General features: G+C 44.1%; 99 protein-coding genes, 2 tRNA genes and 1 pseudogene (1 of these 102 only partly in view). 36 read left to right on the forward strand and 66 right to left on the reverse strand.

Annotated features, from left to right (window positions below):
* Positions 1–38: 38 nt before the first annotated feature.
* Genes ATB76_RS04875 through ATB76_RS04885 form a run of 3 tightly spaced genes read left to right on the forward strand, consistent with a single transcriptional unit; the run spans position 39 to position 2,995 of the window.
* Positions 39–1,160, forward strand: a complete 1,122-nt coding sequence (locus ATB76_RS04875; protein WP_061034786.1) for a glycosyltransferase — start codon at positions 39–41, stop codon at positions 1,158–1,160.
* Positions 1,153–2,346, forward strand: a complete 1,194-nt coding sequence (locus tag ATB76_RS04880) for a glycosyltransferase family 2 protein (protein ID WP_061034787.1) — start codon at positions 1,153–1,155, stop codon at positions 2,344–2,346. Before ATB76_RS04875 ends, ATB76_RS04880 begins: the two co-directional genes overlap by 8 nt.
* A gap of 10 nt (positions 2,347–2,356) precedes the next feature.
* Positions 2,357–2,995, forward strand: a complete 639-nt coding sequence (locus ATB76_RS04885) for a sugar transferase (RefSeq protein WP_038872769.1) — start codon at positions 2,357–2,359, stop codon at positions 2,993–2,995.
* Positions 2,996–3,014: 19 nt separating this feature from the next.
* On the opposite strand, the gene ATB76_RS04890 is transcribed toward ATB76_RS04885, so the two are convergent.
* Entirely contained in the window at positions 3,015–3,404 is a 390-nt protein-coding gene (locus ATB76_RS04890) for an ATP-binding protein (protein WP_038872641.1), read from the reverse strand.
* Positions 3,405–3,717: 313 nt separating this feature from the next.
* Here ATB76_RS04890 and ATB76_RS04895 point away from each other — a divergent pair, with 313 nt between their 5' ends.
* Complete coding sequence (locus ATB76_RS04895; protein ID WP_061034788.1) at positions 3,718–8,118, forward strand: SslE/AcfD family lipoprotein zinc metalloprotease; 4,401 nt, start codon at positions 3,718–3,720, stop codon at positions 8,116–8,118.
* A gap of 88 nt (positions 8,119–8,206) precedes the next feature.
* Here the strand turns inward: ATB76_RS04895 and ATB76_RS04900 are convergent, their stop codons facing one another.
* Together ATB76_RS04900 and ATB76_RS04905 are read right to left on the reverse strand one after the other, a co-directional pair.
* The gene (locus ATB76_RS04900) at positions 8,207–8,869 is read right to left on the reverse strand and encodes a DNA alkylation repair protein (RefSeq protein WP_061034789.1); all 663 of its coding nucleotides are present in this window, start codon (positions 8,867–8,869) and stop codon (positions 8,207–8,209) included.
* A 59-nt stretch (positions 8,870–8,928) separates the two neighbouring features.
* The gene (locus tag ATB76_RS04905) at positions 8,929–9,144 is read right to left on the reverse strand and encodes a DUF6434 domain-containing protein (protein ID WP_061034790.1); all 216 of its coding nucleotides are present in this window, start codon (positions 9,142–9,144) and stop codon (positions 8,929–8,931) included.
* A 252-nt stretch (positions 9,145–9,396) separates the two neighbouring features.
* Here ATB76_RS04905 and ATB76_RS04910 point away from each other — a divergent pair, with 252 nt between their 5' ends.
* Positions 9,397–9,828, forward strand: a complete 432-nt coding sequence (locus tag ATB76_RS04910; RefSeq protein WP_061034791.1) for a hypothetical protein — start codon at positions 9,397–9,399, stop codon at positions 9,826–9,828.
* 56 nt (positions 9,829–9,884) lie between these two features.
* Here ATB76_RS04910 and ATB76_RS04915 read toward each other — a convergent pair whose 3' ends face one another.
* A complete protein-coding gene (locus ATB76_RS04915) occupies positions 9,885–11,420 on the reverse strand; it encodes a diguanylate cyclase (RefSeq protein ID WP_061034792.1) in 1,536 nt (511 codons plus the stop codon).
* A 456-nt stretch (positions 11,421–11,876) separates the two neighbouring features.
* Between ATB76_RS04915 and ATB76_RS04920 the strand changes: the two genes are divergently transcribed.
* The 3 genes from ATB76_RS04920 to ATB76_RS04930 are packed head-to-tail and all read left to right on the forward strand — an operon-like array spanning position 11,877 to position 16,628.
* Positions 11,877–15,038 carry a response regulator gene (locus tag ATB76_RS04920; protein WP_061034793.1) on the forward strand — a complete coding sequence of 1,054 codons (3,162 nt, stop codon included), beginning with the start codon at positions 11,877–11,879 and terminating at the stop codon, positions 15,036–15,038.
* A gap of 17 nt (positions 15,039–15,055) precedes the next feature.
* The gene (locus ATB76_RS04925; RefSeq protein ID WP_061034977.1) at positions 15,056–15,535 is read left to right on the forward strand and encodes a hypothetical protein; all 480 of its coding nucleotides are present in this window, start codon (positions 15,056–15,058) and stop codon (positions 15,533–15,535) included.
* Position 15,536: 1 nt separating this feature from the next.
* Positions 15,537–16,628, forward strand: a complete 1,092-nt coding sequence (locus ATB76_RS04930) for a porin (RefSeq protein ID WP_061034794.1) — start codon at positions 15,537–15,539, stop codon at positions 16,626–16,628.
* 82 nt (positions 16,629–16,710) lie between these two features.
* Here ATB76_RS04930 and ATB76_RS04935 read toward each other — a convergent pair whose 3' ends face one another.
* The 7 genes from ATB76_RS04935 to ATB76_RS04960 form a co-directional block, all read right to left on the reverse strand.
* Complete coding sequence (locus tag ATB76_RS04935) at positions 16,711–17,658, reverse strand: DMT family transporter (RefSeq protein ID WP_061034795.1); 948 nt, start codon at positions 17,656–17,658, stop codon at positions 16,711–16,713.
* A 185-nt stretch (positions 17,659–17,843) separates the two neighbouring features.
* Positions 17,844–18,458, reverse strand: a complete 615-nt coding sequence (locus ATB76_RS04940) for a sugar O-acetyltransferase (protein ID WP_042600732.1) — start codon at positions 18,456–18,458, stop codon at positions 17,844–17,846.
* Positions 18,459–18,672: 214 nt separating this feature from the next.
* Entirely contained in the window at positions 18,673–19,002 is a 330-nt protein-coding gene (locus ATB76_RS04945; RefSeq protein WP_042600731.1) for a hypothetical protein, read from the reverse strand.
* A 139-nt stretch (positions 19,003–19,141) separates the two neighbouring features.
* Complete coding sequence (cyaB, locus tag ATB76_RS04950; protein ID WP_020197363.1) at positions 19,142–19,690, reverse strand: class IV adenylate cyclase; 549 nt, start codon at positions 19,688–19,690, stop codon at positions 19,142–19,144.
* 147 nt (positions 19,691–19,837) lie between these two features.
* Positions 19,838–20,038 carry a hypothetical protein gene (locus ATB76_RS27085; protein WP_227742665.1) on the reverse strand — a complete coding sequence of 67 codons (201 nt, stop codon included), beginning with the start codon at positions 20,036–20,038 and terminating at the stop codon, positions 19,838–19,840.
* Positions 20,039–20,053: 15 nt separating this feature from the next.
* On the reverse strand, positions 20,054–20,488 hold the full coding sequence (locus ATB76_RS04955; RefSeq protein ID WP_061034796.1) for an Mpo1-like protein: 435 nt from the start codon (positions 20,486–20,488) through the stop codon (positions 20,054–20,056).
* A 185-nt stretch (positions 20,489–20,673) separates the two neighbouring features.
* Complete coding sequence (locus tag ATB76_RS04960; RefSeq protein WP_061034797.1) at positions 20,674–21,156, reverse strand: MarR family transcriptional regulator; 483 nt, start codon at positions 21,154–21,156, stop codon at positions 20,674–20,676.
* Between the two features lie 120 nt (positions 21,157–21,276).
* Between ATB76_RS04960 and ATB76_RS04965 the strand changes: the two genes are divergently transcribed.
* Positions 21,277–22,179: a DMT family transporter gene (locus ATB76_RS04965; RefSeq protein WP_061034798.1), complete on the forward strand. Its 903-nt coding sequence runs from the start codon at positions 21,277–21,279 to the stop codon at positions 22,177–22,179.
* A 62-nt stretch (positions 22,180–22,241) separates the two neighbouring features.
* Here ATB76_RS04965 and ATB76_RS04970 read toward each other — a convergent pair whose 3' ends face one another.
* From ATB76_RS04970 to ATB76_RS04980, 3 genes are all read right to left on the reverse strand, one after another.
* The gene (locus ATB76_RS04970; RefSeq protein ID WP_061034799.1) at positions 22,242–22,661 is read right to left on the reverse strand and encodes a cupin domain-containing protein; all 420 of its coding nucleotides are present in this window, start codon (positions 22,659–22,661) and stop codon (positions 22,242–22,244) included.
* A gap of 144 nt (positions 22,662–22,805) precedes the next feature.
* Positions 22,806–23,450 carry an alanyl-tRNA editing protein gene (locus ATB76_RS04975; RefSeq protein WP_061034800.1) on the reverse strand — a complete coding sequence of 215 codons (645 nt, stop codon included), beginning with the start codon at positions 23,448–23,450 and terminating at the stop codon, positions 22,806–22,808.
* Positions 23,451–23,613: 163 nt separating this feature from the next.
* A complete protein-coding gene (locus ATB76_RS04980; RefSeq protein ID WP_038871184.1) occupies positions 23,614–24,177 on the reverse strand; it encodes a DUF308 domain-containing protein in 564 nt (187 codons plus the stop codon).
* A 294-nt stretch (positions 24,178–24,471) separates the two neighbouring features.
* Between ATB76_RS04980 and ATB76_RS04985 the strand changes: the two genes are divergently transcribed.
* Positions 24,472–25,752, forward strand: coding sequence for a mechanosensitive ion channel family protein (locus tag ATB76_RS04985; RefSeq protein WP_038874929.1), 1,281 nt, complete (start codon positions 24,472–24,474; stop codon positions 25,750–25,752).
* 6 nt (positions 25,753–25,758) lie between these two features.
* On the opposite strand, the gene ATB76_RS04990 is transcribed toward ATB76_RS04985, so the two are convergent.
* Both ATB76_RS04990 and ATB76_RS28785 read right to left on the reverse strand, forming a co-directional pair.
* The gene (locus ATB76_RS04990; protein ID WP_227740561.1) at positions 25,759–25,974 is read right to left on the reverse strand and encodes a hypothetical protein; all 216 of its coding nucleotides are present in this window, start codon (positions 25,972–25,974) and stop codon (positions 25,759–25,761) included.
* Between the two features lie 506 nt (positions 25,975–26,480).
* Entirely contained in the window at positions 26,481–27,758 is a 1,278-nt protein-coding gene (locus tag ATB76_RS28785; RefSeq protein WP_276306957.1) for a PAS domain-containing methyl-accepting chemotaxis protein, read from the reverse strand.
* Between the two features lie 680 nt (positions 27,759–28,438).
* Between ATB76_RS28785 and ATB76_RS05000 the strand changes: the two genes are divergently transcribed.
* Both ATB76_RS05000 and ATB76_RS05005 read left to right on the forward strand, forming a co-directional pair.
* Positions 28,439–29,551, forward strand: coding sequence for an OmpA family protein (locus tag ATB76_RS05000; protein WP_061034801.1), 1,113 nt, complete (start codon positions 28,439–28,441; stop codon positions 29,549–29,551).
* Positions 29,552–29,562: 11 nt separating this feature from the next.
* Positions 29,563–32,070: an Ig-like domain-containing protein gene (locus tag ATB76_RS05005; protein WP_061034802.1), complete on the forward strand. Its 2,508-nt coding sequence runs from the start codon at positions 29,563–29,565 to the stop codon at positions 32,068–32,070.
* Positions 32,071–32,165: 95 nt separating this feature from the next.
* Here ATB76_RS05005 and ATB76_RS05010 read toward each other — a convergent pair whose 3' ends face one another.
* From ATB76_RS05010 to ATB76_RS05040, 7 genes are all read right to left on the reverse strand, one after another.
* Complete coding sequence (locus ATB76_RS05010; RefSeq protein ID WP_061034979.1) at positions 32,166–33,875, reverse strand: S8 family serine peptidase; 1,710 nt, start codon at positions 33,873–33,875, stop codon at positions 32,166–32,168.
* 79 nt (positions 33,876–33,954) lie between these two features.
* Entirely contained in the window at positions 33,955–36,384 is a 2,430-nt protein-coding gene (locus ATB76_RS05015; RefSeq protein ID WP_061034803.1) for a M64 family metallopeptidase, read from the reverse strand.
* 155 nt (positions 36,385–36,539) lie between these two features.
* Positions 36,540–39,506 (reverse strand): M66 family metalloprotease, encoded by a 2,967-nt coding sequence (locus ATB76_RS28790; RefSeq protein WP_061034804.1) that lies wholly within the window; start codon positions 39,504–39,506, stop codon positions 36,540–36,542.
* Between the two features lie 661 nt (positions 39,507–40,167).
* A complete protein-coding gene (locus ATB76_RS05025; protein ID WP_061034805.1) occupies positions 40,168–41,259 on the reverse strand; it encodes a choloylglycine hydrolase family protein in 1,092 nt (363 codons plus the stop codon).
* A gap of 150 nt (positions 41,260–41,409) precedes the next feature.
* A complete protein-coding gene (locus tag ATB76_RS05030; protein WP_061034806.1) occupies positions 41,410–41,841 on the reverse strand; it encodes a hypothetical protein in 432 nt (143 codons plus the stop codon).
* Between the two features lie 2 nt (positions 41,842–41,843).
* Positions 41,844–42,293 (reverse strand): hypothetical protein, encoded by a 450-nt coding sequence (locus tag ATB76_RS05035; RefSeq protein ID WP_042600709.1) that lies wholly within the window; start codon positions 42,291–42,293, stop codon positions 41,844–41,846.
* Positions 42,286–42,882 (reverse strand): winged helix-turn-helix domain-containing protein, encoded by a 597-nt coding sequence (locus ATB76_RS05040; protein ID WP_061034807.1) that lies wholly within the window; start codon positions 42,880–42,882, stop codon positions 42,286–42,288. Before ATB76_RS05040 ends, ATB76_RS05035 begins: the two co-directional genes overlap by 8 nt.
* A 242-nt stretch (positions 42,883–43,124) precedes the next feature.
* Here ATB76_RS05040 and ATB76_RS05045 point away from each other — a divergent pair, with 242 nt between their 5' ends.
* From ATB76_RS05045 to ATB76_RS05085, 9 genes are read left to right on the forward strand one after another with little or no spacing between them, the layout of a single operon-like run.
* A complete protein-coding gene (locus ATB76_RS05045; protein WP_061034808.1) occupies positions 43,125–43,646 on the forward strand; it encodes a hypothetical protein in 522 nt (173 codons plus the stop codon).
* An 18-nt stretch (positions 43,647–43,664) separates the two neighbouring features.
* Positions 43,665–44,183 carry a hypothetical protein gene (locus tag ATB76_RS05050; RefSeq protein WP_061034809.1) on the forward strand — a complete coding sequence of 173 codons (519 nt, stop codon included), beginning with the start codon at positions 43,665–43,667 and terminating at the stop codon, positions 44,181–44,183.
* Positions 44,180–46,954, forward strand: coding sequence for a TcfC E-set like domain-containing protein (locus tag ATB76_RS05055; RefSeq protein WP_081094891.1), 2,775 nt, complete (start codon positions 44,180–44,182; stop codon positions 46,952–46,954). The genes ATB76_RS05050 and ATB76_RS05055 overlap by 4 nt, the downstream gene beginning before the upstream one ends.
* Entirely contained in the window at positions 46,954–47,655 is a 702-nt protein-coding gene (locus ATB76_RS05060) for a hypothetical protein (protein ID WP_308619660.1), read from the forward strand. The genes ATB76_RS05055 and ATB76_RS05060 overlap by 1 nt, the downstream gene beginning before the upstream one ends.
* Positions 47,655–48,695, forward strand: a complete 1,041-nt coding sequence (locus tag ATB76_RS05065) for a hypothetical protein (protein ID WP_061034812.1) — start codon at positions 47,655–47,657, stop codon at positions 48,693–48,695. The genes ATB76_RS05060 and ATB76_RS05065 overlap by 1 nt, the downstream gene beginning before the upstream one ends.
* Positions 48,695–49,486, forward strand: coding sequence for an outer membrane beta-barrel protein (locus ATB76_RS05070; RefSeq protein WP_061034813.1), 792 nt, complete (start codon positions 48,695–48,697; stop codon positions 49,484–49,486). The genes ATB76_RS05065 and ATB76_RS05070 overlap by 1 nt, the downstream gene beginning before the upstream one ends.
* 3 nt (positions 49,487–49,489) lie before the next feature.
* Positions 49,490–49,999, forward strand: a complete 510-nt coding sequence (locus tag ATB76_RS05075; protein ID WP_061034814.1) for a helix-turn-helix domain-containing protein — start codon at positions 49,490–49,492, stop codon at positions 49,997–49,999.
* 2 nt (positions 50,000–50,001) lie between these two features.
* The gene (locus tag ATB76_RS05080) at positions 50,002–50,427 is read left to right on the forward strand and encodes a hypothetical protein (protein WP_061034815.1); all 426 of its coding nucleotides are present in this window, start codon (positions 50,002–50,004) and stop codon (positions 50,425–50,427) included.
* Positions 50,393–50,866, forward strand: a complete 474-nt coding sequence (locus ATB76_RS05085) for a hypothetical protein (protein ID WP_240538028.1) — start codon at positions 50,393–50,395, stop codon at positions 50,864–50,866. Before ATB76_RS05080 ends, ATB76_RS05085 begins: the two co-directional genes overlap by 35 nt.
* A gap of 29 nt (positions 50,867–50,895) precedes the next feature.
* On the opposite strand, the gene ATB76_RS05090 is transcribed toward ATB76_RS05085, so the two are convergent.
* Together ATB76_RS05090 and ATB76_RS05095 are read right to left on the reverse strand one after the other, a co-directional pair.
* Complete coding sequence (locus tag ATB76_RS05090) at positions 50,896–53,229, reverse strand: hypothetical protein (RefSeq protein WP_061034817.1); 2,334 nt, start codon at positions 53,227–53,229, stop codon at positions 50,896–50,898.
* Positions 53,230–53,238: 9 nt separating this feature from the next.
* The gene (locus ATB76_RS05095; RefSeq protein ID WP_061034818.1) at positions 53,239–55,578 is read right to left on the reverse strand and encodes a hypothetical protein; all 2,340 of its coding nucleotides are present in this window, start codon (positions 55,576–55,578) and stop codon (positions 53,239–53,241) included.
* Between the two features lie 760 nt (positions 55,579–56,338).
* On the opposite strand from ATB76_RS05095, the gene ATB76_RS05100 reads away from it, so the two are divergent.
* Entirely contained in the window at positions 56,339–56,962 is a 624-nt protein-coding gene (locus tag ATB76_RS05100) for an HD domain-containing phosphohydrolase (RefSeq protein WP_038871131.1), read from the forward strand.
* 147 nt (positions 56,963–57,109) lie between these two features.
* Here the strand turns inward: ATB76_RS05100 and ATB76_RS05105 are convergent, their stop codons facing one another.
* The 23 genes and pseudogenes from ATB76_RS05105 to citC all read right to left on the reverse strand — a co-directional run bounded on the left by ATB76_RS05105 (position 57,110) and on the right by citC (position 79,626).
* Positions 57,110–57,541, reverse strand: coding sequence for a GNAT family N-acetyltransferase (locus ATB76_RS05105; RefSeq protein WP_038874888.1), 432 nt, complete (start codon positions 57,539–57,541; stop codon positions 57,110–57,112).
* Positions 57,542–57,648: 107 nt separating this feature from the next.
* On the reverse strand, positions 57,649–58,536 hold the full coding sequence (locus ATB76_RS05110; RefSeq protein WP_061034819.1) for a phytanoyl-CoA dioxygenase family protein: 888 nt from the start codon (positions 58,534–58,536) through the stop codon (positions 57,649–57,651).
* A gap of 16 nt (positions 58,537–58,552) precedes the next feature.
* Entirely contained in the window at positions 58,553–59,776 is a 1,224-nt protein-coding gene (locus tag ATB76_RS05115) for a glycosyltransferase family 4 protein (protein WP_061034820.1), read from the reverse strand.
* 467 nt (positions 59,777–60,243) lie between these two features.
* A complete protein-coding gene (locus ATB76_RS05120) occupies positions 60,244–61,692 on the reverse strand; it encodes a lytic polysaccharide monooxygenase (protein ID WP_216611240.1) in 1,449 nt (482 codons plus the stop codon).
* Between the two features lie 521 nt (positions 61,693–62,213).
* A complete protein-coding gene (locus tag ATB76_RS05125; protein ID WP_038871124.1) occupies positions 62,214–62,510 on the reverse strand; it encodes a DUF1330 domain-containing protein in 297 nt (98 codons plus the stop codon).
* 239 nt (positions 62,511–62,749) lie between these two features.
* Entirely contained in the window at positions 62,750–63,898 is a 1,149-nt protein-coding gene (gene fucO, locus ATB76_RS05130; RefSeq protein WP_045407167.1) for a lactaldehyde reductase, read from the reverse strand.
* A 13-nt stretch (positions 63,899–63,911) separates the two neighbouring features.
* Positions 63,912–64,559 (reverse strand): L-fuculose-phosphate aldolase, encoded by a 648-nt coding sequence (fucA, locus tag ATB76_RS05135; protein WP_038871119.1) that lies wholly within the window; start codon positions 64,557–64,559, stop codon positions 63,912–63,914.
* Positions 64,560–64,584: 25 nt separating this feature from the next.
* Positions 64,585–65,016, reverse strand: a complete 432-nt coding sequence (gene fucU, locus ATB76_RS05140; RefSeq protein ID WP_042600692.1) for an L-fucose mutarotase — start codon at positions 65,014–65,016, stop codon at positions 64,585–64,587.
* Positions 65,009–66,460 (reverse strand): L-fuculokinase, encoded by a 1,452-nt coding sequence (gene fucK, locus ATB76_RS05145; protein ID WP_038871116.1) that lies wholly within the window; start codon positions 66,458–66,460, stop codon positions 65,009–65,011. Before fucK ends, fucU begins: the two co-directional genes overlap by 8 nt.
* 41 nt (positions 66,461–66,501) lie before the next feature.
* Positions 66,502–68,250 carry an L-fucose isomerase gene (gene fucI / locus ATB76_RS05150; protein WP_038871114.1) on the reverse strand — a complete coding sequence of 583 codons (1,749 nt, stop codon included), beginning with the start codon at positions 68,248–68,250 and terminating at the stop codon, positions 66,502–66,504.
* Positions 68,251–68,282: 32 nt separating this feature from the next.
* Positions 68,283–69,593, reverse strand: a complete 1,311-nt coding sequence (gene fucP, locus ATB76_RS05155; RefSeq protein ID WP_038871112.1) for an L-fucose:H+ symporter permease — start codon at positions 69,591–69,593, stop codon at positions 68,283–68,285.
* A gap of 78 nt (positions 69,594–69,671) precedes the next feature.
* On the reverse strand, positions 69,672–70,382 hold the full coding sequence (locus tag ATB76_RS05160) for a DeoR/GlpR family DNA-binding transcription regulator (protein ID WP_038871110.1): 711 nt from the start codon (positions 70,380–70,382) through the stop codon (positions 69,672–69,674).
* Positions 70,383–70,787: 405 nt separating this feature from the next.
* Positions 70,788–71,024, reverse strand: coding sequence for a hypothetical protein (locus tag ATB76_RS05165; RefSeq protein WP_146067548.1), 237 nt, complete (start codon positions 71,022–71,024; stop codon positions 70,788–70,790).
* 238 nt (positions 71,025–71,262) lie between these two features.
* Positions 71,263–72,157: pseudogene (locus ATB76_RS05170) on the reverse strand (LysR family transcriptional regulator).
* A gap of 210 nt (positions 72,158–72,367) precedes the next feature.
* The gene (locus ATB76_RS05175) at positions 72,368–72,958 is read right to left on the reverse strand and encodes a response regulator transcription factor (RefSeq protein WP_042600688.1); all 591 of its coding nucleotides are present in this window, start codon (positions 72,956–72,958) and stop codon (positions 72,368–72,370) included.
* 191 nt (positions 72,959–73,149) lie between these two features.
* Positions 73,150–73,293, reverse strand: a complete 144-nt coding sequence (locus ATB76_RS28880) for a hypothetical protein (protein ID WP_346393697.1) — start codon at positions 73,291–73,293, stop codon at positions 73,150–73,152.
* A gap of 218 nt (positions 73,294–73,511) precedes the next feature.
* Positions 73,512–74,339 carry a DUF5718 family protein gene (locus ATB76_RS05180; protein ID WP_061034821.1) on the reverse strand — a complete coding sequence of 276 codons (828 nt, stop codon included), beginning with the start codon at positions 74,337–74,339 and terminating at the stop codon, positions 73,512–73,514.
* A gap of 18 nt (positions 74,340–74,357) precedes the next feature.
* The gene (gene citG / locus ATB76_RS05185) at positions 74,358–75,317 is read right to left on the reverse strand and encodes a triphosphoribosyl-dephospho-CoA synthase CitG (RefSeq protein ID WP_061034822.1); all 960 of its coding nucleotides are present in this window, start codon (positions 75,315–75,317) and stop codon (positions 74,358–74,360) included.
* Entirely contained in the window at positions 75,298–75,834 is a 537-nt protein-coding gene (citX, locus tag ATB76_RS05190; protein ID WP_061034823.1) for a citrate lyase holo-[acyl-carrier protein] synthase, read from the reverse strand. Before citX ends, citG begins: the two co-directional genes overlap by 20 nt.
* Positions 75,831–77,303, reverse strand: coding sequence for a citrate lyase subunit alpha (gene citF / locus ATB76_RS05195; protein WP_038873363.1), 1,473 nt, complete (start codon positions 77,301–77,303; stop codon positions 75,831–75,833). The genes citX and citF overlap by 4 nt, the downstream gene beginning before the upstream one ends.
* Before the next feature lie 54 nt (positions 77,304–77,357).
* A complete protein-coding gene (gene citE, locus ATB76_RS05200) occupies positions 77,358–78,233 on the reverse strand; it encodes a citrate (pro-3S)-lyase subunit beta (protein ID WP_005445440.1) in 876 nt (291 codons plus the stop codon).
* Positions 78,230–78,526: a citrate lyase acyl carrier protein gene (gene citD, locus ATB76_RS05205; RefSeq protein WP_017190258.1), complete on the reverse strand. Its 297-nt coding sequence runs from the start codon at positions 78,524–78,526 to the stop codon at positions 78,230–78,232. Before citD ends, citE begins: the two co-directional genes overlap by 4 nt.
* Before the next feature lie 41 nt (positions 78,527–78,567).
* Complete coding sequence (citC, locus tag ATB76_RS05210) at positions 78,568–79,626, reverse strand: [citrate (pro-3S)-lyase] ligase (protein ID WP_081094892.1); 1,059 nt, start codon at positions 79,624–79,626, stop codon at positions 78,568–78,570.
* A gap of 264 nt (positions 79,627–79,890) precedes the next feature.
* Between citC and ATB76_RS05215 the strand changes: the two genes are divergently transcribed.
* The 6 genes from ATB76_RS05215 to ATB76_RS05240 all read left to right on the forward strand — a co-directional run bounded on the left by ATB76_RS05215 (position 79,891) and on the right by ATB76_RS05240 (position 87,129).
* On the forward strand, positions 79,891–81,234 hold the full coding sequence (locus ATB76_RS05215; protein ID WP_017190260.1) for a 2-hydroxycarboxylate transporter family protein: 1,344 nt from the start codon (positions 79,891–79,893) through the stop codon (positions 81,232–81,234).
* A gap of 68 nt (positions 81,235–81,302) precedes the next feature.
* Positions 81,303–81,554: an OadG family transporter subunit gene (locus tag ATB76_RS05220; protein WP_042600680.1), complete on the forward strand. Its 252-nt coding sequence runs from the start codon at positions 81,303–81,305 to the stop codon at positions 81,552–81,554.
* Positions 81,555–81,565: 11 nt separating this feature from the next.
* Entirely contained in the window at positions 81,566–83,377 is a 1,812-nt protein-coding gene (gene oadA, locus ATB76_RS05225) for a sodium-extruding oxaloacetate decarboxylase subunit alpha (protein WP_061034824.1), read from the forward strand.
* A 15-nt stretch (positions 83,378–83,392) separates the two neighbouring features.
* Complete coding sequence (locus ATB76_RS05230) at positions 83,393–84,694, forward strand: sodium ion-translocating decarboxylase subunit beta (RefSeq protein WP_005445449.1); 1,302 nt, start codon at positions 83,393–83,395, stop codon at positions 84,692–84,694.
* 112 nt (positions 84,695–84,806) lie between these two features.
* Entirely contained in the window at positions 84,807–86,462 is a 1,656-nt protein-coding gene (locus tag ATB76_RS05235) for a sensor histidine kinase (protein WP_061034825.1), read from the forward strand.
* Positions 86,449–87,129: a response regulator gene (locus ATB76_RS05240; protein ID WP_005445452.1), complete on the forward strand. Its 681-nt coding sequence runs from the start codon at positions 86,449–86,451 to the stop codon at positions 87,127–87,129. Before ATB76_RS05235 ends, ATB76_RS05240 begins: the two co-directional genes overlap by 14 nt.
* Positions 87,130–87,210: 81 nt before the next feature.
* Here the strand turns inward: ATB76_RS05240 and ATB76_RS05245 are convergent, their stop codons facing one another.
* Entirely contained in the window at positions 87,211–87,480 is a 270-nt protein-coding gene (locus ATB76_RS05245; protein WP_005445453.1) for a hypothetical protein, read from the reverse strand.
* A gap of 556 nt (positions 87,481–88,036) precedes the next feature.
* On the opposite strand from ATB76_RS05245, the gene ATB76_RS05250 reads away from it, so the two are divergent.
* Positions 88,037–88,396 carry a hypothetical protein gene (locus ATB76_RS05250; RefSeq protein WP_005445454.1) on the forward strand — a complete coding sequence of 120 codons (360 nt, stop codon included), beginning with the start codon at positions 88,037–88,039 and terminating at the stop codon, positions 88,394–88,396.
* A 121-nt stretch (positions 88,397–88,517) separates the two neighbouring features.
* Here the strand turns inward: ATB76_RS05250 and ATB76_RS05255 are convergent, their stop codons facing one another.
* Positions 88,518–89,249: a hypothetical protein gene (locus ATB76_RS05255; protein WP_061034826.1), complete on the reverse strand. Its 732-nt coding sequence runs from the start codon at positions 89,247–89,249 to the stop codon at positions 88,518–88,520.
* A gap of 616 nt (positions 89,250–89,865) precedes the next feature.
* Here ATB76_RS05255 and ATB76_RS05260 point away from each other — a divergent pair.
* Positions 89,866–90,663, forward strand: coding sequence for a DoxX family protein (locus ATB76_RS05260; protein WP_042601620.1), 798 nt, complete (start codon positions 89,866–89,868; stop codon positions 90,661–90,663).
* Between the two features lie 105 nt (positions 90,664–90,768).
* On the opposite strand, the gene ATB76_RS05265 is transcribed toward ATB76_RS05260, so the two are convergent.
* Positions 90,769–92,403 (reverse strand): ABC transporter substrate-binding protein, encoded by a 1,635-nt coding sequence (locus ATB76_RS05265; RefSeq protein ID WP_009697438.1) that lies wholly within the window; start codon positions 92,401–92,403, stop codon positions 90,769–90,771.
* Between the two features lie 409 nt (positions 92,404–92,812).
* On the opposite strand from ATB76_RS05265, the gene ATB76_RS05270 reads away from it, so the two are divergent.
* Both ATB76_RS05270 and ATB76_RS05275 read left to right on the forward strand, forming a co-directional pair.
* Positions 92,813–93,922 (forward strand): L-dopachrome tautomerase-related protein, encoded by a 1,110-nt coding sequence (locus ATB76_RS05270; protein ID WP_042601621.1) that lies wholly within the window; start codon positions 92,813–92,815, stop codon positions 93,920–93,922.
* A gap of 112 nt (positions 93,923–94,034) precedes the next feature.
* The gene (locus ATB76_RS05275) at positions 94,035–94,400 is read left to right on the forward strand and encodes a cupin domain-containing protein (RefSeq protein ID WP_005445460.1); all 366 of its coding nucleotides are present in this window, start codon (positions 94,035–94,037) and stop codon (positions 94,398–94,400) included.
* Between the two features lie 125 nt (positions 94,401–94,525).
* Here ATB76_RS05275 and ATB76_RS05280 read toward each other — a convergent pair whose 3' ends face one another.
* Both ATB76_RS05280 and ATB76_RS05285 read right to left on the reverse strand, forming a co-directional pair.
* Entirely contained in the window at positions 94,526–94,954 is a 429-nt protein-coding gene (locus tag ATB76_RS05280) for an NUDIX hydrolase (RefSeq protein ID WP_005445461.1), read from the reverse strand.
* 95 nt (positions 94,955–95,049) lie between these two features.
* Positions 95,050–95,430: a hypothetical protein gene (locus ATB76_RS05285; RefSeq protein WP_017190266.1), complete on the reverse strand. Its 381-nt coding sequence runs from the start codon at positions 95,428–95,430 to the stop codon at positions 95,050–95,052.
* Between the two features lie 463 nt (positions 95,431–95,893).
* Between ATB76_RS05285 and ATB76_RS05290 the strand changes: the two genes are divergently transcribed.
* A complete protein-coding gene (locus tag ATB76_RS05290) occupies positions 95,894–96,616 on the forward strand; it encodes a peptidase (RefSeq protein WP_042601622.1) in 723 nt (240 codons plus the stop codon).
* 110 nt (positions 96,617–96,726) lie between these two features.
* On the opposite strand, the gene ATB76_RS05295 is transcribed toward ATB76_RS05290, so the two are convergent.
* From ATB76_RS05295 to hppD, 9 genes are all read right to left on the reverse strand, one after another.
* On the reverse strand, positions 96,727–97,197 hold the full coding sequence (locus ATB76_RS05295; RefSeq protein WP_033008439.1) for a hypothetical protein: 471 nt from the start codon (positions 97,195–97,197) through the stop codon (positions 96,727–96,729).
* A gap of 819 nt (positions 97,198–98,016) precedes the next feature.
* Positions 98,017–98,093: transfer RNA gene (locus tag ATB76_RS05300), tRNA-Val, on the reverse strand.
* A gap of 46 nt (positions 98,094–98,139) precedes the next feature.
* Positions 98,140–98,216: transfer RNA gene (locus tag ATB76_RS05305), tRNA-Val, on the reverse strand.
* Positions 98,217–98,395: 179 nt separating this feature from the next.
* Positions 98,396–98,734, reverse strand: a complete 339-nt coding sequence (locus tag ATB76_RS05310) for a hypothetical protein (RefSeq protein ID WP_061034827.1) — start codon at positions 98,732–98,734, stop codon at positions 98,396–98,398.
* A gap of 152 nt (positions 98,735–98,886) precedes the next feature.
* Positions 98,887–99,549, reverse strand: a complete 663-nt coding sequence (locus tag ATB76_RS05315; RefSeq protein ID WP_039978152.1) for a DUF2726 domain-containing protein — start codon at positions 99,547–99,549, stop codon at positions 98,887–98,889.
* Between the two features lie 196 nt (positions 99,550–99,745).
* Positions 99,746–100,414: a maleylacetoacetate isomerase gene (gene maiA / locus ATB76_RS05325; protein WP_061034828.1), complete on the reverse strand. Its 669-nt coding sequence runs from the start codon at positions 100,412–100,414 to the stop codon at positions 99,746–99,748.
* Positions 100,415–100,434: 20 nt separating this feature from the next.
* The gene (locus ATB76_RS05330; RefSeq protein ID WP_061034829.1) at positions 100,435–101,472 is read right to left on the reverse strand and encodes a fumarylacetoacetate hydrolase family protein; all 1,038 of its coding nucleotides are present in this window, start codon (positions 101,470–101,472) and stop codon (positions 100,435–100,437) included.
* Positions 101,473–101,481: 9 nt separating this feature from the next.
* Positions 101,482–102,612 carry a homogentisate 1,2-dioxygenase gene (locus ATB76_RS05335; RefSeq protein WP_045406949.1) on the reverse strand — a complete coding sequence of 377 codons (1,131 nt, stop codon included), beginning with the start codon at positions 102,610–102,612 and terminating at the stop codon, positions 101,482–101,484.
* Entirely contained in the window at positions 102,605–103,678 is a 1,074-nt protein-coding gene (hppD, locus tag ATB76_RS05340; RefSeq protein ID WP_061034830.1) for a 4-hydroxyphenylpyruvate dioxygenase, read from the reverse strand. The genes ATB76_RS05335 and hppD overlap by 8 nt, the downstream gene beginning before the upstream one ends.
* A gap of 400 nt (positions 103,679–104,078) precedes the next feature.
* Here hppD and ATB76_RS05345 point away from each other — a divergent pair, with 400 nt between their 5' ends.
* The 3 genes from ATB76_RS05345 to ATB76_RS05360 all read left to right on the forward strand — a co-directional run bounded on the left by ATB76_RS05345 (position 104,079) and on the right by ATB76_RS05360 (position 110,393).
* Positions 104,079–104,543, forward strand: coding sequence for a TetR/AcrR family transcriptional regulator (locus ATB76_RS05345; RefSeq protein ID WP_061034831.1), 465 nt, complete (start codon positions 104,079–104,081; stop codon positions 104,541–104,543).
* Between the two features lie 608 nt (positions 104,544–105,151).
* Positions 105,152–106,258, forward strand: a complete 1,107-nt coding sequence (locus ATB76_RS05350) for a M20/M25/M40 family metallo-hydrolase (protein ID WP_042601633.1) — start codon at positions 105,152–105,154, stop codon at positions 106,256–106,258.
* A 424-nt stretch (positions 106,259–106,682) separates the two neighbouring features.
* Complete coding sequence (locus ATB76_RS05360) at positions 106,683–110,393, forward strand: M66 family metalloprotease (RefSeq protein ID WP_155647547.1); 3,711 nt, start codon at positions 106,683–106,685, stop codon at positions 110,391–110,393.
* Positions 110,394–110,484: 91 nt separating this feature from the next.
* On the opposite strand, the gene ATB76_RS05365 is transcribed toward ATB76_RS05360, so the two are convergent.
* From ATB76_RS05365 to ATB76_RS05380, 4 genes are all read right to left on the reverse strand, one after another.
* Complete coding sequence (locus ATB76_RS05365; protein ID WP_042601635.1) at positions 110,485–111,750, reverse strand: HAMP domain-containing sensor histidine kinase; 1,266 nt, start codon at positions 111,748–111,750, stop codon at positions 110,485–110,487.
* Positions 111,747–112,436, reverse strand: a complete 690-nt coding sequence (locus tag ATB76_RS05370; protein ID WP_042601636.1) for a response regulator transcription factor — start codon at positions 112,434–112,436, stop codon at positions 111,747–111,749. The genes ATB76_RS05365 and ATB76_RS05370 overlap by 4 nt, the downstream gene beginning before the upstream one ends.
* 53 nt (positions 112,437–112,489) lie before the next feature.
* Positions 112,490–112,972 (reverse strand): winged helix-turn-helix domain-containing protein, encoded by a 483-nt coding sequence (locus tag ATB76_RS05375; protein ID WP_230677743.1) that lies wholly within the window; start codon positions 112,970–112,972, stop codon positions 112,490–112,492.
* 215 nt (positions 112,973–113,187) lie between these two features.
* A protein-coding gene (locus ATB76_RS05380; RefSeq protein WP_061034833.1) for a multidrug efflux RND transporter permease subunit crosses the window boundary here: on the reverse strand, positions 113,188–115,343 show its 3' portion. Its footprint extends 934 nt past the window's final position; 2,156 of the gene's 3,090 nt are visible here — the last part of the coding sequence; its start codon lies off the right edge, out of view; its stop codon occupies positions 113,188–113,190.

Below are 115,343 nucleotides of genomic sequence, written 5' to 3' on the forward strand. Positions count from 1 at the left end.
CAGGATTACTGATAACAACTGACGTCGAGGGCTGAGGAATGGAAAACGTTAAGACCCGAGAAAGTAATAGTAAGAGCAAAGGCAAAGTGATCGTTCATGTCGTTCAGCATCTCGCACCTGGAGGCTTAGAAACCTTGGTTCTTGAGATGCTTCGCTTTGCCAAAGCAGAAGACTCCGTTTTTGTCATTAGCCTAGAGGGAAACCGGTACACCGCGCTAAACCATTGGGAAAAGTTGGCAGACTATCAAGACCAACTCCACTTTCTCAACAAACAATCTGGTTTGGATCTTGTCACACTCAAAGCGTTGAAGAAGACATTAAAACAACTGCATGCCGATGTGGTACATACCCATCATATCGGGCCTCTTCTCTACGGAGGCGTCGCTGCTCGGCTCCACGGCGTGAAGGCCTTAATCCATACCGAGCACGATGCGTGGCATCTTAACAACAGAAAAGCCGCACGATTGCAAACCGCCCTGCTCAAATTGCTTCGTCCTCAGGTTGTCGCAGACGCCGATTTTGTCGCAGAACAAATCATCAATAACTTGGGTTATGAACGAGTAAAAACGATCCACAACGGCATCGATTGCGAAAAATTCAAAGACGGCAATGGGCTGTTAGCTAAACAAACATTCTCGCTACCAACTGACAAGTTTATCATTGGAACCGCTGGCCGCTTAGAGGCCGTCAAAGGACAAGAAATTCTAATCAAAGCATTTTCGCAATTACCAGAAAGCACACACCTCGCGCTTGCTGGTTGTGGCAGCCAGCGAGATTTGCTTGAGGCACAAGTAAGGACTCTCGGCCTAGAAGAAAGAGTGACGTTTCTCGGGTTAGTCAATGACATGCCAAGCTTTTATCAAAGCCTCGATGTGTTTTGCTTGCCATCATTACAAGAAGGTTTTCCACTTTCGACACTGGAAGCACAAGCATGCGGCGTACCTTGTATCGCCAGCAATGTCGGCGCGGTAAAGGAAACATTATGTCCTCACACCAGTGCATTGGTAGAACCAAACCGAGTCCCAATGCTCGCGGAAGCGTTAACAAACTACTTATCACGACAATCTCGTTCACCACGAAAACACATTCTTAAGCACTTTGATATTCGCGATATGGTTAATCGCTATGCTGTTTTATCTGGGGAGACTTCTTATGAGTGATTTACTTTGGACAGCTGGTTTCGTTTTATCTGCGCTACTGATTATTTACCACCACGTTGGCTACCCCCTTGTTCTCAACTGGTTATCAGCTCATCGCAGAACAAGTAAAGTTTCCTCGAAACGAGGCGAAGGTAACTATAAAGCGTCAAAAAGCGACGGTACTTTACCCTCCATTACGGTGATCGTTCCCGCTTATAACGAAGAACAGTGGATAGCAGAGAAAATTCGCAACCTTGCTAGTTTAGATTATCCGAGAAATAAGCTTACCGTAGTAATTGCTTGTGACGGGTGCTCTGACAATACCGCTGATATTGCGCAAAACACCATTCAAGAAGCTATTTGTGCCGATACCTTGTTCATCATCCACGATCATCGAATCAACCGAGGTAAAGTGGCACTTCTCAACGCAGAAATGGAAAACGTCATTTCGGACATTACCGCTTTGAGTGACGTTTCTGCTCTGGTGTCGTGTGACTCTCTACTACTTGCTAGCCAGCACTACCAAAATGAAAACGTCGGCGTCGTTAATGCAACCTATCAAATCATGACAACCCAAAACGAAGGTGAAGCGGCATATTGGCATTATCAATCTCAAGTAAAATACAAAGAGTCGTTGATTGGATCGACCATTGGTTCTCATGGCGCGTTTTATACGTTTAGAACCAAACTGTTCACACCTTTAGAGCCAGAAATTATCAATGACGACTTCATTTTGCCCATGCGCATTGTGCTACAAGGATACGCTTCTATCTACGAACCTAAAATGCTCGCCATCGAGCTAGAAGAGAGCTCAGATTCTTCTGACTTTAAGCGTCGCCTGCGTATTTCTGCCGGGAATATGCAGCAATTCTTAAAACTAAAAAAGCTGCTGCTTCCCCGTTATCGTGGCACCGCATTTGCATTTCTATCGGGAAAGGTACTGCGTCTCGCGACGCCTTATCTGATGATCTTATGCTTGGTGAGCTCAATGCTGCTTGATCACTATCCAGCATTTCAGATTCTAATGTTTGGGCAGTTAACGGTATATCTCGTCGCGCTGATCACTTACTTTGTTCCGGTTTTTAATATATTCAAACCGTTCAAATTAATCAGTTACATGGTCGTAGGACATATCGCCAACTTTGCAGGTGGATTGCGTTACCTACTCGGAATGGAAAATGGGCGTTGGAAACGCATTAATCAATAAGGAAGTCATCATGAAGACATCACGCTACGATTCAAACATTCACCTAGCTAAGCGAGCTTTCGATGTTCTCATTTCGCTATTGATCTTAATCGTGACTGCGCCAATCATGCCTTTGATTGCTTTGGCGATTGTCATCGATTCGCGTGGCCCTATTATTTATCGTCAACTTCGTGTTGGACGCTGCACGCCAGAAAAAATGGATTTATTCGAAATCATGAAGTTTCGCACCATGTATGTCGACGCAGAGCAACGATCCGGCGCAGTTTGGGCATCGGCAAATGATCCACGTATTACGCCCGTTGGCCGTTTCTTACGCAAGACACGATTGGATGAACTGCCACAATTGTTCAACGTGTTGAAAGGTGAAATGTCACTGATTGGTCCACGCCCTGAACGCCCTGCTTTCTATCAAAAACTGGAAGACGAAATCCCATTTTTTGTCGAACGAACATACGGTGTGTTACCAGGCATCACTGGATTGGCACAAGTGAATCAAGGTTACGATTCTTGCATCGAGGACGTTCGTCGCAAGGTAGGTTTTGACCACAGTTATGCTCTGAGCTTGAGTTCTTTCTATTCTTGGATTTCGATGGACATTACCATTATGAGCAAAACCTTAGTCGTCATGATCGACGGTCGAGGTCAATGAGCCCACAAAGGTAGAAGCGTTACTCTTGCCACTGGCGACGCATGTTTTCAATCGTCGCTGGTGGTACATTATGAACACTTGAGTACTCACCGCGACAGACCTGAACTTCCACTTCAATCCCCTTCTTTTCACAATACTTTACATAGCGTTTCATTTCCCAGCGACGCACAAACGTGTTACTCACAATCACTGTCTTACCTTTACTGAGCCACTTGCGCGTTTGTTGAAAGCACCATTCATGCGCTTCTGCCAGCTTCGTACCGTCAAAAACATACTCGCCATTTTCATTCTCAAAATACATGTCAGCTTCAAAATGTTTTGCTTTGAGCTGTTTGGACAATTGTTTGGCCAGCGTTGTCTTGCCAGAGCCCGGCAAGCCACGAACAAGAAGGAGTTTTGCATTAGACATAATGGAAGGATTTTAGTGAAAAACCAGCAAACTGTACGCTATTTTTGAGGAAATGAAAGGGAAAGCAGCCACTAGGATCTTTCGTCTTCGTAACCTTGCTCTCATAAGCGTAAATAATTGAGCTCAAGCATTAATTTTTGTTCCCTCCAGTCGCATTTAAATCTAGAATGCGCGCGCGTTTATTGAGCTCAAAAAAATCACTAATACTTAATGACTTACTTAGTATCAACCAAAAACTTTGAGCTTTTAAATAAAGTCACTCTCAACCAATACTCCATCCATTATTCGATGGCATTTCATAAGGGTTTAGTCTTTGAAAAGAAGTCTTCTTTCAATCCTTGTCGCTTCGCTGCTGTTTGGCTGCGGAGGCGATGAAAACACACACTCAACAAGCACCACACCTCCAACGGTCGAACCAGATTTACCACCTGAACAACCAGATATTGGCGTAACGACCTACCAAGGTAAGCTGTTCATTAACGGTAAACAGATCACTGGCGATATTCAGTGTGATGGGCAAGACATCAGTGAGTCTGGTTACTTCACCTACGCAGCTTCAGAAGGCCATTTTGATTGTCAATTTGGTGGGGTGACTTTAGGTGAGTTCAGTTATCAGATCCCAGAACAAACTCGTATGGGTTCACAGCCAGCTGAATTAACGCAAGCCTATGACCTAAAAGACGTACTCGGCCGACACGCAAACAACGCCACTAAGCTCTTGAACAGGATCGACACATGTCCTACTCAGGACGCGCAAGTGTGTTTAGATGAAATCAACAGTTATGACATTCAAGACTTGTACGAAAGTGACGATCAAGCGGCGATTGACGAGTTTCTTAACCCTAGCGTAGCAAACGAAGGTGAGCAGCCAAGCGCGCACGTTGACCCAGAACTTCAACCAGAGGTCACTCCGGGCGCAAGCAACAACTTAACGGGGTCGTTTGTGTCTGCCAATGCAGAGGCGACTTACGAATACAAACCAAGTGCCGCCAACAAGCCGTTGACCAAAAGCCGCTTAACCGACTCGCAAGGAAATGCGCTTGCTGGCGTCGAGTTCTTTAGCCAATCCGCACGCGGAATCACGGATGCCGACGGTGAATTTGAATACCTTTGGGGTGAGAACCTGATCTTTGGTATCGACACCTTTACTCTAGGCCAAGTGAAAGGCAATAAGGTCAATTACCAACTTGCGGATTTAAGCGACAACCCATTGGTGAAACAGAACCTTGATGCGTTCGTTTATCGCTATGGCGTGTCTTCTGGCAACCACATTGAGATCAGCGATACTGTTCGTCAGGTGTTTGCACAATACCCGAACGTTATTAACGAGCTGATCAATCTGAGCCTACCAAACGGCGCAAAAATTGAAGGCACAAACTTCACCACGCCAAATGAGTTCGAAGCGCAATTCAGCCAAGGTTTAACACAAATCATTGATGGGCAACTAAAGCAAACGCGTCAATGGTCAGGCTTTACTGCGCCTATGCTGCGTACGATTCGTGCTTCTGGTAGCAATTATGTCACACAGTCTCTGCATCAGATTTATGCTGGTGTGGATAGCGTGCACATCTTCCATGATAACCATGGTTGGGGCGGCTCTGGTTACACACGTGCAATGCGCAACTTCAACATAACTAATGAAGCATTCCCTGTTCTGATGCCACGCAACGACAACAGTTACTGGCTTGGGTTTGGTGAAGAAGCGGCGTGGACACGTGGTTCAGGCAAAGATCAAAAAGCCTACATTGTGGATGCCACAACCATTGATGAAAACTCAACGGTCGTCATGCAGCGCCCAGAAGTAATTTCCAAACAAACCGCGGCTTTTAATCTACCAACCATGACGGCAGGTATGATTGGCTCAGGTAAAGTGGTGTTCTTGGGTAACGCGATGTACACCTCTATCTTCTCGTGTCCAGAAAACTACTGGGCAGGCGCAGATCTGGGCATCGACAGCGAAGCACAGCAATGTCGTTATAGCACGCCTCATAACCAAGAAGCGCAAGATGCGGATACTCGTACCGATCACGGCAGCATGCAAATCATGTTCAGCAACTTGATCGATTGGTTAGTACCGAACGCAACACAAGAATCTGTCGCGATTGCTACCAACATCAACAAAGGTCACGCATTCCGTTGGGATCGCAAAGAAGGTCAAATCTACGATTTCTTTGTCAATCCAAGCTATAAATTGGGTGAAATGGACGTATTAAGCAGCGGCCAGTTTGATTCATTAGATCCAAGTTCTACACCACTGCTTTTGCTTCAGTCTTACGAAATCAAAACCGATGGCTACGATACAAAGTCCGTCGTGTCTGACATCAACCAACCTAAGTTGGACGCAGACGACGTCACAGCGCTGATCGAGTTCGTAAACAACGGCGGTAGCATCATCTTCTTTGATGCTTTGGAAGAAAGTAACCCAGAGCCAATTGCTCGTTTAGCGGATGCGGCAGGCGTTTCTGTTGGCGGTGCGAACGTTGCCAAGACATTCCAATCTCTATGTACAGACAGCTATTGGTGTCACAGCACATCAGGTCCGAACGTGCCTAACTTGCATACCGTCGCAGAACACGATCTCGTGGTTTATGAACGTTATGCCGACACGACTAAGATTGAGATCAATGACAACGGTACGGTGACATGGCCGGGCAATATCGACATGCCTACCCTTGAAATACCGCTATACAAAGTCTCCATTGATGGACAAGAGCATCAACGTTATGCCTTCCACATGGTGAAGTCGGAACAAGAGAAACAAGCAGCAATCGCAGAGCTTCAACGCGAGTTTCCTGGCGTTCCGGTTTGTAAAGACGATTACCAATACGAAGTAAACTGTATTGAAGTGCGCGAAGGTCATGGCATTCCAAGCCGTGGTAACCACCATCGCCCAGATTTTACTCGTTACGAAATGAGCCCTGAAGTCGTGGATAGTATGGTAAAAGCGGCGAACTTAGGTGCCAATATTGATCGCCTACTTTCTCACGAGCTTTACTACCGCAGTAAAGGAGAGATTGGTGAACGCTTGTCGCAAGCTGAGCTAACTTCAACCTACGATAACCTATCCGTTTGGCTATGGAACGACGAGCAGTACGAATTCAATCCAAACGTACAAGATGAGCTTGGCTTCGAACGTGCGGTCGAAATGCTGAACTGCTACACGAGCAACGCACATCAAGGCGGTAATGTTTGTGGTCAAGAGACGCGAGAGCAACTTGCTAAATGGTCAATGATTACCGAATCAGGCGAGCTGAATCCGTCTTACCCTCTGAACTGGATGGAAAAGCCATTAACACGCATGATGTTAGGTCGCTCTTACTGGGATTTAGAGATCAGTGTTGATACGACAGGCTACCCGGGGCGTCCTGTTCAATCAGGCAGTGCAGCGAGCGTAGCGATTCATACCGACAACAAAACCGTGATTGGTACGGCAGGCAGCATGCAATCGACGGGCTTATGGGCGCCACAACTTGAAGAAGTCACCATCTCTGGTGGTGTAAAAGCGTCTATCAATGTTGCATTAGTGGATGACTTAACGGGCCGTGCAAACCACGAACTGAGCTTGAAACGCCCACCACGCGTGCAAAAGACTTTTCAATATGATGGCTCGTCTTTGAGCTTCAAAGTACCTTACGGTGGTTTGATTTACATTCAACCGCTAGAAGTGGATTATCGTGACGTTGTGACGTTTAACTTCACTGGTGTACTTCGAGCGTCTTGGTGGAAAGACGGTGCATGGTTAAACCCAATCAACACTGACGTCCCATTGGCAGAAATCGATTCAGGTCATTTCGTCTACACGACGCCAGTGAAAAACGTACTGGACACAGACGTACCTAAGTTTGCCGATGAACTGAACGCATTCGCGAACCATGCGAGTGATTTTTACGGACGTGATCAAGTTACGACAGAAGGAAAACACCGTCGATTTACATACGATGCCCTGCTCGCCAACCGACATCGCTTCGTGAATGATGCGCAAATCTCGATTGGTGCGGCGCACTCAGGCTACCCAGTTCAAAGCAACAGCTATTGGCCAACATGGACTGTCGTTCCATCAAACCCAACCAATGACTGGTTACTATGGCATGAAGTCGGACACAACCTTGCTTCAACACCGTTTATGATGGCAGGCTCTACTGAGGTCACCAACAACATTCTTGCGCTTTACATGCAAGAGCAGCGTGAATCAAAGCCATACATGGACCGCATTGCGAGTGATTTATCCAAGTCACCTTTATGGCTCGATCGCTTCGAAGGCCATGCTTGGAGTGAAGCGGATGTCGGCATGCGTTTAGCGATGTTCGGCCAGTTAAAGCTTTGGGCAGAAGACCATTTCAACATCGATGATTGGTATGCGAATCAAGCAGAGAAGCCGAGCATCTTTGGTGAAGACCAAGGCTGGAACTTCTTTAAACTCGCACACCGTAAAGCACGTGGTGACAGTATTGGCGACCAAGGCATCAACTACTGTTCTGCGCAAAGCAGCCAGTTAAGCCAAGGCGATCTCATGATGGCATGTACCTCATACCTGACCGGATATGATCTGGCAGATTACTTCCGTATGTGGAACCCATCAGAAACCAAAGCTAACCTGCCAAATGGCACTGTTGATTACTCTAATGGTTTAACGCCTGCAGGTTTCAACACGGTTGCGGCGATGGATTTACCGAAACCAGACAAATCACCTTCTGAGTATTTGTCTGTTAAGTAACCCGTAAGACGATAAAGCCGACAGAATTCGATTCTGTCGGCTTTTTTGTATCACTCAACTTGCTTTGACGAAGTGCCGAAGAGGAAAGCTACAAGGCCATCAACTCTCGCTTAGTTTGCTTATCCAGCTTTTCTATCGCATATCGAAACGCCGTTCTCGGCATCTTGCTATGCTTACGTTTCAAGTAGTCCACCACTCGCTCTGGTTCTTTTTGGGCCAACACTTTGAGCATCCAGCCATAACCCTTTTGCACTAAATAATGATCATCTTCGAGCAACAAATCCGCTATGTGAAAAGGCTCAGTCCCTTTATACAGGCCTTTATTGATCGGATAGATAAGCGTCACTGCGGCTGCACGCCTCACGGCAAAGTTATCACTCTTAACCCACTCCAATGTGCGAATAAACAGGCTGTTGTCTTGAGCAATAAGCGCACCGAGTGCATGGGTGCAAAAATCATCACAATCATTCCAATCGGTAATGTATTGATAAAGCCAAGATTCGAATCGATCGTACGTGGCGGCGTCATAATGCTTTTTCAATCTGAACGCCCAGTCAAACGCAATCACGCTTAATGCCCAATCACGCTCTGCCAGCAATGTTTCACACTGCTCAAAAACGAAGTCTGCTTGCTTTGTGTCTAAACTTCGAAAACCATCGGCAGAGATCGCCCTCACCAAGCCGGTGCGCACTCGCTTCTCTGGGTACCCAATCTCACTTAACTGTTGAGTTAACGTTTCTACAATACTCATTGTTTTTCTTTCTGTTCTTCCATTTCGATACGTTTAGCGTGAATCACTTTATTGGTGAACTATTTTGCTTGCTGTCTGCGTAACCACTCTTGTGCGGCATCACCCATGCTTGTTCCTTCTGCGTTGTTCATCCACTGCATAAAGCTACGGTCAAACTTGAAATCGTCTCCACATTTGGATTTGAAGTAACGACGTACATTTTGAGTGCTCTTATAGGAAGACGTAATTAACGTGTTGTCTTCAATATGGTTTTTATGCCAATCCACTTTGCTCATATGTCCCTTCTTCTAGGCTTGGTAGCGACTCCTTGCTCAAAGAAAGAGTGACATCTTCTATCAGCCACATCCACCTTGAGTCCTCGAATACTTCATTTTTGCCAATTCAGTCATATTTCCGTGGTTTATGTATTGTGCTGACAAGAATCCAAATTGGAACGGGACACGAATATTTACATATCTCGTTGTAATCAGTTTAAGAAAGAGTCGGTCTGCCATTAGGAACCTTCACTACTCAATAAAGGAATGAAAATGAAAGAAACGCTCCAACCAAAGCTTCAACGTCAGTTAGGATTAGGGCTGTTAGCATTGCGCTTAAGTATCGCGTTGGTATTTATTATGTGGGCGCTAGATAAGGTGCTGGTACCAGAGCATGCAATGAAAGTGTTCTCTGGCTTCTATGGTTTAGATATTTCGAGTGGATTTTCTGTCGCGTTAGGTATTGCCCAGTTGGTGTTCATCGGGATTTTTGTGGCTGGACTTTGGAAGAACCTGACTTATCTTGCGATTCTGGTATTACACGCAGGCTCGACTTTCTCTTCGTTTGCGAAGTACCTAGACCCGTTCAACAACCTATTATTCTTCGCGGCGTGGCCGATGCTTGCTGCGTGTTTCGCTCTCTACCTATTGCGAGATCATGACATCTATGTGTTGAGAAAACAGCCTCAACCGGTTACGGCTTAACTCACCACCAGCGGCTGAGACACAATAAAAAAGGGAGGCTTCACACCTCCCTTTTGCTAACTGAATATCGGCACTTCTACCATCGAAGTATGATAAAACGCGTAACGCCCTTTACCCAATTGCTTCGCTCTGTACACCGCCATATCGGAACAGTGCAGCAGAATATCAATATCGCGCCCCACGCCCTCTGTGAGAACAACCCCAATTGACGCGGTTAAACTGATATCAATGCCTAAACGATCCGCCGTACTTTGCAATTTAGCGAGGAACTTGTCTAGCTTTAGCTCTAATTCACGCTTCGTTCGAAACTCTTGCGTTAACACCACAAACTCATCACCACCAAATCGGCCTATGATGTCGCGCTTGTGGCCAAAACTCTCTCTCAACACCGCCACAAACAGAGCGATAACTTTATCGCCCGCTAAGTGACCGTATGTATCGTTGATGTACTTGAGGTTATCCATATCAAAGAAGATACAAGCTTTGGGCGTATTACTAAGAGACAACGACTTTTCTGCCCCTCGCAAGAAATACTCCCGCGTGAGCAAACCACTGCGTGAACAAAACACGCCATTGCGACTGGCTTGTAATACCAACTCAAAATGCTCTTTCAGCTCCATAGAACTGTCATTGAGAACCACTTGGCTCTCTTCTAAGAATCGGTCTAGAGGCTGCGTTAATCCAACGACTTGTTTACCCATCAATCGTGTTATCACAAGATAAATCGCGATGATAAGCAGGACGTTAACACCAAACATCGTTGTCCCTTCACCGAGTAAACTGCTGAACTTGGCTTTTGAAAGTAAAATCCAAGGCGTGTCCTCGATCTTGCGGAACTCAATGTATGACAAATCAAATGGCGAAGAATAAGTGAAGAAACCACCGGAAGAAGAATTCGATAAAGCGTGTAAATTGGCTTCCCGATCAAAGAGTTTTTCATAACCATAATTGAACAGATTGACACCAACATATTGTGCATCTCTGGAATGACTAATGACATTCAGCTCATCATCCAATAAGACACTATAAATATCATCTTCGTTGTCCGTTTTTAACGCATGTTGAATCTCACTAAAGTGAATCGATGCTGAAATGGTCCCCTGCAAATCCCCTAACAAGTCAAACATTGGACGGCATAGGACATACACAATGTTGCCATTACTGATGTCTGTAAGTACATCGGTCATGACGGTCTTTTGGGTTCGGATTACTTGATGAAAATAGTCTCGATGTGCGATGGAATGGACTTTGTTATTGTGCGTGCTGACCATATTCCCAACGCCATCACTGAACCCGATCCCTGCCAATTCAAACGCTTCTTTATAAGACACAGCCCGAGAGGCTCGCTCTTTCAGCGACAATTCTGATTCGGTGAAATGCTCATCATTGCTCATAGCCCGCAACAAATCACGATACCCACCAACGATGGTTCCTAGGTTTACTTCAGCCGATTTCACGTGGTAGCGAGCAAGACTCTTTGCTTCATCGACTTGTTGGTAGGCCCAATAGGTAAAGTTGGTAAATAAAGCGATAAAGACAATTGGGACGGTGTAGCGGAGCGTTACTCTTTGAAGACTTCGAGATACATTCATGACTTAATTGTTGTTGTGACATTGTCGTATTTTAAAATACGTATTCTAATCGATGGGTGACACGTCTTATTTGCGCCCTTTAGCTGTAATCAGAGTACAAATTACATAAAATGCAAGCGCTGACGTTTGGCATTCTCATTAGCAAGAAAGCAAACAAATTATACCTACCCCTGTATATCGAAACAGCAACTTTCTCCCGAGTTACGACAAAACATTTTCCATGTACAACAAATGGTTTTTATCGATACGTTTCATTACTTTAAATAAACGATATAAATCTAATAGGAAGGGAGTTATTGATATTTTTGAAACCATATCCTCTTAACAAACTGCACCTTTGTCGCAAGAGTCACACTTTTTGGATTGTATAAGTATGAATTTTTCTACACCATTTCTAACAAATGAGATACATAAACTACACTTTTCATATCAATCTCTTGGATATGGACGTGCACTGTGGCTGGATCGCTTTCATGGAATAACCTCTCCGTAAAACACAAGCTGTTTTGCTTAGTTTTCTTACCCATCGTTTTGTTGCTCTTTCTGGCGGGACAACAAGTCGTTAGGTTGTCGACTCAGGCTCAAGATCTTGAAAGAGCACATTTGTTCTCTGACTACATGGACCAGGTTTCGTATCTTTACAACCTGCCTAGCAATCCAGACGTAACCGATAAAGCGGTGATGATCAAAGGTACAACTGAGAAACTCAATGCCACCGCCACTCTCATTTTTGCCGATAAAGGCGTTGAAATGGCGGACTTGTTGTCAAGCCTAGAAGAAGCAAGTTTGTCTCTCGCGACCAGTACAGACATGGATGAGCGTCTAGACTTAGCTGAATGGCGCGCCGACACTTACAAACAGATTCTTTTGGCTTTAGAAAAAATCCCTTTTAACAATGCCACGGTTGAAATCCAAAACCATCTGTCTGCTTTAATGCAAATTGAGTGGCTAATGTTCTGGTCGAAAGAAGAAAACCGTTTAAGCCAGTACCTAATTTATTCCGTTGAACAAAACCAGTACTACGACACAGACATCGGTAGCGAGATTGAATCCTTAGTCAAAAATCAACAACTGTTTTTAGAGCGCTTTGTAACCCTTAATGCTAATCAACAACAAGTTGAGTTGTTAATCGAAACCTTCACAAATGAAGTATTCGTTCTTAGCCAAGAATTCCGTGCTTATCTGTTCAGTGAACAAGAGTTGAGTACCCTACCTCCCCAAGAAGTCGCGACGGGTTTGACTGCTCTAAACGGCCGTCTCGAACTGCTACAAAATGTCGATAATAAAATGACTGACCAACTTAATGCTGACGTTGATCATGCCATCTCCATTGCCAACCAACAGCGGCTCATGTTCATCGGCGTGATGTCGTTAATCACCATTTTGGTCATCAGCCTCGCAATACGTTTAGTACGTAAAGTGACAGGCAACCTAAACCTTGTTCTCGAGTTTTTACGCCGCGACAGCTACAGCGAAGAGTCGCCGCTCGCAGAATTAGTCAAAGGCAAAGACGAGTTGAGTAAGTTCGCTCAGGAAGTAGAGCGCCTGAGTTACGAACGCGAACAAGCGAAAGTGAAATTAACCCAAGCAAAAGAGGATGCGGAGCGTGCGAAAGACGACGCGATTAAAGCCAGCAAAGCAAAAAGCAGCTTCCTTGCTAACATGTCACATGAAATTCGCACACCACTTAATGGGGTAATTGGTATATCTGAAGTGCTTTCCGATACCTCATTAACAGCCACACAGCGTGATTACGTCGATACTATCGAAACCTCGTCTCAGTTACTACTTAGTCTGATTAACGACATTCTGGATTTCTCCAAGATTGAATCGGGCATGTTGCTGATCAGTCCACATTCAACCTGTGTGCGTGAATCTATCTACGACATTGCTTCTATTGTTTCTCCAAAAGCCAAAGAAAAAGGCATCGACCTTAAGGTAAACATTAGCCGTAATACTCCATTCCGCTTGATGATTGATGATCACCGTTTACGCCAAGTGATCATGAACTTTATGTCTAATGCGGTGAAGTTTACCGAAAGTGGCACTGTGTGCCTGTCGGTATCAACCCATTCCGTGTCGGGTTCTTACGCGGTAATGGAGTTTTCAGTGCAAGATTCCGGCATCGGTATTGATGAACAACAGCAGAAAAAGATATTCGAACCCTTCGCACAAGAAGACGACTCTACAACGCGCCAATTTGGAGGCACTGGGCTTGGCTTAGCGATCAGCACGCAACTGGTAGAGCTGATGGGTGGAAAGATCCAATTGGAATCTGAGAAAGGCCAAGGGAGCCGCTTCTTCTTCCAACTGACTTCTTCCGTAGTCCAACTAGATTTTGACTCAAAGCATACCGCTCATAACAGTCAGGTTTGGCTGGTTTGTGACGACCCGAATATGGAAAGTACCCTACGTGATGAGCTTAATTTCTATCGCATCGCGATGCATCAATCCGTAACGTCATTAGATGAGCTACCGACATGGATCAATGACAAAGAACAGGTGGTTGTGATCTATGCCGAGACTCGTCCTAATGCAGCCAAAGCCAATGAAGACATCTTCCACAGACTGGAAACACAGAATGTTCGTCTGTGTTTAGTGAAGCATTTACACAGCGGTCAATTTGACTTCGGTCAGAGCGTGAGTGCCATCATTACTCAACCACTGCTTGGTCAACGTTTAGTGAAAGCACTTGAAAGCTGCGAAGCAAAATTCACCCAAAAAGCACAACTAGCCGTAACCAGTGTCGCGAATACCAGAGCTAAAATATTGGTGGTTGATGACAATACAGTAAACCAAAAAATTGCTGGATTGCACGTGACCAAAGCGGGCTTCCCTTTCGATTTAGCTGCAAATGGTGCCGAAGCCGTTGCAATGTTCAAAAAGAGCCAATACGCATTGATCTTAATGGACTGCATGATGCCTGTCATGGATGGCTTTGAAGCGACAGAGAAAATTCGTCAGATCGAGCAAGATGAAAACCGCAACTACCGCATCCCTATTATCGCCTTAACCGCGAGTGTGGTGGATGACGATATTCAGAAGTGTTTTGATGTTGGTATGGACGACTACGTCCCGAAACCGTTCAAAGCGAATGTGTTGAAAGAGAAACTGGCAAAAGCTGCTAACGTACCAGTTGTCGACGCTACGATTAACAACATCAGTCCAGCCCCAGTTAGTCATGTGGATAACCATCAAGCAGCGGCTCTAAAAGAAGAGCCTTCAATCACGATCCTACCGAGTCGCTCTGAGCGTATTCTGTTAGTTGAAGATAATACCGTAAACCAAAAAGTAGCATCATTGTTGTTAAGTAAAGCTGGTTATGAGTTTGAGATTGCAGAAAATGGTCAAATTGCCGTGGATATGTTCCAACAAGATAATGGCTTTGACATCATTTTAATGGACTGCATGATGCCGGTGATGGATGGCTTCCAAGCGACCAAAGAAATCCGAGCATATGAAAGAAACTCTGGTCTACCGAAAACACCGATCATTGCATTAACCGCCAGTGTTGTGGATGACGATATTCAACGTTGCTATGACTCAGGTATGGATGCCTATGTACCGAAACCGGTGCGGAAAGAGAAACTTCTTCATCAAATTGAAAGCGTGATTTAACGAAAAGGTTGATGGATATGCATACCGAATTCTTTATTTCCAAAAACAGCATGGCGAGAGGATTGACGACTGCGCTGATTGCCTTCGCGTTGCTCATGTCGTCCGATAGCGAGGCTCTAGCCGCGGATCAATACGCCATATTCTCTCTCGACTCAGAGTTTAGTGAATTAAATATTACCAAAGCGAGAAAACTCTACCGTGGAAAAACCAAACGCTTACAAGGGAAACGAATTGAACTGTCAGACTGGCCAGACACATCGTCAGAGCGATCTGAGTTTTATCGCTATTTACTCAACAAGAACGTCGCACAGATGAATGCGCATTGGGCGAGTTTGTCTTTTTCTGGCAAAGCACGTCCGCCTAAAGTCATTGATAGTTCAGATATGAACGCTCTATTGGAATGGATGAAAGAAAAACCTAATCGCATAGGTTACGCACCGGTGAGTAGTCTGCCTTCTAATGCACAAATCCTCTACGTAGTCAGTTCGGAGAAATAATATGAAGAAATCACTCATCGCAATTGCACTAAGTGGTCTGGCTTTTCCGAGCTTCGCAACCATAGAAATTACCGATAATTTATCACTCAGCGGATTTGGTTCAACCTCGTGGGCGACATCCGATAACGAGACACCACTGCTGGTCAATCGCTTTATCGATGACGAAAACTGTTACGACTGTGATACAACGTTTGGTGTGCAACTCGACTTCTTTTACGATGCTTTCAAAGCTTCTGCACAAGTGGTGAAACGTCCACAAGATCATTGGAGTGAGCCGCAATTAGAATGGGCATACTTGGCGTACACCTATGGAAACGTTGAGTTTCGAGGTGGCCGCTTAAGAATGCCTGTCTTTCTCGCTTCGGAGTACTACTACGTGGGACATGCCTTTACCCCTGCTCGCCCACCAAATGAGGTTTACGACAGCATATTAGGCATCACCGCTTACAATGGTTTGTCGGTGCTTTGGAATTACGACTTGAACGACAGCATGACGTTAACCACGACACCTTTCATCGGTTTCCATGATGAAAGCACGGTCGACTTTAACGCCAATACCGAATTGACGTTCAAGACCAATGAAATGTACGGTGTGAACTTCATTCTGAGTGGTGATTACTACCGTTGGAACTTTACCTATTTAGACTCCAACTACGACCAAGAGACGAAACTTACCAACCTCACTACGAATATCCCAGGGGTTGGTGTAGTGCAAGTGCCAGATCAAATCCTGAACGCTAAAGACCAAAGCATCAAGCTGTTTTCTCTTGGGGCAGAATACGAGTTTGATGCGCTAACGTTAACCGTTGAGGGCCAAACCAACGACATCGCTTCTGCCTGGTACGTTCAAGGGACATATAATCTCAACAGATTCACACCATACGTGACTTACGGCCAACAGTTTGATGACCACGAACATCGTGTCGGTGACAGTTACCTGTTCGGTGTGAGATACGATGTTCATTACAACATTTCACTCAATGCAGAGTGGCAACACTTCAACGCTTATCGCAATGCCTCTGGTGCGTTTGTTAACACACCACCGGAAGATGAAGCCAATCTTTACACCATAATGGTTAACTTCGTCTTCTAACCTTAGTCAGTTAACTACAAGGCAGGTCGAACGTTCTCGACCTGCTCTGCTTTGAAGTCTCTTGATTTATTCACCCAACACATCACTTGTTTCGGTTTATCATCACCACGGAGAGGATCGTCAAAGTCATCCCTACGGCATGAAACCAAGTAAAAGACTCACCCAGTATCAGAATCGCGCAAAGCGCAGTCATTGCAGGGCCAACATTGCTCACCAAACTTAAATGCGCCGGATTTAACCTCGCCATCGCGGCCGCAATCAAATAAGACGGAATCACAGTACAAAACAATCCAAGTAATACACCAATGATGATAAGTTCATGACTCAATGTTTGTAGATCTAAGTCGCTGAAAACCAGATGAACTAGAATCGCTACACCCGCACTGCCCATCCCGATGCTAGTAAAGATTGTACTACCAAGCTTGGCGATACTCCCTTTACTCATCACTAAGTAAACTGCAAAGACAAAAGCAGACAATACTGCTAATCCACCACCTAACCATATCTGATCCCCATATTGAGAAAGGTCGTGGGCAACAATCAATCCAACGCCTACATAACCAATCAAAGCCGCGATGATGATATTACGATTAGGTACTTGAGCTTGCGTTAACCACATGATCAACACAACAAACGTTGGAAATAGGAAAAGCAGCAAGCGCTCCAATTGAGCGGAAATATAGTTAAGTGCAGTAATGTCTAAATAGCTAGCTAAGTAATAGCCCAACACACCAATTGCCGCAGCTTTTAATCCGTGGCTTTTCACTTGTGTCCGATGTTCAGATTTACGCAGCATCCAAAACAAAATACAAAGATACACGGGCAATGAACTCATCGCTCGCAGCGTCATGATGCTAACGGCATCACCACCATGCTGATAGGCCATTTTGACGAAAATGGGCTTGATAGAAAAAAGTAATGTTCCCGCGAGTGCAAACAATACGCCTAATGTGACCGAATTGATCGGTTGTTTGAAGGGTTTGGTTGGCTTGTTTTCTGAATGTGGATTGGATTCGGATGCCGTATTCATTGTCTCTCCTTGATAACACATTTTCTGTTCATACAAGGCTACGAGATAGAATACGATTCTGGCTGCATCTACTCGCAGCCAGGCACAACTCAACCTACCGACTGCTTGGCATTAGAAGGAGGAGCCACCAGAGGTTGGTTGTGCGGATGATCATTTTACTTTCCTATTCGGGTAGAAGGTTCAGACTAACCATTGAACATATTTTGTTCAAGCTTACGATCTCTAAAATAGTACTCTTTATCGTGTTGTCCGACCTCTCTGAGCACACGACACGGGTTACCAACGGCAACCACATTGGCAGGAATATCCTTAGTTACGATACTGCCCGCGCCAATCACCGAGTTTTCTCCGATCGTCACACCCGGTAATACCACCGAGTTCGCACCAATCCATACGTTATCTCCAATTCGAACCGGCATATTGAACTGCGCGACGTCTCGTCTCAAATCGGGGTCGATTGGGTGCCCTGCCGTTGCAATGGTTACATTAGGTCCAATCATCACGCTATTCCCAATGTAGATGTAGGTATCGTCGACTAAAGTCAGATTGAAGTTCGCGTAAACATTGTCACCAAGGTAAGTGTGACAGCCCCAGTTCGCTCTTAAAGGCGGTTCGATGTAACAATTCTCACCTACAGACGCGAGCAGACGCCCGAGTATCTCGCCCCGCTTTTCTGATTCCGAAGGACGTGTGTGGTTGTAATCGTATAAGGTCTCAAGACATTCGGTTTGCATTGCCGCCAGCTCTTCATCATTACAGAAGTAGACTTTTTGACTGTGCAACATGGTTTTCTTATCCATTATTATTCCTGTGAGGGGATGTTCTTGGTTGAAATTTAGCAGAGTGAGGATAAGAAAGGTTTGCCAAAAGTCATGAAATTCATGCGTCATCCAAGAAAGAAAGTAAGAAATTATTAGCGAAGGAACATGGGCTAAGATAAAGGGATTCGAGTCAAAATTGGAAATGCGAACAAAAATCAAAAATGCCGCAAAGTTCGAATCTTGCGGCATCTTTCTAAGCTGGCTTGTTGGTTTTTTTGCGACTTTCCAAACGCGCTTTAAATTTCTTATTTCGGCGCTTTAAGGCTCGGAAGAATTTCGACTCTTCGTGATACCAACCAATAACGCTAATAGGGAATCCCACCAGCATCATGATAAAGACATCGGCAGGAAACTGCTCTGTAATATCCCTTACCGTTTGCAGCTCACCAAAGATAAACAAGCCAATAACCTTGCCAACCAACAACGCACAGCAAATCATCAAGAAAGACTTCATTATGTAGTGCCATTTGCCTTTCTTGCGCTCTTCTCGCCAATACACGTATTTGTGCTCGCGGTTGTACATTTCCCCCTCCGTTTAAGTGACATTGTCACCATCAGTCTGCGAAATGGAATGGTGGTGCGAGACGGCAAGCTCGCACTACTTTAATCATAGTGCGATTGGAGGGAGTTGCTTGTCAGACCAATAAGAAATGACGGCGATTTTACTGAGCGGTCCACATTTGTTTGTAAGAGCGCAATTCTCGGTTGGACTCATCCAAACCAAACATGCCTGCTAGTGCTTGCAGTTTTTGTTTGTAGCGTCCTAGTGCGCTTTCATCATCAGTCATAATCGCGAATTCTGCGAAATAACCGATGCCTTCAAGGTGGTCAAGCGTGATATGGAATTCACCGACAAAGTAGATACTGCGAGTCTTCTTAGTATGGAGAATGACCTCGTAACCCATGTTCTCTAACATGCTTTTTGCCGCGTGAGACTTGGTGATGTCTGTTGCTTCGCAACGATCTTCTTCCGGACCTTTAACAATCCAAAGCTTAATGCCAGATGGTTCGATTTCACGAATCACCAAGCTTTTGTTTTCGTTGGTTAGTTTGCGATCAGGTGTATCGTAAAACCAATCTGATTCTTGGTTGTCTTCGAACATCACCTCGTGCTGCAAACTGCTCAGCGCGGTTAAAAACGCTCGCTTGTCTTTCACTCGGTATTTCAATTCAACTTCAAACTGACCTTGAAAATGATCTTGTGCACTCACGCGACTACCTCTCTACAACTGTTCGCTTCGACTTTTTATTCTGTTCTTCACAAGGTGAAAGGACTTTTAAAATTGGCGAAAGATTAGCATGAGTTCCGCTGCTGGTCTGAAACACAAGATAACTTTGTGCAAAACGTGGCACAAAACTTAAAACGCGAGAGAACGCATATACACACAACTAGCGATGCCAGCGATAACGACCAGAGTCCTGCCGATGGCAACATCCGCAATGTACATGACGGGATGAGCCATTCGGGTAAAAGCAAACACAATCGCAGGCATGGAGAGATCAGACCATGGAACACCACTCAAACTAACGACAAGATTGGTTGCGCTATAAAATGCCAACGCTTCCCCATTTAATTAATGCTTACGAAACAACCAAATAGGACCAATCAGTAAAAACTGAACGTCTTCAAAAAACGATGGTTTCTTCCCTTCAATCTTGTGTCCGATAAACTGGAAAATCCAAAGCACACCAAACAGTAGCATCGAAATCTGTAAAACTGGCCAACCGAGTATGTCCATCGACCAGATCAGGCCGATACACGCAACGGTGTAGCCAATCATCATCATGAATACGCTAAGAGACAACCGGAAGTAGAAGATCCACGCGGGTAAAGCAACGACCCATACCCAGTTGAGATTGAATCCAAACAAAGGAATTTGCGGAATAGACCAAATCAACCCAACCACGGATAAAAAGATACCCGGCACCGCCACTTTATGAATCTTTTGATTGATTGGGTTTTGATGGCTTTCACCGTAGGCTTCTAACCATTCAGAGAGTTCACGCATAACTTCACCTTTAACATCGCTATAACATTTATATAGTCGGTGCGAGTTAAAGGTGCGAGTTTTTGCCCGAAGATATTGATAATAAACAAAGTATCTGTGACCAAGCACAAACTATGTTACTGATATCCCAATGAAATACGCTGCGCTTTCGTTAGTTTAGCAACCACTAGGTCATAGGTTCTCGATTACTCATACTGCGGCAAGAGAAGCTTTAACGCCTGATTAACCTGCCCTTTTTCTGCACTGCTCAAAGACCCCATCAGCTCATGTTGCGCTTGAAAGTGCTGCTCTATCAGTGAGTCAATTAACTCGAAACCTTTTTCTGTGAGTTCGACAGTGACGCTGCGGCGGTCTTCTTTACTGTGCTCACGTGCAATCAGACCTTTCTTCTCTAGCTTATCAAGCCTATTTGTCATGGCACCGGACGTCAGCATCATGGATGAAATCAGCTCCGATGGCGTTAAACGATATGGCTGACCACTGCGTCTCAGCGTTGCTAAGACATCAAACTCACCCATTTTAAGGTCGTAACGTTTGTGCAGATCGGCGACGTGGTTCTCCATGTGCTTTGCGATTCTCATCAAACGCCCCATGATCGCCATCGGTTCGGTGTCGAGCTCCGGCTTTTCCTTAGCCCACTGGCTTACCACTCTGTCAATTGCGTCCATTACCCTTTCATCTCCAAAGACATTTTGATTTACGAATTTATTTTAACATAAAGATACTTTACAAAAAGCCATCTCGAGCGTACCTTTACAATAAATTATCTCAACGTAAAGATATTTAACATGAACATTTTACTCGCGATGATTCCGGCGTTTTTTTGGGGCACCACTTACGCCGTGACACAATTTACTTTGCCAGACTGGCCGCCAGTGTTGCTTGGCGCCCTGCGCGCTTTGCCGGCTGGCCTTTTGTTGCTTGCTATCAAACCAACATTACCAAAGAAACAAGATTGGAAGATCTTACTGGTACTCGGCACAATCAATATCGCCCTCTTCTTCGGACTCATCTTTGTTATGGCGTTGACCTTGCCTTCTGCAATTTCTGGAGTGGGTATGATCTCCGTCCCTGTGTTCGCGATGCTGTTTGGCTGGGTTGTGTACAAGCGACAACCAAGTTTGATTCAAGGGATAAGCGGTGCAGCACTGATTGCACTGGCGTGGTTCCTGTTTGATCCTAGTTCGATCACACTCAACCCAATTGGCTTAATCGCTATGCTCTCGGCAATCATGTGTATCGTTATCGGCAGTAGCGTCACTAAGTCTCTTGGTGCAAGAATGCACTGGTGGACGGTACTAACATGGCAGCTCATTTTAGGCGGCATCATTCTTTCTATCGCCGCAGCCATCTTTGCGAGCTTTAATCCAGAGCCGTATGTGAGCGCCCTACAAAACGCATCATTAAGAAACGTCGGTGGTTTACTGTGGGTCATCGTCCTTAACACCGCACTTGGTTACGGCATGTACGTGTGGCTATTGCAACGCATGTCGGTGGTGGACTTTACCTTCGGTGGTATCGCAAACCCAGTAGCTGGCATTGTTTCTGGTTTAGTATTGATGGGCGAAAGCTTCACACCCGTACAATACAGCTTGATGCTTGGCATGATCCTGATGTCGCTGGTTCCGCAACTGCTGATGTCGTTCAAACAAAAACGCAATATCAATAACGCAAAGCCTTGTGAGTCATAACGCTCTGCAACGTGAAAAACAAAAGCCCGAGTTTATGCTCGGGCTTTTTGGTTCTGCATGCTTCACTTCTCCGTTATCGGCTTATCTTTCACACCAGCGTAAAACACCAAAATCTCTACCGGCTCATCACCCGTATTTGCGCCAAAATGCCATTGGTCGACGACTTCCGCAATTGCATCCCCGGCTTTCAGTACGATCTTCTCGTCATCCTTTTTCGTGACTGTGATTTCCCCTTTCAGCACAATGCCAGCATTAATAACAGGATGTTGGTGCATGGGAAGCTCCACTCCCTTCGGGACGGTAATTTTCAAAATGGTGACTTCCGGTTGGCCTTTGGGGTATTCAGGCAGTGTAGTGCCATCCCAACTGGTTGTCGTCTTTAGGACTACGTCAGCCTCTACTGAACCTGGCAAATGGGTGTCTGCCCATACAGAGCTAAGCACCAATGAAAGTGCAATCACTGCGGTTAGAATCGGTTTCAAAATCCTCTCCTTGTTTATCGATAACCTTTGTTTAAACAGTAAGAGAGGATGGAAGGTGATGACGAGTGGATAAGAAGAAGTGTGAGCGAAACAGCGAAGTCTATTGCCACGATACAACAGCCTACTTTATTGATGAGCTGAGCATCACTCTTCTACTAGACTGATTTCGATGCGCTCTTTGCCTTTGCCGATGTTCTTTCGTTTTAGTTGAATACGCCCAACTTCCGAAGTGTTCTTTAAATGAGTGCCGCCACACGGAACTTGCGCAAAGCCCTCAACTTTCCAGTAGCGACGCTGTTCGCTGGTATCAGAAAAGTCACTGATGATGTCAGCGTGAGAATCGATCACACTTTGAGCTTGTTGTTGCAGGTCTGGCAGCAGTGGTTTGACGCTCTCGTGCCATTCAAAATCAACCCGGCTTTTGTCGGCAGAAATGTGCGCTCCGACTTTAGTCATCTCAGGAAAGCGCTGAGTCACGACTTCAAGAATCACTTCCGCGGCAAAGTGCAGTTTCATCAGAGCATAACGACGCGCCCAATCAATCTGAGTTGTCACGATTGCGCCAGCTTCAAAGTTTGGCTCACGTTCCAGTGTATAAACAATGGATAGACCTTGCTTCTCCGCCTTTATCACTTGGATACCACCGATGGTGCCTACATCGCTTTCTTGACCACCAGACTCGGCGTAAAAGATGGTTTCTTCTAGCTCGATACAAGGTCCGTCTACGCGACATACGGTAGATTCCAACTTAACTTGATACGGGTCATCCCAAAATACTTTGTGCGTCATTGCCTTCCCTGCAATTTATTGTGGTGATGCCCTACTTTAGGTGACTTTTATATCAATGCATAGCGTATCTGTGTGATTCTCTGCCCGATTCCATCCATAAAAAATGCCCACCGAATCGGCAGGCATTCTCTATTTCACAAAGTTTTAGCGCTAGATAGTGCCTTTATTGGGAAAGCTTTTTCATTTGTAAGCCCATAAAGATGAAGCTGATGCCTTCAATCAGTAGCGAAATACCCACAAATGTACCCAATAGCGTAGTTGAGAATGCAGGATCATCGAGCAACATGAAGAAATAACCACCGATAAGCACTGAAATTACGCCACTGAATACAATCACGTTGCTGCTTGGTAGGCTCCGGTTGCTCAAACCAAAGAAGATACGAGTCAAACCGTTTAAGATCATCACAATCACCATCAACATTGTAATGGTTACTAAGCCTGCTAGTGGCTTAAATAGGATAAACAAACCGCCAACAATATATAAAACGGCACTTAAGACGTACCAAAGTTTCTCTTTCCAAACGTTAATGGAAAACGTGTGGTATGCCTGAACCAGACCACTGAACAACAGAACCGCACCAACGATGGTCGAGATCGTCACGCCAGCCAAAACAGGCAAACTCATGGCACCAACGCCCATTAATGAGATAATGACGCCGACAATGACGAAGTACTTCCAGCCTTTAGACAAAAAAGTCGGTTGTTGTGATTGATTAGAATTTTCCATTGAATGCCTCTTAAATTAAACGCAAGCCGCCTTTTCAGTCTAGTCTAATAAAACCGTAGAGAGTTCACAGACTTAACAGAAATACGTGTCCCATTTGCAGAATTGGATGTTAAACCCGTATCACATCATCGCCTATACACTATTTTTGAATAATAAGATTCACGATTGTTAGATTAAAGCAGTGCAAAACAAAGAGATGGGGAGTAGGATTGGCGGCTTTCTAACGCTTGCTGCTTGATTTTTTGTTTTGAGATTCTCACTCCCAGTTTTCAGGCCCGTTTTGAGGATGACATTTTGCTCGATCATCATATTCGCACTTTCATTTCAGAAAAGCTGAGTGCCGTCGGCATCAATAGCGATCCATACGGAATAGAGCTCACCAGTGTCTTTATTTTGTCGAGCCTCGCTGCTGCTGCGATCAGTTATTTGATTGTTCACCACCTTATCGTTCGCTCTGCCAACAATGTGTTGCAAAAAACCAATAAACCCTTGGCAGACAGCTTTACGAAATACGATGTTTTAGAAAAACTCTCACTGCTGATTCCAATTATGGTTTTGGATGTCTTTATTCCATTAGCCGTTGGTCATTATGACTGGTTAGCCAACATCTTTGACCGTATTTTAAGTATTTCGATTTTGGTCATCTTTATTTGGATGATTTTCGCCCTACTTGATGCCTTGAATGACATTGCCACCTTTAAAGGCATTACGAGAAAAATGCCGATCAAGAGCTTTGTTCAGCTTATTAAGCTCTTTACCTTCTTTGTAGGTGTTGTCGTATCGATGTCGATATTGGCTAATGAATCCCCTGTTATCTTCCTCTCTGGATTGGGGGTCGCGACAGGTTTTGTCATGCTGGTGTTTAAAGACACGATATTAGGATTTGTCGCGGGTATTCAGCTTTCTGCAAACCGCATGATCAGCTTGAATGATTGGATTCAGATGGACTCATACGGCGCCAACGGTACGGTAGAAGAGATTTCATTAACGACAGTAAAAGTACGAAACTTCGACAATACCGTTAGTATGCTGCCCGCTTACGCACTGGTTCAAAATGCATTCATTAACTGGCAAGGCATGTCCGACTCCGGCGGTCGACGCATCAAACGTGCCGTCAATATTGATGTCACCTCAATTCGATTTTTATCTGAGCAAGAAATCGAAAAGCTCAAGAACATTCGAATTCTACGTCAGTACATTTACGAAAAGTCTCGTGAGATCAATGACTACAATGATGAAATGAGCGAGGAACCTGCGTTGGGTAACCTTCGTCAAATGACCAATTTAGGAATGTTCCGTGCGTACGTGAATGCTTATTTGAAAGCGAACAAGGACATCCATCAATACATGTTAATTATGGTGAGGCAGTTAGAGCCGACACCCGAAGGGATTCCAATCCAAGTTTATGCGTTCACGAATAACACCGACTGGGCTTATTACGAAGGCGTTCAGGCGGACTTGTTTGATCACATCTACTCTATTATGCCACTCTTTGGCCTAAGGCCGTATCAAATGCTGACCAGCAATGATGCAACTCATATCACGCTGGAGCAAACGAAGAGCCGCTCAAAATAAAGACGCTTAGGATGGTGAAGTTTCGGCTTCACCTTCCATGCTGTTCACTAGGTTTTTACGGTTGTAGCGATGTTCACTCAATACACCCCCTTCCACCTTGTAACGCAATCCATACTTCCCTATACACCCTCGCAGTCTCGAGCGAGTCAAATCCGACAGATCGGATGCCGTACTTGCTTTATCAACAAGCTGAACCCAATACGTTTCCATTTTATCTTTCATTATGATTTCCCGACCAACATCTTAACTAGCGTTAGCGAGAATTCTTGCAAATACTTCCTGTGGTCTGGATAGCATACGACAGAACTTTTCTAACGGAATGCCTACGAGAATCGCAAAATTATTGTGTGAAAAATCATTAATACGTTGAAAATAAAGGTTTCTGTCTAATTTTTCCTACGATAAACAGAATGATTAAATTCTATAAAAATTGATAAGTTATCGGTAATAAATACGCTTCTGTAAGTAAAAATGAGGCGCCTAACCTCTGAAAAACCCTCTTAAACCAGAGCAAGTGTTAACTGTTAATCCGCATCGATTGCTCTAATTACCAACAATCTCTTCGTCCTTCACACCGATGTGCATGAGTCATTCGACCACATGTTTTCGCAACAGGGACAAGTACCTCAACGTCGCCATTGTGATCGTCCCCCTTGTTTAGTGAACAGCCATCGACCAAATATGCAGGTCTAATTTGAAGATTTTGACTATTACTTTCATTACAAAAGTTACGTCAGATTAGACATGCTTTTTGCCACATTTTCTGCTCCCCTCTGTATTTCATCAATGACTGAAGAGACCAGTAACAGTTGCTCATCAGTCTCAATAGAAGATTGACGAATAGACTGCATCGATGCTGAGATCTGACTGGTAAGTGCAAGATTGTCCGAAACCACTTTACTTATTTCATTTGTCGAGCTTGATGTTTTCGACGCAAGAACACGAACTTCATCTGCAACTACGGCAAAACCGCGACCATGCTCCCCAGCCCTCGCGGCCTCGATTGCTGCATTTAAAGCAAGCAAATTGGTTTGGTCTGCGATACTGCCGATGACTTGGACTATATTCTCTATACTTACGGAAAGCTCATTAAGCGTATCAATCAAAGCAACAGAACTTGCCACTTGTTCCACAACCGCAGATGATTGCTTTTGAGCTTGATGGATCGAATTTTTACCATCCGTTGCAACTTGTTCTGTCTCAACAGATGTACTACAAGCAATCGACAATGCGTCTTTTGACTCTTGTTCGCTCATCACTTCTAAGGTGATATTCGTAGCAAACTTAACAACCTTATACATCTCATTTTTTTCATTAAAAATTGGGTTGTAAGATGCTTGAATCCAAACCTTCTCTCCGATAGATGACTTTCTCAAAAACCGGCCACTAAAGGCTCTTCCATTTTGTAAATCTTTCCAAAAGTCTGGGTTTTCTTTGTAAAACTCATCAAAGCAAAACATTTGGTGATGTTTCAAAATCACCTGCTCTCTCGAATAGCCCAAAGTATCTAGAAATGCCTTATTAGCATCTAGCACTTCCCCGGAGGGACTAAAGGAGATCACTGCAAAGGTTTTGTCTAATGCTGTTAAGAGATCTTGGTTATTCATACTAGTTGTATGCGCTTTGGTAATATCCGAAGCGATTTTGGCAACTCTATCAACCCGACCTTGAGAAATAATAGGAAAGTATGTGGCCTCAATAAATACCTCATTGCCTCCTCTATCTCTTCGAGAGAACACACCGCTTTTTTCTTTTCCAGCTCTTAAGTCATCCCAAAAATTTGAGTACATTTGTGATGAAACTAATTCTCGAGAACAAAACATTGAGTGATGCTTACCGAGCACCTCTGTTCTTTCATATCCCATGCAAGATCGGAAAGAGTCACTGACCTCTAAAACATGGCCTTGAAGATCAAATTCAATGACGGCAGTCGATGAATACAACGACCTGACAAAGTCCATATTCACATCGACAATATTTATTTCTTCTTTCTTTTTAAAAAACATAGGAGGTCGCTCGCTCAATGTAGTTGTAATGGTGAGTTAACGAAGCTGTCATCACCGCCGGAAGGGATCATTCACCCTATAACGGAATATAATCACATCCCTGTTCGATAACTCTTGCCACTTTATTGAACTTAATCTCTGTGCAGAATCAGACTGAGCGCAGAAAAGTGTCAGTTAATTCTTACCTTGTTGGTTATTTGATTTATTTTCCAAATTTATTGCTTAGCGTTAAAAACCATTTCCCAGATCTTTCAATAAATATCTAACTTAAAATATCATGCTAATTTTATATGCAACAAATATAGAAGAAAATTAAAGCATACTAAATGAATGTGCTCAAATGGCACTACGAGTTAATTGAACATTGCTAACAGACTAAAGCTTAATAAAATTTGTAATGTAGCCTGGCTTGGGCTGGTTCAATTTACCCCCTACAAATTCAAACAAATTTTCCACAATTAAGTGTAGGTTTTTTCCTAAATATCACCAGATGTTCTTTTTTTGTGTTTTTTGCGATCCAGAGTCTATTCATTAAGTTGATTATAATTCACCATCATAAAAGTAAGGGTTTATTTTTGCTGCTTTTAAGTTTTGAGATACATAGATAAATTAACTCGACCTTATTAAGCAAACGATAACCCTTTCCACAAACAGTCGCAGTTAATATAAATGAGATGAATATGAACTTAATTTTTCGCAGCTTAGTGGTCGCTACGGGGGTAATTTACATACCAATGCTTCACGCTGAGCCATCAACCGCTTCCCCCAGCTCTTCTGTACAAGATTCTACCGATACAACACTCTTGGCAGCTTCGAACCAAAATTTAAACCAGTTGCCGCCTTTTCAAAACGGACATTTTTATTTAGGTGGACGTCTTGGCTGGGCTGCTTATGATGGCGCATGTGGCACTTCTGCTTTAGATTGCACCGATGATACTTTGGGCTATGGCTTATACGGGGGCTATCAATTCAATTCTTGGTTTGCTCTTGAAGGTGGAGCAACATCTTATGGTTCACCAGATGCTCGTTATTCCATAGGCAATGTCTCTGCAGACGTTTATGGCGGAGAAATTGCAGTCAAGCTAGATTATCCTCTAACCGAACGTATAAATGTGTTTACCCGATTAGGGGGTGCATACCAATATATCGAGAAGGAAATCTCTACAATTCAGGGAGATTCAAGTAGTCACGACTGGAACGTACTCTCTTCATTAGGGGTTAGCTATCGACTTTCCCAAAACTGGTCGGTACGAGGCGAATATCAATTCATTGATGGAATTGGAGATAGCAACGTGGGACAAGCAGACTCCCACTTCACGTCTATTGGATTAACGTATCACTTCAATCAGCAGGCACCCATCATTGAGCCTACATCAATTGAACCAGCGATTCGTTATGTAACTATTGAGAAACCGCTCTCTCTCAGTGCACAAACGTTATTTGCGTTTGACTCTACTACTGTTGTCACGAATCAGTCGCTAGATTTACTCGTAGAACAACTCACGTCCTATCCTGAAGATAAAGTACAAATCCTAGGTTATACCGATAATTCCGGCTCTGAAGCTTACAACCAACGCTTATCAGAGCAACGTGCTAAAGCAGTTGCTGCCTATCTGACAGAAAAAGGCATTGATGCATCTCGCTTAACCGTCGTCGGTAAAGGTGAAGCAAATCCCGTTGCTTCAAATGATACGCAACAAGGGCGAGTTCAAAACCGTCGTGTTGAAGTACGATTCGACACAACAATTAATCAAACTCTAGAAGCTACTGACAAGCCAAATAAGACGAACTAAGAGGTAAAAAAATGAAGAAGTTATGGCTATTTGGCCTTTCATTGTGCAGCATCCTTTTAGCAGGATGTAACAATGGAGATGAAGGGCTGGTCGATGTGCCAGACGGGGGAATTCATCAAGCAGTTTCCATCGTTGTCACTCCTAAAAATGCTCAGATCCCTGTTGGGCTACCACTTCAATTAGAGGCAATTGCTACGTTAGATGATGGTACAACTGTCGATGTAACGTCCAACCCTTCACTAAGTTGGTCCTCTTCCAATAACGACATTGCAACTATCGACAATCAAGGTTTATTAACCAGTGTTTCAACTGGACAAGTAACTATTACTGCAAAAGGCATCAACAAAGATGGCTCTATCGTTGAGGATACCTCAAATGTAACTGTCACAAATGCTGCGGTCACCGAGCTTCTCGTGACACCAAAAACTGCTTCTGTTGCGAAGGGATTAAGCCAAGCATTTAAAGCCGAAGCCATTATGTCTGACGGGCAAGTCATTGATGTTACCAAAAACCCCGAATTAACTTGGAGTAGCAGCGATACAGCAGTTGCCTCAATTAATGATGATGGTACAAACAAAGGACAAGCTTTGGGTTTAACTGCGGGTACGTCTGAGATTAAAGCGCAAGGCATGGTAGGTGATAAAGAGTTTTCCGACACAGCAGTATTGACAGTGAATGAAGCCACAATTCAAAGCTTCAATGTCTCCCCTGACGCAACTTCCCTACCTGTAGGTTTAGATACAGTATTAAAAGCAGAAGTCACTCTGACAGATGGCTCAGTAAAGGACGTAACGCAAGAAGCAGATTGGACAACAACAGATCCTACAGTGCTCGACGTTAATAATACAGAGGGCAACAAGGGCTCTATCCACGCTAAAAAAACGAACACGTCGCCAGTAGATGTCATAGCCTCAATTACCGTAGCTGGGAAAGAGTATACCGACAGCACGGCTATCACAGTCACTACTGCGACAGTAACTGCCCTTTCAGTAACACCAGAAACAGCCACCCTACCGGAAGGCTTAACACAAGAGTTCATTGCCCAAGCCGAATTATCTGACGGAACATCTCTCGATGTAACAAAGAACACAGCTGTTAGTTGGACAATCAGTGATAGTTCTATTGCGACGGTTGATAAAGGGATAGTGACTTCGGTAGCAGAAGGTAATGTAACAGTAACAGCCGTTGGTGTGGTTGGAGCACAGAGATTCTCAGACAGTGCCACATTGACTGTCACACCGACGGTCGTAACGAACATTATTATTTCACCGCAATCAGCAAACACTCCTGTTGGGTTAACCAAGCAATTTACCGCAACTGCAGTCTTCTCTGACGACAGTGAATTGGATGTTACAAACAATGCCGCAATTAGCTGGACTACAGGTGAAGCAACTATCGCAACAGTAAGCAATGATGCGGATGGCAAAGGAATAGTAAAAGGTGAATCCGTAGGCAAAACAACGATAACTGCCACCGGAGTATTAGGTAGTCAATCCCTACAAGCAACGGCAGATTTAGAAGTTACTAAGGCTGTCATTACTGATTTCCAAGTGACACCTGCAATCAGCGCTTCGGCACTTGGATTGCCTACTTCTTTTATCGCAACCGCAACGCTTTCCGATTCGACATCACTCGATGTAACGAATAACCCAGAAGTAACTTGGAGCTCTAGCAACACCGGGGTAGCAACAGTAACAAACGGAGAACTTGACGGAAATGGTGTTGCTACCGGTGTTGCTGTCGGTGTAACCAGCATCACAGCCTCAGCAAGCGTTAACGGAGAGAACTGGCAATCATCAGGAGAACTCACCATTAACAATGCGACTATTGTTGGTATTTCTATAGACACGACAGATAACGAAGTCGCTGTTGGAAAAACATTAGCAATGAAGGCGATTGGAGAACTATCTGATGGCAACACTACTGATTTAACTGCAGATGACCGTTCAACTTGGGTAATAGAAGATACCTCATTAGCTTCTGTCTCTAACGCTGCTGAGGATAAAGGCACAGTTACTGGGATTAAGCTAGGTAGCACCAATATTACCGTATCTGGAGAATTTGATGGTTTAACGCTAGATGCAACAACAGCATTGAATGTAGTTGGCCCATATCGTCGTCCATTATTAGCAGATGAAACCACATACGAGGAAGATACAAAAGAAGAGATCGTCTATGTCGATAGTACAGGTACAACTCAAATGCCAGGACCTGGCCCTGATATTTATGGTTATGCTGCGGTAGGAGTTGAAGTAGCCATTGCTGAGTGTCAACTGAGAGGTGAGGATTTGGTATCAAATCCAACATCGCTAGCGGCCTACTTGAATGAAGGCAATGATGAAACATCAACTTGGCCACTCAACTTCCGTTATTTCTGGACGACAAAAATGAGTACCGGTGAGCCCGACTCTTGGTTTAAATACCGCGATTCTGTGTTCTTTAACGATGATACAGCGAAATTCGAGATTTCAGGACAAGACCCTGACTCGCATGCATTTGTTATCTGTGAACACAAATAGTGCTTAACACTTAAGCTATAAAAAGGATGGCTGTAAACGACCATCCTTTTTTAATTGGCTCAACCGCTATTTAATTCATTATTGAAAAATCGCGTTCATCCACATCGATTATTCGAACCTCCAACTTTTCGCCACACACCCCATATGCCTCCAGCACCCGGTTCGTTACCGACTGTCCACCACTGGTTTTCCCATTCACTCCCTTTCCACGAGACACGCTCACAAGGAGAAGCGTAAGTTTTGCTCGACTCCCATTGAACACCGTTGGGGGTGATAGGTTTTGCTTTTTGCACCACTCTCACTTCAGTGGAATCAGAAGTTACGCCATCATTGACCGTTAATAAGAAGCGGTAAGTAATGTCGGCCTCATGTTCATCAAAGCCTACATTCGTCTTCGAGGCGGAAGGTGATGCAATAATAGCAAGAGGGCTTGAAGGAGCGAGTTGCTGCCATTGATACATCAATTGGTCGCCATCCGGATCGCTGGAAGCATCCCCAGTTAGACTTATCGTCCCAGCACCTGTCAGTTCGTATTGGTTGCTGGTTGCGACAGCGACCGGAGGTTGGTTTACGTCTGTACTGTCTTCACTCTTGATGTACAACAAACGATTTGGAGAACCGTCGCCCACGTTGTACAGAGCATTTGCCGTGCTATTTTCTATCAGCAAGCGTTTTAGCTCACTCGGCGATGCTTTAGGATTCACTTCTAGCAATCGTGCAACTTGACCAGCTACATGTGGTGCTGCCATTGAGGTACCGGACATTGATTGATAACCACCATGGTTGCGGGCGGAAATAATGTTTGCTCCTGGAGCAAACAACGTGACACACTCCCCCCAGTTAGAGCTATACCAACGGTAATCGTCGTTGGTGGATGCCCCAACTGTTATTGAGTATTCAGAGTGAGGTGTTTTGGTACAGGCATCGGTGTTATTGTTCGCCGCCGCGTGTACAAATGGCAGGTTGTATTCAGTAATAAGCCTATCAACCGCTTGGTCGAGTGGAGCCCAACGAGTACTTCGAGAAATACTGTAGTTGATGACAGCTGGCTGACCTTGTTGCTTAGCATGTTCAATGACCCAATCAAAAGAGTTAAGGATCTGGCTTCCCCAACCTTTGTTCTCACAATTCAAGACTCTCACAGAATAAATATCCGCTCCCGGTGCGATACCATATTGACGCCCAGCGGCTGTGCCCGCAACGTGAGTGCCGTGGCCATGACAATCAGAAGCATCGCTGTCGTTATCAACAAAGTCCCAACCAGATTGAGCACGCCCCCCAAAATCCGGATGAGAAAAATCGATACCTGAGTCGATAACATAGATTGATACGCCTTTTCCGGTGTATGGCCCTACTTCGTATTCTCCATCCAAAGGCAGCTCACGTTGGTCAGAACGGTCTAATCCCCAAGAAGCGACTCGTTGTGAATTCTGGCGATGTACACCGTCCGCGCTAAAGATAACGTCTGGATAAACACCTTTAACCTCCGTCATCTCTTTTAGCTTCTCGGCTTGACCTGTCGATAGTTTTACAGAGAAGCTATTGAGGTTTTGGTAGATACTATCAGCCAAGGGGGCATGAGTTCGGGACGAACGTGTGTGAACCGATTCAGGCACGTTCGCCAAACGTTGCAATACTTGATTTGCTTTTTCTTTGACAGAATTAACCTGTGTACTTCGCGTCATTTTCTTTGGTGAACTCGCATCATCTAGGAGGACAATGTAAGTTTCACGTTGAGATGCATTGGCTGGTAAATGCAGCGCAATAGGCAAGACGCAAAGAAATAATCTCTTGTAATTATTCATGTTTTCACCCTTATGAGATTCCATGAAATACGTAATTTATGGCTAGTATTTCTAATTTAGGTTTCTTGCAACATTGCATTTAAGAACACTGATTGTTCGAAGTATTAACTTTTCGCCAAACACCCCATGTTCCATCCGAGCTCGGCTCCGTGCCTTGAGTCCACCACTGGTTTTCCCATTCATTCTCTTTCCAAGAAACGCGTTCACACGGCGTTGCGTATGTTTTACCTGCGTCCCATTTTGGACTTGATTGCATCGCTTCCGCTTTCTGCGTAATCACTGCTTCTGCAGAGTCCGAAAGCTCACCATCGCTGACGGTTAAGGTAAATCGATAAGTGACTTCACTCGTACTGCCAGCAAACCGCATTTGGGTGTTTGCTTCTTTAGGAGATTCAATAACTGCGAGGGGAGATTTAGGAGAAGTCTGCTGCCATTGATACACTAAACCGTCACCATCAGGATCATTAGACTTTTCACCTATTAACATCACGGTTCCCGATCCTGTCAATTCACCTTGCGAGCGAGAAACAATAGCGTTAGGCGCTTGGTTTTCCTCACCTTTTGACTCCACCAACATCACCTTTTCTTCCGTATTCGGTGCAAACGAGCCGCTATCCACCGGTGATGCCCATTGCCCAACGGTATTACTAAGGTACAGTCTGTAATCTTTGGCCGTACCATTTACGTTGCCATCTTGTCGCGGTAGATATTCAACTCGGGATAACGCGACGCTTTGACCTAAGTCGATGATGATTTCGTGTGGAGCTTTACCCACAGGAGATTGACTCCAACGTGAATGCCAAAACGTGTCAGGGTCACCATCAATGGCATTGCTTGCCGGACGTGGATATTGAGTTTCTTGGCTAGAAACCGAGACAATTTTAATGTTCGCCGGAGACACTGTGCTGCCAGTTTGGTCAACAAAAGTCAGTTCTGCCACAGAAGCAAAGTCTTGTCCTTTAATCTCTGAATCAATAACAAAGCGTGCGTAACGATAACGGTTTTGAGGCTCTGGTTGAGGATCATCAGCGACATTCAGTTGCCATTGACGTTCACTGATAAGACGGTTGCTTGGGTCACGTTTCACTTTTTCAGTCGTGTCTTTCACGACCACTTTGAGAACATGACTTCCAGAGTCGAGGTTTGTCGGGTTTACCGTTATTGCAGCCTGATCACCTTCTAAAAGAACATCTCCATTTAAGGACCATTGAATAGCTACCCTGTCAGTTGGAATAGGAGTCGATACACTGAAAACTCGTTCGCTTTCCAATGCGACCGTACTCGAAGAAGGAGAAACTAAAGCAACTGGGTTGATCGTCTCATACATTTTAAGGATCAAAGCTTCGCTATTCACTGAGCCAAACTCAAGGTTTGTTCCTAAAGCGCGCATCAAGGAGTTTTTGGTCGGACGATATTTTCCAGTCGCACAGTATTGCGCGCCTTCGAACAGACCAACCTGATGATCATGTGCCATCCAATGCGACCATTTAACATTGCTGGTTTGCATCGTGACATTTTTTGCAGAGGGTTCACCATTCAGATTACAGTTGCCGTAGCTGTATTCGTCCGCAAGCTTGCCGAAGGTATGACCCACTTCATGTAAGGCAAGTCCAACCGCACTGCTGTGAGTCGACATGGTTGCGACATTTCCGTAACCTACTCCACCGTATTTTTCTGTATTGGAGACAACAAGGAAAATCTCAGTCGCGGATTCCGGCAAGGCAGCCTTAGCTTCATTCAACGAAATAAAACGATCTTTGAGTAGCAACAATCGGCTTGAACTGTCAGGGAAATAGCTTTTGAACGCGCTGCCGTCGAGTGGAGAACCAATACCGATACCTGATTGCTGGCTAGCTTTTTCGATTAACCAAACGTTAAAATAGTCTCGGTAATCGCTGTAAGGTGATTTAGCAAAAAAACCATCGGTAATCAGTTTTGCATCGCTTCGGAATTTTTCTTTCTCTCCAGCGGTATACCCGTCTCCTAACAAAACTAAATCGATTTTTTCATTTGGAGACCCATTATCAATAAATTTATAGGCAGACGTGGAAACACTGCTTGTTCGAAGGGAAGCCAAACGCTTTGGCTGGACCATGAGCAGTTCAATAACTTCGCCAACCTCATTTAAACTGTAGAAGCGAACAGAACTTCCTCTCTCTAACGTCGCTTGCTGAGCATGATCTAAACTCACCATTCCCTGCTCAAACCACTTTTCATGGGCCGCGACAAATTCGCCTGTTTGCTCTTCAAATTCTTCAAACTGCAAGTATAAAGGGCTTTTAATATGCAGTAGCCCAACACGCTGATGAGCGTCGTTAAGGACTTCGATCGCGATAAGCGCGGGTGTTTCTAGCCCCAGTTCTTCTGCGGTATATGCCACCCTTGAGGCATCTCTCATCACTTCGATCTGGAACTCTTTTCCGATGTGAACATCAGCTAAAGCGGCTTGCGGAACAGCACTGAAACACGATAGTGCTACAGCAAGTAACTTCAATTTTGGTTTAATCATATTTTTCTCCTTGTTTCCTAGCGTTTACCTGACTAACAAGTACAATGTGCCCTTGCCCAAAGGCATTGGCCTCGGCAATTGAAAAGATCATTTATTGATAATGAGAAAGACAAGTCGGGAGGCAGTTCTCCCGACAAATTAACGAAGGAAAAGCATCATGGACATGCTACGCCAGCATTCTTCCATACACTTGATGTATCCGGCTGATCACCACGCGTCCACCACTTCGCCTCATACTTAACGCCGTTGTACGTCACTTGATCACCGCCGGAGTAGGCTTTTTGAGTTGACCACGGCAACGCTACATCGCTGACGAGCTCCCAGGCATCGCTGTTATCAGGTTGATTGTTCTGGCTCCAGTATTTTGCCTTCCAAGCGAGCTGCTTGTGGCTGACAAGATCACCACCCGAGTACGATTTGCTTGCAGACCATACAGCGTAGTTCGCCGCATTTGGATCACTGATGCTGCAGGAATTGTTGTTGGCTTTAACTTTCACAATCGTGCTTGAACTGGCACTTTCCCCTGCTGGATCAGTGACGATCACACGAACCGTAAATTGGCTATCGACCGTGACTTCTGGAGCCGTCAGACGAATAGTGCCTACTGACACAGGCAGATAAGCTAGGCCCGATGTGTGCCATTGATATGAAAGCACATCACCATCTTGGTCCGATGCCGTTGCGGCAATCTCAATAACTGCACCAGATTTTGCCTCCATGCTTTGCGGGAGAGACACTTGCGGCGCATGATTTTGGTTTACTTGAGGCTGAGCACTAATCATCACCGTATCTTCAGAACTTGCTTTTCCATCGGAGACCGTGACGGAAAAAACGTACGACTCCGCTTTGTTAGACTCCGGTAAAATGACACTGGTGTTAACTTTGTCGGTCGACTGAATGGTCGCAGGTAAACCCGAGATTTGCTTCCAAAAATAGGTTAACTCATCACCATCGGCATCCGTCGACTGGTTTGCAGATAGCGTAATGGTTGTGCCTGACAGTACAGACTGATCTTCACCAGCGTGAGCAACAGGTGCGCTATTCTCCGTTGGAGTGGAGTCGGTTAAGGAATCAGACTGAACAATAGAGACTTTGAGGTCTTGCTTTGGTTTCTCAATGTCTAACGAACTCAACACCGTGTTATCGCAGACAACTTCTGCTCTTGTCGGTGCATCCGATTGCTTGAGGTTGATGTGGAACTTGTTCATCACGTTATCGTCATAACGGAATCCAACCAATTGGTAGTTATCCGTTTGGTAGTTTCTACCGTTATACACCCTGACATAACATCCATTTGTGTTTAGGATCTCTGCCGGAGTCGGCTGATAAACAAAGCCATACGCACCATGTAACGCTGGGAAAATATAGCTGTTAAGTGTTTGCTGAGGGTCGTAATAACCAACAAGTGTTGTGACAGCGACACCGCTATCCGTAGGGACACGTGTCGGGTTATTTTCCGCTACCTGCGCTTCACTGGTTTCTTGCCAACCTTTACCGTCGCTGATGTAAAACTTGCTGTCACCACGATTCAAGTTCACCGATTGGCCATTAATATGAACGGTCACGCCATACCCAGAGTAACGTGCGACGTTCACCACTTTACCCGCGACAACATTTGCAGCACTCGGCAAGTAAATATCGCGAATCCAACGGCCGTCTCCCGTTTCTACCTTTGTGATATCAAAGTCATTGATGTAACCCAACAACACAGAACCTACCGTGTCGTCTTTGATCGTATTTAGTTGAGATTGCGAGGCGATAGATTTGGCCAACAAGAGCGCTGGTTGTTCAAACTCTTGCATCGTTTTCGTTTCATCGTTCCATTTACTAAAGCCAGTCGACGATGCCTCATCAAACGCCGCTTTCTTTTCCATAAAGGTCTGAATCTTTTCTAGTACAAACGGAGTGTGCAGAGTGTATTTGGAAATCGGTGAAGTTGGCTCACCGCCCCCCATTGCATCTCTGTTGAACTTATAGCCTTCAAAAGCTGGGATTCCTATGCCGTCGGTACAACAAACCTGATCCTGACCATTGCGCTTGTTCCACATGAAGTTAGCAATAAAACGCTGTTGGAATTGATCCCAACCCCATGCAGAGTTTATGTCTGTAGATGGCCGATGCGTTGTACCATCCGTGCCGCCCGGCCAGTGCCCAAGGCCAAAGTTATGTCCGACTTCGTGACTCCATTCATTACCTAACGATGAGTCGATAGTTACCATACCGTTGCCACCACTGCCACCGTGAGCAACCACACCATTTTGATAACGCCCTACTGCGGCAATCGCTGTAATTTGATTCGCCGTATATGGATGTGCTCTCTCTGAGATCGCTGTTGAAGAGTTGATGCCATAGTTTGCTAGGTTGATGCCGTGCGACATCAGAATCTTGGTGGTATACGCACGCATATCCCCTTTGTGCCAAGTGCCCGTGCTCGGGTCTAACTCGGTTAACAAGCGACCATCTGGCAGCATCACTTTATTGAGCTTCACTGTTTCGTACGGGTTAACGATCAACTTGCTTACCGGAATTTTTTGGAAGTAGTCTCTATGTCTTTCAGGATTATCTGCGAAGTAAAAACGCCCCCTTGGATTGGTTAACATCCCTAAATCCATCGTGTTTATCAGCAATTCGTTCGGCGCACCAATATCCAAACCGGAGAGGACGCCTGATGTGCTTCCATTCAGGAGCTCTAGAGTAAGGCCGGGCTGTATCCAAGTCGCTGGCAGTGCCACTGACCACATATCTTGCGCATACGTAATATCGAGGTTTGAACCATCGTGACTCGGAAGTTGCTCTGGTGGGTTCAGTGACAGCACACCTAATTGCTCACCTTTAACATCGCGCCCAATCACTCTCACTTGCGTCGAGTCCAGTGAATGCTCGACAGGTTTAACAAGCAACAAAGTATCACGCAATGCAGTGAGGTGCGGCCTAGGATCGCCTTTATCGTTGTGATGAGGAACCGTGATGTTTTGCGCATAAATGACCATCGCCTCAAAATCACCCTGTAAGTCATTAGTTGGCTGATTATTATTGAACGGAATAACCTGAGCGTGAGTGACGCCCGTGAATAATAATCCGCAAGCGACACTTAACCCTATACTGACCTTATTTATTTTCATACCTTTCCCTTATGTTTGTATTTCAACCACTTTGTTTATTACCTTTATTTCCCAGCAATTGTAAAAATCAACTTCATGAAATCAGATTTTTCCCGAGAAAGATCAGGTTAAAACCTTAAAATATTTCTTATTGAGCAAGCGCGAACAGAGCTTCCATTTCATGGATTTAGAAATTACTTAATTAGCTTTAGCGAATTTAATGCTCTAGCCTGAGAATTAACACCGCTTTCAAAGTCATCAAGACAACAATGATAAAACCAAGCGCTCAGGAAAAAAGACAATAAATTTCAACACGTTAAATTAGTTTAAATTATTGAAGTCATAAATTAATTAAATATTTAGCAGCATATTTCTGTAAATAAAAGTTAAATAAATAAGTTTTAAACCAACCTCTTGTTGTTGAAAAGATCAGACTTTTACTACAGCACTATTATTTTCATCCGACTGATAAATAAGAAGATTAAAAAATCTCGCATAAAGTCTGTTTAATATGGAATAAGAGTCATGAAATTCATTAGCTAATAACTCGTGCTTCATAACTTACTGAATCAATACCTCAATTTTCAAAACTCTATTTGAAATTCATGATGTTTCGGAAATAAAAAAGCGGAGAAGGAAAACCTTCTCCGCTTAGTGCGTTATTTATACGTTCGAGGGAAAACTAAGGTGTCACGTCTGTAAACGTAAAAGTCCCGTTATCCAACTCGCGTTTCACTTCTTGCTTTTTGTCAAAGTCAATCTTAGTCAGGTCAACTTTCTTGATTCGACTGTCGTGCATCGTGGTGTAGTACAGCGCCTTGTTACCTTGATCGATCACCGAGGTCCATTGCGTCGCACTCGGCAAATCAGGGATATGTTCACGATATTCAGGCCCAAATTCTGTACCAATTGGAATATCGAAGTTGTTCAGAATGTGGAATGCTTGTGACACCGCCTCTTCGCCCGTTTTTGATTCCGGAGCAGTATTGACGAAAAACGCTGCACGAACAAATCGCGATGGTGGTGTAATGTCCCCTGGCATACCCAAGAACCCTGAGCCAATACCGAACGACTTCGCCTCAACACCACCAAACTTGGTTGGCGCACTAGTGCCCGGTTGCAAATGAATGTAGTTATTTAAATTAGTCACTTGCCATGGGAACGTTGGCGAGTTCGTTAATACACCTACTTCGTTGTCGTAGATGTGTACTTGGCCATGATCCATGATTTCGATGACGATGTTGTTACCCGCTTTGTCGGTAACACGCCAGTGCCCAGTTGGTGAAGGTTGTCCTTTCTCATCGATATAAACCGGTACAATATCGATATTTTTCATCGCTGTTTTAACTTCATCGACGGTTTTGAACTGCGACAGCATCCAACGAACAAAGTCCATATCAGCGATGCTGTTTGCACGGTCATTCGCGTCGTACGCTGTTAACGAGCCGTAACCTTTAAAGTAAAACAAACCGGCAGTCAGCCCTTCTTCATTGATGCCTTCGCCAATGAAGCGATCGTCACTGACGGAGATCCCAACAAAGCCGTACTTACTCTTCCAACTCAAACCTTGTTTCTGGTCCGGCATAGTTGAAGTAAACATGTAATCACGGGGAGCAACAATCAACTTGCTGTTGAGATCGTTCTCGCCCCACTCAATTGTGCGAGCATGAATGTGGTCATTCGCCACAGTAGAAAGAGAGATGCCAGTACAAGCACTCGCCGGAACGATAATGCTCGCAGAAAGCGCCATAGCAAGGAGGGTTTTCTTTATCATTTTTAGATCCACCAAGGAGGAGTAACATTTCGCGATTGTAGTACTTTCTAGGTAACTTACAATCGAAAAGATATTAAAATGGTGGAATATAAAATTGCTCATGTAGACACAAAATAGCACTCTAGTGATTAGAGCACTACTCATTGCTTACTATAGAATCCCCAAGTCACCTTCAATAGTTACTGGGTACATAGAAATGCCTTTGCGTGGGTCCTCTTCGATGAATTTGATCGAGTACTCTTTATCGGACTTTTGATTAAGCTTAAAAACGATGACAATTCGATGGCCCCTGAGAAACTCGTTAATATCAAACGCATCATCATTGGCGACTTTATCTCGGCGAAGTTGAAACAAATAGAGAGTATCGAAAAAGGAAGCATAATACCCAGTATTAACGATATGAGTATTCGAAAGGTAATTCACGTCCATCTTATACCTGCCATGAGAGCCAATAAGCTTAACGTTTCTGTCGCCGAAGTCTCCTTCCAACAGAAATACACTGGTCAAAGCATTCAACCAAGGAATGGACAATAGAGTAATAAGTAGTGCTAGGTAGATGAGCACCTTTTTCTTTCTTCCCATTTTCACCATCCTACCAAGCGTCCATTAAAAACAACTTCATCAAAAAGATGTTCACTTTCAGATTTTTGCATCTTACCGATCCACTTACCATCGCCTCGATCTGCAAGCTTCACGTGAGTGAGCCCTCGGAAATAACGAGATAAATCTAAACTGATCACTTTCTCAGCAAACTCGGGCTCAAGACCTTCGATGTAATTCCCATCAAGTGAAAAGAAATACATTGAACTGCCTAAAGACGCATAGATACCAGTGTGAACTCGGTACACTTGGCCATCAAAAGTATGGATGGTTTTGTAGAAGCCCGATTTGGCCGTCAATAAGATCTCATGTTCTTCATCTTGAAAGTGGGCATAACCAGAAAAATAAGTACCAAGAGAAAAGAACCACGGGAGAAAAAACGCAATGCCGATTACAACGAGTAATCTTAAGCTTAGTCTTTTTACGTTAGCCACCGACTCCTCCAAAGCAATCAAAACACTCAAATGCCTCGCGATAAACAAAGTAGAAAGTGACGATGCCAACAATTATCCCGAGTGAAACCTCCCAAAAAATCGGCTTTCTGATCAGATTTTTTATACCGGTACGTTGAATCTCAACATGTCGTGATTCCGAGTGGTTCGGTTCCTCTTTTATGCCGGCTAGATTCTCTACAACAGGTTCCGCTGTTACCGTTTCTTCTATTTTTGGATTACTTGCATCTGAAGCGCCATTTTCATGCTCTATCCCAACATTGTTTGCATTGATGAATACATACCCTTCACCAGGAAGGTTATTTATCTCGAACCCCAATTCCAGACTGTCGAGTTTTTTGCGTAACTTCATAATCGCAACCGCAAGCGAGTTATCTCCAACAACTCGTCCGGGCCACCCCAATTCAATCAACGCCTGTTTATCGATAACCTCGCCATGAGAATCACAAAAAGCGAGAAGCAAATTATATTCACTCCGATTCATTTCAAGTGGTTGATTTTCCTTTCCCGATTCACTATCGACCAAGGTAATCGTTCTTCTAACCGTATCAATAGATAGCCGTTCGTACATCTTTAACCTCGTGCAACCCCATTAGCATTAATTGTTGTATAAAAAAATATAAATTCAAATTATTCATGGCCTTATGGAAGAGATTCAACTGAATTAAATCTCTTTTAATCATCGATAAAGCACTATTAACAGCCTTTTATTTCCAAATTTTCGCTCAATCGATTCAAATTGCCGTCGACGAAAAACGGCTCGATTTCATATTGGATACGAACCAACAACTTTTTTAAACATAGGTGAAAAACATGAAACTTAATACATTTTTCTTGATGGGTGCGACAGCAATCACTTTCGCTTCTGGGGCGGTAAATGCAGCAGATGAAGCAAGTGCCGAAGTTATCTGGAGTGGCCTAATTGGTAGCTCTGTTCCTAGCACAAACCTAAAGATTACAGGTGAAGGCGGCGGCGAGATTGCTTCCGGAACTCTCTTCATTGAGAAAGACGGCAAGTTCACTTCTACAGAGGTGATTCTTGAAGCTCGTGATTATGACTCTGCATTAGAAACAACTGGTGACCGTCAACCTCTGGCAACGTGGTCATACATCAGCGCTCAAGTAATGATGGATGGTTCAATGTCATACGAAGCTGACGTAGCGGTAACTGATCAACTATCAGGCACAACGTTCACTCAGGGTAATTTCAATGAACTTCAAACAGGCGTTGTTGCTCTGACGGTTAAAAATGAACAACCAATCACCGATATTGCTGTACAAGGCGAAGGTCAAGTTAGTGTTCAAATGACCGCTAGCTACGAAGACGGCCTTTAATTGACAAAAGGGGGAAACGTGAAGTTTTCTTTGATTCGTTCGTTATTTTGCATGTTGACTGGAACATTCGTTTTCAGCGTAAAAGCAGAAACACACATTTTTCAGTTGGTCAGTGAAATCGATAAAAGTCAGTTTTTCTCTCACCAGATTACTGACATCGCGTTTTCCCCTTCTTCATTAACACTAAAAACAAATACGAAAACGAACACATTTAATGATGCGTTCACTTTGTTGACGGTCACGACAGACATTCCGAGTTCTGACCAGTCAATGAAGTTTCAACTCTTTATGAAGAGCAACACTTCACAGTGTTACAGCGCGGATGAGACGGCCCTAGTAACACCGTCAGATTTTGCTCAAGTTTACATTGAGGGACAACCATTAACAGAGATTGAACCTTTGTTGATGGAGTTCAATCAAGCTTCGGATGGCGTAAAGGCTGGCGAATACGACGTCAAATTTTCTTTCGGGACCTTGCCTGAGAGCGCGAGCTTATGTCAAGGCGAACTATCTGTGCTAGCGGAGCTTTCATTGTGAATAGAATTTCCACCGTTGCTACCAGTATTTTGGTAACACTTTCGTTTAGTAACGCTTCTTTTGCGGCACCGATCCCTCAAGGTTTTCAAGATTTCTATGAGCAACAAGCTCGAGATGTGGAAATCAAAGGGCTGAATGGCTCGTTCGTCACGTTGCCAATGTTAGTTACATACCACTCTGTGCAACTTAAAGATCAGAATGACGTTCAAACGTTAGTGGAACACTTAGTGCATTCTGGCTTAACCAAGGTGACGGCTACGAAAATCACTAATGATTTAGTGCTTGGCGCAGAAAACAGCTTTGATTGTGTGGGAGACTTGAACCTGTGCTCTCTTAACCCTGAGTCATACGATGTTTTCTATGATTACCACACAAACAAGCTCTACATTTACGTCAATAAAGCGCTGCTTGCCAATACAAAACCGGGAGCAATAAAGAAAGACTACGCGTCAACGTACAATGCAAATACTGGTTTGATCAATCGCGCAAATGTATACACAACGTCAAGCTTTAACGGTAGCCCTAACCTGTCACTCAGTGACCAACTCATTTTGGGTCTACCTTATGGTTCGGTACATCTTGACACTTATGTTAGCAACCAAGAAGGAACCTCCGAGGTTAACTACGGTTACTACAATATTGAACACAAAAACTTGCGCCTAACCGCCGGCTATCATCAAGAACGCTTGGCATTGAACAGCACATCGTTTTTATTGAATGGCACTCAGTACCATGAAGCTAGTGTAAATCTATCTTCAAGTAAGAACCTAAGTCGAGCAAATAGTAATGATGACCAGTTTTTGTTTTTTTATGCCCCTTCTAGTGGCGTTCTAAAAGTTTACAAAGACGAACAGATCATCGTCCAAAAGTCGGTAACAGAAGGCCAAGGCAGTATTCGCTATTCAGAACTTCCTAGTGGTGTTTACGACGTGACGGTAGAGATCACGGCAGGTTCTCAAGTGGTTTCCACAGAGTCGGTTCGTATTTATAACGCGCAAACCGATACGCTTAACACCGGAGAATTCGACTATTTTATTTCAGCAGGTCAATTCCAAGGTGCGGATGTAGAGGTCATCAATGAAGACAATGAATTTGAAGCGCAGAAGACGGAATCTTTCGAAGCCAAGCCTTATCTTCAAGGCATAGTGGCATATAAATGGTCTGATACTCAAACCCTCGCCTTAGGCTCTACTGTGACCGAAGAGTACAACATGGGGCAAGTTGGCCTTAAAGGGTATTTACCATTTGATAGCCGTTATGAGGTGACTGCCTCTTCAATTGATGGCGAAGCTTCTTACTTATCTGGCTACCTAAATGTAGGCCGCATCGGCGTCACCTATGAAAAGCTCGATAACGAAGAGAAGAACCGTTTTGCCCAGTACCTGTATGGCGCTGCGAGTAAGGAGCAACTGAGCCTATCGAGCAGTTTCACACTAGGTAAAAAAATCCGTGGATATGGGTCGGTAAACTACTTAAATCAGGCAGATATCTACAACAACGAGCGTAAAAACTGGTTCTTGTCATCAGGATTAAGTGCACCTTTCGTGCTTGATTCTAATCTTGATGTCAACCTGAGTTACAACAACGAATCGCTGGCTTCTGACTTTGATGAAGGCGAACTGACTCTCGCTATTAATTGGTCGGTCCCCTTGTCCTTTAAGCTAAGAGGCAAGTCGAGTGTCACCATAGATCAAGATGGCTTTAGCCAATACACCAACAGTCTAGAAACTCGAGATCTGCTAGATAGTGAAGAGACGGATCTCCGTCTAACGGCAAGCAACAGTTACTATGCAAACTCGTCGCAATCTTCGCTCAATAATGTGACGGCTTATGCGGCAAACCGAAACGAACATTATCATGCAGATGGTTTTGTGTACCTTGCTGACAACGGTGAAAAGTCAGTTAACGCGTCACTAAGCAGTACACAAGTTATTGGCAAGAATAGCATTCACTTCACTACGAAGCAGAGTGATGCGTACGTCTCTGTTGATACGAAGAACAACATTCGTTTTGACAATGAAGAGAGCCAAACAAAAGGCTTGTTGGTGGTAAAAGCTGACGACAAAGTGAAGCATAAAGAATACATCTATGGTGATTCTGGCTTGATTTCACTCGATAAATATCAAACCAGCACTATCGAATTAGATGTGGAGAGTGTTGCGCTGCACAATACAGGTCAGCAAAACGCGACGGGTTATACGCACCCAGGAACCGTAATTGAACTCAACTCAAATGTCAGCCGAGTCATCAGCTTTGTCAGTAAATTCAAAGATATTTTCGGTAACGACATTGAGACTATCGAATGTGAAGGCCCTGCGTGTTTGACCATCTCAAACATTACTTCAGGTATTCACAAAGTGGATGTTCAAGAAGGGCAAACTTTCTCACTCAAGAGCGGTGGCCAGCAATGTTATCTACCATCGGTAGACGATGCAAAACAATTAAACTTTGGCACAAATTACTGCCAGCCAGATCTTGAACCATTGGAGTCAATGGTTCTGGTCAAAAATAATCGAGAAATCAATGTGATGTACATCGGTCAATTTGATGACCTCACAGAGATCAACCAACAACTCAAGGCAATGACCAACAATGGCGCTGAACTGCTAACAACGCGTTTGGGCCGTAAGTCTTTTGTTTACCTGACTGGAGATAAGGATCTTCAACTCAGTCATCAACAACGTCAAAACATTGAAAACGTCGCTCAGTACGCCAACTCGGAAACGCAACAAGAGCGCGACTTTGTACTTAATAGACCAGAAGGTAACTGATGATGAAATCACTTCCAATTTTCGCTGCTGCACTTATTTCAACGGCAGCTTCAGCAATGAACGTAGATACTATGTTGTTAGTAGGTGACGAATACGGAAACGGCGTTTTCACTATCTCAAACAACAAATCGACCACTGAGTTCATTCAATCGAATATCACTCAGCTGCAAGTTAAAAATGGCGAACTGACGCGCACACCTTATACGGAGGCAAACTTCTCTGATTGGCGCGTAACGTTAACTCATCCAAAGATGATCCTTGAATCAGGTCGCCAAAAGCAAGTTGGTGTGCGTTCTTTGTGTGGTAACAAATGTGATTTTAGCGAAGACCAATACTACCTAGTTAGCTTTGAACCATCACCTTACGATCCAGAAGGAAAATCACAGTCTGCTGTGACGATCAACTTTGGCTATCGTCCTCTCTTTGTGATTCCTGCGAAAACACAGAAAATCGACTACTCAGTATCACTGTCGAACGGGAAACTGCACATCAACAACACGGGTAACAGCTTCATCCGCGCTTATGTGGACCAATGTACAGATACGGTAACAGAAGACTGCGAATTTACCGCTATGTCCTTATCGGGTCGTGAGCGCACGTATGAATTGCCTAAAAACATCTCAAAAGATCAAGTAGAAGTGACCGTTATTAACCATGACGAAAGCTACCATAAAAAGATAACGTTAAAGGATGGCAAGTAATGATTCGTTCTGCTTCTTGGTTACTGTTGCTTGCTGCCCCGCTGGTTCATAGTGCTACGCTCAATGTTCACATTGAAGGTCAACAATTGCGACTTGAGAACGCCATTGCTTTAGGTGGCAACACATACACCTTAAGTGACTGGACAGTGGCAAGTGGTCTCACTCCGACAGATCGTTTTCTCCCGGGCGCGTACCTAACCAACAAGCCAGATGAAATGACGTTAACTGGACCGACTGGGGCAAACGTTAATGCCCATATCGGGCTGAAAGGCGTGCAATACAACGTGTCATCTAACAATTATGTTCGTAATGACACTCAACTTGTAACCCCAAGCTGCGCAACATCGCAGCTATCTGGAAATACTGTCACTCTTGCAGATGAGAGTACTCAAAGTTGTAGTGCAAGCTTTTCTCTTGATTACAGCAATGAGGTTACCCCTTTTTATTTTTACAGACCAACCTTTGACTTGGATAAAACCGCACTCCTAGCCGCTTTGCAGGGACAAGAGAAAGGTGTGTACACGGCAACCATTCCTGCTGACATTCGATACTACTATCAGTCGTCAGGTGGCGCCCTTACCTATCGTGTTTTATCTGACGTTTTCACCGTCAATATCGATTATGTTCCTAATAGTTTGGAAAGCATCGATGTTGCTGGTGATGGTGTAATGAACCCTACTTATGACACAACCAACCATACTGTGTCCGCTGAAACCATGTTCAATATTACCGCAACAGGAACCTTTAGCACGGGATTATCTATGACTTTGCTAACCCATGAATTCACGTTGACGTCCAACACTGGGAAGACAGAAATCCCGTTTAGTATTGAATGTGCTTCCACCAACTGTGACGACCCTATTTGGGTAGAAAATGGTGCAAACAAACTGACGAATGACGAAACAAGTTATGTACTCGATGCGCCAACCAATGTGATTAATTTTGATCTCATGGTGAGTTACCAAGATATTCCTTCAACCGAAGTTGAATCCGGCACTTACTCAGGAAGTTTCACCGTTATGTTCGAGGAGTTGTATTAATGAATAGAACTACGTTCACAATGGGAATCATTGCAGGCTTCTCTTCTATTGTTATTGCAGAGCCTACCAACTGGTACGTGGGAGGCTCCCTCACCCATAACGGCAAAACAGATACCGAGTTCTCTGATTCCTCTTTTGGAGGAGGGATAAAGCTTGGCTATCAACTCTCTCCAACCTGGGCAATAGAAGCATCAACCGGTACATATGGCCAGCTAGATATGCTCAAAGTCGGTGAATACCGTAACACCACTCAAAATACCTCTCGCTACGGAACCGATCTGTCGTTGCTGGGCACCTTGCCTCTCTCTAAACGCTACAAACTTTACGGCGGTTTGGGCATGATTTTGGAAAACGACGAGCTCTCGCCCATCGCACAAATTGGCATTCGATATGAGCTAAACTCGCTCTGGGCGTTCAACTTTGGCTACAAGTTCATTTCCAGTCAGGAGCCAGACTATAAATTGCAATCATTGGGTTTCGGGATTCAATATCGATTCCAAAAGACCAAAACTCAAGCGCCCTCTCCTGTTTATGATCAGATTCAAGTGGTTTCTGAAACACAAACAGACAAGCAAGTTATACCGGTTATGGAATACACAGATCGCGGCACAGAGTGTAAGGTCAACGTATATCGCGTAAAAGAAGGGGATTGGTTGTACAAAATCGCAAGCCAACATCACATTTCCTTTAACGAGCTGAAGTCAGCCAACGATGGCTTTAAAGCCTTACGTGATATAGACGTTATTCATCCAAAGGATACCGTCATAATCCCAAACTTGCAGTGCCAATAAACCATGTTGCTTTGTATCGATGAGGCTAATCTCGCCATTGATGCCTATGACGACTCAACAAAAAGCTTAGTCATGTCGGTATCCATGAGCGTAAGCAGCTTAAACATCGCGAAAACACTCTTCGACGACACCGACAATATTTATAGCCGAGATGCCCTCATCGCGGCGGGTTGGCCAGATAAGCCTATCGGTTCTAACTCCCTGAACGTGAGTATTATGAAACTGCGTAGAAAACTTACCACCATAAACTCAAACATTGAAATCCGGGCTTATCCAACGCTAGGCTACAAACTGGTTTTGCCTGTTGGTATACACCTAATGTCATTGCAATCAAGGGCAACCAACGACTTTGCCTCTCTCTCCGACTCAAAACAAACGGGAGAAAAAGCAGGACCATTGCAAACGCGGTCTTACCCAACTCAAACTAACCTCCCCTCAATTCGCTGGGGAGATATTTTCCTTAGCGTTTTCATTTTGCTTTACAGCAGCGCGCTTTATTACTCTTTATACTAATCATGAACTTCAAAAGAACGATTGGCATTGCGACGCTCATTGTTGCGATGCCTTTTATCAATGCTACTGGTGGCGATTTCACCGTGTATTCGCCTGTGACCTCAACACGACTAGAAACGCATTTACAATTTTCCCATGGCTTTTATTCATCACTCCAATTCATGCCCCATGATGTCATTCGTCATAGCCAAGGGCTTTATGCGGTGGTAAACAATACGGTATTTATGCTGTCTTTTAACAAGAGTTATGAATTTTTAGATGGCAATCAAAATGCAGCCCAAACAATAACGCTCAACGCTAAAGATTACCTCTCTCAAATCAACGTCGCTCAACTCGATGAAAAAAGTAACACCGTTTATCTCAGCAAGAGGTTTGAATATGAAAGGCTCGATAATGTCGAAATTACTGGTCAAATGGGCTTCTGGTAAGTTCTCATTGTGGAAGGTGTCGATAATTATAGGAGGCTTGGTAATACTGAGCCCTTGGTTAAGTTTGCTAGGTTCTAAGTTCTCCATAGAAAGCCAATTGAGCAACCCTAACCGAAAACTCAGCGTATACGTAAACAATGGTTTGTTTACCTTCATTACCACATTAGAAGACGGAACAATGAGAAAGAGTTCCGGTATTGTCGGTTACACAAACAGCTGCTTTTACTTCTTGACGCTGAGCAGCCAGTACTTGTACATCGCTGATCACTCTTCACAAGCATTTAAAAGGGATCTCATCAACGCAAACAACCTATATTTTGACGCAAGAATTGAACGCCTAAACAAACAAGAGTTTTTGCTGACTTACGATGAAGAGATTGAATCTGAGGGGACACAGGAGCAACTAGCCAGACTATCCGGCCAGTTGAATTGGTATTAAAAAGCTAGCCAAGATTGGCTAGCTTTTCATTAATCAAAAGACGCAAACTTAGCATCAGTAACGTATGTCATAACCCCTACAGAGTTACCATCACGACTAATTCGGCTGCTGATTTGCACCCAATAAGGTTGGTCTGGATCCATTCCTGCCCAATCCATGTTAAATGATACTGATGGTTCTGGTGGTTTATCTGACGTCTCTGAGGAGTAAACCATAAAGTGACCATTGTTATTTTCAAACCAAATATGTCTCTCATGAGAGGCTACGTTCATATCAGCTAGACCTACCGAGTTTCCATAACCAGAAAAAACCTGCGTTCTCTCATTCCAGTAGTTGGTCACTATTTCAAACGCTTTGTTACTACGAGGTGAGCCTGGTTGATAGGCTGCATCCCCCCAACCTGACTGAGGGACTATAGATTCTTGCTGAACGATAAACGATAACTTACCGGATATCGCATCTTTTTCTCCAAAGTTTTTGACTTTAACGTAACCAATAAAGTTTCTACCAGTAAAAGAGCGTTCATTAAATACTGATAATGCTCTTATTGATCCGCCTGTTCCATAATAGAGTGATGGAATGCCGATATCATCTATCGGCAAAATCGTACCACTCTCCGCTGCAACACGATTCCACTTATTGCTTTCATTCACAGGCAGAGTTGAGGCCGTAACCGCGTCTTTAGACGAGTAAGCAATTGAAGATTTTGCATTTGAACTACTTGTAACATTGATCACTTCATTGTTAAAAGATAAGTCTGTGTATGTGGTAACTGCTGATCCGCTTGCATCCGACAAAAGAGTTTCGCTTGTTTCATAATTACTGAACACGCCTTTTTCACGTTCAGATATGATTTCAATGTTCTGGTATGGCGCTAAACTTCCGTCTGGGTCAGTTACCTTTAAAGACACATCACTTACGTTACTATAAGGGCGCGTAACATATTCAATTTCACTTGAAAAATCCTTTACCGCCTCGCTATCTAACAACACACAGGTAACGAACCCTTCACCTGTTAACTTCGCTAACTCAGAAATCGTCCCATCTATCGCGTTAATGCTCTTACCAGCAGTTTCGGAGATCATATCTGCACTCCAAAAATCTGCACCTGCAGGCCAGTTTTGAGAGGTAAAAAGGTTACCTTGATTTGCAATGAGTAATTCCCATTCACGGTTGATTGGTAGACGTCCATTCCTTGTCGCACAGTAGTTTTGCGCTTGTTCAAGGTTCATGGTGACCACTTCTGCTCCTTTCGGCCCAGTAACCCCATCTTGTGCTTGATAATTCGTATACGCGGTATTGGTATAGTCCGCTAGCACCTTACTTACAGGGGCTGTAAATGTAATATCTGCACCAATTGTTGAGTCGTAAACCGTTACATCATCCCAATCTTGAACAAGGCTAAAATCAGGCTCTATTTCAAGATAAACTTGTCCAACCGCGTATCCACCGCGACCATCATTAGTGGTGTAAGCAACTTCATGTGCTCCCGGCTCTGAGGAACGAAAAGTAAAGGTATGCTCAGAAGCGGACGTAATTTCGGTCTCCGCATTGTAAGCTCTCACGGATTCGAGGATCACCGCATCTTCTGCATCAGAGATATAGTCCGTTAAATCAATCGTCACCAACATCCCTTTATCTAACTTCCCTTCACGGACATAGTTAAGGGCAACTGGCGGCGTATTCTGCGTATCAGAAACAGCAACATCAATCGTTCCTAGCTTGGTGACAGAACCATCTGTCATTGAGTAAGTAACTCGAGAAACGCCCACCTCAAATGGAGTAAAAGTAAGCACATTGTTCGCCGCATCGCTATCCACGATACCGGCGCCAAGCACAGATGCATCAGACGATAGATAGAACACTGATGTATCAAGCTCCTCGGCTAATTCCTGAGAAAGGTCAATCACAACAGGCGTATCAATATCCGTCGTTTCTGCAAGGTTGGGTAATGTATTATCAGCTGCTGTTTCAGACACAGAAACACGAGCAATTGAAGATTCCTCACCCACATAAAGCTCACTATTTTTTGGGGCGACTGTGTATTCGTATTGGCACTCGCCTACTTCATCAGAACTTGTCGTAAATGACTGTTCACCAATGGACGTAACCTGACAACTATCTCCTGATATTGAGCGCACAGATGTCACCTTCATCGCCGCGCTGACTTCATTTGTAGCCAAAACGTCGATAGCAACCTCTTCACTCACCAGTCCTTTAGATTGGATAGGAGAAGTTTCTATGTTCACTGTCTCAGGAGAGCTTCCTTCAACACCGTTGGATGATGAATCATTACCAGAACCACCATTACATGCAGAAAGAAAACACATCACCACTGGAGTTAGTATTAAAGACTTTTTCATTGTGTTCCCCTAGTAAGCTGCCATGTGCAGTTCTGAAATACGGTAGTTTTTTGATGCCTCTGCGTTCTTTCCGCCGATCGATAGCCAATAAGGATTGGTCAGATCAACTCCTCCAGTTATGTTAAAAGATCCAGAGGGTTCTGCAGGTCTGTCTTCGGTGAGAGAGGTATAGACAAAAACCTCTTCCCCTCTTTTATCAAACCAGTAATAACGGTCAGGGTCACGAAAGCTAATGTTCGTCGAACTAGAAACCTCTCCCCCTTCAAACAGCGAGACTGGTGTGGAACCATAGAGGTTTACATTCAAACCAAATGCTGTCGGTTCTCCTACAGGGTAAGGTCTCGTGTTTCCTGTTTGTATAACTCCGTCTTGCTCCCAAGAACTCTGATCATTTCCTAGCTGTTGTATCATCACAGCGAACTCACCTCGAGAAGAACTGCTGTCAGCCGTGACTCGAAATCTAATAACAAAGTTCTCACCATTAAACGGCGTTTCATAAATGTGAAAAAGCTTGCTGTAGCCGACACCTGGCATCAACATCAAACCTTGTTCATCCGGCTCATATATGCCTTTATTCCAATATTCATCACTGCTCCACAGCGATGGGTCTGTAACATCAATGGCTAGATGATCGTCTTCAGGAACGAACGGAAACAATTCCTCTGCGGAGCTAACTTCAATTGATACAACCTCCTCGGTGAAAGAGATATCGAAATATGAATCGTTTATAACGCCTAAATCATTGGTCGTTAGATGACTAATCGGTTCTCTATTCTGAAATACTCCCCGTTCATAAACTGATTCAAGTGTGACATCAGTAAAAGGAGCAAGATTGCCATCAGGATCAAAAACTTGAACCCTGTAGTCATAGCGATTAGATACCGCTGAACTACTTTCGATCACTGATGAGAAATCCTTAACACCATCACTAAGATCAACACACGTTGTGTACATAGCCACCGTTTTTGACTGGTTGCCAATCAGGCCATCATTCAAGTTAACCGTCGCTGTATTGGTTTCACTGACGTTCTCGGCCGTCCAATACTTCTTGCTCGTTGGCCAGTTGTGGTTGCTGAACGCACTGGTTTCGTTTGCCATAAGGGTTTCAAGTTCGCGTTGGAGTGGCAAACGACCACCACGCACCTTGCAGTATTGACGTGCTTGGGTGAGTGTTTGCGTTACCACCTCTGCATCTTTCAAACCATATTCACCATTTTCTGTATAGGTTGAGGTGTAAGAGGCATTTACGTAGTCTGCATATACTTTTGTCATTGGCGCAAAGAAACGGATCTCTGTATCAATAACTAGGTCGTAAGTGACGATATCTTCCCAATCTTGAATCAATGAAAAATCAGGCTCTACTTCGATTCGAGCAACCGATGTTGTGTAACCTCCCATGTGGTCACTGACGGTATATGCCACATCGTGAGCACCAGGTGTTGACGACTCAAACGTAAATTGAGTATTCATTACGTCCGTTGGCGACAACAATGCGATCGTAGAGTTAAAATCTTCAACACTGACTAACTGAACGTTATCTCCATCCAAATCGGAGACATATGACGCAACATCTATCGTAGTACTTTCACCAAGTTTGATGAGCTCTTGATGAGCAAAAGCATTGGCGGTTGGCGGAGTGTTTTCAGTCAACTCCGAGACAGAAACCGAAATCGTACCTTGTTTGATGGCAGAGTCGCTTTCGTAGCTGTAGAAAATCTCACTCTGCCCTTTTCCTGTCGGCGTAAATTGAATGCGTTGTGAGTCGAGATAAGTGGCACTTCCGTTACCAATAACAACCATCTGTTCTTGTAACTTGTAGCTACTATCTGGCATCGAAGCACCTAACTCCGTTTCAAGGTCAATGATGATTTCTTGATTCTCGGTAGTTGAAGCTGTGATTCTCGGTAGCGATGTCGATGCATATGTTGAAGCAGAAGCAACACGAACATAAGACTCTGACTGTGCGCTATTGCTCATTGGAGAGACTCGGTATTGATACAGGCAATCTTGCGTTTCATTCGAGCTTACATCAAACGATGTTGAGCCAGAGCTGACGACCTGACAAGCATCCCCTGATAATGACTCGACAGACGTAATCTCAAACTCGCTATCATCGCTTGTATTGACATAACCAGTAACGTTAATAGAAGTGCGCTCACCAACAATAGCATTGTTACCGATGTTGGCAGAGAATATCGCTGTATTGTCGACAGGTGAAGTAATTACCGGATTGTCCGAGCCGCCCTCGCTACCACCATTACACGCAGTAAGAAGTGTTGCGAGGGAGACGCTTGTTAGTAAAGATAGAGATGAATTCCTTTTCAACAGATACATGTTGAACAGCTTCATTGATGTCACTCGGTTGTTGAAGGTTCAACCATTTTGGCTGCAACACTTCAAAGTAACCACTAAATGACTATGATTAGTTATTAACGATTAAGACTATGATATTAAAATGATTAATTGGGGATTAATTGTTTTTAATTCATGAAATCCAGAGCGTTAAGGCTGGTTAGAAGCTTTTGACACTTTCTATTGCCTTAAGTAGTTGGCAAAAATCGAAGCAATCTTGAGTGCTGCTAATTTCATAGTTTAGAGAGTTGAAGTCCAAATGAACGGTAGCGACAAGCCGCGTTCTTTCGGGTGTCAGTTGAATGGTAATTCGGTTATTAACCAATCCTTGGGGACTTTGGGCATAACCAACTTCTTTTGAAAACTCAGCTATCGCCGTGCGCCATAGCGTTATGTGAAATAGTGTTCGGGTCATGGTGTAATAATTAATACTGATTGTTCGAGCGGCTATCATCCACACGAGCGGAATCAGTTACCAATAAATGGTTGTGAATAATGCCATTAATCGCGGATTGAAGAAGCATGACTGTTAACCATTTTTACTTATGCAACCACAATCTAAAACCCATTCTCCCATAGATTTTCGCTATTAATCTTATACGATACTATCCCATTGATTCCAAACAATTACTTCATTGTAAAAACTTCTAAAATGGCCATTTAACCCTTATTAATCTCGATTCACGACCATTCATTTAACACAAACACTGACCTTCACCATACTTGCCGGCCCAAACGAACGACTTAAGGTGTAGGTATGCAAAACGTCAAATTCAATCATGTGTATGCAATGGCATTGAACCATGCACATTCATTTACAGCACTTGAGTTGCTACAAGAAATGGCTGAGCACTCTCCGGAAACCTATACACACACGCTCAATGTATGCTTAGTCGCTTATGATTTTGGTGAGTTTCTGAGTTTTACAGATGCGCAGTTAGAGCTGATTTTTGATGCTGCTCTAGTACATGACTTAGGCAAGCTAAAAACACCAACGGCTATCCTCCATAAACATGGCAAGCTTGAACCAATTGAACGTCAAGTGATGAGCGAGCATGTAAAGCACACCTATCAGATAGCAAGAGGCATTAAAGCTCTAGAAACAGCGACAATGGTTGGTGGTCTTCATCATGAACGTTGGGATGGAAATGGTTATCCATTTCGACTTAAGGGCGACGAGATTCCATTTATCGCGCAAGTGCTCGCGATTGTCGACACATGGGACGCAATGGTTTCAGACAGAGCTTACAGAAAAGGCATGCCTAACTCGAAAGCAATCAATATCCTTTTAACCGAAAAAGATAAAGGCCAGTTTAATCCGAATCTAGTCGAGCTGTTTGTTACTTACATTGATTGTCACGGTAAAAGCAACCTGTCGTGAAGAGCATCAATAATATCGTCTTTTCCAATGTCTTTTTTGAGATACTGCCCATATCCAACGTTCATAAACGGAAACGCCCAAAGTTATTAGCTTTGGGCGTTTCTTCTAACAAAACCTGGTTGAGGCGGATGTACGACATATCGAGCGTTACAACGTCATGTGTAAAATTGGAAATGGTTTACCCATATCATCGAGTGGTGAGCGAGATTCGATTTTGAAGCCCATACGTTGGTAAAAACCGACGGCTTGTGGGTTTTGCTCATTCACATCGACTTTTACTGCGCCGAGATGTTTGATCGCATGTTGCAGCAACATCTTACCTATGCCCTTTCCTCTTGCTTGATCTAGAAGAAACAGCATCTCGATTTTTTCATCATGAACACCAACAAAACCTTGTATTGCACCTGTAGTGTCTTTTACACACTTTAAGGTGACTGCAGGAAATGCTTGCTCAATAATGATGGGTTTAAAAAACTCAATATCTTCTTCTGTGATGAAGTCATGCGTCGCTCGGACTGAGTTTTCCCAAACTACTAGCAGCTCTGCATAGTGTTCAGGAAGCACATTTTCTACCGTCATAGATGTTCTCTCTTTGAGTGGACTGAAGTTCAATGTGCAGCCGCGAATCGCGCATTTTAACAAGATCACTGTATTCTGCCTACGCTAGACGATTAAGAATAACGTCCTCAAAAGATCTTTGTCGCCACTCGATTAAATAATTGTTGGCAATCTTGTCCAAGAAGACGGGTAAATAACCCAGCTTTAACCAAACTATGCAGAGCTGGATAACGTTGTTTCGGTATAAAGCCATCTTCAAAATATCGCTCATCGCCGAACCCTAAGATTCGTTCATGTTCTTTGGTCAAACCTTTCAAAAAAGCAGCGTTGAGCAAAAGCGGCGCGTACCGATCATACTCCTTATCCAAACTCTGAATAGGGAAAGCAGGATCGTGAAAATTGTAAAACACCACATTACGAGATGTCAGCACCGGATAGTTTTGTCGATGAACCCCACTCGTATCAAATAAAAAGGCGGTGCCTGCTTTGCCGGTCACGTGTCTTATTGGCAAGTTCATTTCATCGACTTGCGCTTTATTCCAATGACCCGGAGCCAGTTTTTGTCGATGGCTTTGCTCTACGTAAGCAAACTCACCACTGTCTACATCGGTAAGATACACACCCAACTTTATCTGGGGTGGCGGCTCTTGGCATCGGTCAACGTCATACCAAGCGTCGTTATGCCATCCATGAAAATTACGAGTGGTACGAATGGTTTTCCACCCCCTAACCTCAGTCACTTGAAATCGGTCGCCAATGTAGTCACGGCATATATGCATCAAATCATCATGTTGGATTGGGTACAAAAAAGCAGGCGACAGTGTAAGTAAGTTTTCAATGAGTAATCGCCATCGTTCATTTTGTTGGTATCCCGTCCAAGTATTAAACTGTGGATGGGTAAGGTGTTGATCAAAGCATCGCTGCATTTGCTCGAGCTTAGGTAGCGGAATATAACCATCAAGCACAACAATACCGTTTTCACATAATTGTTTGAGAATATCTTCTACGTTTAGCATTAGAGCTCCCTCTCTCCTAACCTCTCAATTCGAGCATTTTTTTCATGCTCTCCCACAAACTTTCATTCGAATTAAGCAAACGTTGATAATGCGAAAAAGTCTTAGACACCATATTGTCCAAGCCAAAGTTCTGTTCTGCATGACGTCGGCCGTTTTTGCCAAACTCTACTCTAGCGTCCGTATCTTCGATTAATCGCCAGATAACGTCATATAAACCAGTCTCATCCCCAGCTTCAATTAAGATCCCACTGTGATGATGCAGTATGACCTCTGGTAGACCACCTATATTAGAAGCAACAACAGGAACACCGCATGCGGACGCTTCAATCGCAGTAAGACCAAACGCCTCTCCCCAAAGAGACGGCATAACAAACACATCCGTGACACTCAAGATATCCGGAACATCAGAGCGTAAACCTAAATATTGAATGTCTCTCTGGTAATCCTGATGAGCACAAAGGGTTTCCACTTCTTTACGGTATGCGCCATCGCCAATGATCAAGAACTGGCATTCGATACCACCATCAACACAACGTTTGGCAACATTGAGAAAATGGTCGATGCCCTTCTCCTGTGTCAGCTGACCAATGAAGGCCACTATCATGATGTCGTCGGATACGCCAAGTTGCGCGGACTTAATCTGCCTTGCTTTCTCTTTAGATATCGCCGATTGAAACCGCGCGAGGTCAATACCGTTATAGAGGCGATGTATTTTGTGGTGAGCATTTGGCAAGTTTCGAGCAATGCGTGATGCAACAAAATCAGAGACAGGCAGATATGCGTCAATCGCGAGACTCAGAATACTTTGCCGCATAGAACGGAGTTGGTTTAAGACCAAATAATCTTTACTGGGCATACCAAGAGGATTGGAGCTGTGATCCGTAAAAACAATTTTTCCGCCCCACCTCAATTTACACAACAACAAACTCGGATCTGTTGGACCAATAAAGTGGGTGTGAAGAATATCGACTTTACGCTCTTTCAATAAACGCACAATGAAGCCTGAATTAGTGATTTTGTCATAATCTAAGCAAATAAGCTCACAGCCTGACTCAAGCAGCCATGTCTTCAGAGTCGGTGATATGGGTTCAATAACGCAGACAATGTAAGTCCAACCACGCTTTTGGGCTTCTTTTCCCATTGACCATAGGTAGTCTTCAAAAGAACCTTGTTTTTGGGGTGAGATTAACGCCCAACAAAACACTGTTGGTTTGAATACTAAATCATTGGAATCTTTCACTGCTTTCTCCTTCACTATCTCCGTGAGCAAAGAGGTCGCCCCATAATGCTCATTGGTCGTAAGTTAGAAAGCCAACCGAGTACCTATTTTCAATTTGATAACGAGAGATGCGCTGTCCCCCGGTTATTGTTCACTATGCAATAACAAAGCCAAGGGGAGATGCAAAGGCGCCAAACGAAAAAAAGAGCCCTCACATCCATGGGGCTCAAGTAAAATTTCGCATTATTGTCATTTTAAGGTGAGGTCAAGACTATAGGAGGTGTTAACGCTCAGACGCATATTAACCCACCAGAATGATTAGGAATAAGCATCTGAACTCTCGAGTTTTTTAGAATTGCTTATTGCATTCGACGTCGAGTTTCAATTACTCATCGTCAAAAAAGCCACCATACATCAACCATGGTGGCTTTCTTATTTATCAATTTAATAAACGCGTAAACTGATATCTCTCATTATGAGAATCGAGATTAGTTAGTTGGACGCCAAACACCCCATTGGTCTTTCTGGTAAGTCGCTTCAGGGTTGTCACCACCTTGAATCCACCACTGTGCTTTCCAGTTTTGGTCAGCGTAAGAAACCACTTCACCACCTAAGTATGTTTTGGCAGCATCCCAAGTGCCATTCTCATCTGGATCTGGCTTAGGATCTGGGTCTGGCTCAGGTTTTGGTGGCGTAATTTCGTCATCACCTGCAATAACCTCGAAAGTAAACGTCTCAGCACGCGCGCTGTTTACCGCGTTAGCAACAAATGACAGTGTTTCGTTCTGCGTTATTGCGCTAGTGTTTACCACTATAGACGCAGTACCGTTGTTCTGAATGCTCACCGATGAACCTTGAGTTTGTGTTAGGTTCGCGGCTTCACTTGTGGCAATAATTACGCTGTCACCAGCATTGACGACTTTATCGCTCTTCACAAGTTCATAAATATCGCCAGTCAGTGGCTCTACACCACCATCATCACCATCAATAACTGAAATCATGCCAGATGCGCGGCTATCTTTTGAGTTAAAGAAGTTACGTGATGGATCATTTTGGAAATACATGTAATGTGACATTTCTTCATGCCAATCACCGATGAAGACTGCGCCGTCTTTGAACTCTGCGTGCCAACCGTTGATTTCTGAAGCAAGTAGACGTGCCCAATCATTTACGTTCGAAGCTTCAACCTTAATATCAAAACTACGTGCCACATCGCCATTCTTGTTGATGATGTCATATTTAACTGTGTCACCGATTTCAGGATTTACAAAACCTTGAGGAATGTACAGGTCACCGCGAACAAGATCAGCTTCAGGAGGAAGAGTATCACCACCTGCAATAGTGATATCAGAACAGTTGTAGAAGCCTTCACCAGCGGCATCATCACGCTGCCAACGAACAAATAGAATCGCGTCACCAGAACGATCTGACGGAATCGTAACGTCCATGCGGTATTTGCCGCCATTTACGGGAACATTACCTACCGTCTGAATCAAGTCTAGATCGCCCCATGCCAGTGCTTTACTTAGATCCGCACCAGGTTTGGTTAGATAAAACTCCCAGAATGAAGGGTTGTGAGGAGCCGTCGCATTAAACACAAATTCAAATGTTCCTGTGTTTAGTTCAGTACGAGTCCAAGCCGTATGTGGCGCACCCATTCCCTTTTTCTGAGGGTCATTTGCATAACACAATGTGCCGTCAGGAATCGCCGCTTTCACTGCTGCCATATTGTTGTAATCAGTAATGTTCTTAGCGAATTCATTACGCTGAACAAAAGGATAAGAACCAGAGATATCTTTCGCTTGAGCACATGCTGCATTTGGTGGCGTACCAGACCAAACTCCACCTTGTTCGTAACACGTGTTTTGACGAGCACTCGGGAACTCAGACCAGCCGTGAGCATTGGCTGCTGTAGGTAGGCCAGATAGCATCGCCATACCCACTGCTGCTTTAAGAATGTTTTTATTTGCTTTCACTTTTTTCACTCTCTACCGTTTATAGTACAAATAAGATTCAACGGATGCTTTATAACCGTTGTTACTTATTTCATGTTTATAGTTTTAATCAGTAAACAGTTAAAAATAATATACGTAAGTTCTATCAATGAAAGTTTGACGATTATCGATATGAACAAACATCACAAATTTAAATAAAACGACAATTTCAGAACATACTGACAAAAAACTAACAAATAACAATATTTACAATCACTTAAATGATCATCTCAAAAGAAATTTAGCATAAGGCTAGAGCAAATAGTTTAATAAAAAACACCATTTATAAATATTAAATATAATTAATTATTTTGTGACTCAGTTTCCAAGAATGATGAAGTAAATAATTAGAGATTAATAAATAAACGAACGCTAATATTTTCTGTAAAAATACCAACCACTAATTCATTATAAATTTAATATAACATCAATATTAGCGCTGTCTATTTAATCTACTTGCTTATTTAAACAGCAGGCACAGGGATAATTTTCAGATCTCCCATCGCTTTTTCGTCACGCAGTTTTCTCAGTGGTGCGTATTCAGGAGAGTCATGCCACGCGTGCGCCGCTTCTAAAGATGCCCAGTGTTGAATGACACAAACATCTGCCCCCACATCCCCATGGAATGTCGTTGGTGATTTGTTGATCGCAATTGTCTGACCACCATAGATTTGAGTGGTTTCAGAAACACGTTCAGCATACTCATTGAAAGCTTCCATATCCTGAATTTTAAACTGTATATAAAGGTAAGTTGGTGTCATGTTGATTGCCTATTTGTTTGATTGAGTCACTAAATCTCACAATACGCCTTTCGAAACGCAAAAAAGGAGCTGACGCTCCTTTTCTGTTAGTTGTGGATATGAACATCTCGTTGAGGGCACAATCCATTGACACAATCATTCTCTCACTACAAAGTTTCATATTTAACTTCTGTGGGAGCAATATAGCTAACACGTAGTGCCCAGTAATAAATTCATTACGTTATTTGTAAAGAGTCGAATTACAATGACATCAAATATAGATTTTGAACCTCTTCTCGAGTTGGAGTCCTTGGATTTCCTGCTAAACAAGGGTCAGAAAGTGCTTTTTCTATCCAGTTATCGCAATCTTCCTTTTTGATACCTAATGTAGAAAAACCAACAGGAATTCCAACTCGTTTTGATAAGTCTCGTATCAACGTAATTGCTAACTTAGCGCTTTGCTCGTTATCTAAGCTTGTAACATCCCCTCCCATTACATGTGCAATCTCACGAAACCTATCCGGAGAATGCTCTGCATTAAACTCGCAGACAATTGGTAACAAAATCGCGTTACACACGCCATGAGGGAGGTTATGCGTCGCCCCTGGTTGGTGAGCCATCGCGTGAACAAGTCCTAAGCCTGCACTATTAAATGCCATACCAGCCAAAAACTGCGCGTTAGCCAATTGCTCACGAGCTTCAATGTTCTTACCATCATCTACAGCAACAGGAAGCCATTGCGCTATCAGTTTAATCGCTTCAAGCGCTGTCGGTTTCGTCAACGTATGAGCACCCGGCGTGACATAAGCCTCGATGGCATGTGTCAGAGCATCCATACCAGTTGCTGCAGTGACATTTGCCGGTAAATTGACCATCAACAATGGGTCGTTAACCGCAATATCTGGGATCTGTTTAGCGTCGATTATTACCATTTTTACTTGGCGTACTTCATCAGTGATCACCGAATTCGATGTCATTTCCGCAGCAGTACCCGCAGTGGTATTTATAGCAATAAAGAAATCACCCGCTTGCTTAACTTTACCCACACCATCGTAATCGACAATATCGCCTGAGTTAGCAGCTACAATACGAATTGCCTTCGCACAGTCGACGGGACTTCCTCCACCGACCGCAATAAAACAATCACAGCCCGCCTCTAAATAAAGAGACAAACCTTCTCTAACTAATGTCGCCGTCGGGTTTGGCGTGACTTTATCAAACAATTCATAGTCAATAGAGGCTTGGTCTAGTAAATCAAATAAATGATCAAGAAGACCAAGTTCAATTAAGTTTTTATCCGTTACGACTAACGCTCGCTTCACTGGTTGTTGACTCAGTGTCGCGATAGCATCATCTATAGCCCCAACACCAGAATAACTGAGCTTAGGAAGATTTAATGCAAAAGCCATGGTTTATCACTCCTTACTTCTCTATACGTAACCCATAAGATTTGAACTTTTCAAGCACGACTTCCATTGAGGCATCATCCAATACAGGCACATCAGCCGTAATAGCCAAAGTTTTGAGATAGAGATCTGCCAAGACTTCCACCTCATGAGCTAACCACAATGCTTTTTCTAAGTTCGCTTCGCCCGCAATCAAACCATGATGCTGCAGCAAAATTGCTTTGCTCTTAGAAATCCCGTCTTCAACGTATTGAGCAAGCTTAGCACTACCAAATGTCGCATAAGGTACACAAGGAATCTCGGTAGTACCTGATGCCGCGACCATGTAATGAATGGCAGGAATTGGCTTATTCAAGATAGAAACCGCTGCGCAATGAATCGCGTGGTTATGAACAACTGCATTCACATCATCACGCTTTTTGTAGCAAGTTAGATGGAATAGCCATTCAGACGATGGCAGCTTTCCTTCTTCAAAACTCCCATCTTCGGCTACATACACAATGTGGTCTGGGGTGAGTTTTTCATAAGGGATACCGGTTGGTGTAATCAACATACCGTTATCAAAGCGTACACTCACATTTCCTGCTGTACCTTGGTTCAAACCTAGACGGGTCATTTCCAAGCAGGTATCGATAATTTGTTGGGAAAGTTCTACTCGATTCATTTTTATTCCTTAACCTTTTATTTCTTTAAAGAGTTGTGACACCTTTTTTGAGAATAATATTGCCGTATTTAGCAACCTCCCCAGTGAGTACCACTGCATAGCACTGCTTTGCTCGCTCATAAAAAGCAAAGCGCTCTACTCTTTCAATTTGTTCTTGGTTGACGTTAGAAACAGTCATCGCTTCCAAGTATTTGTTCTCGACACTAGGGTCAAGTTCATCGCCCGGTACTGCCTGCATCATGATCACGGGCTGATCGACATATTGATCCAGTTCGAACAACTCAACGACACCACCTAGTAAGGTGTCTACACCGACACCGTCACAGCGAATCACATTGTGATTAAAGGTATGCGCTGGAAAATGAGCGTCAGCAAAGAGAATTTCATCGCCATGTCCCATCTCAGACAGCGTGGCTAAAAGCTGAGGCGAAATCGCTGGATGAATACCTTTAAGCATGGCAGCGCTCCTTCTCTTTTTTTGTTGATACGCAAGAGGTTGGGTTAACCACCTGCAAACTTGGTTTCATTTGAGATTGTGCGGTTTGGATACTTGGGTAGAACCCCACGCCGAAGAAAGCAAACATGGCAGCGCCAAGCACCGTGGCTTCTGCTTGTTCAACAATATGCAGTGGTCTTTGTAAAGCATCAGCTTTCAACTGGTTCCAAAGGGCATTCTTGGTACCACCACCCACGACCACGACTGGTCCGTCATTGAGGTGACAAAGTTGATTCAAATAGTCGAATCGATGTTTAAGCTGACGACTTAGTCCTTCAAAGACTGCTCGAACAATTTGTCCACGGGTGGTATGAATGGATAATCCTTCGATCGCACCTTCACCAATGCCATCCGCGTTGAGTGCAAACCGTGGTACGAAGACAACCCCTCCAGCCCCACTACCAGCTTCATTCGCTTCTTGAATCATGATGCTATACAAATCATCCGCGCTTTTTTCCGCAGAAAAAAACTGCGTCGCAACCCATTCAATCACGGCACTTGATAACCATTGCGTCGCTGGATTGTAGAACCCTTTAACGGAATCCAACTCGACCGTTACACCATTTTCTAACGCTTCGGTATTAAGTTGAGGGCGCTGACTTCGAGCCATCAATATTTCCCAAGTGCCTGAACTTAAGAATGCTTGATTCTCTTCCGCACCAGAACCGATCAAAGCAAATTGCGTATCATGGCCTGCAGATATCACCGGAAGCCCGCTCTTAACACCAAAACATTCAGCAACAGATGAGGTCACGGTGCCAATAGTCTCTCCCGCCATCACGAGAGGAGGAAAATTCAACTCCGATAGCCCTAAATAGTCGAATACTGATGTGTTCCAATTACAACTGTTTAAGTCGGTCATCATGGATGTACCTGCCATGGTGTAATCCGTCGATAAAGTGCTGGTTAATCGGTGCGTAATCATCGAAGAGATAAACACAAATTTATCCATCTTTTTGAATACAGCTGGTTCGTACTCTTTTAACCAACGAAGCTTATAGAGGGTATTGAAGCTGTAATCACCAATTCCGTTATTACGATAAAGATCAATACGGTCCAACTCTGTTTCAACTTGCTTCATTACACCGAGGGTTCGCGGGCATTTCCACGAAATAATCGGGTATATTTGATTACCATTGCGGTCGAATGGTGCGCCATCAACACCAAATGTCGTGACCGTAAAAGCAATGACATTTTTCGCACCAACTTCAGCTACAACACGTTGCCCACATTCAATCAACTTCTGCCAGATATCTTCGAAATCCCAAATATGAAAAGCTGAGTTATTTTCATCTTGCTTAGTCGTATTCTTCATAAAATGTGATGCAACGATTTCACCTTGAGGATCAATGGCGATCGCGCGCAAGTTAGTTGCACCACAATCCAAAACAATCACTACAGACATAGAAACTCCTATCAGGGCGGAGTTTTCTCCGCCCATTGCAGCTACTTGTAAAGTGGACCGAAGTTGGCACAAGCACGGTAGTCTTGGCCTTCTTTGTCTTGACCAAATGCACTCCACGTATGTGGTCGGAATACATCCTTGTCTTCAACGTTATGCATCGCAACAGGGATACGAAGCATAGAGGCCAAAGTGATTAGGTCGGCGCCAACGTGACCGTAAGTAATCACACAGTGGTTTGCTCCCCAATTAGCCATCACAGAATAAACATCTTTGAATGCGCCTTCACCATTGATACGAGGTACAAACCAGGTGGTTGGCCAAGTTGGATTAGTGCGTTCATTTAAAGTTTCATGGACTTCTTTTGGCAGTGTAATTGAATGGCCCTCCGCGATTTGCAGCACAGGACCTATGCCTTTTACGATATTGATACGGTGCATCGTAAATGGCATACCACCGTGCGTTAGGAAGTTTGAAGAGAAACCACCCCCACGGAAGTATTCGACATCTGCTGGCGGCCAACAAGTCGCACTTAAACATGCTTCGGCGTCTTCAGCACTCATATTCCAATGGGGCTTAATCACCGATTCACCATGTTGATCTTTGGCTTCACCACTGCCATCTAACGCTGCTGAGCCAGAGTTTACTAAATGGATAAAGCCCGCTTCTGGTCGATACCCACTTACGCGCTCAACAGAGTCTTGAGACCAATAGGTACGAACATCGCAGAACACTTGAGCTTGACCTGTCAGCATCTTGCCAAAGAGCATATTTACGCCATTTAGGCTATCGTTCTCAGTCGCAATAACAAATGGCTCACGAATGCCATTCCAATCAAATGAAGAGTTTAGAATGGCCTCACTGAAGTCACCATTAGGCAGGTGATCTGTCCAATGACGTTGGCCTTGGAAACCACCAACAACCGCATTATGACCTAGCGCTTCTTCTCCAAAACCCATTTCAGCTAGCTTAGAATTACCTTCCATCAGATCACGCATGATCATTGTCATCTTGACCACCGTTTCCCAATCTTCTTTTTTACGCTCTTCGAGCATTGGTGTACGGTTATAATCCTTGCCTTCTTGGCAGTGTTCTTTCGTCCAAGCCAGAGCAAGTTCAAATTCTTCTTTATCAAAAATCTCTCTGTCTAAGCGACGTTTAATCTCTGTCATATCGACATATTCATTACGCATGCCTAAGTAATGTTGGAAGAACGGCTGATCGACAATGGAACCTGCGATTCCCATAGAGACAGAGCCCATAGATAGGTATGACTTCCCACGAATGCTCGCAACGGTTAGGCCCGCTCGACAGAATCGTAAAATTTTGTCTTGAACATCAGATGGGATAGAAGTGTCATCCTTATCTTGAACTTCTTCACCGTAGATAGAGAATGCAGGTAAGCCCACTTGAGAGTGACCCGCCATTGCCGCCGCTAAATACACTGCGCCAGGGCGCTCAGTCCCATTAAATCCCCAGATTGCTTTTGGCATATGAGGGTCCATGTCGATGGTTTCTGTGCCGTAGCACCAGCAAGGTGTAACTGTGATACTAAGCCCCACATTTTCACGTTTGAACTTATCTGAACAGGCCGCAGCTTCAGCGACGCCACCGATTGTAGAATCGGCAATAACACACTCGACCAACTCTCCGCTTACATGGCGCAGGTTTTCTCTAATGAAATTCGCAAGATTCTTTGCCATATTCATCGTTTGTTCTTCTAACGACTCACGCACACCAAGACGACGACCATCAATAGTTGGACGGATACCGATTTTGACTAAGTTGTTCATATTAAAACTCTCTTTTTTCACGTTAATCTGAGTTATTTTTCGATTTGGTAGCCTTTAAGACCAAAGTAAACGAGGTACACAAAGCCAATTAGAGGAATAACGAAAGCAGCTTGAATACCCATTGAATCCGATAGTTTTCCCATGACGGCAGTCAACACAGCGCCACCAAGAATTGCCATAATTAGACAGCTACCGCCAAATTTTGAATCACCGCCTAGGTCTTGTAGAGATAGACCAAAAATAGTCGGGAACATCAGTGACATACACGCAGAGATACCAACCAGTGCATACGCACCTGTAACACCACCAACACTCATCAGAACCAGCACTAATAGCGCAGCCACCATGGCTAATACAGCAAGGAGCTTCTCTGGTGCGATGTATTTCATTAAACCTACACAGATAAAGCGGAACGCACTGAAGACTACGATAGATGCAAGTAAGAAGTTAGACGCGTCAGCTTCCGTCCCGCCGACCTGAGTCATCACATATCGGATGGTCCAAGACCAACAACCAATCTGACATCCAACATAAAAAAACTGGCCGATAACACCTCTGACGAAATGTTTTTTCTCGACTAAACGAGTAAATGTCGCTCGCAGAGAATGCTCGGCACCATCGCTAACTACGACTTCTTTAGCTCTTGGCATCTTAGTAAAAGCAATCGCGAGCCAGACGACTAAAATGACAGCAGCAACAGACAAATAAGGCATCATGACGGCATCAAGCTCTGCGGCCTGAATGGTGTTAAGTTGTTCTGGCGCCATCGCCGCACGCTCTGCATCGGAAGCTGGGTTTAGCTGAGAAAGAATGTAGAATTTGCCAATCAGAACCCCAGTAATAGACCCCACAGGGTTGAACGCTTGAGCAATATTTAATCGGCGTGTTGCTGTTTCTTGAGGACCCATTGCTATGATGTATGGGTTAGCACTGGTCTCTAGGATGGATAGACCGCCAGCCAAAACAAACAGGGCCATTAAGAAAGGCAAATACTCCATTGCTTGCGCCGCAGGATAGAATAATAGAGCCCCCGAAGCGAAAAGCCCTAACCCTAGTAATACCCCAGCTTTATAGCTGTATCGCTGAATAAAAAGCGCGGCAGGTAAAGCCAAGATAAAATAAGCACCATAAAATGCTGTTTGAACTAAACCTGATTGCATATCCGTTAAAGTAAATACTTTTCGGAACTGCGCGATTAAAACATCGGTCATATTATTTGCTAGTCCCCATAAAGCGAAGCATGAAGTCAGCAAAATAAATGGGAACAGAACAGACTTAGGAATTACTTCACTATTCCCTTTCTTTACTTCTGATTGTGGAGCGGATGATAAAATGTCAGTCATTTTAAATTCCTTTAGGTACGGTCATTCCTCTCATTAAGTTATAGGAATGAGTTTCACGTTATTGGATTATATTTTTATTTAGTTATTTAATATGGCATTAGATATCAACATGTCTATTTCATCTAAATCACATATTTTTAGCAAGCTCTTTTTTTTATATTTGCTTTTATCAGCCAATAGAATTACTTTATCTGATACTTCGATAAATGTTTTTTTAATCTCATAATTGTATTCGTTTGAATCCCACACTCCAGATTGCTCATCAAACCCAACACACGAGATGACACATAAATCCAAAGCCATCTCCGATAAAGTATTCCGAGCAATCAATCCATAGAATGCTTTATACTTCTCCGAAAAGTACCCACCCAAACTGATAATAGAAATGTTCTTCTTTCCGCAGAGTACGCTAATGTTATTGATTGAGTTTGTTACTACAGTACAACGAATATCTGGGATCGCTTGAGCCACAAGCCAACTAGATGAACTAGCATCTAAACCAACTACCGATCCTTCATATATATTAGAAACAACTTGCTCAACTAAGTGTTTCTTATCATCAATGTTGTTTCCGGCACGATTATTAAAAGATGTTCCTTCATCTTTATATTGCTTACCGATTGCTCCCCCATGAACTCGGACTAACTCACCTTTCTTATCCAGTAACTTTAAATCTCTTCGAATCGTTTCTACGGAAACTTTTAATTCTTGAGATAAATCTAGAACCGACACTTGTCCAACTTTAGATATTACTTTTAATATGTGGCTTGCTCTCGATGCTGCTTGCATTGATAAACTACTCAACTTCAATCAATGACTGAGATATTAGATTAAGTAGAGAGAAAATCTGAGATAGCCATCACACCAGATTTAAACATGCCCACTTTTGACCGAAACGGTGAATAACCACACAAAAAATCGGGCATTTGGTGTGGAAAACGGGCATTGCGCGTGAGAAACAATCGTATATTGAGTTGTGGCCATGCTTTAATGTACTAGCCATAGGGTAACGCACGTGAAGAGGTGAAAGGTCATTAACAACATTGAGTGACCATATAATCAATGACACAATGTGTTGGTGTGTTGGTGTGTTGGTGTGTTGGTAGATCTTTGCTGCCATGCATAAAAGAAGCAAGTGTATGAACATTTGCTCTATATTGGTATGAAAATTCTGATATCGAAGAAGAACGAAGACTACTTAGGCTGAGATAACGGTTTGTTTATTTTTGTAGGCTTAACAGTATTTTTTTCTTCGTTCTTTACAGTTGAAACACTTGGTTTTATTACTTCGAATGGTATAACTTCCTTATCACCTGCCGCAACTTCTGCGAACGGTGCTTGTATCTCAGTTACTTTTACTACCGTGCTTTCGTTTGCAAAAGAATAACTACTACTTAAAACCAAACCAAAAAATAGAATAAAACGTTTCATATACACCTCAGTCAACATAATTCAGAAATCGATATTACTTCATTACTAAAGAAAATATAAACATAAAACTTTAATCTTTACACGATACTTGCAATTTCAGTAGTTCTTTAAATTACTGTCATAAAAAATAAAACTCAGAAAACTCCTACAGAGCGGATAGATAATCGTCAAATTAACGCACACAGAAATGGTTAAAGACTATAACGTCAAACTCACCCAATCCTCTTCAATGCTTCAATCATCTCTGACTGTTTATATGTTTCAAAATAATATTCGTTAATATCTGATGAACGGGACTAGAACGATTAGTTTGCTTCATTTGTAATGACGGCTTTTGGACGCTCGCCACGGTAAAGTTCATCCGGAATGGGAATAAACGTGAAACCTTCTCGTGGTCCTTGTGCAGAAAAAAGAATAGTAGCGGCACCTTGAAGTTTAATCGTTTCAAATAAGCTTGTAATATTACCGATTGTCGCAACTCTATTAATATCGATGCCCCTTTTTTCTAATGCACGCTTAGTTAACTGCTCTTTATCCTTCCAGCCCAAGATTTCCAATAGTACAAACTTCAGTTTACAAGCTTCTTCAAAGTCATCAATCCCTAACTCTTCTGGAACAACGATACAAGGCGCTGCATACCCTATATGCTTTTGATAGATCGTCTTCGGCAACTCATCATTAAAGTAATGAAGTCGTATATCGACTTTGCCATCTAGAATGTCACCTTCGTTCGAATCAATGTTGCTAGTCACATCAATCTTACTATTGGGAAATAAAGACATAAGATCCGTAAGAATCAGGTGTCCAAATGAGTACTGAGTTGTTTGAGGCAAGCAAACTGTGATGCTCCCTTCGTGTAAGTTAGGGTTGAATTCACTCAAATCCATACAAGATTCAAGTTTGCTCAGCGCTTCCTCTATTTCCGGCAACCTACGTTTGAGTTCATAAGTCGGCTCCAAATGATGAGCATAGCGAATGAACAACTCATCGTTCAGTTGTTCTCTTAAACGCGTTAAGTACTTACTAATTGACGCCTCACTTTTCCCTAGCTCTTTCGCTACGATTTTAATTTTCTTATGTCGATTTAGTAAAACCAACACTTTCAAAAGATTTAAATCAAGTTCTTTATTCATTACAATTCATTCTGTCTTATGGCGTCAAATGGAGTATCGATTATGCTGCATGAAGGCGACTACATTGATGACAATAGGTTAGATTTAATTTAACAAATCGCTTTGCCGTTACTCATATTCTATGCGGAAAGAACTAACTGATGCTTTGATTCCGTATCGAGATCTTTGTTGATTATTTAGTCTTTTTAGATACTATCTTCATCGGATATGCTATGTGAGATGCATGAGGTTTACTAATTCGACTATTGATTTAGTATCGTACTTTTGTAGTATGCGAGACTTATATGTACTGATCGTTTTTTCACTAAGAGACAAAGTTTGAGCGATCTTCTGGTTACTGTATCCAAGAGCGAGATAGTCAAATACCATCTGTTCTCGCACCGATAATGCTGGGTAGTGTTCAGACATCCCGCTTTTGAAGACTCGAAACCCCTTCACTGTCGAAACGATAGCATCAACGACCATATCACTCTGATCATTCTTACTCAGGCATGCACTTACACCGATTTGCGAAGCCAATTTTGAATAGTGACTAAGGCTCTGAGAGGTAAGAAAAATCAAAATTCCTTTAAAGCCATTATTTAATAAACTATGTCCTAATTTTAGGGAATTGCAGTCGGCAAGAAATACATCCATGAGTAAGATATCAACCTTATTCTCACTCAACAATTTAAGTACTTCTTTTTGACTCTCAGCTTGAAATATACCCCGTATAGGTACGCGTTTCTGAATTACAGACTGTAGACCTTCTCGGAAAATGGGTTGTATATCCGCAATTAAAATATTAATAGGCTTTAACATATATGAGCGTCTTTTTGGTTAAGGTCCCCTCTTCTTGGCAAAAAAGCAAACATTTACTGCTTATAATTATGAAAGCGATATATATTATTTATAAACTAGGTCAAATAGAAGTAAATTGACATTTTCAAATTTTGAATGTTCATTGGAGATAATTCACCACATAAAAATATTTTTATCATTTAATAAAAATATTACACAAGAAATACAAAACTGACTTTGCTTATAATCCACCAGCCCACGAACAGAACAATCAAAGCCAAGATAAATGGCCCAAATGTCAGTAAAAGCTCCAAGCACTTCTCATACAGCGTTTCTAAAGAAATGTTTTTCCACATTCAGAACCCTCTCTAAATATCAAAAAAGAAGTACTTTGGTTCGACCAATCGGCCACTGCAACTATCTGAAGGCAAGATTAAAAAAGATAATCACACTTTTCGTTTGTATTGGCGGGGTTTATTGAACTCTAAAAGGGATTTGAATACGGTGTGGTAGGCTCTAGATACAACAAAGCCCGCTAATTTGCGGTTTTTTTTTGCTCTCTATTGACTTAAACTTAAAGCACTCTTTGACTCACATAAGAAAAGCCTGTCGCTTCGTACTGCGCCTTCTGTACCATGCCGAGCACATCTTTTGGTTGGTATAGGTGGCTGTCATACACAACAACCACACTTTCATCGCCTCTTTCCAAGAAATTCTGCTCACCATATTCGGTGTAACGCGTTGCTCCCACTGCGACCACTAGCTGGCTTGGGAGATTTGCTTGTTTGAGTAATGCGTGAATGTTTTCCATCGGACCGCGCTCCGCTTGATGATTCATCTGATCACGTATCCAATCCAGCAGATCCGCATAGAAATAGGAGTATTCGTTTACTGCGCAATCTTCGCCGTAGGCAAATACCAGCTCTCCTCGCTTATGAAAGCTCGCGATTCTAAATCTGCCGATATCGCTATCAGGAGTGAGCCGTTCTAGTTCAATAAGTTGCGATGCCAAGCCTTTTGACGCTGCACCCCAATTTTTCTTCTCACTGATTTTATTCGCATCAGGGCGTCGAATCGAACAATCATTGAATGCGCCAAAATACGTCGGCTTGAGCTGTAAGACATGACCACCTTCATAAGTAACATCACAGATCAGAGCAAGCTCTGGTTCAATTTGTAAGTTCAAAATATCATTTGGCAACTTGGTCGTATCGGCACTTATTGGATATGTCGACAAATACGAATGTTCGATAAAAGGCACATAAATGGGGAACAATGCTTGGGGCTTATTAGCGTTCACATCTCCGTAGAGAGTAAAGTCATCAGCCTCACCAGCTTGTTGCAGGTGACCTGCGAAGTTTCCCGCGATACCTAAGATCATCGCATCTTCAAAATTGTGCATACGTTTACTTGTTCCTAATTATTCGTCGTTATTCGCGATGATATGTCTCGTCAAATCATCAATTTCAGCCAGCAACCAAGTCAGCGCGAGCAAATCTGCACTGCCGCCCGGACTAAGGTTTTTTTCAATAAGCTGGCGGTCAAAATCCATTAGCTGCTCTTCAAGGTTTGGATTATGCCAACCACCACTCTCAATAAGCTTCGATGCTATGTTCTGCACATAACGCAAACCATGCATCCCACCACGAGATACCACGTTGGTATCTTGATTGTGCACCATTAGCGTGAGCAACACTTGCCATAATGCTTGTTCTGCGGACGCGCCTTCATACAGCGCTTGTTGGTATGCATGCAAACTGTAAGTCATGATCGTTTGATAGCCAGACGCCGCCTCACCTCTTGCTCCAGTTAAACCAAATTCTCGATACAGCCGCTCACCATGAGTTTCCTTTTTAGAGTCGGTATTTTTCAGCTCTTGAAATACCATTAACGCACAGCTGCGCTTGATAACTTGGCTAATGTGCAAAGAATCGACCGCAATGCCTTTGCCTTTTAACCAGCCGATCGCACCACACACCAGTCCAAGTCCAAAGATCATCCCTTTGTGCGTATTCACACCACCAGTCGCAGCAAACATTGCGCGTTCAGCTTGAATTCCAATCGGGCGCAACACATCCAGTAATGTCTCTGCCGAGTGCGTTGCATGCGCAAGACCAGCGTTAAGAAAGCCATTGAGAAAAGGACGAATTGCACTCGCGCTGGCTTCAAACAGCGGCACATTCATATCTGAGTGAGCGCCGTTGCTAATAAGGTCAACAAGCCCCGGTTTTGGGGACAAGTGCACTTCCACCAGCATCGCGTGATATGCCAACTCAGAAACCAAAGAGAACAGATTCACCTTTACAGCAGAGCGATGCGCAACGCTTGGAACACGCTCGATATTTTGGTCGAGCAACAGTTTAAGAGCAACATTCGTCATAACACACCATCGACTCTATGTGAGAAACCAAGGTTTGAAGATCATGTTTACGCGAGCGCGCGCAAATCACGGCATCTTGTTCGCAAATAAGGCATTTTCTTCGAGTCATCCCTTGCCCTTTTCTTGAGATGATCTTTCCATCGACATCGATCACATCCAAATCCATTAACCGACCGAGACGATGGTTATTCTCTATCTCAATCATGGCTCGTTTGAGCGCCATGGCATTCGGTGCTTGGACCGCAAAAATTGCCTCTGGACCTGTGACTTGTCGTAGCAATTGTCGTCCTGCCATTGACCAGTCTTTTTCGAGACAAATGGCTTGAATCGCTTGCACACCCTGTTCGAAGATTCGCTCCGTGCACTCCGTCATTTTCTGAGGACCTGGCATATTGACGGTAAACGACAGCAAAGGAAGGGAGTGGCGTTTTAACCACTCACCTTGTCGTTTCACACGAGTTTCTTTGTTGCTCAAGACATCATCGAGACCAACTTTCAGCCCATAGCGAATGCTCATTCAGATTTAACCTTTCTGATGACATCAATCACAGAGCCATCGCGATAACGTACATAACCCACCACTTGATCGTCATATTCAATTGGTTCCGCTTTGCCCGTTAATGATTGCGCTCTCGCAACCAAGGCTTCCATATCAAGCACAGGCAGTCCAGCGTTCAACAAACGCTCTTTTACTTCTGGGCGTCGAGGATTCACTGCAATACCATGGTCAGTCACCAACACATCTATCGATTGACCCGGCGTTACCACGTTTAACACTTGCTCTACGACAGTTGGAATACGACCACGCACGAGCGGAGCCACAATCACGGCAAGGTTTGCGCCTGCCGCTGCGTCGCAGTGACCACCAGACGCGCCACGAATCACACCATCAGAACCAGTGATAACGTTGACGTTGAAGTTCACATCAATTTCAAGCGCGCTGAGAATGACCACGTCTAGACGATCAACCACTGCGCCTTTGGAAGATGGGTTAGCGTATTCATTCGCTGAGATTTCAATATGGTTTGGGTTTCGAGCAAGTGAGTCCGCTGCACCAGAGTCAAAACACTGCACGTCGATTAGATTTCGGATCAGCCCTCTCTCGTGCATAGAGACCATGGTTGAGGTAATGCCGCCCAGCCCAAACTCAGCGGTAATGCCTCGTTTTTCCATACTATTTTCTAGAAAACGTGTGACGGCAAGCGACGCACCACCAGACCCAGTTTGTAAGCTAAAGTCTTGCTTAAAATAACCAGAATTAATAATCACATCGGCAGCACGTTTTGCAATAAGCAGTTCACGTGGGTTACTGGTAAGACGCGTTTCACCGCCACCAATTTTGCTCGCATCACCAACTTCTTCGACTTCGACTGCGGCATCCACCAAATCTTGTGTGATTGATGCTGGGTGATTTGGATAACCGACGATAGATTCAGTAAGCATGACCACTTTACGCGCGTGTTGAGCATCGATTTTGGCGTAACCCAAAGAGCCGCAGCAAGATTTGCCGTTCATGCCATTTGCATTACCAAACTCATCGCAACAAGGCACACCGATGAACGCCACATCGATGTTTAGCTCGCCCGATTTAATCAAGTGCACACGTCCTCCATGGGAGTGAATATGCACAGGTTCTTTGAGCAAACCATGAGAAATGGCTTCACCAAGCTCACCGCGAATACCTGATGTGTAAATCTTACTCACTACGCCGTTTTTGATGTGCTCAACAACCGGCGAATGAATACCCGTTAAAGAGCTTGAAGCCAGTGTCAGATTCTTATATCCCATCTGAGCGATAGTATCTAACACCAAGTTAACCACCTTATCGCCACCTCGAAACGCGTGATGGAAAGAGATCGTCATACCGTCTTTAAGCCCAGAATCTAAAATGGCGGAACGCAGATCTGACTTTAGCTTTCTCGACTTTTTAGAGTTTGAGTCTTTGAGATGAGGCGTTAACGCATTTGCCTCCGAAAACAGTGACAACGTCTCTGGCAGCAATGCTGGTTTGATGGATTCCATTTGTTTCATGTTCGTGCCCTACTCTTTAATTCCAGATTGCGCTTTTTGTAACGTCCAACGAGCTCGCTCGATAATTGGTCCATCGACCATTTTTCCGTTAAGTGAAACCACACCAAGCCCTTGCTCTTGCGCTTCTTCTGCTGCCTCGATAACTTGAATCGCGTAATCCACCTCTTTTTGAGTCGGTGCAAATACGTTGTGAAGTAGCTCGATTTGCCTTGGGTTAATCAGCGATTTTCCGTCGAAACCTAACGACTTAATGTGTTCCGCTTCATTGAGGAATCCTTGCTCATTATTAGCGTCGGAATAAACGGTATCGAACGCCATAATGCCCGCAGCACGCGCAGCTTGCAGAATAGAACAACGGGCGAACAACAACTCTGTTCCTTCTGGGCTACGTTGCGTTTTTAAGTCCCTGACATAATCTTCAGCACCCAGTGCAATGCCAATTAAACGCGAAGACGATTGAGCAATTTCGATGGCGTTATTCACACCTTGCGCACTTTCGATTGCCGCCATCATTTTGGTGCTGCCAACTTCTCTGCCACATACACGTTCGATGTCTTCAATGCAGCGCTCCATTTCTTGCACGTCTTCTGCACTGTCTGTTTTTGGTAGACGAACCACATTGACGCCCGCACGCACAACGGCATGCAGATCTTTTAAACCAAACTCAGACTCTAGTGGGTTCACACGGACTACTGTTTCAATCTCTTGATACAGAGGATGTTGCAGCGCGTTAAACACCAACATGCGGGCGGTGTCTTTTTCTCTCAGCGCCACAGAGTCTTCCAAATCAAACATGATTGCATCAGGCTGATAAATGAAGGTATTACTTAACATGGCGGCGTTTGCCCCTGGAACAAACAACATGCTACGGCGTAACTTACTCATGATAATTTGCTCCATTGAATGTCATTGCTGTCTGCCGCGCGCATGACTGCAGCCTGAACGCGAGCCTTAATCACACAATCTAGTGCGCCTTTGTCTTCCACTTCTAACGTTGCGGAAGTCACGCCCATCGAATTGAGCACACCATGAATCAACGCTTCGATGGCTTTGCCAAACTGCTTTTTCACTGTGCTATCAAGAGAAATGTCGATGTCACCTTCTGGATTGGGTGAGATACGAACTTGCAAGTCACTTGATTCCAGTGTCCCTGCAAAAGCGGGTTTTATTATTTTCATTGAAAGACCTTTAACACCTTGGTTAAAAATTAATTGGGCTGTTAAGCAGCCACTGTTTCTTGGGTAAGGCACGGTAAAGCGTCCGTGTGCCTTTGTAGGTAGTCGATAGAGGTTGAGGGTAAAAAGTGAACCAGTTGATCCAATTGCCCTTTCTGCAAGAGTTTTCGCACCGTTGACGCTGAAATCGTGGTGCCTGACGCACACTTACGCTCTATTTCAATAACCCTGATTGGTGCGCCGTTGAGATCCTTGGTGGTTAATCTGTGTTTCATTTGTTGGTTGTAATAATGAGTCACAACACAGTCTGGCTCTGTCCCAACAAATCGGTGTGTAATGCCTAATGCTGGCGCAATATGCTGACGATATAAATTTAGATCAATAGCGGTATGACAATAATCAATCAATCGCTTCTCTTTAATAAAGTAAGTAGGAAACGTTGCTTTAGAAATTATATATTTTGAACCATGATGAATCGTAAAATTAGGAATATGTTTAGTACCACTTTCAATCATGTTCAAACGATCGTGATAAGCAAAACCTTTACCTTCTTCGCTGACGACAAATAAATGTAGCCAATCACATTGTGACGCCGCCGTTTCAATTAAGTATTGATGCCCTAAAGTAAACGGGTTTGCATTCATCACAATGCTGCCTATTTTATCTCCTTCTTTCTTTTTCTTTCTTAATGAACGTACAAAGTTTCTTAAATTGTTCTGACTATTTTCCATCAAGACTAATTTATCGTCCGCAAAAGAAATGGGGAAAAAACCAGATTCTCGAAACCTTTGCATATTCTGAGGCTTGGTAAACAAGAACAGATCAAAGCGCCCCATTTCATAAGCCATCGTGGTCAACTCAGTCATTAATCGCAGAGAAAATCCAGTACCTTGTAAGGCAGGATCAATCGCAATAGATTTTAGTGTTGAGCCAGCAAGACCGCCGCAAGCAATGATTTGACCTTGAGACTTCGCCACCACAAATCGCTCTACATCAGCGTCAACATCCAAATCATAACAAGTTAGAAACTCGGTAATAGCACCAAACTTCTCGTATTGATTTCGGTTCACTCGGCTAAATGCGTAGGTGTCAAACATGATCATAATCCTCTTTCGTGTTGCCGCCATCATGCGTCACTTGAATTTGAAAAATGATGATCCGTATCGACTATTTTCTTCTACTAAACGTCATTTATGAATTTAATGAATTTAATTACTTAACTATCTGTAAATTAAGTGATTGGATAATTAAAAACTTTAAATTCATAAGTGTGTATATATTCCACAAAGTAAAATGATCACACTCACAGTTAGGTTTTTCATTCAAATTTAAATTACGCCATGTTAAATCAACACGGAATAATAATGATGAACGAAAAGACCCTTTCAATAACTGAAACAAGAAGCCCGGGATTAGACTTATTATCTCAAGTCCGAATCTTTGGCTTACCATTACCGCTATATGCATTTATGTTCGCGGTCATGTTAATTGCACATATGACAGACACCATCCCTGATAATATTGTCGGCGGTTTTGGTTTTATGTTTGTTGTTGGTGCGCTATTTGGCGAACTGGGTAAACGCCTGCCTATTTTTAACAAATACATTGGCGGTGCGCCTGTTATGATCTTCCTTGTCGCAGCTTGGTTTGTTCATGCAGGTTTATTAACCCAAAACGAGATTGACACTGTCACTGCAGTCATGAAGAAGACCGATTTCCTCGACTTGTTCATTGCCGTTCTGATCACTGGCTCGATTTTGGCGGTTAACCGTAAGCTACTACTTAAATCATTAGTTGGTTACATTCCGACCATTCTTGCAGCCGTTGCAGGTGCTTCAATTCTCGGCATTCTTGGCGGAATGATGTTTGGCATTTCTATCGACAAAATCATGATGCTTTACGTACTGCCTATCATGGGTGGTGGTAACGGTGCAGGTGCGATTCCACTTTCTGAAATCTATGAGTCAGTCACGGGCGGCTCTAAAGAACAGTACTACTCGGTTGCAATTGCAATTTTAACCATCGCTAACATCGTAGCGATTGTCGCAGCAGCCGTTCTAAACAGCATTGGTGAAAAAGTACCGTCTTTGACTGGTAATGGCGAGCTATTGCGTAAGTCTAATTTCGATGTTGAAGAGAGCGAAGCTCCAAAAATCACTCCCCGTGAAATCGCGATTGGCTTGATGATGGCGGCATGTATTTACACCTTCTCATCCGCTCTTTCTAAAGAAATACTACCAGGTTTTGGTGACGTAAAAATCCACACTTTCGCTTACATGGTCATCATCGTTGCGATTGTTAACGCCTGTGGTATCTGCTCTGAAGAAGTGAAAGAAGGCGCAAAACGTTTGTCTTCATTCTTCTCAAAACAATTGCTTTGGGTGCTCATGGTGGGCGTTGGTATCGCTTATACCGACCTTGGCGAAATCATGAATGCACTAACCTTCACGAACTTAATAATCGCAACACTGATCGTTGCTGGCGCAATCATTGGTGCCTCTGTCGGTGGTTGGTTAATGGGCTTTTACCCAATCGAGTCTTCAATCACTGCTGGTCTATGTATGGCAAACCGTGGTGGCTCTGGTGACCTTGAAGTTCTTGCTGCGTCAAACCGCATGAGCTTGCTGTCTTACGCGCAAATCTCATCTCGTCTTGGTGGCGGTATTGTACTAGTCATCGCAAGTGTCGTGTTTGGCATGTTGGGCGGTTAAACCCCTTCTTATTTTGTCAAAGAGCAAAGCCTTCCTTTGCTCTTTGTTTTGTCCAATGGGAGATATTAATGGAAGTTAATTTATTTGCCGAAGGCTTAAACCTCATGACACTGGGTATGGGTTTTGTTTTCACTTTTCTTGTTTTCTTGGTCTTTGCTGTCAAAGCCATGTCTCGCTTTTTGGGGCGCTTTCATGTCGAACCAACTCCCCCTCCGCAAAAGAAAGTGTGTGCTGCCAAACCATCAAAAGATGATAACCAACTCGTCGCTGTGATTGCTGCCGCTATTCATCATCAAAAAATCAAACAAAGCTCGCTATAAGAGGAATTCGAATGTCTGAGTCTACTAAACGCATTGGTATCACTGACGTTGTATTACGTGATGCCCACCAGTCGTTATTTGCCACCCGTTTACGCATCGACGATATGCTGCCAATCGCCCAACAGTTGGATGACATCGGCTATTGGTCACTTGAGTGTTGGGGTGGCGCTACGTTTGATAGTTGCATTCGTTTTCTAGGGGAAGATCCTTGGGAAAGACTGCGAGAGCTCAAAAAAGCGATGCCAAAAACGCCGTTGCAAATGTTGCTTCGAGGTCAAAATCTATTAGGTTATCGCCATTACGCTGACGACGTCGTTGATAAGTTCATTGAGCGCTCCGTGGTAAACGGCATGGATGTATTCCGCGTATTTGATGCGATGAACGACCCACGAAACATGCAACAAGCAATTGCTGCGGTGAAAAAACAAGGCGCACACGCTCAAGGTACACTCTGTTACACCACTAGCCCTGTTCATAACCTACAAACCTGGGTCGACATCGCGCAACAATTGAGTGAACTGGGCGTTGATTCGATCGCAATCAAAGACATGGCGGGCATCCTGACGCCAACCTTAGCCAGTGAGCTGGTTTCAACATTAAAACAGCAAGTGGATGTTGACCTTCACCTGCATTGCCACTCGACCGCTGGCATGGCTGATATGACGTTAATGAAAGCCATTGAAGCTGGTGTAGATCGTGTGGACACAGCAATTTCTTCCATGAGCGGCACTTACGGTCACCCAGCAACAGAATCTCTGGTTGCATCACTTCAAAACACTGAATACGACACAGGTTTGGACATTTCAGCGCTGGAAGCTGTCGCTGCATACTTTAGAGAAGTACGTAAAAAATACGCCGCTTTTGAAGGTCAGTTAAAAGGCTCAGACTCTCGCATAATCGTGGCGCAAGTCCCTGGTGGAATGTTGACCAACATGGAAAGTCAGTTGAAACAGCAAAACGCCGCAGACAAGCTTGATGCTGTGTTAGAAGAGATCCCGAAAGTCAGAAAAGAGCTAGGGTATCTGCCGCTTGTCACGCCAACGTCGCAAATCGTCGGCACACAGTCTGTCATCAACGTCCTTATGGGTGAGCGCTACAAAACCATTACCAAAGAAACCGCTGGTGTCTTGAGAGGCGAGTACGGCAAAACGCCTGCCCCTGTCGACACGGAACTGCAACAGCGTGTGTTGGAAGGTTCAGAACCAATTACTTGCCGCCCTGCCGATAAGTTGGAGCCAGAACTGGAGCACCTGACCACAGAAGTGAGCACTCAAGCAAAAGCGCAAAACATTCCGCTCTCCGGCAGCGCTATTGACGATGTACTTACTATCGCGCTTTTCCCACAAGTGGGTTGGAAGTTCCTAGAAAACCGCGACAACCCAGACGCCTTTGAACCCGCACCTTGCAATGAAGCAGCAAGAGCAACAGCACAAGCAAAAATTAACACCAAACCAGAGAAACAAACCATGAATGCTACCTCAGAAAGCGGTGTTTACACCATTACCGTCAACAACCAAAGTTATGTCGTTCAGGTTGACGCAGGTGGCGATATTCAAGCCGTGTCAGAGCCGCAACCCGCGCCATCAAAACCAGTGACAACCGCTCAAGATGCCGAGCCAATGAACGCCCCACTTGCGGGTAACATTTGGAAGATCCACACCAAGCCTGGTGATGAAGTTGAAGAAGGCGATGTGCTGCTGATTCTTGAAGCGATGAAGATGGAAACAGAAGTTCGCGCACCACGTTCCGGAAAAATCGCCAGCATTGATGTGTCTGAAGGCGACGCGGTCGATGTAGGCGAACCTTTACTTCAACTGGCGTAACGAGGCATTAGTCACATGGAAAATGTCTTAGCGTTAGTGAATGACTTTGGTTTGTTCCACCTCGAATGGGGACAAGCCATCATGCTTATTGTTGGCTTGATTCTGCTTTATCTCGCCATTGTTAAACAGTTCGAGCCTTTGTTGTTGGTGCCAATCGGTTTTGGTGGGATTCTTGCTAACCTACCTGATGCAGGCTTAGCCTTGTCAGCGGTAGAAAACGCGCTCCATGCTGCCAAACCAGAGGTAATGTCAGCATTTGGCTCTGTGTTGAACATTGCGACGGACTCCGCTGCCGAAGTAAAAACGGCACTTGCAACGGCGACACCAACTCAACTTGCCAATATCCACTTACTCGCGGAAGAGTATCAATACTCAGATGGCATGCTGTACCTATTTTACAGCATTGCAATTGCATCTGGCGCTGGTCCTTTGGTGATATTCATGGGCGTAGGCGCAATGACGGACTTTGGTCCATTGTTAGCCAACCCTAAAACCTTGCTTCTTGGTGCGGCAGCTCAGTTTGGTATCTTCGCAACTGTGCTCGGCGCTCTGGGTTTGAGCTCTATGGGTTTGATGGATTTCAGTGTCGCGCAAGCCGCTGCTGTGGGCATCATTGGTGGCGCAGATGGTCCAACGGCAATTTATGTATCTAGTCTGCTCGCGCCAGAACTGCTGGGTGCTATCGCTGTAGCAGCTTACTCTTACATGGCACTTGTACCTTTGATTCAGCCGCCAATCATGCGCGCGCTAACCACAGAATCAGAACGCCAAATCACGATGCAGCAATTGCGTAAAGTGAGCAAGTTAGAAAAGATATGCTTCCCTTTGCTCCTGTTGATTCTGATTGCCATGTTGCTTCCTTCGGCGACACCGCTACTAGGTATGTTCTGCTTTGGTAACTTAATGCGTGAATGTGGCGTAGTTGAACGTTTATCAGATACTGCTCAAAACGCGTTGATCAACGTCGTCACCATCTTTTTGGGTCTTTCTGTGGGTTCCAAATTGGTTGCCGATAAGTTCTTACAGCCGCAAACCATCGGTATTCTCGCACTTGGCATCGTCGCGTTTTGTATTGGTACAATGGCAGGCGTATTGATGGCAAAACTAATGAACCGTTTCGCGAGTGAAAAAGTGAATCCACTGATTGGCTCTGCGGGTGTCTCTGCGGTTCCGATGGCAGCAAGAGTGTCAAACAAAGTGGGTCTAGAGGCGAATGCACAGAATTTCCTACTAATGCACGCGATGGGACCAAACGTAGCCGGCGTTATCGGCTCGGCGGTTGCAGCAGGCGTGATGATCAAATATGTGATCGGTTAGACAGTTACACAAGGAACGAGGCTCGATTGACTACCTTCAATAGATCTCGATCAGGTCTCTTCCTTGTTTCATTTGATAATTTACCCTTCAATCAATAAGAAGCTTACCATTCATGCCAGACCGAACATTTCACGACTACCTCTGTCGTAACCTCTCTTTTAGACAGCGTGTATGGGCGCTGCTTTTTGTGGTTGTTTCGTTTCAATTACTCCTTATCGGTGGCTATTTCCACCACATCCTTTCTGATACGTTAAACCACCAGGTCAGTGCGCGCGCAGTCATACAAGCTCGTGAAATTGCCAGCGACCCTCAACTGATCGAAGCAGTCTCTTTACGAGATACAGCGCGGGTACAAAAACAAATTAAGCGCCTACAAGGGATTTCCGATGCCAACTTCATCGTCGTTGGCGATAGTAAGGGCACTCGCCTAGCGCATCCAGACATCAAAAAAGTTGGCTACCCGATGCAAGGTGGAGACAACATACGCGCCCTTCAACAAGGATTGCACTACTACTCAATACGAGAAGGCAGCTTAGGTTTTGCGATACGTGGGAAATCCCCCATTATTTCCTCAACCGGCGAGATCATTGGTGTTGTTTCAGTGGGCTACTTACTGGATACCGTTAGTAATTTACTGCTCCTCTACTCCACGCCATTTTTCTTTGCCTTATTGATCATTCTAGTTTGCTCATCTTTAGGCGCTTGGTTCTTCTCTCGTCATATAAAAAGTCAAATGTATGGTATGGAACCAGAAGAGATCGCCCTCTCCCTCCGCGTGCAAAACTCGGTGTTTGAAGCGGTTTATGAAGGCATTATTGCGGTCGACAAACAAGGCCGTATTTTGTCGGCAAACCAGAGGGGACTTAAGATTCTGGGAATTGCGCGTAATCTTTCCCACCTACAAGGTCGAATGGTGAACGAATACGTCACCCCTGCTGACTTTTTCTTGGGAGCAAAGATGGGTGAAGACTCAGAGGAGTCACAGAGACAGCATCAAGTGATTACCTGTAATGGCGAAACCTTGGTCGCGACTCGTGTAAAGATTTGGGAAGACAACCAACACTCTGGCTGGGTCATCAGCTTCAGACCACGCAATGACTTAAGCACGCTCACATCGCAATTAAACCAAGTTCAGCAGCAAACCGACAATTTACGAGTATTGAGCCACGAATACGCAAATAAGCTTTCTACAGTCAGTGGGCTGATTCAAATTGGCGCGTACGAAGAGGCGCTCAGTGCCGTAAGGCAAGAAACAGAAACACATCAAAAGCTGATTGATTTCATTTCTCGTACGTTCAACTCCAAAGTGATTGCGGGTCTGTTATTAGGCAAATACAGCCGAGCAAAAGAACTTGGTCTTGCTCTCCATTTTGATCCGTACTGCCACCTGAGCGGTACACCAACCAAACTTACTGATGATGAGTTAGCCGCCATCATAGGTAACCTACTCGACAATGCTTATGAAGCAACGTTGAAAAACCCTGACAGCAACAAATGCATCTCGATACTGATTTCTGACGCCAACGAAACGGAATTGGTGGTCGAGGTTGCTGACAATGGCACTGGAATACCCGATGAAATCGCAGAATCCCTATTTGATAAAGGGATCACCAGCAAATCGCAACCGGGACACGGCATTGGCTTGTATTTGGTCCACCAGCTTGTCAATAACGCTGGCGGTGCAATCCTTGTCGACGATGCCGAACCAACCGGAACAATCTTTTCTTTATTTATTCCTAACGAGAGTTTGAAAGATGGAAATTTATGACGTTTTGATAGTAGAAGATGAATCCAATATCGCGGACTTTCATTCTTACTATCTTCAGCAAACACAACGTTTCAGACCTATCGGAATTGCAAAAAGTATCGCTGAAGCCAGAAAGATGATTCAGTTACTGAAGCCAAAACTGGTCTTATTGGATAACTACTTGCCTGACGGCAAAGGCATCGATTTATTGAAAGACATAACCGCTGCCAAGCAGTCACCAGATGTTATTTTTATCACCGCCGCCAATGACATGGAAACAGTAAGAGAAGGCGTAAGGTGTGGCGTGTTCGACTATCTGCTAAAACCGATCTCTTATGATCGCTTAACCGATTCTTTAGAGCGCTATCTGAAGTACACCAGTTCGTTAAAAGCAAATGACAACATCAATCAACGCCATGTCGACGAGCTGTTTAACTTTCAATCCAAATCATCACACATGCAAGCCTTACCCAAGGGGATCGATGAGCTCACGCTCGATAAAGTCACGAATGCCTTTGATGATGGCGAAATTATTTACACGGCGGAGTCTCTAGGCAATGAAGTCGGCATCAGCAAAACAACAGCAAGACGTTATCTTGAGTTTTTAGCCGCAAAAGGGTTTCTACTTGCTGTGATTCAACATGGTAAAGTTGGTCGCCCTGAAAGGGTTTATCAAAAGAAAATGTAACCTCCCCTTTGCTTAGGAAGAACGCTTTGAAACCCTACGATTCAAAGCGTTCCCTAAACGTCGTTGAAGCAACAACGTAAATCACAAGGTCAGATCCGCGGAGATAATTTCTGTGCCGTCGGAGACTTCCAATCGTTCAAGATTATCACTGTGCGCCTTGCATAAGGGCACCACGAAAACCTTACGCTCTTCCCCGTCTTTTCTAACCAGAACACCATAATCATGCTCTGCGGTACAGTTGGCTTCGCAGCAAAGGCGATGCTTAACGGTGCTGAAGTGACGCCAATACGCTAGCCACTCTAGTTTTGCTTTTTCCGTAATTAGCTCATCAGATATCTTACTTACTATCATACTCATACCATTTGTTTAGTAGACAGAAGCATTACACCGGATCATCGAGTTTGAGTTTCTAAGCGCGTTCAAAGAAAAGCGCAGATTTAATGCATGATTTAATTTCTATGGTTTTTATTCTCTTTACGCTCCCAAAGGGCACTCTTTGCAAATATAAGGGCCTTGGCTTGTATACTTTGTTGCCGATTCTTGATTTAGAATGACTAGATCTTTAAATCGCCGCCGCGTCTACAAACCAAGTCATTCTCGCTGAACCTAGCATCTCGAGGTTACTTGGGTATAGAACACCCATTAAAAACAAAGCGTATTCAAATGTTGATTTCAAAAAAGATCACTAAAAACAATAATATCAACAATGATTTTGTCGATATGCAAAATCTAAGATTCAAATAATAGCAAGTGAAATTTAGTTCAATAAAAATAAATAAAGAAAAATCCAATCAGTGTTATATCTATGGTAAATAAAACATAGAGAATGGCTTATTGACACAAATGTAACAATATGTTTCCATAAAAACATCAAGTTCAACTTTTCATCAAAAGGTGCCTGATAGCCATGGAAAAACTAAGTAAAGAAGAGCTTAATGCGATTGCAACAAGAATGTTGCAAGACCTTATTATGTGTCGGATGCTTGATTTCCCCGAGCAAGGAAAAACAGCAAAGGAAATATCATTACTAACGAGGATCGATATATTCTCTGCATTTAGCATGCTCAACAAGCTAATCGATTGTGGTTTGATAGAAGAAAATAAATATCGGGATGACATTTATTATCGAGCGATCAATATTCCCGAATATTTTCACGTAAGTGTGCATCCCAATATTATTCTTGATTATGCAACAAGAAAAACAGAGCACATAAAGTTCTCTGGCACTTCAAAGCGATTATACAAAAAGCACTATATTTCTAACTGATACGAAGGCTAATCGTTATCCTAGCCACAACAAAAATGAAGGCTTACCGTGGCAAGCCTTCATCTTGATGATGTTTAAATGAATATTGATTTAAGAGACGTGGTATCGAAGGGACTAACGGCTAGGAGCTAGAGCTAGAGCTAGGAGCCATTTTGTTAATGTAAACGTCCGGCATCAAACAAGACGTGATGTCTGAGTTTTCGTACTCTACACTGTTCATTAGCTTTCCGCCTTGTAGATCAACGTTCTTCACTCCCATTTGTTTAAGGTCGTTAAGTGAGTAGTACCAACCTTCTGTGAGCTTGTTTTTTTGGCAACTTCTGTCTCTTATCTGACCATAAACCGTGATATATGGGTCGACATTGATGTAATTAAAGTACGCCTTTTCTTTGACCCTCAGATGGTTGAGGTAACCTTCATATTGATTCCAATAACCGTTTGGAATGGTTTGTTTCCACAGTTCATCAGATTGTAACGCACCACCGTGCCACCCTATCAAGGCATCCTTTTTAATGGTGATACTATTGGCAGCCGTTAAGACATAGTTTGCGCATGCTGAAAAACATAGACGGCTGACTTCCACATCAAGATTATTTTCTTTTACAAAGTACCCAAACTCGATACCGGTATCAATCTCGCCTCCAGGACTGGTAATTCTGAGCTTTTTAATCTTCTTATCGCTAGATTTTACTAACCGAATTGCTTTTAAAACATCACCGCCAGAAATGACACCATCATAAACCAAAGTATCACCAACAATGATGACTTTACTCGCGGTTGGAACCATCAATTGTTGTGATGCACAGCCTGACAATATTACTGACAAACCAACAAGAATATACTGACGCTTCATAAACTGTTCTCGTTTTATATTACGATTAAGCCGCAGAAAAACAGCAAAAAGAGACACTTTACATCTTTTTTGCTTAGTCTTTTCATGAGGAAATAAAGACACGAGAAGACAATTCGTTATATCTTCTCCAATTGATTCATAAAAGCACAGTTTGATCTCACAAGATAATAGATATCAGATAGTTATGCGATCAGGTTCAAACATTAATTGCAGGGGAATATATTTACCCCATTGACACATAAGACATAAATATAGTTAAGCACAGAATCTAATTGAATATATGAATGACATATGCTCAAGTGACTTCAAGATGCAGGGTTCAGAGCATTGTCATTGATTCCCTGTTTACCGAAATTAAGTAATAAAAGTCAGTTTTTTATCAATAGTCGACAACGTGTTGAATTGAAGGATACTTATTAACATCGGCTTCACGTTCTGCCTCTCCTCTCTTCCACCTTAATTACTCGCTGTCTTGCAGCTGTCACTCGCTTTGTCTGTGTATTGTTCATCTCAGCCAAAGAATGATTTCACTTATTCCCTAATTATCAGAGAGTTAATAAGGCGTATTTTATTGTTCAGACACTCACTACAAATTCATAAACCTGATGAGGACAGGATGACTGCTCTTACTGGTCACGAGATGGAGAAACTATCAATGAACAATAAAAACAACACGTGGGTCGGGTTACAAATAACGTCTTTAGCGTCACTGGCAGCGATCGTATTTAAACTCAATACCTACAATGATGTGTGGCTAACCACATCCCTTCTATTCTTTGGTGTATTGACACCTATCCTTGTTTTCGCCCTGAGAAATCGCAACAGACTGTCATTTTTGATGACCATTGCTCCAACCATAGTCATCATTCGTATCGGTGATCAAAATGACATTTCATTGGTTGGGTGGTTAACCGCCTTATCGTTGATCCCGTTGCTTGTTCAGTTCATCGGCATTGCGAAAGAGATATACAAAGAGAGCCCAAACGAATTTGCCCTTACCTGTATACGCCTATTTCTCGGATTGAACTTCTTAACCCACGGAACGGAAAAGTTGTTTGCAGGAACCCAGATACACAATGGAATGCGAAGTTACTTTGGGCAGGTTGCTGGCTTTGATGCGGTCGGTCCTTGGTTCACTGACTTAATGATCTACGTAGGTGGTATAACGGAAATTTCCGTGGCGCTATTGATTGGCTGGGGATTGTTTACACGCATCGGCGTTTTGTGGGCAATTGCGTATTTAATTGCAGCGGAGCTCTTCTCGGGTCACTTCTTCACAGGATATACGTGGGCACTGCCGGGCGGCGGATGGGAATTTCCTTTCTTCTGGGCAATGGCATTGTACCCATTCTTGTTCCTGCACAATCAAGGGGCGTTATCTCTAGATAGCATGCTTCGTCGAGTTCGCGCTTAAGCTGGTTTTCTCAGCTTAGCCACCCTTGCCGATTTCCCCCGTCCAAAAAAGAGAGTTTGAGTTTCGCAAATCTCACGAAACTCAAACTCTTATCTAACAATAAGCTTATTTCGCTTTGATGTACAGATCTTTGGTGTAGATCTTATCCTCAGCGTTGCCTTTCGGATAACCACCGAGAAGTGGAGAAACCAAACGAGTCGTCACGTACTGATAGATAGGCGCTAATGGCATGTCTTTCGCCATCTGAGTTTCTGCCGCGTAGTAAAGCTTGGTTCGCTCTTCTTCTGAGGTCGAGTTCAACGCTTTTTCTATGATGTCATCGTACGCTTTGCTCTTATAGTGAACTCCGCCATTGACGTTAGAGCCGATCATCAAAGTCAGGAAGGTTGATGCTTCGTTGTAATCCCCACACCACGCGGCGCGCGTAACATCAAAGTTCCCTTCATCACGACTGGCTAAATAAGATTTCCACTCTTGGTTTTCTAAGTGAACTGTCACGCCCAGTGTTTTCTTCCACATTGATGAAATGGCAACGGCGAGTTTCTTGTGGTTTTCTGATGTGTTGTACAGCAGATTAATATCTAGAGGATGCTGTTTGTCATAGCCCGCCTCTTTAAGCAGTGCTTTTGCTTTTTCATTACGCTGCTTTTGAGTGAGTTTGCCGTATTCAGGCAACTGAGGGGAAAATCCGGCCGTGATTTCTGGCGTCAGGAAGTACGCAGGCTTTTGTCCCTGCCCGAGGATGGCTTTGGTAATAATGTCTCGGTCAATCGCATAAGACAGCGCTTTACGTACTCGAACATCATCAAACGGTGCACGTTGAGTATTGAACTGATAGTAGTAGCTACATAGATTGCCTTTTATCGACAAGTCCTCAGGGTACTCTTTTTGAAGTCGACGGAAGTGTTCGTTTGGCACTTCGTTGGTCATTTGAATCTCACCTGACAAGAAGCGGTTCATTTCTGACACCTGATCTTCAATAGGCAGATAAGTCACTTTGTTAATGACGGTGTGTACATCATCCCAATACTTTGGATTTCGCTTAAGCACGAGACGCTCGTTGACCACCCATCGGTCTGGCACATATGCACCATTCCCCACAAAGTGTTCCGGCTTGGTCCACTTATCTCCCCACTTCTCTACCGTTGCTTTATGGACTGGCATCATGGTGGTATGAGCGAGCATCTTAACAAAGTATGGTACTTCAGCATCGAGCTCGACCTTAAGGGTATAGTCATCAAGCGCTTGGACACCTAACTGACTGATGTCTTTCTTGCCTTCTATGATGTCTTGCGCGTTTTTCATTTTGGTCGAAGAAAGATACCAAGCGTAAGGTGACGCAGTTTTTGGATCCACGACTCGACGGAAGCTATAAACAAAATCTTGCGCAGTAACCGGGTCACCATTAGACCATTCTGCGTTGTGTCGTAAATGAAAAACGAAGGTGCGATTGTCCGTTGTTTCCCAAGACTCCGCGACACCAGGGATGGTTTTACCATCGGCATCTTGCGTTACTAAGCCTTCCAGTAAATCGCGAATCACATTAGATTCTGGAACGCCCTCGGACTTTTGTGGATCAATGGTCGCGACTTCGGTGCCATTACCTCGAACAAACTCCTGCTTTTTAGCCAGCTTTACTCCGTCTGGCACGTTCGCGGCGAACGCAGGTTGAGTAACGGCATAGCCGATGATACTGGTACTGATAAGGAGTGTAATTTTAGTATTGTTATTAATGAACATTGTTGTGCCGGCTTGTTTGCTGTGAAACTTTTTATTAACAACCACTATTCACTACAATATCCCTCTTCAAAAGATAATAATTATTCACAAAATCAGACGCTTTACATCACTTCATCACCACAACTTATCTCTTGCTAATTAGATTCAATAAAATAGTCACGTTGGAGCTTTGAGCTTTGAGCTTTGAGCTTTGAGCTTTGAGCTTTGAGCTTTGAGCTTTGAGCTTTGAGCTTTGAGCTTTGAGCTTAAGGATTATCAAAAATTATTAGAAAATAAATCAAATATAGAACTGTTTTTTATGGACTATTCCGAGGCTAGGATTTCAATACGCACTGAATGAGACGCTCAACATCTCATTCGAGTCGCCAAAATCCATACATCAAACTGTTCATTTCAAAATGGAAATAAAATGAAAAAGCATCTTTTAACTACCAGCCTCTTCACTGCTGCTGCCGCAATTTCAGCGGTGGCATCCTATTCAACTTACGCTGCGGAAATCGGTTCTCTTGAAGCCGTGACACAATTTAACGACTACCGCGGCGCAGGTGTCACCGTAACACCCGAAGGTCGCTTGATCGTAAGCATGCACCCTTTGGACAATCCCAAATATCGAGTCGTCGAAGTGATGGCGAATGGTACTAAAAGACCCTTCCCAACCATGGACTGGTCAGACGGACCAGAGGTCGGCGATGTAGGCTTAAGTGCGGTTATTGGCGTTCACTCCGACAGCAAAGGTACGGTCTGGATGCTCGATATGGGCAGCGAAACCTCACCAGCACAATTGGTCTCGTGGGACACGTCTAAAAATAAGTTGAGCAACCAAATTACAATTAACTCATCTGCACTAAGAGACAACTCGTTCCTGCAAGATTTTGCCATCGATGAAAAGCACGCGAAGATCTACATCGCTGACATGACCTTTGGCAACTTCATTGGGGCAACGAAACCCGCTATTGTCGTGGTAGATTTAAAAACGGGTCAGTCGACACGTGTATTAGAAAATGCCCCCCAACTTATGCCAGAAGACAGAGATATAGTCATCGAAGCTTCTCTATTGGCATCGAAAACAGAACAAGGTGCCACGAACCACTTACGTTTTGGGTTAAACCCAATCGCTATTGATGACAATAACGAATGGCTCTACTTTGGCGCATTTACTGGCACAAAAATCTATCGAGTTCCGACTTCAGCCCTAGAAAATGCAAAAAACACAGATAGTAAGCTGCAGAATAAAATCGAAGTATATGGACCAAAAAGACCCAGCGATGGCATTGCGTATGCGCCAGGGGGTGGCATTTTAGCGACCGATCTCGAACATAGTGGTGTTGGTTTGGTAACCAAAGGGAAATATCAGACACTTATTCAAGACAAAAAGCTATCTTGGCCGGACAGTATGGCAGTCAGCGGCGATTACATTTATGTCACCCAAGACCAGCTTCATCAGCACCCAGCATTCAGTCAAGGTCTCGGTAATGCAAAGGCGCCTTACACCCTGTATCGCTTCAAATATCAACCTTAACGGTCATCTATTACGTGTGAACAATGTTTCTCTTTACATACGGTCAGTAGCGACATAACGTCGAAGGAGATAAAAAGCGTTTCAATCCCAAAAATTCAAGGAGTTATCATCAATGAAGAAGATCAACATTAATGAGAAATTTGGGCTTTTTTCAGAGCAGTGGACACCCAAAATATTAGCTGAGTCGAACGGTCAGCTAGTTAAAATCGCAAAAGGCTCTGGCGAATTAGTTTGGCATAAACATGACAACGAAGATGAACTATTTATCGTCTTTAAGGGTGAACTGACGCTGAAATTACCAGAGCAAGAAGTGGTACTAAAGCCGGGTGAAATGTTTGTTGTACCGAAAGGTGTCGAGCACTGCCCTGTCGCTGAGCCAGACACTCACTTCATGATGATTGAGCCATCCACAACGGCGCATACTGGTGAGCTGAAAAGCGATATTACCGTATCGGTTGAAGAACAAGAGTGGATATAGCGCGATAAAATTAACCACTAGTCATTATATCCCTGCACCTTGAGGTGACTTAGGGATTAGTATCAAAGCTGGTCTAGAGCTCAAAACTAAACCAGCTTTTACCAAAGGGGCAACGCTACGGCTCTCTATTCAGCGCTAGCTTGGAAAAGCACATCTAGTTCGGTTTGTGCTTTTAGCAAATTCTCTAAAGGCAAAAATAGAGGTTCCGGAAGCTTGTCTAAGTCAAACCATTTCCATTGCTTACACTTCTCCGGTTCAGCGACCTGAGGCTCTCCAACCTCACATGAAGCAGCAACAAACAAAGTGACATAGTGCTTACCCTCTTTCTCGAAAACATCATTCGTGAAGCTCAACTTCTTAAAAGACCCAACAACTAAGCCGGTTTCTTCGAGTGTTTCGCGCTTAGCACAATCTTCAATAGATTCACCCCATTCAAGGTGTCCTCCGGGTGTAGCCCAAGTATGAGCCCCGTGTGAGCCAATACGTTCACCAAGTAGCACTCGTCCTTCGCGCACAATCACTGCCGCGACACCTACTCTTACTGCTTTATCCAATCTAATCCCCTTTTTAATTACTGCATAACGTCGCAATACTTTGCTATGTATTTAATACCGATAGAAAAGCATCCTGCTACAACGAGTAATGTTGCCTAAGCGCCTGCCATAACGCTGTTTTGTATCAATGCAAAACCAAAAATCAACAGTCCAAATGCTTGGCAACCAGCCCTTATACGTATGTAGATTTCTTCGTTATCTCGCTTATCGAAATGGTCGATGATTTCTACCAAACAGTAAATACAGCCAAGTATAAAGGCAGCAAAAGCGATGTATATGGCATCACCGTGTAGCGTTACCTCTGTACGCCTTCCTAAAAACACATATAACTCGCCGGAATAGATGCCATAAGCGCCATACACCACCAGAAAGACGCCGACTACTAAGTTGAGGACTAACTTATGTTTAGGGAACGAGTTAGGAACATGTTTTTCTCCCGCTTTTCTATTTTTCTGTATGAAAAAATCAGTAAACATAGTTATTCCTAAATTAAGTTGGAACGTAAGTGGTATCGCGACGTCAATCGTTGATTAAATTGCCACATTACACATTTCTAGGGAGGTCTGTGGAGAACGATGACAATCTAAGAGCGAAACCTTTCATTTCCCTCTCTCTTAAACGCCACTATGTACCTAAACACTCTAAACCTTGTTGCGCAGCGCATATTATTGAACACAAAAAAGAATATCTACTCGCAATTCATTCTTTTGGGCTATAGATTCAATTTCAACGTTTATGTTTATAAAATATTAAAATGAAAATGAAAAACAATAACTTTAAGAAACTACGAACTGCATTAACACAAGGCTGTGGCACGCATAGCATGATCTAAAGCTTATTGTTAACTCGACAGCTAGCATTTTTATAAAAGCCCTACACATAAGGAACCAGACACATATAAACATGTCTATTAATGCGGTTCATTAATCAGGTAAATTTATGTGTGTTAAGTTAACAAAAATGGTTCTCCCTTTTCTATTGCTGCCGGGAGCGCCCGTTTACAGCGCAGAAACAACCAACGTTACACTTGTGGGTGACTCGATTCACTACACCGGTACATTAACCTCCGAAGCAAACGACGCTGTTGTGGAAACCTATGCTGATGCGGCAGTGAAACCAACCACTCTTGTGATCTCAAGTGACGGCGGTGATGTGGAGCTGGGAATAGCCTTAGGTGAATGGGTTTTTGCAAATAAAATAGATATTGAAGTCAACGACTATTGCCTTTCCTCTTGTGCAAACTATGTATTTACCGCAGGCAAAAACAAATATATATCAAACAAAGCAATTATCGGTTTTCACGGAGGCTTAAGCAGTCAGGAGTTTGATACCTCAGATATTGAGGCTTCATTTAAGGACTTACCCAAAAGACAAAGGGAAGAAGAAATTCAAAAAGTCTTACATGAAATGCAAACGTATATTGGCAAAACTAAGGAAAAAGAAGATTCGTTCTTCAAAAAAATCAAAGTAAAACAAGAAATAACAACCCTTGGTCAATCTCCCCGCTACGATAGTTTTTCCGATTCGGATTACTCCGGTTGGACCTATAACCCAAACGATTATTCGAAACTTGGAGTGAAAAACGTTTTTGTTAAACAGCCACCTTGGGAACTCGAACAACTCAAAAAATTTGGAAAAGTTGTTGTAGTCGAAGTCGAATAAATTTCTCGCTAAAGCCCTGAAAAATAGCACCGGGAAAACCCGAGAATAAGAGATATCTAGGCTTGATAGTGCATTCAATCAAGCCTAGCTGCGAGATACGCTTCAAACCTCTATTGCCAGGTAGAAATAATCTGTCTCAGCTTACGTTCTTGTCTTAGTGCTTCAAACCAAAAACCACCACAAGTCAACGCGATTCCAAACAAAAACATCCCGAGTGGTATGAGCAAAGGTAAGCTAAAAGTATCAACACTCAGAAGAATGTAAATACCGGCACCTCCGGTAACGGCAAGCCAGAACAACATAAAACACATCACAAACAAATTTAACCGCATGGAGACGCTCACCCGAGTACTATCTTTATTCGCCTCTACCTTCCCCTTCATGACAGGTAAAAATGAATTTCTGTAACGAATGTTTCCCACAAGATCGAAGCCCGTTTCGTCTACCTTTCCACAAAATGCTGAAGAGGAACTAGGCTTGAAAAAAGCTCGTTCTGATGTGTTTTCTTGTATTCGCTTTAAAACTTCAGGTGCAGACAAGAACGTATCGATTTGAAACCTATTATAGGGAATTAACTTCATAATGATCTCTATATTGAACATATACCCAAGTGACTTCAAGATGCTGGATTCAGAGCGTTGTCATTGATTCGAGTGCAAGGAAAACAACGAAGCGGAATAGCACGCTCTTTCCAAGTTGTTTGACGTAGCAATCGGGTCAATGACACGCTCCCAGAGGGCGAGTTGTCTTGGTTTGTATACTTTGTTGCCGGTTCTTGATTTAGACCCACTAAGCCTTCAAATCGCCGCTGCGTCTACAAACCAAGTCATTCTCGCTGACCCAAGCACCTCGAGGTTACTTGGGTATATCATTCAAAACTACTCAAAAATGCCACACGTTGCGAATCAACATTAAAAAACTGTATCCGTTCAAACCTGAGAAATAACGGTTTACCACCCTTATAACATTGAAATAATTGATAATTTCCAGATTTATTATTGAATATTCCAATTACCGCAAAATAAGCTTGAGCGATTGTGGAGGTAAACCGTTCACCTCCGCTTGACCTTTACCTTGGGTGAAGCCCTAGCCTTTCTTTATCAGGTAATGAGAAAGGGGATTTCTTATGGGCATGTGTCATCACAACGGTTCAGATGTTTCTGAAACCAAGCCAATTTGGCGAATACTACTCATCCTAAGTTCAATCGTTCTATTGCTCGTTTTGTTGTTTGGATAAAAGGCGGGATGGCATGTGAAAGTTGCGTACGTCAGGACACTCGATGAATCACGCATCTGAACATCGAATAGCGGAGAACCGTGCCTTAGAGGGAAATTAGCGCGATTTGACAAATTTCAGGTAAAGAAAAGCCCACCTAAAAAGGTGGGCGCTTCTTTAAATTTGGTGGGTCCGACCAGATTCGAACTGGTGACCCCTACCATGTCAAGGTAGTACTCTAACCAACTGAGCTACGGACCCAAATTTAATGTTCAGCATACTTTGGTTTTAGCATGGCTTTAAGGAATGGTGGGTCCGACCAGATTCGAACTGGTGACCCCTACCATGTCAAGGTAGTACTCTAACCAACTGAGCTACGGACCCATTCCTTAAGAACGAGATGGATATTAGCTATATCCTATGAGGGGTGCAAGCATAAATTCACTAACTTTGATTCGTTTGGCGAAAATCTAAACTCAACACCCGCTTTTAGACGATTTTATCGACAAAGCATTGGCAGATACGAGCTAAAAGTGTGATCTACTTAACTTTTATATTTTCAGCTAATTATCGTAGGGCACTTCGCTGAGCATCCAGATCTGCAAAATCTGTGAGACATCGGGGCAATAGCCGAACAAGATTTGGTACTTTGGTTTGAAAGGTTCGCCGATAAACGTGGTACGAATCAGTTTGCCAGTTTTTAGGTCCACCTGCGTACTCACCCTTCCCTTGAAGTTTTGAAAAATCGCAAATTGTTCACTGTGGTACACCATCTGCTCTCGGTAGAACAAAAAATGGTCTTGCGGTGTTTCTGTAAGTTGGCATTCTAGTGGTTTTAAAGACTGCTGAGCTTGCACACTCAATGCCACTAGCAATGCAGATAGGCTCCATCCAAATCGCATCGTACGTCCCTATTCTTCTTTCTTTATCAAAGTATAGGAGCTATCGGGGTAACTGCAGCGAAGCTCGGAACTTGTGACTACCAAGAAAGAAAAAAGGCTTCAACCAATCCAGTTGAAGCCTTTCTCTATTTCATTATCTGGGAACGAAATGCTTATTCGTCTTCGGTATCAAACACCACGTTGTAGTTTTCTGTGTAGGTACAGTTTGGTTGGCGGCTACAGGTAAAGAAGCGTCGACCTTTAAACTCACCTTGGCTCGCTGTTCTGATGATCATCGGACTGCCACACTTTTTACAAAAGCGGACTTCTTTATCCGGTTCAATCAGATCAATGTGTGCTGCTAATAAACGACGTAGACGCCCCACTTGGTAGCTGTGTTTTACTGATGCGCCAATCAAAGGAAGGTTCGCCGATTTACACACGTGCATCAGCAGCTTTTGGCGCTCGACTTTGCCTTTATGCAGCTGCTGACCGTTATCAAGCTCAATGATCACGCGCGGTTCAAGCGTTCTAGGGTCGCAGATAACGTAATCAAAGTAGCTGCGTGAAATTCGGTTACTGGCAATAAAGAACTGTTTTTTGTTCTTAACCTCTTTTGGTGCGATCAACGTTGCCATGTTTACTTTGGCAAACACCACAGCATGATCACCAACCGCAGCTCTTAACGCATTAAAAAACGCGCCTTCCTGCCCTTTTAATAAAGGACCTTTCGAACGGTATGGGAAGTCTCGCGTGTCATCGTTTTTGATCACGTACTTTTGAATGATAAAGAAGAAAACAACAAGTAGAACAACAATGATAAAGATGTTGGTCATAGATAAAGTGCGCCCAAAACAACTAGTTGCTCAAAGCCTAAATGGAAAGTTTAGCCAGAGCAACAAAACCGATAAATTTTGCGGGGTGATAATAACAGCCGCAAAGCTTTTGAGCACGATTTACGTTAATCAAACAAGAACAAAAGCGGGCTCCATCAAGAGCCCGTTTGTTAATCATTAAGATGTATATAAAGTGCTAGCTGTTAGCGTCAGGTTGGTTCTCTGGCATGGCATCAATAAATGCTGGCAGTTGATTACATGCTTCTACAACCGAGCTAATAATTGGATAAGGAGTCATATCCACTCCAAAACGTAACGCATTGTACACTTGAGGCACTAAACAAATATCAACAACAGAAGGAGAGTCAGTCACACTGTAGATACAGTTTCCATGTTGTTGTCGATGCCTATTTAGCTTCTCTTCTAATGCCACAAAGCCTTGATTTACCCAATGATGAATCCACTCAACTTTCGCCTCTTGATCACACGACAGCTGCCCTTCTAGGTACTGCAACACGCGCAAGTTATTGAGTGGGTGGATCTCCATCGCGATATCCTGAGCCATAGCCAAAGCTTGGTAACGAAGTGGCGATGGTTCTGGAATCACTCGAACTTGTGGATACTGCTCATCAAGATACTGAATGATGGCAAGAGATTGGTTGAGTTGAATATCACCATCCACCAGCACTGGCACAAGCTCAGAGGCGTTTAACTCATGGTATTCCGCGCTATGCTGCTCGCCGCCATTACGTACCAAATGAACCGATTTGGACTCATAGTTCAGCTCTTTTAAGTTCAAACAAATACGCACTCGATATGCCGCCGAAGAACGCCAATAGCCGTAGAGAGTGATGTTATCGCTCATACTTCCCTTGCCCCTCACTCTCAATGTTTTAAGTATTGGCTGACTTGCTGATCAATCGTGCCAAAGATCGAGTTGCCATCTGCGTCAAGCATCTCAAGCTTGATAGAGTCACCAAACGACATAAAACGTGTCGACGGTTTGCCATCACGAATGGTTTCAATCATGCGCACTTCTGCGATACACGAATAGCCTACGCCACCCTCTTCAATAGAGGTACCGTGCTCCGTGCCTTGTTTGTTTGATACTGTACCCGAGCCAATGATTGCGCCCGCAGAAAGTGGACGGGTTTTGCTGGCATGGACAATCAAATCAGCGAAATCAAACGTCATATCTACTCCAGCATTCGGACAACCAAATGGTGCATTGTTATAGGTTGATACCAAAGGCAAATGAACTTTGTTTTCATACCATGCTTCACCTAGCTCATCTGGCGTTACTGCAACAGGAGAAAACGCCGACGACGGTTTTGATTGGAAGAAGCCGAAACCTTTTGCCAGCTCTGCCGGAATCAAACCACGCAACGACACATCGTTTACGAGCATGATAAGGCGAATGGATTCTTGTGCTTCTGCAATGCTTGCTCCCATCGGCACGTCACCAGTGATCACGGCAACTTCACCTTCGAAGTCGATGCCCCACTCGTCGCTGGCAAATTCGATGTTGTCGCAAGGACCAATAAATGCGTCAGAACCACCTTGATACATCAAAGGGTCGGTCCAGAAGCTTTCTGGCATTTCCGCACCGCGCGCTTTCCGCACTAATTCGACGTGATTGACGTAAGCGCTGCCATCCGCCCATTGATAGGCGCGAGGCAATGGTGACTCTAGATAGTGGGATTCAAACGCTTCACTTCCTGAAACCGAACCATTATTTAGCGCGTTATAGAGCTCTTCCAGTTGTGGAGCGACTTTGTCCCAGTTATCCAATGCCACTTGCATGGTTGGTGCGAGATGCATCGCGTGGAAAATTTCGGTTGCCGGCACACATTGTGTCAGGTCTTTGCTCACGATCATCAACAGACCATCGCGAGTGCCATTTTTCTTGGTTGCTAATTTCATCCTTGCCCCTTACTTCTCTTGCCAGCTATAGACGTATTCTTTGTTTTCAACCTTATCGAGCTCGTCAGAAAACTCGAGTGCGTGGCGCGTATCAATCATCACTGCCACTTCATCGGTGAACTTCTTCTTATACTCCTGACCCGCTTTGAACGCTTTCGGATGAGGGCCATGAGTAAAGCCTGCCGGATGGAAAGTCACCATTCCTGCTTCAATGTTGTCACGGCTAAAGAAATCCCCTGCGTGGTAGAACAGGACTTCGTCATAATCGTCATTGTTATGATAGAACGGCACCTTCAGAGCACCAGGGTCGCTTTCGATTGGTCGAGGTACAAACGTACATACTACGAATCCAGCACCAACAAATGTAGTGTGGGCAGAAGGCGGTAAGTGATAACGATGCGACATCAAAGGTCGAATATCACGCCAGTTCACCTTCACCACAGCCAAGTCACCGTGCCAACCAATCGCATCAAGCGGGTTGAATGGATAAGTAATCACGCTGACTTTATCATGGCGCTTCACATGAACTTGAGTTTGATCTTCTGAGTACTGCGCACGAAACTCGTCGTTAATTGACGGCGTTTCCAGAACGGCTGGGTCGAATACAGCGTGATTGCCCACCATGCCTTTTTCTGGCAAAGAATAAGCAGCATCGGTGTTTTCAATCATCAGAACAAACATTGGTTCACTTGGTTCTAATCGCCAACTGGTCGAGCGTGGGATCATCACGTAATCACCTTCGCTCACTTTGAGATGGCCATAGTCGCAGTAAAGGTCTGCAGTTCCGTGATGGATGAACAGCAGCTCATCGCCATCGGCGTTACGCACCAAGAAGTCCATCTTCTCGTGCATACGCCATACACGAATCTTACAGTTGGCGTTGTGTAGAAGATGCGGCACTGCCCAAGGCGAAATCTGACTTGCCGTTTCGACTAGGTTGAAATCGAAAGCGCGCGGGCGCAAATCGCCTTCCCACTCCGACCAACCTGTCGGTGCGTGTTGATGATGAAAGTGTGCAGCAGGGCCAAAGAATCCACTTCGGCCTGCTTCACGTTCGTAAATTGCCTCTTCCGGGAAATCAGCATGTGCTTGCTTGGAGCACACTCCCTCCCGATGAGGGAATGTGATCCATTTATGCATCGCTTAGTACTCCTCGGCGGATTTGGTCTTCTTCAATCGATTCAAACAAGGCTTTGAAGTTACCCTCACCAAAGCCTTCGTTGCCTTTACGTTGAATGATTTCGAAGAACACAGGACCAATTACGGTCTGGGTGAAGATTTGCAGCAAGATACCGTCTTTAGTTGGCGCGCCATCTATAAGAACTTGCAGATCACGCAGTTTGCTGACGTCTTCCCCATGTCCTTTTACGCGCTCGTCCACTTTCTCGTAGTACGTATCTGGTGTTGGCATAAAGTCCATGCCACGATCACGCAGTGTTTGAACGGTTTGGTAGATGTCATCGGTGGTCATCGCGATGTGTTGAATACCTTCACCGTTGTATTCACGGATGAACTCTTCAATCTGCGACTTGTCGTCAGAAGACTCATTGATTGGAATACGGATCTTGCCACACGGCGCGGTCATTGCGCGGCTAACAAGCCCTGTCAGCTTACCCTCAATATCGAAGTAGCGAATCTCGCGGAAGTTACCAATGCGCTCGTAGAATCCAGACCACACGTCCATGTTACCTTGCTTCACGTTATGAGTCAGATGGTCGATTTCGTACATACCAACGTCTGCTTTCGCTAGACGCTCTTCTGCATCATCGTAGAAGCGGAAGTCGACATCGTAAATGCTCTGTTTGCCGTAACGATCAACGAAGTACAGAAGACTCTCACCGATACCGTAAATTGCCGGAATGCTTAGCTCCATCGGACCGATTTCCGTTTTGTACTCTTCACCGCCGTTATCCAGCGCTTGCTTTAGCGCCACGTTAGCGTCTTGCACGCGAAATGCCATGCCACAAACGGAAGGTCCATGAACTTTAGCGAAGCCTTCTGCCTGACTGTGCGGCTGAGCATTAACGATAAAGCTGATGTCACCTTGTCGGTACAGCCAAGCCTCTTTAGAACGGTGTTTTGCGATTTCTGCAAAACCCAACGAAACAAACAGCGCTTTCAGTTGTTCAATACCTTCTCTATCCGCCGCTGTGTATTCCACAAATTCGAATCCATCCGTGCCTAATGGGTTGTAGGTGTACACCATGACTTTCTCCTTATGTCATTGTTGTGTTTGAACATACGTTCTTGTTCGATATTTCTAACTTGGCGCAGGAGGAGAAAAATTGGAATACATACGAGGAAATCTAGCTTCATGCACTTTCTGCAACGTAATGTAAAAAATATGTTACACGATATTATTCGCCCGCAATCGTTTACGTGAAAAATAAGGAAAACACATAATATCAACGCATTAGCATATCGTTTTTAAATTTACACGCCCAATTAAGATGTAAACAGATTGTTACCTCAATGACTTTTGTGGGCAGTAACGCGCAATTCTCATTCAAACAGTGTCAATATACGGACAATTATTCTGATAATATATGGAATGAGTGCCGATAAGTGGTAGTATCATTTTTTAACCACTACACTGGCAAATAGTTATGGCACGCCGAACTCAAGAAGATACCCAGATTACCATCAACACCATCCTCGATGTCGCGACAGAGCAGTTGATCAAGCTTGGTTACGAGAAGATGTCCTACACGACGTTGAGTGAGCAATCGGGAATATCGAGGACGGGCATAAGCCATCACTTTGCAAAGAAAGCCGATATTCCTCGCGCTCTACAAGGCCGACTACTAAAAATCATGGCCGATAAGTTGAACATGTCAGGTAATGAAAAAGACCTCATTGACAGTTGGGAACATGCGTTTGGCGATGAAGCGTTTATGGCGATTTGGCGTTTGGCATTTTTGATGACAGTTTGTGAGCATCACACACCTTATCTCAATGAGATTCAAACGCAGATTGAGACTGTTGCATCGTTCAAGCTTAACAAGTCATGCCAACGCACGATTGAATGGTTGATTGGATTAACCCTTCTAAGCATTCATCGATACGAATAAAATCGAATCAATAGTGAAGCCGAGTACCCTACTCGGCTTTTTGCTTTCTTGGGGTTTTGAACACATAAAAACAAAATGTAAGCAGCATGAAACTAAAGCGACCGAACCCTTTGCAGAGTTCGGCCTATCCAGAAAGGCAGTGCGAGAGGACATGAATAAACAGAGACTGTATTAACCCATAGATGTGATACTGATTCAATAATTACCCGTTAAATTACAATCGACTATGCAGTTATACTGTTAACTTTTCATCAATTACATAAATAGCTCGACTCTGTACATAAATACCACTCGCCCTTATATAAATCAGTCACTTTCGATATTTGTAAAAATTCGCTAAAAGCTCATAACAAACGATTAGTTTTTCTCTATCACCCCAAAAAACTGGGTGTTAGTCTTGTTTACATATTTACCTAGCCCATTTTTACTTTCGTGACCGCCGCATCAGATCCGGTAATTCGTAGGTCAAGAGAATGTCAGGCAGCGGTATTTTTTGATTCAAGACAGTTTTGACACGGACTAGGTATGTAATAAGAGGTGTTCTGTTCCCTTTCGGGCTCGCACTCTATACCGCTGCGCTCTCGACCAAGAAAGAAAGAGACATCCAAATGACACAAATTAATCAAGAACGTCTAGTTGAACATTTCTGCCAACTGGTTCGCATCGATAGCGAATCTATGAATGAAAAACAAATCGCAGAAACTCTGGCTGAGCAACTGGGCGAGTTAGGCTTTACGGTTCAAAAACTACCTGTACCAGAACACATTTCTAATGGCTTCAACGTTTATGCACGTCTAGAAGGTAAGAAAGAAGGCTCTATCCTCATGAGCTGCCACATGGATACAGTAACGCCTGGTATCGGCATTGAGCCGATCATCGAAGATGGCATCATTCGATCTAAAGGCAATACGATCCTTGGCGGTGATGACAAGTCTGGCATTGCTGCAATCATGGAAGCGGTTCGTTGCATCCAAGCTGAAAACCTAGAGCACAAAACGTTAGAGCTTGCTTTCACTGTGCATGAAGAAGGCGGTCTGTTCGGCTCTGAGTACTTCGACATGACGCACGTAACGTCTAAAGAAGCGATCGTACTGGACACAGGCGGTCCTATCGGCACTATCGTGACAGCAGCACCTGGTCAGCAAAAAATCGTTGCAACAATCAAAGGTCGCCCAGCACACGCGGGTCTAGCACCTGAAGAAGGCATCAGCGCAATCATGGTAGCGGCAGATGCAATCAACCAAATGAAGCTGCTTCGTATCGACGAAGAAACCACAGCAAACATCGGTATGGTAAACGGCGGTCAAGCGACAAACATCGTGATGCCAGAACTAAAAATCGTTGCTGAAGCACGCTCTCTAAACGGTGAGAAGCTAGAAGCGCAAGTGAACCATATGATCTCTACCTTCGAGTCAGTATGTGAAAAACACTGCGCAGAAGTTGAAATCGAATCAAGCCGCGCATACGACGCATTTGTTATCGAAGAAGACAACGCTCACGTATCAGCAATCAAAGCGGCATTCGCTGACATGGGCATCGATGCATTCACAAAAGGCACTGGTGGCGGCAGCGACGCAAACAACTTCAACAAGAAAGGTCTAACAACGGTAAACCTTTCTACTGGTATGGCGAAAGTACACACAACTGAAGAATTCATCGCGGTTGACGACATGGTGAAAATCACGGAATTCGTTAAGCACTTCCTCGTCAAATAAGCAAACTAAGTAAGCACAACTTGCGCTTAGTCTAAAACGTAACCTAAATCCCCTTCCTGCTTTACGCATGGAGGGGATTTTTATTTCCGTTGAGTAACGTCCCCTTCTATTACGCAGTTAAGCCACCAAAAAACAGCGATTCCCCAGAGCAATATGGCGTACGCATACATAGAAAACGTCATTTTGTATAGATGGATAAATGTGAATTTGGACATAAGGTACCAATCTGCTTTCGTGATCAAATCAGAGCTGGAAGCAAAATCACAGGCATAATTCATGCTATCTATTTCGTCGGCGGTTCCCATCAGATAATCAAATCCATAAGCCACTTGCATTAAGAGTGCTTATGTAATCCCCCTCCATACTGTGTCGAGCTTCTGGCGACACATAAATGTCTATTCAATTGGCAAAAGTAGAGTCTAATATGAAGAAAAACACGCTCGCTTGGCTGATCTCATCCTTATTAGGAAGTACAGCCACTTTCGCAAACGCGAACCACGACCTAACCTTGGTCGAAATCGGAAACCAAACCTTTGAACGCATAGAAATGCTCAAGCAGTTAGCAGACAAAGGTCAAGGTACGTCTCAACGCGATGGCGAAACCTACCTTGATTTCCAAGGCTATGAATACTGGGTGAACTTTGATGGCTACCCTAAGTTCCCATTCTTATTCAGCGATCAAGACCAAGCCTACCGCAATGCGGTGAACTTCGTCGGTCCTGAATGGGAGTTCATCATGTACAACGGCGGCTTCTATCTGATGCACAAAGAGTTTGGTGTGATGAACCCAGACGACACAGGTTGCTACGTAGAATATATCCCTGCTGCCCGCGGCTCTAAGCGTCCAAATGGCGAATACATTTGGCAGTCAGATATGATTCAAAACATCGAGACTTCTGATTGTGGCGACCTATCTGCGCCAAGCATCAATGCATTGAACGTAGCCAGCGTTTCAGATCAAGGTGTTCAGCTAAAATGGGCTACGCAAAACGCGAATGGCAATGTGGTTTTGACGTTGACCGAATCAGGTTCAGAGCCCGTTCGTTATGACAACGTTCAATCTGGCTTGTTCATTGGTAACCTGAAACCAGACACTCGGTACACGGCGGAGCTTTCGTCATGTAATGCGATCGATTGTATCGAGCCACAAAAGATTGAATTCACGACAAGTGCTGCACGCCTTGGTTACGCAGACGAATTGCCGTTAGACAATCACTTGAATGGCGATTTGACTGGTTCTATCCATTTTGCTCAAACCCATACGACCACCGCCCCAAATCAAAACGATGTTTACCTGTTCCCTGACTTGGTGATCGACCGTGAAGCTCTGCTTTTATTCACGCCAGAAGACAAAAACGTTCAACAAGTTTGGGTAGAACTGAGCTTTGAAGGCACAGTAATCACTCGCCTTCCAATGCTGCCACCAAGCGCGCTTGCGGCTTCTGATCAGCCAGATAATGGACGTTCTAAAGTGGTATTCTCCCATCACGCGTGGTCACTGCCGCTGCAATGGGATTGGATGAAGCCAGGCTTGTCGCTGCGCTTAACCGATAACACTGATCGCCAAGGCGATTTAGCTGCTAATGAACTTGTCTTTGGCGGCGCGCCGGAGCTTATCATTCAAAACATCGACATGGGTATGCTCACGGCGCCACGTGATGGCAACACCATGATCAAAAACATGGCAAAACTCAGCGCCGATTACTTCCAGAAAATCCCAGCATCTAAACTGGTGATGGCGGATTACACTGCCGCTTATTTCCCGAAAGTGACGCTGCCAAACGGTAAGGTTTACACCACAAGCTCCGATGGTGAAGGTGGCTGGCACGGCGGTGACATGCGTGAAGCCATTGGTAAAGCACTGGTCTCTACAGGTGTGAATAACGCGAACGTCGGCATTACTGATAGTGCTGGCTATTCGCAAGCTTACAATAAACGCTTCAACCATATTACTGCGCACACCAACTGCGGCGTGTACACCAACGGCGTTATTGACCATGGCGGCAGTGGTGGCGGCGGCATCGTGACGTTAACGGCAACAACCGGTAACGAATGGTCGCACGAACTGGGTCATAACTACGGTCTGGGTCACTACCCTTGGTATGCTTCTACGCACGATTTGGAATCTGGTTGGGGTTGGGATGCTCTGCATCGCCGCTTTATTGGTAACTTACACTGGACAGGTGAAGCCACGACTAACGATGTGGGTGGCGAAGTGGTGCCACCATTTGCTGGTGAATTCCGCTTTATGCGTGACGCTCAAGCCGGTGGTGAAGCCGCACTATTAGGCACCATTAGTCATTACACGTTAGAGCACCCTTCTCAGTCTCGCCGCGTACAAACTTGGCTCAATAACGGTTTTAACGTCGATTTAAACAGCTCGACTGGTTATGTTCGTTGGAATCAAGAAAGCCAAAGTTACCAAGAAGCACAAACCGACACGCCAGTACCTACTGCAGCAGGCGTGCCCGTTGTCACCATGTTAGGCATTTACGATCCGCGTAACGAACTTGTAAGCCAAATTTACCCGCTAATTTACTCCAACTACGGCAACGTGTTTGAGCAGCCTTCTGCACCAGACGTAACTTATCATCCGGAGGGTTGGCAAACGGTGTCTTCTTTGTCTGACGAGCAAATTCAACAAGATTTGTGGCAGACGATGAAGGTCAACAACCAGCAGGCTCGTATTTGTCAGTTCACCTACACGGCAAGCAACGGCGAAAGTGCAAACTTCGTTGGTACGATCAGTGCGGATATGGCGCGCTGTGAAAGCAGCGAAGACATGTACTGGAACATCAATGGTCAGCGTGAGCACATGATTTCTCAAGATCATGACTACTCGTTGCTGTCTAAATACGGTGAAGGTGCTGTGACTTACACGCCGAACACCGAAATTGGCGAAGTGCCACTTTGCGTGCTTGAAAAATCTGGCACGAGCCATGACGGTGCGGGCTACTTTACCTCTTCCCACTGCCAGCAGTTTAGTGGCGTGAAACACAACAACGGTGCAGATTGGCGTTACGCACGACATCAAGGTGGAATGTATCAACCAAGTATGATCTCTCAACGTAGCTGTGCAGTTACGGTGGAGCGCCAGGATGGCTCAGTACAGAACATTGCGGTTGCAAGTAGCCGATTAAACGACTCACAAAGCAATAAGTTCCACTTTAACCTAGAGCAACTGCCACTACCTACTCGTGTCACCTTAAGTTGTACTAACGTGAATGGTGAACAAGTGCTAGATAGCTTGATCCCTGATCAAAACCCAGCGATCGATAAGCTTGTTGGTCCTATCTTTGTTGGTCAAGAGCACGGTTACAAACAATACATTGATGAACAAGTCATGTTTGCCGACAACGCAGCGTTAAACCGCATCGACTTTGGCTTTGTGGCTGACTTCGACAAGTTCGTAGCAGACAACTACGGAACAGGTGTCCTGAACAATGGTGAGACAAGCGCAGAACGCCGCGCTGGTGCACTTTACGTGTACCCTAACCCAGTCACCGGCACTCGCGATTATTTCCTAATGCGTGACATTTCTGCGGCGGACTTCCCAACCAATCAAGCAGACAATGAAGGCTGGAAGTACCTAGGCTCAGCGGAAAACCATGTCCAGTTTGGTTTTAACCCGTTGAACATTGATCGTAGTAACATCGGCAATGCGCAGCGCGTTGCCGGCTACTTCAATCAACCTCAGTTGCTAACTTGGGAACAAGCGAGTTCAACAACATGGGGTCAATCTGAGAACGCTATTTTCATTGATACCGATGAAAGCGGTGAGCGCCGTTACTTTATGCAAAAACGTCCGGGAGTGGACAGCGCGTTGCCAGTTCAAAACACCTCTGACGCTGATTGGCGCTTTGTTGGTAGCGATACGGATATTGAACAGTACATTGCTGAGCTCAACAGTGACCTAGCTAAGTTTGAAGCCGAAATCTTAACGTGGCACAAACAAGATCGCATGGGAATTTGGGGCGAGAACAACAACACGGGAACGATAAACGATATTTACGTGTACCACTTCCGTGGTGGTTATCACTACTACCGCCTCATTGACGGCAAGTACTGGTACTTCCCTTGGCCAACGGAGGAAAATCCAAATAACGCTGATTGGCAGTACTTGGGACACTTCTAGTTAAATAGTAACGTTTAGCATGATCATGCAACGCCCAATATTCTTTTCTTTAGTCTGTTGGGCGTTTACTGCTCAGGCACAATGCTAAAAACTAGGACCCAACTGCAGCAAAATCAATGAACACATCATGACCATTATCAATGGCTCGGTTTTTATACAGCCAGTTGTTCTGCTTGATGATTCGTTCAGTCAATTCAAGCCCTAAGCCAAAACCGAGATTGTTCTCTTCCGCATCTTGAGTTGCGCTTTGATTGAATATCACCACTGAGCCTCCCTCTTGCTTTACTTGCACAAAACCATCTGCCGTGTGTTGGAATGCGTTGCGAACCAAATTGGTACAAACCATTCGCGCTAACGGCTCAACCAATAACACTTGTTGTCGATCAGTAATAATATCGACGGTTACTTGTTTGCCTTGCAGCAAATAGGACAATTCATCAATGATTTGGGCTAATAAGTCTCCCAACAGCACTTCTTTGGCAGGGATTTGAGGCGCGTTACCTCGATTGAGCCACAGTATTGCTTCTGTTAAGTCTGTCATCGTTGCATTTGCACGCGATATACGTCTTAGCACCTCCTGCTGTTTTTCCACCTCGACTTGCTTTTCACACATTTTCTTTAGCAGTTCGGTATTGGTTTTAGTAACCGCAATAGGTGTTCTCAACTCATGACTCGCGTAGGCAAGAAATTTCTTCTCGCGCTCAACACTTTGCTGCACCGAATCCATGCTTGATTTAACGATATTCGCCAGCACATTGAGCTCGCTGTAGTGAAAATCTGGAATAGGCTGGCTAAGCTGATCCGTCGTCATGTTCTTTGCCCAATTCTTTAACTGTTCGACAGGTGTTGTGACCTTGCGAAAGATGGTGTTCAAAACTAAATAGAACAGCAATATCGCCACCAACGCGGTAGAAAAAATAATGAAGAAGTGAGGAAACTCATCATCAGCGGGGAACTGCTCAGTGCTGTCGTACAAAGACACTGAGACATATTTCAGCATACCATTATGCTGCACTTTCATCGCAAACAATGCCATTTTTGGTGGCGAGAATATCGAACCATCAACAAAATAGTTGGTAAGTGTATTCATTTCCAAGCTATCGCGAGGAATGTTCTCACGCACATCTTGAGGCAGATCGCGCCAACGTGAAGCAATGGTAAAGTCGCTGATTTTTACTGGTTCTCCAGGCTGGGTCTCTATAGAGATCGCGTGAGAGAACATCGAGTCTCTTAGTGCGATGTCCATGCCGGAGAAAAAGTAGTGCATCGTTAAAATGGACAACACCACAATGGTCGTAATGCCTGTGAGTAATACTGCAAAGAAACTGTATAAACGAATACTGGGTCTGATCTTCACGACACATCTCCTTCTGAGATAACAAAGCCTTGCTTCACCACGGTCTTGATGAGCTTTTTCTGGTGCCCTTGGTCGACGCGCTGACGCAGGTTAAACATGTGAACTTTTAGGCTGTTGCTGTCGGGCTGTTCTTCACCCCAAATTTTGTACATCAACTGCTCACGAGTGACAGGATTTGGACTCTCACGCATCAGCACTTCTAATATCTTAAAAGAAATCGGAGACAGTAAAACGGACTGCCCTGCTCGATTCACAGTCTTCTTTTGTACATCGATGGTCAGATCGGCAATGGTTAACTTGGTGTTTTGCGCGCTACGTCGTTTAGATAAGGCAATAGTTCGGGCAATCAACTCTTCCATCGCAAAAGGTTTGATAAGGTAATCATCTGCCCCGCGCGAAAATCCCGCAAGTTTATCGCTCAGCGAGTCTAACGCTGTGAGCATGATGATTGGCGTTTCCACCCCTTGCTCTCGCAGTCTTTCACACACATCTAAGCCGTTCATTCTTGGCAAATTGATATCCAAAATGATCACGTCATAGTCGGTTTTTTCAATCATCTGCAAGCACGCCACGCCATTCGCCACATGGTCGCAATGAATGTCTTCCAAGGCGAGATAGTCAATCACAGCACTCGCAAGGTCGTGATCATCCTCTACGATGAGAAGCTGTAAGTGATTGGATGACATGAAATCCCCTTAAATGTTGTTTAGCTGGTGCAATGAACGCGTTGGACTGTGTTTTACCATATCGCAAAAGCGTCCCTAATTTTACTTAACCAACTTTTGGTATTTTGATAAAACTCGACCGCATAAGTGGTCTCTTCACGATGCAAAGAAGGCATCTCGATTTGAGTTTGCTGCTTAAGGCTCTCATCAACAATGAGCTTGTCTGAAGGCAAACGCTCCACAGAAGCGATGAAACGGTAACCACACTTAGGCACAGTAAGAATATACTCAGACTTTTGATGATTGTCGCACAAGGTTCTTCTTAACGTTGCAATGGCTTGGGTCAAACTCGCTTCAGTGACTTTAACGTCATTATCCGTCCAAATTCTATCAAACAGAGTTTGCCTCGATAGAGTTTGGTTTGGGTGTTCAATCATCATACCAAGTAACTGATTGCTGTTTTTGCCAAGCACTTTTGTCTCTTCTTCTTGCTCGGTATCCACAATGGTGCCATCAAGAAAAGAGTAAACAAATCGACTACCGATAAGAACCGTCACGCTACCACTCTCCATGCTCGTTATTATTTTCGCTTTTTTCGAGAGTGGATACTAAAAAGGGTCAGGTTAAGGTTGGGTTAAGACGACCCTAACTGAACACAAAAAGGGGCGAATTCACTCGCCCCTATTACTTTTGAATCGCCTAGCGTAGTAATGCCTTGTTAGACACGAGCTTGCTTTGGCATCGCTCCTACTTGGGTAACCATTGACGCGACTTAACGCTTAGTTTTGGTTAGCTTGTTCACAAACACAAAGAAGGTCGGCACAAACAACAAGGCTAATAACGTCCCTGATACCATGCCACCAAATACGCCTGTACCAAGTGAGTTCTGGATCTCTGAGCTTGCCCCACTTGCGAACATCAGTGGCACAATACCAAAGGTAAATGCCAGAGAGGTCATCAAGATTGGTCGTAATCTCAATTTCGCCGCTTGAATTGCCGCTTCAACAACCGACAATCCCTGCTTGCGTTGCTGGTTGGCAAACTCAACAATCAATATCGCGTTTTTAGCCGATAACCCGATCAGGGCAATTAACCCCACTTTAAAGAACATATCATTTTGCAGCCCACTTAATGATACCGCCCACGCAGAGCCCAACAGCCCAAGCGGTGCGACCAAGACAACCGCAATCGGTATGGTCCAGCTCTCATATAACGCGGCAAGCACTAAAAACACCACCAGCAAAGAGAACAGCAACAGGATCTCCACTTCAGATTCTGCCTGGCGTTCTTGTTTGGATAAGTTGGTCCATTCAATACTCACGCTGTCATCGACTTGGCTAGCGACTTCTAACACTGCGTTCATTACCTGTCCGGAGCTGTAGCCCTGAGCCGCCATCGCAGAAGTGTCCGCCGCTTGCATACCATTATATCGCGTCAGCTGTTGCGGCATGGACTGCCAATCGGCTTTGATCAGCTCGGATAAGTAGACCAATTTTCCACTGCTGTTTTTCACCGTAATGCCCAAAACATCTTCGATGTTCATGCGGTATTTCTGGTCCGCCTGCACAATCACCTTCTGCATCCGCCCATGGTTTGGAAAATCATTGACGTAGTTTGATCCCATAGCGGTGCTCAGAGTTTCGCTAATGTCAGAGAACGAAACACCCAACGTCATTGCCTTTTCACGGTCAATATCTAACGCCAGCCCTACCGTATAAGGAGTTGCGTTATAAAACAGCCCTGTCACTTCTGGTCGAGCCGTCAATGCTTGGTTGAACTTCTGTTTCAGCTGTTCAAAATCGGCTGCGCTTCTATTTGCTCGGTCTTGCAGTTGAAAGCTAACGCCATTAGTTGCGCCCAACCCTTGGATTGTAGGAGGTAAAGCCGCAAACACCGCACCGTCATTAGAGTGCTCACTCATGTACGCGTTAAATGCATTTGCAATGTCCGCACTCGAACGCTCACGCTTATCCCACTCAACTAAGTCTGTAATCATGAGTGCAGAGCCGGAGCCAGAACCCGCAAAACTAAAGCCCAAGACTACGTTGGAAGCACGCACCTCTGGCTGAGCTAATAAGAACTTTTCAGCAATCGAAACCACTTCTAAGGTTCTTTCTCGGCTCGCATCGGCTGGCAGTTGGATCGACGAAAAGAAGTAACCTTGATCTTCTTCTGGGAAGAAAGTGCTGTTGAGTTGCTGGAACATGTACACCGCACCCACCGATAGCACGAGGTAAATCCCCATCATGCGCATCGTTTTATTGGTTGTCTTCGCCACCAACGAGCCATAACGCTGGGTGGAGGATTCAATCGCGCGGTTAAACCAACCCAATAAACCCGTACGCTTATGCGCATTTTCCTTAATGGGTTTTAACATGGTCGCACACAGCGCTGGCGTCAGGGTTAGCGCTAAAAATGCAGAGAACAAAATCGCAACAGCGATCGACAGCGCAAACTGCTGATAGATTTGCCCAGATGTCCCCGAAGCGAAAGAGATTGGCACAAACACCGCCACCATGACCGCCGTTACCCCAATTACGGCACCGGAGATTTCTTTCATCGCTTTTTTAGTCGCTTCTAAAGGCGATAGTCCTTCTTTTGCCATCAAGCGTTCGACGTTTTCCACCACAATGATCGCATCATCCACAATGATACCGATCGATAGAACAATCCCGAACATAGTGAAAACATTAATCGAAAAGCCCATCAACTTCATGATCACGAACGCACCGCACAAGGCTATCGGCGCGACAATGGCGGGGATAAAGGTGTAAGTAAATCGCTGCAAAAATAGGTACATCACGATAAACACCAAGATCATCGCTTCAACCAACGTCTTAACCACTTTCTGAATGGAGATTTTCGCAAATGGTGCTGCATCACCCGACGCCATGTAGTCGATGTCTTCAGGAAAGGTTTTCTTAAGCT

The organism is Vibrio sp. MOR3 (assembly GCF_001557775.1).
Taxonomy (GTDB): domain Bacteria; phylum Pseudomonadota; class Gammaproteobacteria; order Enterobacterales; family Vibrionaceae; genus Vibrio; species Vibrio jasicida.

Excerpts from the sequence above, each read along its gene's own strand:
- ATB76_RS05215 (WP_017190260.1), top strand. The coding sequence starts at position 79,891 with ATGAACGAAAAGACCCTTTCAATAACTGAAACAAGAAGCCCGGGATTA.
- ATB76_RS05065 (WP_061034812.1), top strand. The coding sequence starts at position 47,655 with ATGATTCGTTCTGCTTCTTGGTTACTGTTGCTTGCTGCCCCGCTGGTT.
- ATB76_RS05350 (WP_042601633.1), top strand. The coding sequence starts at position 105,152 with ATGACACAAATTAATCAAGAACGTCTAGTTGAACATTTCTGCCAACTG.
- ATB76_RS05285 (WP_017190266.1), bottom strand. The coding sequence starts at position 95,430 with ATGTTTACTGATTTTTTCATACAGAAAAATAGAAAAGCGGGAGAAAAA.
- ATB76_RS05085 (WP_240538028.1), top strand. The coding sequence starts at position 50,393 with ATGTCGAAATTACTGGTCAAATGGGCTTCTGGTAAGTTCTCATTGTGG.
- ATB76_RS05165 (WP_146067548.1), bottom strand. The coding sequence starts at position 71,024 with ATGAAACGTTTTATTCTATTTTTTGGTTTGGTTTTAAGTAGTAGTTAT.
- ATB76_RS05220 (WP_042600680.1), top strand. The coding sequence starts at position 81,303 with ATGGAAGTTAATTTATTTGCCGAAGGCTTAAACCTCATGACACTGGGT.
- ATB76_RS04905 (WP_061034790.1), bottom strand. The coding sequence starts at position 9,144 with ATGAGCAAAGTGGATTGGCATAAAAACCATATTGAAGACAACACGTTA.
- ATB76_RS04965 (WP_061034798.1), top strand. The coding sequence starts at position 21,277 with ATGAACATTTTACTCGCGATGATTCCGGCGTTTTTTTGGGGCACCACT.
- ATB76_RS05005 (WP_061034802.1), top strand. The coding sequence starts at position 29,563 with ATGAAGAAGTTATGGCTATTTGGCCTTTCATTGTGCAGCATCCTTTTA.
- ATB76_RS05360 (WP_155647547.1), top strand. The coding sequence starts at position 106,683 with ATGAAGAAAAACACGCTCGCTTGGCTGATCTCATCCTTATTAGGAAGT.
- ATB76_RS05080 (WP_061034815.1), top strand. The coding sequence starts at position 50,002 with ATGAACTTCAAAAGAACGATTGGCATTGCGACGCTCATTGTTGCGATG.
- ATB76_RS05180 (WP_061034821.1), bottom strand. The coding sequence starts at position 74,339 with ATGCACAATTTTGAAGATGCGATGATCTTAGGTATCGCGGGAAACTTC.
- ATB76_RS05315 (WP_039978152.1), bottom strand. The coding sequence starts at position 99,549 with ATGACCAACATCTTTATCATTGTTGTTCTACTTGTTGTTTTCTTCTTT.
- ATB76_RS04885 (WP_038872769.1), top strand. The coding sequence starts at position 2,357 with ATGAAGACATCACGCTACGATTCAAACATTCACCTAGCTAAGCGAGCT.
- ATB76_RS04910 (WP_061034791.1), top strand. The coding sequence starts at position 9,397 with ATGAAAGAAACGCTCCAACCAAAGCTTCAACGTCAGTTAGGATTAGGG.
- ATB76_RS04940 (WP_042600732.1), bottom strand. The coding sequence starts at position 18,458 with ATGGATAAGAAAACCATGTTGCACAGTCAAAAAGTCTACTTCTGTAAT.
- ATB76_RS05275 (WP_005445460.1), top strand. The coding sequence starts at position 94,035 with ATGAAGAAGATCAACATTAATGAGAAATTTGGGCTTTTTTCAGAGCAG.
- ATB76_RS04960 (WP_061034797.1), bottom strand. The coding sequence starts at position 21,156 with ATGGACGCAATTGACAGAGTGGTAAGCCAGTGGGCTAAGGAAAAGCCG.
- ATB76_RS05175 (WP_042600688.1), bottom strand. The coding sequence starts at position 72,958 with ATGTTAAAGCCTATTAATATTTTAATTGCGGATATACAACCCATTTTC.
- ATB76_RS28785 (WP_276306957.1), bottom strand. The coding sequence starts at position 27,758 with ATGTTTTTTAAAAAGAAAGAAGAAATAAATATTGTCGATGTGAATATG.
- ATB76_RS05265 (WP_009697438.1), bottom strand. The coding sequence starts at position 92,403 with ATGTTCATTAATAACAATACTAAAATTACACTCCTTATCAGTACCAGT.
- ATB76_RS04890 (WP_038872641.1), bottom strand. The coding sequence starts at position 3,404 with ATGTCTAATGCAAAACTCCTTCTTGTTCGTGGCTTGCCGGGCTCTGGC.
- ATB76_RS05335 (WP_045406949.1), bottom strand. The coding sequence starts at position 102,612 with ATGCATAAATGGATCACATTCCCTCATCGGGAGGGAGTGTGCTCCAAG.
- ATB76_RS05160 (WP_038871110.1), bottom strand. The coding sequence starts at position 70,382 with ATGCAAGCAGCATCGAGAGCAAGCCACATATTAAAAGTAATATCTAAA.
- ATB76_RS05230 (WP_005445449.1), top strand. The coding sequence starts at position 83,393 with ATGGAAAATGTCTTAGCGTTAGTGAATGACTTTGGTTTGTTCCACCTC.
- ATB76_RS05075 (WP_061034814.1), top strand. The coding sequence starts at position 49,490 with ATGTTGCTTTGTATCGATGAGGCTAATCTCGCCATTGATGCCTATGAC.
- ATB76_RS05250 (WP_005445454.1), top strand. The coding sequence starts at position 88,037 with ATGGAAAAACTAAGTAAAGAAGAGCTTAATGCGATTGCAACAAGAATG.
- ATB76_RS05260 (WP_042601620.1), top strand. The coding sequence starts at position 89,866 with ATGACTGCTCTTACTGGTCACGAGATGGAGAAACTATCAATGAACAAT.
- ATB76_RS05370 (WP_042601636.1), bottom strand. The coding sequence starts at position 112,436 with ATGTCATCCAATCACTTACAGCTTCTCATCGTAGAGGATGATCACGAC.
- ATB76_RS05010 (WP_061034979.1), bottom strand. The coding sequence starts at position 33,875 with ATGAATAATTACAAGAGATTATTTCTTTGCGTCTTGCCTATTGCGCTG.
- ATB76_RS05295 (WP_033008439.1), bottom strand. The coding sequence starts at position 97,197 with ATGAAGTTAATTCCCTATAATAGGTTTCAAATCGATACGTTCTTGTCT.
- ATB76_RS05290 (WP_042601622.1), top strand. The coding sequence starts at position 95,894 with ATGTGTGTTAAGTTAACAAAAATGGTTCTCCCTTTTCTATTGCTGCCG.
- ATB76_RS05255 (WP_061034826.1), bottom strand. The coding sequence starts at position 89,249 with ATGAAGCGTCAGTATATTCTTGTTGGTTTGTCAGTAATATTGTCAGGC.
- fucK (WP_038871116.1), bottom strand. The coding sequence starts at position 66,460 with ATGTCTGTAGTGATTGTTTTGGATTGTGGTGCAACTAACTTGCGCGCG.
- ATB76_RS05015 (WP_061034803.1), bottom strand. The coding sequence starts at position 36,384 with ATGATTAAACCAAAATTGAAGTTACTTGCTGTAGCACTATCGTGTTTC.
- fucI (WP_038871114.1), bottom strand. The coding sequence starts at position 68,250 with ATGAACAACTTAGTCAAAATCGGTATCCGTCCAACTATTGATGGTCGT.
- fucA (WP_038871119.1), bottom strand. The coding sequence starts at position 64,559 with ATGAATCGAGTAGAACTTTCCCAACAAATTATCGATACCTGCTTGGAA.
- ATB76_RS05040 (WP_061034807.1), bottom strand. The coding sequence starts at position 42,882 with ATGTACGAACGGCTATCTATTGATACGGTTAGAAGAACGATTACCTTG.
- ATB76_RS05045 (WP_061034808.1), top strand. The coding sequence starts at position 43,125 with ATGAAACTTAATACATTTTTCTTGATGGGTGCGACAGCAATCACTTTC.
- citE (WP_005445440.1), bottom strand. The coding sequence starts at position 78,233 with ATGAGTAAGTTACGCCGTAGCATGTTGTTTGTTCCAGGGGCAAACGCC.
- ATB76_RS05235 (WP_061034825.1), top strand. The coding sequence starts at position 84,807 with ATGCCAGACCGAACATTTCACGACTACCTCTGTCGTAACCTCTCTTTT.
- citC (WP_081094892.1), bottom strand. The coding sequence starts at position 79,626 with ATGATCATGTTTGACACCTACGCATTTAGCCGAGTGAACCGAAATCAA.
- ATB76_RS04900 (WP_061034789.1), bottom strand. The coding sequence starts at position 8,869 with ATGAGTATTGTAGAAACGTTAACTCAACAGTTAAGTGAGATTGGGTAC.
- citD (WP_017190258.1), bottom strand. The coding sequence starts at position 78,526 with ATGAAAATAATAAAACCCGCTTTTGCAGGGACACTGGAATCAAGTGAC.
- ATB76_RS05030 (WP_061034806.1), bottom strand. The coding sequence starts at position 41,841 with ATGGGAAGAAAGAAAAAGGTGCTCATCTACCTAGCACTACTTATTACT.
- ATB76_RS05270 (WP_042601621.1), top strand. The coding sequence starts at position 92,813 with ATGAAAAAGCATCTTTTAACTACCAGCCTCTTCACTGCTGCTGCCGCA.
- ATB76_RS05330 (WP_061034829.1), bottom strand. The coding sequence starts at position 101,472 with ATGAAATTAGCAACCAAGAAAAATGGCACTCGCGATGGTCTGTTGATG.
- ATB76_RS05310 (WP_061034827.1), bottom strand. The coding sequence starts at position 98,734 with ATGCGATTTGGATGGAGCCTATCTGCATTGCTAGTGGCATTGAGTGTG.
- ATB76_RS04990 (WP_227740561.1), bottom strand. The coding sequence starts at position 25,974 with ATGAAAGATAAAATGGAAACGTATTGGGTTCAGCTTGTTGATAAAGCA.
- ATB76_RS05060 (WP_308619660.1), top strand. The coding sequence starts at position 46,954 with ATGATGAAATCACTTCCAATTTTCGCTGCTGCACTTATTTCAACGGCA.
- ATB76_RS04915 (WP_061034792.1), bottom strand. The coding sequence starts at position 11,420 with ATGAATGTATCTCGAAGTCTTCAAAGAGTAACGCTCCGCTACACCGTC.
- ATB76_RS05240 (WP_005445452.1), top strand. The coding sequence starts at position 86,449 with ATGGAAATTTATGACGTTTTGATAGTAGAAGATGAATCCAATATCGCG.
- citX (WP_061034823.1), bottom strand. The coding sequence starts at position 75,834 with ATGAGCATTCGCTATGGGCTGAAAGTTGGTCTCGATGATGTCTTGAGC.
- ATB76_RS05245 (WP_005445453.1), bottom strand. The coding sequence starts at position 87,480 with ATGATAGTAAGTAAGATATCTGATGAGCTAATTACGGAAAAAGCAAAA.
- ATB76_RS28880 (WP_346393697.1), bottom strand. The coding sequence starts at position 73,293 with ATGTGGAAAAACATTTCTTTAGAAACGCTGTATGAGAAGTGCTTGGAG.
- ATB76_RS04975 (WP_061034800.1), bottom strand. The coding sequence starts at position 23,450 with ATGACGCACAAAGTATTTTGGGATGACCCGTATCAAGTTAAGTTGGAA.
- citG (WP_061034822.1), bottom strand. The coding sequence starts at position 75,317 with ATGACGAATGTTGCTCTTAAACTGTTGCTCGACCAAAATATCGAGCGT.
- hppD (WP_061034830.1), bottom strand. The coding sequence starts at position 103,678 with ATGGTGTACACCTACAACCCATTAGGCACGGATGGATTCGAATTTGTG.
- ATB76_RS04875 (WP_061034786.1), top strand. The coding sequence starts at position 39 with ATGGAAAACGTTAAGACCCGAGAAAGTAATAGTAAGAGCAAAGGCAAA.
- ATB76_RS04945 (WP_042600731.1), bottom strand. The coding sequence starts at position 19,002 with ATGTACAACCGCGAGCACAAATACGTGTATTGGCGAGAAGAGCGCAAG.
- fucP (WP_038871112.1), bottom strand. The coding sequence starts at position 69,593 with ATGACTGACATTTTATCATCCGCTCCACAATCAGAAGTAAAGAAAGGG.
- ATB76_RS04880 (WP_061034787.1), top strand. The coding sequence starts at position 1,153 with ATGAGTGATTTACTTTGGACAGCTGGTTTCGTTTTATCTGCGCTACTG.
- ATB76_RS04925 (WP_061034977.1), top strand. The coding sequence starts at position 15,056 with ATGCATACCGAATTCTTTATTTCCAAAAACAGCATGGCGAGAGGATTG.
- ATB76_RS04980 (WP_038871184.1), bottom strand. The coding sequence starts at position 24,177 with ATGGAAAATTCTAATCAATCACAACAACCGACTTTTTTGTCTAAAGGC.
- fucO (WP_045407167.1), bottom strand. The coding sequence starts at position 63,898 with ATGGCTTTTGCATTAAATCTTCCTAAGCTCAGTTATTCTGGTGTTGGG.
- ATB76_RS04930 (WP_061034794.1), top strand. The coding sequence starts at position 15,537 with ATGAAGAAATCACTCATCGCAATTGCACTAAGTGGTCTGGCTTTTCCG.
- ATB76_RS04935 (WP_061034795.1), bottom strand. The coding sequence starts at position 17,658 with ATGAATACGGCATCCGAATCCAATCCACATTCAGAAAACAAGCCAACC.
- ATB76_RS05070 (WP_061034813.1), top strand. The coding sequence starts at position 48,695 with ATGAATAGAACTACGTTCACAATGGGAATCATTGCAGGCTTCTCTTCT.
- ATB76_RS05105 (WP_038874888.1), bottom strand. The coding sequence starts at position 57,541 with ATGACGGTAGAAAATGTGCTTCCTGAACACTATGCAGAGCTGCTAGTA.
- ATB76_RS05090 (WP_061034817.1), bottom strand. The coding sequence starts at position 53,229 with ATGAAAAAGTCTTTAATACTAACTCCAGTGGTGATGTGTTTTCTTTCT.
- ATB76_RS05000 (WP_061034801.1), top strand. The coding sequence starts at position 28,439 with ATGAACTTAATTTTTCGCAGCTTAGTGGTCGCTACGGGGGTAATTTAC.
- ATB76_RS05100 (WP_038871131.1), top strand. The coding sequence starts at position 56,339 with ATGCAAAACGTCAAATTCAATCATGTGTATGCAATGGCATTGAACCAT.
- ATB76_RS04955 (WP_061034796.1), bottom strand. The coding sequence starts at position 20,488 with ATGCGTGAACTCTCTGAATGGTTAGAAGCCTACGGTGAAAGCCATCAA.
- ATB76_RS05125 (WP_038871124.1), bottom strand. The coding sequence starts at position 62,510 with ATGACACCAACTTACCTTTATATACAGTTTAAAATTCAGGATATGGAA.
- maiA (WP_061034828.1), bottom strand. The coding sequence starts at position 100,414 with ATGAGCGATAACATCACTCTCTACGGCTATTGGCGTTCTTCGGCGGCA.
- oadA (WP_061034824.1), top strand. The coding sequence starts at position 81,566 with ATGTCTGAGTCTACTAAACGCATTGGTATCACTGACGTTGTATTACGT.
- ATB76_RS05025 (WP_061034805.1), bottom strand. The coding sequence starts at position 41,259 with ATGATAAAGAAAACCCTCCTTGCTATGGCGCTTTCTGCGAGCATTATC.
- ATB76_RS05095 (WP_061034818.1), bottom strand. The coding sequence starts at position 55,578 with ATGAAGCTGTTCAACATGTATCTGTTGAAAAGGAATTCATCTCTATCT.
- ATB76_RS05110 (WP_061034819.1), bottom strand. The coding sequence starts at position 58,536 with ATGCTAAACGTAGAAGATATTCTCAAACAATTATGTGAAAACGGTATT.
- fucU (WP_042600692.1), bottom strand. The coding sequence starts at position 65,016 with ATGCTTAAAGGTATTCATCCAGCGATTTCGCCTCAGCTTTTAGCCACG.
- ATB76_RS05345 (WP_061034831.1), top strand. The coding sequence starts at position 104,079 with ATGGCACGCCGAACTCAAGAAGATACCCAGATTACCATCAACACCATC.
- ATB76_RS05120 (WP_216611240.1), bottom strand. The coding sequence starts at position 61,692 with ATGGCGATGCTATCTGGCCTACCTACAGCAGCCAATGCTCACGGCTGG.
- ATB76_RS28790 (WP_061034804.1), bottom strand. The coding sequence starts at position 39,506 with ATGAAAATAAATAAGGTCAGTATAGGGTTAAGTGTCGCTTGCGGATTA.